The organism is Rhodococcus sp. 05-2254-5 (assembly GCF_002258575.1).
GTDB classification, from domain to species: domain Bacteria; phylum Actinomycetota; class Actinomycetes; order Mycobacteriales; family Mycobacteriaceae; genus Rhodococcoides; species Rhodococcoides fascians.
The window spans coordinates 54,204-165,890 of the sequence record NZ_NOZG01000014.1; the positions used below are offsets into that span (position 1 = coordinate 54,204).

Consider the following 111,687-nt stretch of genomic DNA (forward strand, 5'->3'; position numbering starts at 1 on the left):
GCTGTCGGGTATCTCCGACGACAACATCCAGCCCCGCCACTTCCAATTGCTGTCCGTCGATCCTGCGCGACTGGCCCGTGCGCTGCTGACCACGTCGGTGATCGGCATGGTGGTTCCGCTGACGATCGTCGCGACGGCATCCATTCCGATCTACGCTCTGTCGCGGTCGATTGCCGCAGTGCCTCTGGCGCTGGTGGCCTGGCCCGCGACGGTGGTGTTCTTCGTGACGCTGTCACGGGTGGTGACACTGGCCATGTCGCAACTACTCAAGAGTCGCCGCAGCCGCGAGTTCGCGTTGCTGGCGTTCGGCGCTGTCTTCGGAGGCCTGTACTTCCTGCAGTTCCCCATCACGCAGAATCTCGATCGTGTGCTGTCGGGTGAGGTGACGTGGCCGCTCACACTGGCCCATTCGATTCCCTTCGGCTGGGGTATCACCGGCGTCGATGCTGTGCTGGAGGGCAATTGGCTGTTGGCGATCGGAGCGGTGGTGGGATTGCTGCTGCTGGACGTCACACTGGTGTGGGCCTGGCAGCGACTGGTTCTACGCCACTTCGAGGGGCGAGTCTCGACGTCGTCGGGATCGACCCGTAAGCAGACCGCAGAGAAGGGCCGCGACGGTGCAACAGGGTGGCGGGCAACGCGCGTCGGCGCGGTAGTGACGCGAGAGCTGTCTCTGTGGCGCGGTGACATGCGTCGTCGGAGTCAGCTGCTGTCGGTGCTGATTTTCGCGGTGCTGGCCGGCATCGGCCCGCTGGTGACCGACTCGATTCCGTTCAGCGCAGCCTGGGGTGCGTGGATCGCGATCTTCATGGCGATGGGTGCGGGATCGAATTCGTACGGTCTCGACGGTGGTTCGATGTGGCACCTGGTGATGATTCCGCAGGCTCTCCCCGACGACATCCGTGGTCGGCAGATCGCCTGGTTGCTGGTCGCGACCCCCTTCGCGATCGTGCCGGTCGTGGTGGTTCGAGTGTTCGGTGATCTCGGGCTCGACCGATGGGAGATCCCTGTTGCCGTGACGATCTCGATGCTCGGAGTCAGCGCCGGTCTGACCGCCGCGAACTCCGTACGCGGTGCCTACCCGGTGCCCGAAGCTACGAAGTCGTTCTCGATGAACACCCGAGGGTCGTTCACCGGAAAAGCATTCGTATTCCTCATCCTCGGGATAGTGGTCCTGGCCGTGTCGGTCGTGCCCGCACTGGTTCTCGCACTGCTCCTTCCGGGAGCGTGGACGTATCTGTCGATCCCGGTGGCCGTAGCGATCGGCTGGCTAGGGATGTGGTGGGGCGCGCGAATGGCAGTCGGCACGCTGGTTCGTGACTCCGACAGAATCCTGAACTCGGTGATCTCACGGTAGTGCGCGGATCGCCCGACACGGGTTGCCTGCAGCGAACGTATGCGGCGGTACGTCGCGGGTGACGACACTTCCGGCTCCGATCACCGAGTTCTCTCCGATCGTGACTCCGGGACAGACGATGACGCCTCCGCCCAGCCAGACATTGTCTCCGATGGTGATGGGAAGGGCGCTCTCCCAACGAGATCGACGAGCGTCATGGTCTTCCATGGGATGCAGCGCAGTCAGTAGTTGCGCACGTGGACCGATCGAGACGTCGTTCCCGATGGTGATGGGCGCGCAGTCCAAAAGAATGGCGTCGTAGTTCAGAAAGCTGTTGGACCCGATGGAAATGTATGTGCCGTAGTCGCATTGGAAGCGCGGCATGATCCACGAGTCTGATCCGATGGAACCGAGTAGCTCGCCGAGCAGTTCACGTCTTTCTGCGTCCTGGTCTGCCTCGGTTGCGTTGAATCTGTCGAGCAGCTTTCCACACGACACACGCGAGGCCACCAGGTCGGGATCACTGTCTCGATAGAGTTCGCCGCGCAACATCCGGTCCCGATTCTCGCTCATGGACCCGACACTATCGAGCGGTCGGCTTCTCGAACAGCGCCACGCTGAACCACGAACTGCCACCGTCGAAGTCGCGACGGCCGACGTGCTGGAAACCCTGCCGAACGTAGTAGTTGCGTAGATCGGTGTTGGTCTCGGCGCAGTCCAGCCGTAGCAGCCCTCGCCCTTCCTGTCGGGTCCGCTGCGACGCCCACTCGAGCAACGACGTCCCCAGTCCCGTACCGGCTTCGCTTCTGTCGATCACCAATCCGTGCACATAGCCTGCGTCTTCGTCCGGCTCCGGCCAGATGGCAGGATCGGCCCAGATCAGTCGTAGGGCTCCGACAATCGGGCCACCGGGGTGGCGTCGGGCGATGTGGAACTGCCCTGCCTCGATCTGGGCCGCAACAGTCGACAGCGGTACCTCGCGCGGTGCCCACTGAGCGATTCGCCGGGCGGCCAACCAGTCCTCGGCGGCGTGCCGGAGGTCGAGTATCGTTGCTGCGTCGGCGGCAGACGCGAGTTCTACGGTGAGCACCCTGCCATCGTACGGAGGTGACGAGTCCTATGGTGAACGTGCTTGTGGTCGAAAGTGATTCGGACCGTAAGGCCTTCCCGTCGATCGGCGGAGTCCACTTCCGGAGCTGCACGATCCCCGAACTCGTCGATGCGGTGTCGTGGGCGGAGGTTCTACTGTTTCGCACGTTCGAGGCAGTCGACCTGCAGGATGTGTGGCCGCACGCCGACAAGCTTCGCTGGATTCATGTGTCGAGCGCCGGGGTCGATCGGGTGCTGGATCCGGTGCTGCGGGACAGTCCGTGGGTGCTGACCAACTCCGGCGGCATTCTCGATCGTGCGATCGCCGAATACGTCGCTGCAGGCGTTCTGGCGTCGATGAAGAAGCTGCCCGAAGCGCTTCGGCGACAACGTGAACGGGTCTGGGAACATCGCCTCACCAGTGGAATCCACAATCGGAGGGTGCTGGTCGTCGGTCCGGGTTCGATCGGCCGCGCCATCGGTCGCGTTCTCGGGGCACTCGGCATGCGTGTCGACGCGGCCGGCACATCCGAGCGGCCGGGAGATGCGGAGTTCGAGAGAATTCTTTCGGTGTACGAGTTACCGTCCTACGCAGGTGAATACGACGTGGTGGTGCTGTCCGCGCCGCTGACCGAGAAGACCCGCGGGCTCGTGAATGCAGAGGTCCTCGGGGCGATGCGTCACGACGCGGGGCTGGTCAACATCGCCCGTGGGCCCGTTGTCGACGAACAGGCCTTGTGCGAGGCGTTGAATTCCGGGGCGATCGGATGGGCTGTGTTGGATGTCTTCGAGGTCGAGCCACTCCCGGCGTCGAGTCCGCTGTGGGAGCTCGACAACGTGATTCTGACGGCGCATCTGGCCGGTGACGCCGACGACTTCGCCGATCGGCTGTGGACGCTGTTCGAGGACAATCTCGATAGGTACCGGCGGAACGAGTCCCTGGTCAATGTGGTGGACAAGCAGGCGGGCTACGTCCGCCGGTAGAAGCCGACGTCAATCTATGTGTAACACGCCGTCGCGTGTATTAGTGTCGGTGGAATGCGTGAGATAAACCACTCGGCGGTCGCGTCGACACCCCGCGATGCGGCTTTCGCCTACCTCGACGACTATCGAAACGTCCCGCGGTGGATGTTCGGGATCACGCGGTTCGAGCCGAGGAGTGAGACCACCTCCGGTCTCGGGGCGACATACGACGCAACCATGCAGATCGGCCCCAAATCGTTGAATTCGATCGTCCGCGTCACCGAATGGGTCGAGAACGAGCGACTCACGCTCGAATCGGTCGAAGGCCTGTCCAACTCCTCGACCTGGTCTTTCACGGACCTGGATGAGGGCCGGACCCGCCTCGATGTCATCTTCCGTTACAGCCTGCCCGGGGGCATCGCCGGTAAAGTTCTCGGGGCCGTCGTGGAGCCCGTCGTCGGGCAGGCGATTCGGCACACCGAGTCCACTCTCCGATCGCAGCTGGAAGCGGCCGAACATCGGTAGTCCCGGATAATCGGTACTCTGGCTAACGTGACGGACGAGCCGAAGCGACCCCGCGGATTGACCTTCGGCAGAGTCGCCGAGGAGTACGACCGGGCTCGCCCTGGATACCCGGCGGCGCTGTACACGGATGTTCTTGCCGGCGGTGCGACCCGCGTGTTGGAAGCGGGAGCCGGCACCGGAAAAGCCACCGTCGCGTTGGCCGAACGCGGCGCTTCGGTGGTTGCGGTCGAGCCGGATTCGGGTATGGCCGAGGTGATCCGACGCCGCACCGAGAACATGGACGTCGATGTTCAGGTCTCCCGGTTCGAGGACTTCGTCGGTGCGCCGTCATTGTTCGACGTCGTTGTGGCCGCTCAGGCGTGGCACTGGGTGGACCCCGATCGAGGAGCCGCGGTGGCGGCTCGTGCATTGGTCCCCGGGGGATCACTTCGGTTGTGGTGGAACATGCCCGGTCAGCTCGACGGACCGGTGTGGGAGTCGGTACGGGCTGCGTACATCGCCACCGAGCCGGAAGCCGCACCGCTGTTGGCGCACTCCCTCGGCGTGCAATCCGAGACCGCGGTACCCCGCGCGGCCGGCTTCGGCCCCTGGTCCACGTCGACGTACGAGTGGGTTCAGCGTTACTCCGCGGACGAATTCTGCGCCATGGCCGCGACGTACTCGAGTCACCTGATTCTCACCGACACACGTCGGCAGGAAGTGCTCCGAGCGGTTCATGCGGCTATCGACAGCCACGGCCACCTCGATTATCAGTACGTCACACAGATGATGACGGCGACTCGAGGCTAGGCCACCGTCGTGGTGCAGACGACGAATTGCCGTGCTTCGTAGGCGAATCCGCCTTCGGGGCAGTCGTTGGGGTCCGCGGTACCGGTCTTGATCTCGGTGACCTTCTCGACGCTCGTCGCGCTGGGGTCTGCGCAATCGACGCGGGCGGGCTCGTCCATTCCGGTACTCGGCACGCTCATGCAGCCGTCGATCACCCAGTCGACGTCGAGGCACAGTGCGCCCTGCTCGACACCGTTCAGAGTCTCGTAGTACGTCTGATTGACGTCGGTGGGGCACTGCTCGTTCTCTGCGGCTTTGGCGATGACCTTGTAGTTGGACTCCATGCTGCCGCATTCGGCGTTGTCGATTTCGGCGGCCGTCATCGTGCCACCGAGCTTGACGCACTGGCCGATCTCGACGTCGATGTCGGTGGAGCCACCGGCGTCGATGCCTTCCTGGCCGGACACGTTGTCGGTGGTGGTGGTGGGGGCTGCGGAGCTGCTGGAGGCAGTGGTGTCTGCGGCAACGGCAGTGCCGGCGTCGGACGACGAACAGCCCGCGGCGAGCATCAGCGTGAGGGCTGCACCCGCGGCGAGAAGGCCTCGAGATAGTGCGTGCATCGTGGCATGACCTTTTGGACTCGTCCAGGCGAAGGAGCATTCCTTCGTCGGCAGCCCCGCGGGCCACCGATGAAAGATTCTCGACCATCCGGGCGGTTTTGCAAAGTCACGAACGGAACACGATGCGCGCCACCCACTTGGTGTTGTGCACACCGGGAAGCGCGGGAACGATGATGCGTGCCGGGTAGCCGTGATCGAGCGAGAGATCGACGCCGTTGACTTTCAATGCCAACAGTGAATCGGGATGGAGCGCTTGATTACCCTGCAGCACAGCACGACCGAATGGGCCACCCTGTTCTATCGAGATGACTTCCGCGGACCTGGGTGCGGGTACACCTGCCAATGCTGCGAGTTCGGCCAACGGAACGCCCGTCCAACTCTGCGTGGTCGACCATCCTTCGACACAGGCGATGGGAAGTTCGGCGGTGTGCTGAGTCATCGACAGCAGCCTGCCGCGGGAGAGAACCACCGGTTCCATGTGCTCCGAAGTACTTTCGACGGACAGTGTCCAGTCTGCGCCCGTCTGTTCTTCGGTGACCCCGGCCGCCTCGGCAGTGCGATTGATCTGAAAGTCGTTGGGCCCGTCGCCGTACGAACGTCCCCGCGGAAGGAGAATTGCTGCCTTGCGCAGGACGCCGCCGACGGTCTGCCCCACCGTCAACACGGCCACGAAACCCATTCCGGCGGCGACCAATCCGATCGCACCGCGTCGGCTCATGGTCTGGTGTGGCCGGCTCGGCGCTTCGTTGCGGGCGCGCAGGACGTCCATCAACGATTCCGATCGAAGGGTCCGCCACATCAGCGGCACCTTGAGGCCGAGGTGCACCAGGAATCCGGCGATGAAAACCCAGGCACCGTAGTAGTGAGCGGCGTAGAAGTCGAAGCCGAACACGTAGTCGTACTGGATGTTCAGCACGCCGGTCACGATCTCGAACAGCAGGCCTCCGACGAGTGCCAGCAGCGACAGTCGTTCGAGTGCATGTGCCGGCGACCGCACCGGCGGCAGTTCGACGAGCTTGGGCATCACCGACCAGAGCTTGGCGATGACGAGCGGGACGATGATCAGGCCCAGCCCGACGTGCAGGCCCTGCGTCAGCTGGTACAGCCAGGCCGGGTTCGTCGGCCAGTCGAAGAACGGTAAGCGCAACCACCCGACGGCACCTGGTTTGGCCTGGCCGAACTGCGGCCCGTACGCGCTGTAGGACAGTAGGCCCGTCAGAATCACGATCGGCAGCGCAACGAGCAGCACCGCGCCGAACACCGACGTCAACCACGTGCTGCGCAGCGGACTGCGAAAGCGCGCGAGCGGGTTGGGTGCGTCGGCCATGTATGGCATTCGCTGCCCGACCCGTCCCGGATGTGTGGCGGCGAGTTCCCCTTCCTGTTCCATGGCTCGGTAGAAGGCCTCGGCATCCTCGGCCGTCGACACCGTGGGGCGGCTGGACGCCCATCGGCGGAACAGCATTTCGTATCGGTCGCCCAACGCCGAGGGCAGTGCCGGATAGCGTGCCGCGATCTCGGCCGCTCGTTTGTTCAGCAACGCCGCTCGGACAGTGTCCACTGTCGCAGAATCGAATTCGGCGGGCAGTGGCCCACCTGCCACGAGAGCGCGTACCAACTCTTCTTGACGGCGCGCCAGGTCGTCGTTCACCTCGCGTACCCGGACGTCCGTACCCCGGTGATGCGATCGAGTCCCGCCGCATCCGCGATCGCATCCAGTTCTGCGAGTAGCTCGGCCTCGGGTGGATAGTGACCGTCGCGTTCGAGCATCAGGGGCGTGCGATGACCGGCCATCGCAAAGGTCCGTAGTAATTCGAGGACTTCGTCGGGCACGGGCGCAGTGTGGGTGTCGTGATAGATGCCGCCACGGACCGTGCCACCGGCGATGTGGCAGTAGGCAATTCGATCCAGCGGCAGGCGTTCGAGTTCGGTCCACGGGTCGCGGCCTCGATTGAGTGCGTTCGCGTACACGTTGGCGATGTCGAGCACCAGGCTCACGCCGGTCCGCTCGACGAGTTCTGCCAGGAACTCACTCTCGGTCAATTGGTCTTCCGGCCAATCGAACAGGGCTGCAATGTTTTCCACCGCCAGCGGAACCGGCACACCATCCTGCGTTCGTGCGATGTTTCGCGCGAGCGCCGTCAGGGCTTCGTGGGTGCGTGGTACCGGAAGCAGATGACCGGCCTCGATGCCGTCGGCGCGGACGAAGGCGATGTGCTCGCTCACCAGCGGGGATCCGAGCATGGATGACACTCGTGCCAGTCGGTCGATACGGTGCTGTTCCACCGGCTCGGCACCGCCCAAGGACAACGAGATTCCGTGCGTGACGACGGGAACTCCCAATGCGACGAGGCGATCGGGTGCCTGCTCACCGATCGATTCGGCGATGACCTCGCAGAACGACAGCCCCGGGAGTTCCGAGACGATGCCGGATATCTCCGAGCGCCAACCGATTCCGAGCCCGACGGGCACTGTGTCGATGTTCAACCTCCACAACCTCCGCCGCCGCATCCCCCACCGCCACCGCCGCAACTGCTACTGCCGCCGTCGCCTCCGCTGCCTCCGCTGCCTCCGCTGTCGCCGCCGAAGCCGAACGACGCGGCCCCACCGGCCTGGGCGGTGCCGTAGCTGAGTGCACCGGCCATCGCCGGATCGAGCATCAGCAGGGCCCCTGCTCCGAAAATGGCTGCCGACATTCCGGCACGAGTCGGCCCGTAGGCGGTGAAGGACGGTCGCGCGCGGGGTGAAAGGTAGTCGTTCTCGGCGCGGAGCCGGCGTAGTTCGGTGTCGCCCGCAGCTGTCCGACGGCGTCGACGAAGCAGAACCGGCACCGCCGCGAACAGGACGAGCACGATCGCGACGAGAAACCAGACGGGCTTGCCGTTCGCGGTGCCGGCGACGATGCGGGCAATTCCGACTGCGATGACGAAGACCACCGGGAATACCCGTGTGACAGCGGAGCCGCGTGCGCCGTGCAGCAGACCCTCGTCGACGAGAGTGCTCCGCAGTTGCGCGCAGGTGCCGGACATGTTCGCCACCAGCCTGGAGCGAACCAGGGGTGCTTTACCGCTACCGAGGCGTTCGAGAACGGTGCGGGTGAACCAGTCCAGCTGTGAGCGCTCGATGGCGCTCAGCTCGCGGCGCTTTCTTCCTTGCGAGTCGATGATCTCGGCACCGCGAAGTATGGCCAACGACGCCATCACTGCCTGGGAGTCGCTGGTGAGCACACCTACTTCGGGTGGTGTGAGCACGCGGCCTGCCGACGTCACCGGGGTCGATCGGTGAGCGGCTATCCAGTTCCCCGCCATCGTCAGGAGTATCGCGAGAACTGCCGCGAGCAGGTACCAGCGGAGAAAGTCTGTGCTGGGGATGCCCCAGGTGTCCGAACCGCTCATGGCCACACCCACTTTCCGTCGGATCCAGCATCTGATGCTCAGTATCGGGCCCGTGGGCGAGAAAGCAACCCCGACGACGTCCCCGCGGGGACGGGTGCGTCGGTTTCTCGTCGTTCTTGTCGGTGCCTCGTCGTACTGTCATCGAACGTACATTCGACGAGTGGGGGCATTCATGGTCGAGACTGCAGACATCGAGACGGAGATATGCGCGCTGGCGGGCCAGATCGCGGCTGCATCTGCGCAGTATCTGATCCTGGTCGGTGAGTTCGATGCTCGACGTGGGTGGGCCGCGTGGGAGACGAGGTCCTGTGCGCACTGGTTGTCCTGGCGCGCGGGAGTCGATCTGCACACTGCCCGTGAGCAGGTACGGGTGGCCAAGGCGATGCGCGAGCTGCCCCTGATCACCTCTGCGTACCTGAGCGGCACGGTGTCGTACTCGAAGGTGCGCGCGATGACCCGTGTCGCAACAGCCGACAACGAAGCGTCACTGTTGCAGAAGGCGCTCGATGCACCCGCCGCGCACATCGAACGTCTCTGCCGTGGTCTGAAGAAGGCGATGAGGCCGACCAGAGGCAACGGCGTCGACCTCGATCCGTGTGTGGGACGGTGGCGCTGGGACGACGAGGACGGCTCGCTCGTGGTGACGGCGCGCTTTCGGCCCGAGGACGGCAAGCGATTTCTGGCTGCGGTGACCAGGGCCGAGTACGAGCGCACTCGCACGGAGGTGGAATCCGAGGGTGACCGGTCGGCCCCGGCACCGCCGAACCCCGTTCCTGCGCTCGTCGCAATGGCGGAGATGGTGTGTGACGCCATCGATTCTCCGGTCGTCTCACCTGCCGCGGACGTGTTGGTCCACCTCGGAGACAGCACCGAAGCAGGGTGTGATCATGCTCATTTCGACGACGGACCTGGTCTGGACGACGAAACTCTCGCCCAGGTGTTGTGTTCGTCGGTGATGAGAGTCGTCGGTCACGGCCGGCTGGGGAAAACTGTGCGGTGGAGTACCACGGCCGAAGCTCCGAGTCGAACCCAGTTGCGTCAGTTGATCATTCGCGATCGATGCTGCTCGGTGCCCGGGTGCAGGCGCACCCGGTTTCTGCATGCTCACCACGTCACCTACCGCTCGCGGGGAGGTGCGACCTCGCTCGACAACTTGGTCCTGCTGTGCGGCGAACACCATCGAGCACTGCACGACGGCTACTTCCTCATCGAATCCCTCGGCAACCAACGATTCACGTTCCGGCACCCATCGGGAGCAGAGATGGTTCATCCGCCGGCGCTGTCCGGAGACGCGGAGGTCCTCCGGCGGCAATATCAGCACATCGAACCCGACGCCATTGTCCCGAACTGGGGCGGGGAAGGCCTCGACCTCAGCTACGCGACCGACGTTCTGATCACCAACTGGCAGCAGGCTGCATGAAAAGGGGCCGTTCAGGGCAAGTTAGTGTGACGAAGAGACTCGGACAAGAAGCGGTGGGATATGAGCGTCGACAGATCGATGGCGGACGAACAGTCCTGGCCGGTGGAACAATGGCCGAGCTGCGAGGATGCAACCAGGCCGGAGAACGACCCGTTCTACGCCGCGCCCGAGGGCTACGAAACGGCTCTACCGGGGACGATTCTCAAGGTGAGGCCGGTCGAGGTCGCGATGTTCGGCCACGTGCGACAGCGAGTCGACGCATGGCAGCTGCTCTACCGAACCGCCGATCTGGGCGGTATACCGCAGGCCAGTGTGACGACGGTGCTGCGACCGCAGAATGGCGAACCGGTGTTGCTCTCGTACCAGTGCGCCATCGACGGCGTCGCGTCCTCGTGTTTTCCGTCCTACGCGCTTCGACGCGGCTCGAAGGCCCTCGGCGCAGTTCCTCAGTTCGAGTTTCTGCTGGTTCTGCATGCCCTGCGCCGCGGATGGACCATCTCGATCCCCGACCACGAGGGACCGGACGGACATTGGGGGTCGCCGCAGGAACCAGGATTCTGCACACTCGACGCGATCCGCGCGGCGCTGTCGTTCGAGTCGTTGGAACTGCACGAGAGCACACCCGTCGCATTGTGGGGATATTCGGGCGGCGGGCTCGCGACGTCGTGGGCCGCAGAAATGGCCCCCGAGTACGCGCCGGAGCTCGAACTCGTCGGTGCCGCCCTCGGCTCCCCCGTCGGCGATCCGGGTTCTGCGTTTACCAGGCTCAACGCGACGCTGCACGCGGCTCTGCCGACGCTTGTTGTCGCGGGACTGCGACGCACCTACCCCGATCTCGATCGCGTGGTGCGTCAGTACGTCAGCGAGGACGGAATGCGCATTCTCGATTCCGTCGAATCGATGACGACCGTTCGCGCCGTCAGACGGCTGGCTCGGCACGATCTCGACAACTACATCGACATTCCGCTCGCCGACCTGCTCGCCCTACCCGAGATCGTGCAGGTGTTCCAGGACATCCAGCCCGGTCGCACCGCTCCGTCGGTGCCGTTGCTGGTCGTGCAGGCCGTGCACGACCAGATCATTGCCGTCGACGACGTCGACGGCCAGGTCGATCGGTATCTCGAAGCCGGCGCACACGTGACCTACCTGCGAGATCGGCTGAGCGAGCACCTGTCGCTGCATCCGCTCAGTGCGCCCCTGACCCTCGATTGGCTGGCCGATCGATTCGCCGGCCTTCCTGTTGCCGAACCGGCGACCAGAACGGTGTGGTCGACGGCGTTCTCGTTCGCGGCTGTACGGGGCTTGATGTCTCTGACCTGGACAACCGTCCGAGCATTGACCGTCGGCGTCAGGGCGTAGCTACTCTCGGTGCGATGCAGCGAACCTGGGTACGGATTCTCACCGGAACGATCGCGACGCTGGGCATCGTCACCGGACTCGTCGCGATGGGGGCGTACTACACCGACACCCGCATCAACGTTCTGATCGCGCTGGCATCGTTCGTTCCCCTGATGCTCGTCGCCGTCGTGGTCGGTGCCGTCGTCGCGTTGATCGGTAGGCAATGGATTCTGGCGGCGGTGTCGGCGGTCGTGTTGGCAGCAGCCGCAGTGGCGTACGCACCTCTGTACGTGGCCGACGCGGCATCTCAGGACGAGGCGAGCGGCGATGCCGTCCGGCTGCGGGTGATGCAGGCCAACCTGATGGTGGGCAGCGCCGATCCGTCGGTCGTCGTCGGATCGGCACGCGACCACGCCGTCGACGTCGTGACGATCCAAGAGCTGACCGATGCGTCGGTGCTCGGGCTGCGTGATGCCGGCATGGAGCAACTCTTTCCGTACAGCTACCTGCGAGCGTTGCCGACGGGTGGTGGAGGTGCCGGAATCTACAGTCGCACACCGCTGTCCGACAACCGCGAACTGGATGGCTTCGGGCCGGTGAACCTGGCCACCTCCGTCGACGTTCCCGGATCGGAGCCAGTGACGCTCCTGGCCGTCCATCCCGGCCCGGCATACGTCACCCCGGCCGATATCTGGACTGCCGAATTGGACACGCTCCGTAGCGATCTCGAGGCGGTGTCTGCGAGCGGTCCCGTCATCGTCAGCGGTGATTTCAACACCACGTATTCGCACAAGAAGTTCAGGAACCTACTCGATGCCGGATATTCCGACGCTGCAGCACAATTGGGGATGGGGCTGATACCGACCTATCCCACGGACAAAGGCACTCCGGCCGTCGTCGGCATCGACCACATTCTCACCAATTCCGGGCACGCCCGATCGCTGGAAAGAATCGACCTCCCGGGATCGGACCACCACGGTCTGATCGGGGAGATCGAGTTCTCCGGAGTCAGCTGACGCGCGCCGACTGCTTGCGAGACTTGCCGCACTGCAACAGAATTCGCACCTTGGCTGGAGTTCCGTCGAGTGAGGTCACGATGTCGTCACGGGTCCGTGCTGCGGCGTCGGAGACCTGCTCGAGGGACGTGACGGCTGGGTCGAGCGTCGCGACGATCTCGACCACGCGCTGTCCCCTGTCCGAGACAGAGCGACCGGAGGCCGAGACGATTCCGTCGTGACCTGCCAGCGACTTGGCTGCACTACGGGCGGCGGTGCCGAGGTCGACGCTGAGCCTGCCGTCGACCTGCTCTCCCTCCACGTTCGTGACGTCGGCCGACGTGGATCCGAAGGCCACGGTCCCGACCGATCGGCGCGGCAGGTGCGCGAGCAACCACCACAGACCCAGCAGGATCAGCACGACAGCGGCGACGCCGAGAGCCCAGGGCCACCAACCGGCGTCGACGGCGGTGTCGACGAACGCGGCGTCCAGCCGCTCGCGGCCGGGAAGCTCGCCGCGTTCCCACGCGATGGCTCCGCCGCCGAGAGCGATCAGAGCCAGCCCGACGACGGCTGTGCCGGTGCGGTCGAGCGATGCGGTTGCACGTTTCACAGCTGCTGTCCTTTCATGAGGCCTGTCCTGTCGTGCGCACTCGGGTACGCACCTTGGGTGCCGACGCGAGTGGGCGGAGGGCGTCGTCCACGGACGTCACGACCGCGGATTTGAGAGCCGAGGTGTCGGTACCGGCCACGGTGGAGACGGCGACGGTGACCTTCTTGTTGCCCGCCTTGGCGGACGCGGTGTCGACGCCGACACTGTCCAGGGCGGCAGATCGCGCGACGGCAGCGACGTCGCCCTTACGAAGCCAGACGCCCTGCTCGGTGAGAGCACGGTGGGTGCGACGACGTGGGCGAATTGCCACGAACACGAGAACGAATCCGATGACGACGGCGGCGATACCTGCGGGCAGCATCCACTGCTGAGCGGTGAGCCCGTCGAGGTTCGATGCGGCCGGGCCGACCCACTCGGAGCCGTCGAGAGCGCCCAGCTTCAGCAGCGCCTCGCGTCCGAGTACGACTCCGGCGGCGATGAGAACGAGAGCGAACAGGACGGCCGGAACAGCTGCGGTGGGGTTGGCCACCGGCTTCTTGCTTGCTTGCTCTGTCACTGCACTCTCCCTTCTTCGCTGGTGGGCTCGGCCGGTATGCATTCGACCGTCACGTCGACTCGGTCGACGGTGTAGATACCGAGTTCGGACAGGTCTCTGGCCACGGCGGCGCGAACGTTCGCAGCCACTTCGGCCAACGGCGAGGGCCAGGTGACTCCGACGGAGACCTTCGCTCGCACGCGCTCGCCGGTGATCGTCACATCGGCCTTCGGCAGATCACGCCCACCGAGGAGGTGCAGTCCGGGCTGGCGGTCGGTGACGGAGTCGGTGCCGCGGGCCGCAAGAACGGCCAGGCGTTCGACTGCCTTGTGCTTGATCTCCAGGGAACCGCGATCGCCGGGGTCCGCGAGTGACCCCGGGGTTGCTGCCGGTGTCCCGGGGGTCGTGGGGGCTGCTGCTGTGTCAGTCACGACCGCGACCACGCATGATCGAGTTCAGATCCAGTTCACCGTCGATGTAGCGGCCGACGAAGAAACCGAGTCCGCCGAGGACGATGGCGATGAGGAAGCCGGTGAAGCCGCCGGCTGCTGCGGCGATGGCCAGCAGAAGTCCCACGAACAAACCGATGGTTGCAGTGGTCATGGTCTTGATCTCCAGTCAGAGTGTTCGGATGTCGAGGGTTCAGATGTCGAAGTAGTTGCGTCGAGTGACGCGTTTGCGGAGCCGGGCGATGCGTTTCGGCAGTGTGCGCAGTGGCGTCGGTACCGAGGACGAGCGGAACGCTGTCGGTGCGCTGGCAGTGTTGATCGGAGTCGACGGAAGTACGGCGAACCGGCGGTCGACTTCCGCGAGCTCTGCCATGTACCGGGCGGGATCACCACCGATGTCGGGGTGGTGTTCTCGGGCCACAGCGCGCCGGGCCGCCTTGTACGCGGCGGCCCGGTCGCGCGCTGAATGCTCGTTCACCTGGTCAGACTCGCACAATTCAGACCCGGACGACATCCTCGACTGTGACGTGCACGGGCCCGTCGACCATTGCCGCGACGGTGCTACGCACTGCCTCGGCGGTCTCCCGTACGGCGTAGCCGAACTGGAGAGTGACGTGTACCTCGGTGCCGTCGTCTGCGATCCGGATGCCGGCGACGCGGCGTCCGGGTAGATAGGTCGCAGCCTCGCCGAACATGCCGCCGTGCAGCCCGACGACACCGTCGATCGCCTGTACGGCGTCGGCGATGTCCTCGGACTTGTCACGGTCCGTCGGGTTCGGGTCGGTCACTGCACTCGGGTGGAGGCGGTCTCGGTGGTCTCCTCTTCGTCCGAGCCGTCGTCCAGGTAGATGTCGTGAACGACGATGTTGACCTCGGTGACCTCGAGGCCCGTCATGCGCTCGACGGCGTTGATGACGTTGCGACGAATGCCTGCTGCGAGGTCTGCGATCGAGACGCCGTAATCGGCGACGATGTCGATGTCGACCGCTGCCTGACGCTCGCCGACCTCGACCGAGACGCCCTGCGACTGGTTGACGCGGGCACCCGGGATACGCTCGCGCAGGGCACCGATCGCACGGCTCGCTCCGCCGCCGACGGCATGTACGCCCTGGACCTCACGGGTGGCGATGCCGGCGATCTTCGAGACGACGGTATCGGCAATGGTGGTGCGGCCCTGCGAGCTGACGAGCACGGAATCCGACTTCGTGGTGATGTCGGTCTTGCCTTCGCCTGCTGCGGATACGGTTGCCTTGGTGTCCGTCGTGGAGCTCATGACTGCCTCTCTTCGCTGAGTAGTGGTGCACAGTGTGTGTCAGGAGTTGGTCGTAGCTCGATCACCGAAACGCACGTACAAATAAAGTGACCTACGTCATAGATTACGTCTGGGGGCCCGATGGAGTGGAGAGATGCGTCGGACCGCGTACTCGTCGGCGCAGCCGCGCTCGGCGAGACGGATGCGTTCGAGGAGATCGTGGGCCGATACGGACCGGAGATGTTTCGGTACGCCCGAAACATGCTGTCCGATCAGGGTGCAGCAGAGGAGGTGGTGCAGGACGCGTTCGTCGCAGCGTGGAAGGGGCTCGACAACTTCCGGGGCGATTCGGCTCTGCGCACCTGGCTGTTCTCGTTGGTCTCGCACAAAGTGATAGATCATCGCCGGCGTCGCAGCGTTCCTCCTGCGGAAGACTGGGTATTCGAGCGCAAGAGCACGGGCGCGGGCAGTGATCCCGAGGCGGACGTCGAAGCAGACAGCTTCATGGCCGAATTGGGTGTGGCACTGGCGGAGTTGCCCTATCGGCAGCGGGCCTGCTGGTTGCTTCGGGAGGTCGAGGGCCTGACCCATCCGGAGATCGGCGCGATCATGACGTTGTCCGCAGGAGCAGTACGAGGTCAATTGACCAGAGCACGAGCAACATTGAGCGAAAGGTTGGCGACATGGCGAACCCGGTAGAACCGAATGCGGTTCTCGCGCGTGCTGCCACCGAGCTTCGGGAGGCACCGCAGGAACCGAACTGGGTGGACATCAGCTCGTCCATCCTCGCGAAAGTGCGCAATACGACGCGCCGCACCTGGCCGATCGACAGCGTCTTCCCGGCGGGTTCAGCGGCTGATCCACGGGACTCACTGCGGATCAGCGATCACATCGTCAAGACGACGTTGCGCCGTGCTCTCGCGGGCGTACACGGTGCACAGCCCACCGAGATCGACCTCGATCTCGACGATCACGCCTGCACAGGCCTGTTCGTCGCGGTGATCGGCGTGTACGGCGACGATCTGCAGGCGGCAGGCGAAGAACTGGCATCGATCGCCATCGACGTGGTCGCGGACCTGCTCGGCGTCACCCTCGGCAGGGATGCGGTCGAAATCCGCGTCGACGACATCGAGGAGCGCTAGCGGGGCCAGCGTAAAAACTCCGTCATGACCGCAGGTCGTGGGCGTAGGAAAGCGTAAGGAACGCGTTTTCGTTCGCTGGTGGGATTCAAGATCGAGCAATGACCGAATTGCTCTGTCTCACGGTGGCCGCGTTCGTCGCGGTCTACCTGTTCGTCGCTCTTCTCGATCCGGAGAGGTTCTGACGGCGCCATGAATCCTGCTCTGCTTGCCGGTCTTCAGATCGGCATCGTGATAGTCGTGTTGGCGGCGGCGTACGTGCCGCTCGGTGACTACATGGCCCGGGTGTTCGGTTCGACCCACGACACTCGCGTCGAGAGTCTGCTCTATCGGGTGGCCCGGGTGAACTCGTCGTCGGAACAGACCTGGGTCGGCTATTCCACCAGCCTGCTCGGGTTCTCGTTCGCCGGGGTCGTATTCCTGTTCGTACTGCAGCGGATTCAGGGTGTGCTCCCGCTGAACGGTGGCCTGTCGGGGGTGAGTCCTGCGATGGCGTTCAACACTGCGGCGTCGTTCGTCACCAACACCAACTGGCAGTCGTACGTTCCCGAGACCACGCTGTCGAATCTGACGCAGCCGCTGGGGCTGGCGGTGCAGAACTTCGTCTCTGCTGCAGTCGGTCTCGCGGTGGCGATCGCCGTCGTGCGCGGCTTCGTTCGGGTGTCGACGGGCGGTGAGCTCGGCAATTTCTGGGTCGACCTCACGCGCGGGACGCTCAGTATTCTGCTGCCGCTCTCCGTGCTCGTCGCGGTGATCATGCTGACTCAGGGCACTGTGATGTCGTTCTCGTCCGGCTTCACCTCCACCGGTCTCGATGGGCAGACGGTCACCAATGCGCTTGCGCCCGTTGCCTCGCAGGAGGCGATCAAGGAGATCGGCACCAACGGTGGTGGCATTCTGGCGGCCAACTCGGCGCACCCGTTCGAGAACCCGACACCACTGACCAACATCGTGCAGATCATCTCGTTGCTGCTGATTCCGGTGGCCCTCACTCGTACGTTCGGCACGATGATCGGCAACCGCAAGCAGGGCCTGACTCTGTTGGCGGTGATGGCGACGCTGTGGGCGACGCTGTTGGCGGTGACGTTGTTCGCCGAATCCGGTACCCGTGGAGTGGCAGCAACGGCTGCGGGCGCGATGATGGAAGGCAAGGAAGTTCGCTTCGGCATCCCGGCGTCTGCGCTGTTCGCGGTGTCGACGACCGGAACATCCACCGGCGCAGTCAATTCGGCCCACGACAGTATGTCTGCGCTGGGCGGCGGAGCGGTGTTGCTGAACATGTTGTTCGGCGAGATCGCGCCGGGTGGCGTCGGCACCGGTCTGTACGGCTTGCTGGTGCTCGCGGTCATCGCCGTCTTCGTCGGTGGTCTGCTCGTCGGCCGAACTCCGGAATTCCTCGGCAAGAAGCTGGGTCGACGGGCCATCACGATGGCCGCGCTCTCGGTTCTCGTGATGCCGATCCTCGTGCTCGTCGGCACGTCGATCACGGTGATACTCGAATCCACGACGAGCTATCAGGGCAACCCGGGCATCCACGGATTCACCGAGGTGCTCTACGCCTATGCATCGGCATCGAACAACAACGGCAGCGCGTTCGGCGGCCTGACGGTGACGAGCGACTGGTTCCAGATCTCCCTCGGTATCGCGATGCTGCTCGGCCGTTTTCTGCCGATCGTCTTCGTATTGGCACTGGCCGGTTCGCTGGCGACGACCAAACGCAGCGCGCCCAACGCCGGCACCCTGCCCACCGATGGACCGTTGTTCGGCACGCTGCTGATCGGTACCTCCATCCTGGTCGCGGCCCTCACCTTCTTCCCCGCACTTGCTCTCGGACCCATAGCAGAGGCCATGCAATGAACCTGTCACTGAACACCGCTCTACCCGGCGCGTTCCGCAAACTCGATCCGCGCCACCTGGCCCGCAACCCGGTCATGTTCGTCGTCTTCCTCGGCTCGATCGTCACGACGATCCTGTCGATCGCTCAGCCGTCGGTATTCGCCTGGTTCGTCACCGGCTGGCTGTGGTTCACGGTGCTGTTCGCGAACCTCGCCGAATCCGTCGCCGAAGGCCGCGGCAAGGCGCAGGCAGCCAGCCTGCGAAAGGTGAAGCAAGACACCACTGCTCGACGACGCACGGCGTCGGGTGCCGAGTTCGTGATCACCGAGGTGGCCGGTGCCGAATTGAAGGTCGGCGACGAGGTCGTCGTCTCGGCCGGTGAGGTCATTCCCGGCGACGGCGATGTCATCGAGGGCATTGCAACCGTCGACGAATCGGCGATCACCGGTGAGTCGGCTCCCGTGGTCCGTGAATCCGGAGGTGACCGGTCGGCCGTCACCGGCGGCACGATCGTGCTCTCCGATGAGATCGTCGTCAAAATCACTGCAGCGCAGGGCGAGACGTTCGTGGATCGGATGATCGCCCTCGTCGAGGGCGCGGCGCGGCAGAAGACGCCGAACGAGATCGCCCTGAACATCCTGCTCGCGTCGCTGACCATCGTGTTTCTCTTCGCTGTCGTCGCCATCGGTCCGATGTCGAATTACGCGGGACAGCAACAGGATCCAATCCAGCTGATTGCCCTGCTCGTCTGCCTGATCCCCACGACCATCGGGGCACTGCTCTCGGCCATCGGTATCGCCGGCATGGACCGGTTGGTGCAGCGCAACGTACTGGCAATGTCCGGCCGGGCAGTGGAGGCGGCAGGCGACATCGACACCTTGCTGATGGACAAGACCGGGACCATCACTTTCGGTAACCGCCGCGCCACCGGCCTGCATCCGGCGACGGGCATCGACGCCGCCGAATTGGCTCGCGCAGCTCGGCTGTCGTCGCTGGCCGACGGCACCCCCGAGGGACGCAGTATCGTCGAACTGGTCGAGCGAGACTTCGAATCCGTCACGGCAGAAGGTGAATCCGAGCGCGGCGAGTTCGTGGCGTTCACGGCGCAAACTCGGATGAGCGGGTTGGATCTACCGGGCATGGAGATCCGCAAGGGTGCAGCGGATTCGGTCTACAGTTGGATTCGCGACGGCGGCGGGACGGCCGATCTGGACGGCACCGTGCACGACATCGCGCAGAACGGCGGCACTCCGCTGGTGGTCGCGGTACGTGAAACCGGTTCTGCTGCTCGCGCTCTCGGTGTCGTCGAACTCTCGGACGTCGTCAAACCCGGCATTGCCGAACGGTTCGCTCAGCTGCGGGCCATGGGCATCCGAACCGTGATGGTCACCGGTGACAATCCGCTGACCGCCAAAGCCATTGCTGCCGAGGCAGGTGTCGACGACTACCTGGCCGAGGCCACTCCCGAGGACAAGCTCACGCTCATCCGGCAGGAGCAGGAAGGCGGCAGGCTCGTTGCGATGACCGGCGACGGCACCAACGACGCCCCGGCTCTCGCGCAGGCCGACGTCGGTGTCGCGATGAACACCGGCACCTCGGCGGCCAAGGAAGCCGGCAACATGGTGGATCTCGATTCCGATCCGACCAAACTCATCGAGATCGTCGAGATCGGTAAGCAGTTGCTCATCACTCGCGGTGCTCTGACGACATTCTCGTTGGCCAACGATTTGGCGAAGTACTTCGCGATTCTGCCGGCGATGTTCTCCACCGTCTATCCCCAGCTGGGCGGGCTCAACATCATGCACCTGGCGACCCCGGAATCGGCGATCCTGTCCGCGGTGATCTTCAATGCGCTCGTCATCGTGGCGCTGATTCCGTTGGCACTCAAAGGTGTTCGATACACCCCGGCGTCCGCAGCTGCGTTGCTGCGGCGGAACCTACTGGTCTACGGCGTCGGCGGCGTCATCAGTCCGTTCGTCGGTATCTGGCTCATCGACCTGCTCGTTCGACTCATTCCAGGGATTGGCTGACCATGCGTTTCGTACAGGGATTTCTCCGTCAGGTCGTTGCAGGCTTCGCAGTGCTGCTGGCGCTCACCGTGATCCTCGGCATCGCGTATCCGGCTGTGGTCTGGGGCATCAGCCGCATCGGCACCGACTCCGCCGAGGGGTCGCCGCTGCGTGACGCACAGGGCTGCGTCGTCGGCAGCTCGCTGATCGGCGTCGATCCGCAGGTGGCTCCGGGAGAGCCGGATCCGTTCTTCCACACCCGCGTCACGGGCTCGGTATCGGACGACGACGCGTTCGCGCCCGGTGATCCTGCTGCGGCACTACCGACCAATCAGGGCCCGTCGAGCGAGGTACTCGCGTCGTTCGTCGAACAGCGTCGAGCCGCCATCGCCGCCCGGGAGAACGTCGACCCGTCCGCGATTCCGGCCGACGCCGTCACCGGCTCCGGATCCGGTATCGATCCCGACATCAGTCCCGCCTACGCGGCCCTCCAGGTCGCCCGGGTGGCCCAGGTCAACGGAGCGCCGGTGAACGAGGTGGAGGCTCTGGTCGACCAGTACACCCGCGGCCCGCAGTACGGTGTACTCGGTGCCGAAGCGGTGAATGTCCCGGAGTTGAACCTGGCACTGCGGGACGCATACCGGCCGGGTGAGGAGACAGGCTGTGGCGGACAGGGGTGAGCTGCGGATCTATCTCGGTGCCGCGCCCGGCGTCGGCAAGACCTTCGCCATGCTCGGCGAAGCTCGTCGGCTGCAGGATCGCGGACGTGACGTGGTCGCGGCCGTCGTGGAAACGCACGGTCGGGCGCGAACCATCGAGGCACTCGAGGGCATCGAAGTTCTGCCGATGGCCACCGTCCGTTACCGAGGAGCCTCGGCGCAGGAACTCGATCTCGACGCGGTCCTGACGCGCCGCCCCGAGGTGGTGCTCGTCGACGAGCTGGCGCACACCAACACTCCGGGCAGCGTCCACGACAAGCGGTGGCAGGACGTCGAAGTGCTGCTCGACGCGGGCATCGATGTCATCTCCACCCTCAACGTGCAGCACCTCGAATCTCTGAACGACGTGGTGCAGCAGATCACCGGTGTTCCGCAGCGAGAGACGGTTCCCGACAGCGTGGTTCGGGCCGCCGACGAAGTCGAGCTGGTCGACATCACACCCGAGGCGCTGCGGAGCAGGCTGCGGCACGGCAACGTCTACGCTGCCGACAAAGTAGACGCCGCGCTGAGCAACTACTTCCGCGGCGGCAACCTGACGGCTCTGCGTGAGCTCGCATTGCTCTGGATCGCCGACCAGGTCGACGCCGCATTGGTGAAGTACCGCAAGGACAATCGCATCACCGACACCTGGGAGGCGCGCGAGCGGGTGGTGGTCGCGGTGACGGGCGGCCCGGAGTCGGAAACCCTGCTGCGGCGGGCGAGTCGGATCGCCTCGAAGTCCAGTGCCGAACTGATGGTGCTGCACATCGTTCGCGGAGACGGCCTCATGGGCGTGTCCGCACCGCAGATGGGTTCCGTGCGCAAGCTCGCCGCCGGCCTCGGTGCGAGTGTGCACAGCGTCGTCGGGGACGACGTGCCGACCACCCTGCTCGATTTCGCGCGCGGAGTGAACGCCACGCAGTTGGTGATCGGTACCTCGAGAAGGTCACGTGCCGCCCGCATTCTCGACGAGGGTATCGGCGCGGCCGTGGTGCAGAACTCGGGAAAGATCGACGTACACATGGTCACTCACGCCGAGCAGGCCCGTCGGCGGAGTCTGCAGGTCGATTCGGGGCGTCGACGGGTGATCGCCTGGCTGGCCGCGGTTCTGGTGCCCTGCCTGGCCGCTGCAGTGTTGAGCACGGTCGGTCCGGACTTCGACTCGAGCGGCGAGAGTGCCCTGTTCTTCATGGTGGTGCTGTGTGTGGCGCTGCTGGGAGGTGTTGCACCGGCGGCACTCTCGGCGCTGATCGCAGGATTCCTGCTGAACTACTTCTTCACCACACCCAGATACAGCCTGACGATCGCCGAGCCGGACAACTTCGTCGTGACCGTCGTACTACTGCTGGTCGCTGTTGCGGTCGCGGCCCTGGTGGATGCCGCCGCTCGGCGGACGCGTCAGGCACGGCGCGCGACGCAGGAAGCCGAACTGTTGACCCTGTTCGCGGGGTCCGTCCTGCGCGGGGCCGATCTGGGCGCGCTGCTCGAGCGCGCACGGGAGACATATCGCCAGTCCGGCGTCGCACTGTGGGACAACCAGTCCCGGTCCATCGTGGGCAGCTCGGGCGAACACCCGCCGACCGATCGCAACGGGGCCGACACCGAGATCGACGCGGGCGATTTCACGCTGCTGCTCGTCGGCGAACGCACCCGCGCCCACGATCGCCGCGTCCTCGCAGCCGTGGCCAACCAAGCCGCGGGCATGGTGCGCCAAGCCCGTTTGGCCGAGGAAGCCAGCCGCGCCAACGCACTGGCCGAGGCCGACGCGTTGCGTCGAGCATTGCTCTCGGCCGTCAGCCACGATCTTCGGACGCCGCTGTCGGCGGTCAAGGCAGCCTCGTCGTCGCTGCGCAGCACCGACGTTCAGTTCTCGCCCGAGGACACCGACGAACTGCTCGCCACCATCGACGAGTCGGCCGACCAGTTGACGGCATTGGTGACCAATCTGCTCGACTCCTCGCGGCTGCAAGCCGGTGTGGTGCAACCCAGTCTGCGTCCCGTCTTCGTCGACGACGTACTGGCAGGCGCGCTGGTAGGGGCCGACGAGCGCGTGCGGGTCGAGGTGGGCGACGTCGAAGTGCTCGCCGATCCGGGTCTGCTCGAACGAGTGCTCGCGAACCTGGTGGCGAACAGTGCCCGCTACGCCCCCACCGGCGAGATCACCGTGTGCGCCGCAGTGCACGGGGACATGGCCGCCATCTCCGTCGTCGACCACGGCCCCGGCATCACCGTCGGGGCCGAAGCGACCATGTTCGACGCGTTCCAACGCCTCGGTGACCGTGACAACTCGGTGGGCGTCGGACTCGGCCTGTCGGTGGTGCGAGGATTCGTACGGGCCATGGGCGGTACCGTCACGGCGTCGGACACCGTCGGCGGAGGGCTGACGATGACGGTCGAGTTGAAGGCGGCGAGCAGGTGAAGGTACGGGCGCTCGTCGTCGACGACGAACCACAGATCGTGCGGGCGCTGCGGATCAATCTGAACGTCCGCGGATTCGAGGTCGTCAGCGCGGCTACGGGTGGGGAAGCACTGCGGGTGGCCGCGAACTTCCACCCGGACATCGTGATCCTGGACCTCGGTCTGCCCGACATCGACGGTATCGACGTCATAGCAGGTCTGCGCGGATGGACCGATGTGCCGATTCTGGTGCTCTCGGCGCGCACCGACTCGGCCGACACCGTCGAGGCACTCGATGCCGGGGCGGACGACTTCGTGACCAAGCCGTTCGGCATGGACGAGCTGCTGGCGCGACTGCGCGCGGCCCTGCGCCGCGGTCCGCAATCGGTGGCGGATCCCATCGTCGAGACCGCGGACTTCACGGTCGACCTCGCCGCCAAAACCGTTGTTCGACAGGGTGAGAACGTGCACCTGACGCGCACCGAATGGGGCGTCCTCGAACTGCTCGTCCGCAACGAGGGGAAACTGGTGTCGCAGAAGGAGATTTTGCGTACCGTGTGGGGACCCGGGCACGAACGCGAAACACATTATCTGCGAATCTATCTCGGCCAACTACGCCAGAAGTTGGAACGAGACCCAGCGGCACCGGTGCATCTGATCACCGAAACCGGCATGGGCTATCGATTCGTGAGCTGAGCGCTACCCGCGCCCGCACCTATCCACCCAGTACCTCACCTTCGCGGCGTGGGTCCGCTCCGCCGATCCAGCCACCGTCGGTGCGTTGCAGCGCGCTCAGCCCGCTCGACTGGTCGGCAACCGAGACCTGGTGGCCCTTCTCGCGCAGCGTCACCACGACCGGATCGTTCTCTCCGGTCACGTTGGGATGTTCGCCGCCGTAGTTGGTGGACGGGGTGTTGGCCGCTCCGAAGTCGACCATCGACACCGCCTGCTGCGGGCCCATTCCCCAATCGAGAAGTCCTACCAGTGTTTTGACGACGAACTGGATGATCACCGACCCGCCGGGTGAGCCCGCGACGAGAACGAGATCTCCGCGTGTGCCGTCGTCGCTGCGATCGAACACCAGGGTCGGGGCCATCGAACTGCGCGGGCGCTTGCCTGGCTCGACACGGTTGGCCATGGGAGTTCCGTCCTCGGCCACCGGCGCGGCGGAGAAGTCGGTGAGCTGATTGTTGAGCAGGAAGCCGTCGACCATGTGGAACGAGCCGAAGGCCGACTCGACAGTTGTCGTCATCGAGGCCGCGTTGCCCTCGCCGTCGACGATCGAGATGTGGCTGGTGCCGTGCTCGGGATCGGTGGACGAGGCGAATTGCACGGGCCCGAAGTCGCCCGGTTTCGCGGTACCCATCGACTTGCCCTCGTCGATCAGTCCTGCTCTGCTGCTGAGGTACTCGGGGTCGAGCAGGGCGTCGGGCGAGCCGCCGGGTAGGGGTACGAAATCCGGATCGGCGACGTACTTGTCGCGATCGGCGTACGCCAGACGCTCGGCCTCGGAGATCAGATGCACGGCCTCGGCGGTCGGCTTGCCGCCGTTGGCGTCCATGTCCGTCGGGGCATACTGCGCCAGATCGAAGTTCGACAGAATGCCCATCGTCGACGCCACCGCGATGCCGCCGGAGGACGGCCCCGGCATTCCGCAGATGTCGTGATCGCGGTACGGCGTGCACACTGCGGTGCGGGTCTTCGGCTCGTAGCCGGCGAGGTCGTCCACCGTGATCTGCCCCGGGGTACGGCCGGCGGTGGTATCTGCTGTCGCGTCGACGATCGCCTGGGCAATGTCGCCGGTGTAGAAGGCATCGGCACCGTCGGTTGCGATGGTGGACAACGTCTTCGACATCGCCGGATTGTTCAGCACCGTGCCGGCAGGCTTACCGGTTCCGTCGGGCTGCAAGAAATAGTCCTTGGACGCCGGGTCGAGCGCGAGCTTCGGTGCCGAGTCCGCGATGGACGAGGCCATGCGCGGGCTGATCTCGATTCCGTTGTCGGCGAGCTCGATCGCGGGTCGGAACAGATCCCCCCACGGCTTGTCACCGTGATCCTCGTGCGCCTGCTCGAGCATGCGCACAACGCCCGGCACGCCGATCGATCGGCCACTGGACCGCGCATCGGGTTGCGGCACAGTGCGGTTGACGTCGTCGATGTACCGCAGGTAGTCGCCGGTGGCACTCATCGGCGCGGTCTCGCGGCCGTCGTAGCTCTGCACCTCGCCCGACGCGGCGTCGTAGTACATCAGAAAAGCGCCGCCGCCGATTCCCGACGACTGGGGTTCGACGAGCCCGAGCACGGTCTGCGCCACGATGAGGGCGTCGGCCGCGGTGCCGCCGTCGCGTAGGACCTCGCACGCGGCTGCAGTGGAGACCGGGTTGGCGGTGGAGACCGAGTACGACGGCGTCTCCACCGGAGTCATGTTCGACCGATATCCGGTCGCCACTTCCGGATTGGTGGAGATGTCACCCGAGCCGGTGCTCGGGGTCTTTCCTACCGGGGTGCCGCCACTGGCGCCGAGTACGCAACTGTCCGCAGCGGCGGTGTCGGTACCGGCGTCGTCACTACTGCTGCACGCGACGAGCGGCACCAGTAGGAGAGCACAGGCGAGGGCGGTGTAGCGAACAGGGCGCATTCCGGTTGCAGACACCGCTCGACGCTAACACCGTGGTCACCGTTGCTGCGCGGATTCGAGAAGCCAATGCGCGATGGGGGCGGGCCTGCCGTACAGATAGCCCTGCGCGTAACGGCAGTCGAGTTGCTCGATGATCGCGGCCTGTTCCTCGGTCTCGACCCCCTCGGCGACGGTCGCCACGGGAAGCGCGGACGCCATGGCCGTGATGGCGCGAATCAGCTGGACGTCGGAATCGGAGACGCCGATCTCGTGGACGAAGGACTTGTCGATCTTGAGCAGCGCAATCGGCATCTTGCGCAACCGGTTCAGCGAGGAGTAGCCGATACCGAAATCGTCGAGCACGATGAGTACGCCCATGGCGGCGAGCCGATCGAGCACGGTCTTCGCTGCGCCGATGTCGTCGATCAGAACACTTTCGGTGATCTCGAGCGCCAGGTCCGCACCGGTGACGCCGAAGGTATCGAGCACCCGTTGGACGATGCCCGGCAACGAGTCGTCGCGCAACTGCATCGGCGAGACGTTGACCGACATGGTGACGTCCTGCCCGTTCGCGCGCAGTGTCACTAGATCGGAGATCGCGGTGCGCAGTACCCACTCACCGATCTCCTCGATGAGATTGGTCGATTCGGCGATCGGGATGAACTCGTTCGGCGTCCGTACTCGGCCCTGCCAGTTCCAGCGCACGAGCGCCTCGTAGACAACGGTCTTGCGGGACTTCGTCGCGACGATCGGTTGGTAGTAGACCTCGAGCTCCCCGCGCCGGATCGCGCCGCGAAGTGCGGTGGCGGTCTCGATCGCCGATGTTGCTCGCGCACGCAAGGACTCGTCGAAGAACGCGTAGCGAGACGCCCCGAGAGATTTCGCGTGATACATCGCGGTGTCGGCCTCGCGGATGGCGTCGTGCAGTCGTTCGGCGTCGGCGATGCCCACCGAGGCCGAGACGTAGGCGGTGGCAGCACTGAGCGGGAACGGCTCGCTCAGTCGCTCGATGATGCGGCGCGCCAACAGTTCCGAACCGGAACGGTCGCGGCGGGTGAGCACCACGAACTCGTCGCCGGCATACCGAACGACGGTGTCGGCGGCAGCGACGGCCGCGCGGATGCGACGTGCCGCGGCGACGATCAACTCGTCTCCGACGCGGTGGCCGTACGAATCGTTGACCATCTTGAAGTTGTCGAGGTCGACGAACAGAGTGCAGGTGCGTCCGGGTCGCTGGGCGCGTTCGTGTCGGGCGTACTCCGCGTCGAGCGTCGTGCGGTTCGGCAGTCCGGTGAGCAGGTCGTGTGCCGCGAGGTAGCGGGCATGCTCTTCGCCGGTCTGCACTCGGGCCAGGGCGCGTTCGCCGCGCAGGAAGGCACCGACCAGGATCGAGGCGAGCAACAGCGAGCGGACGATCAGGTCGCCGGTGGAGACCGCCGAACCGAGCAGCGGCACGGTCGCGCAGACCACCAACATCAACACCACGAAGACCACCCGACGGCTGCTGTGGGCGGGTGCGGGGGTCTGCCGGTGCGACACCGTGCGCATCGACGGGTCGAGCGCTGCCATTGCCAGCGACAGGTACGCGAACAGATAGATGCCGTCGAGCAACCCCGAGGACGGAGCGTCGTCGGTCGTCGCCGCGAAGGCGTAGGACACGTCGCCGACGAACGTCGCCACCAGGGCGAGCAGCGCCCAGAACAGCGCGGCGGAGCGGGGTTTCGAGGAGAAGAGCAGATACGTCGTCAACGTGATCAACGCTGCGTCGATCGCCGGATAGATCCCGTTCATCACCGTCGACACGGACGAACGCGGCAGGTCGAGGGCCGGAGAGATCAGCAGCAACCACGACAGGAACAACGTGCCGAGGAAGATCAGGCCTGCATCGACGAGGGGGGTGATGTCGTCGATCGACCGGCGGTCTCGGATCCACCGAGACAGGGAGTATCCCACCAGGGCGTACCCGGTGAGAGTGAAGAGATCCGGGAGCAGCGAGAACGATCGATCCAGTGCGTCCGGATCGCTGCGAAACGAGACTCCGAACATGAAGAGCACCGAGGCTCCGAACAGAGCCCACCAGCATCGGGCGTCGCTCGGACGGTAGCGACGAATTGCCGCACTGATCGCCACGACCGATCCCACGGCGACAACGGCCAGCACGCCGGCACGCACGTCGGCACTGCCCTGGACGAACACCGCCACCGCGACGACGGCCACCGCAGCCAGGAACGCGGTCCGCACCGATGGCACGGCGAATGGCGCAGCGGCCTTCGCATTCATCGAAGGACCCCACTTCCCCTCGCCGTGCGGCGCTCGCACCTTCTCCGCTGACGCCTTCATCGGTGAATATACGTCTTTGCCTGCACAAACGGTGACCAGGGTCACTAATTGCCTTCGAACAGACCTCGGCTCCACCCACCCGTCGAAAACTGACGTCAACCGAAGGTTGACGGCAGGCGGTCGTCAACCTAAGGTTGACGCATGACCGAATCAACGAAGATCACCAATCCAGTCCGACTCGACGACCTGATCGCCGCCATCGAGAAGGTGCACACCGACGCCCTCGATCAGCTCTCCGACGCGGTGATCGCCGCCGATGCGCTCGGCGACATCGCCGACCATCTGATCGGACACTTCGTGGATCGAGCACGTCGTTCAGGTGCGTCCTGGACTGCCATCGGCGCCTCGATGGGTGTCAGCAAGCAGGCGGTGCAGAAACGTTTCGTGGCCAAGGGCGGCGACGACCCTGCCGAGCTCGACGCCAGCCAGGGCTTCTCTCGCTTCACTCCGCGCGCACGAAATGTGGTGGTGGGGGCGCAGAACGAAGCCCGGGCGACGAGCAACGACCACATCACCACGGGCCACTTGATCCTCGGCCTGCTCGGCGAGCCCGAGGGCTTCGCCGCGAAGCTGCTGGGTGCGCAGGGGCTCACCGACGAGCAGATCCGCGCCGCGGTGACGGCGACGCTGCCCGCACCGGCCGATCCCCTGCCGGCGCTGATTCCATTCGACGCCGGTGCCCAGAAGGCACTGGAATTGACCTTCCGTGAGGCGCTTCGGTTGGGACACAACTACATCGGCACCGAGCACATCCTGTTGGCGTTGCTCGAGAACGAGGATGCCACCCTGACCGAGCTCGGGGTCCGCAAAGACGCCATCGAGAGCGGACTGGCAACCGCGCTGGGAAGCTGATGAACCGCCGTCAGGAGGCCATTGCTTCGGCCTGCTCGACGGCGAACCGAACGTCCTCCTCGATGAGATCACCGTTGATCGCGGCACCGGCCTTCACGCCTGCCGCAGATGCCGCGACGACGGTGTCCATGGGTGCCGCTACGTTGCCGGCCACCCACACTCCTGGCACGGACGTCGCCCCGACCGGGTCGGCCTCGATGTAGGTGCCCAGGACGTGCCCGTTCATCACCATCTCGGTTGTCTCGAGTCCCAATGACTCGAGAACGTCCGCGCGGGAAGTGAAGTTGGGGCCGACGACCACGGCGTCGAGCGCGACGGCGACGCCGTTCGCCAACGTGACGCCGACGATGGCGTCGTTCTCGACGTCGACTCGCGTGATCTCTTCTTCGACCACGACGATCCCGCGGGCGCGCATCCGCGTCAGATCCTCGGGGCTCAGTTCCGTTGCAGTGTGGGTGAAGACGGTGACGTTCTCGGACAGCTGACGCCACATCTGGGCCTGGTGTCCGGACATGACGCTGCCGATGATGCCGATCGCCCGGTCTCGGACCTCCCACCCGTGGCAGTACGGGCAGTGCAGTACATCGCGGCCCCAGCGCTCGGCGAGCCCCGGAATGCTGGGAAGAATGTCGGTGAGACCGGTGGTGACCAGAACGCGACGGCCTCGAACGACGGTGCCGTCGGCGAGGGACACGTCGAACCCGGAGTCGGTCCGCACCGCCGACGTCGCGGTGCCGTCGACGATGCGGACGCCGTAGTGCTCGGCCTCGATACGGCCGAGGCGAACGAGCTCGAGCGGAGATTCGCCGTCGCGCGTGAGGTAGTTGTGCGAATGGGCGGCCGGAGCGTTGCGCGGATCGCCGGCGTCGATGATCGTCACGGATCGGCGCGAGCGTCCGAGAGCTACCGCGGCGCTGAGCCCGGCGACTCCGCCGCCGACGATGATCGCATCGACGCGGACATTCTCGGTGGGCGCTGGGGCGTTATCTGAAGTCATGTCTGCAGTGTGCAGACGGGACTACCGCCTTGGCAAGATAAATTGCCAAAACAGCAACTCGTGAAAGACGAAAGTACTTCCAGGCGGTGCTCGCACTCGAAACGAGGTAGCTACCCCGTTTTTCGGCGCCTTGACAACGTCACCGGTCGCCATCGCCAGCCGTAAGCGCGGATCCACCGCTTGAACAGGCTGTTCGGTTGCGGTGTACTGGTCGGCAGGAACAAGTTGGGGGCGCTATGGGGAATTTCCACATCGGGGATACGGTCGTCGCTATCCGAAATCTGGGCCGCGTGCGGTGGCGAAGCGGCATTCCCAAGGGAACCGTGGGGATCGTCGTAGGCATCGACTGGCTCGGCGACGCTCGAGTGGACTTCACCGCCGACGCATCGATGCGAGCGCGCGGAGAAGCGCTGGAACACATCGTGGCCGACGGTGACGTCCGAACGGTGCGCGCCGCGCCTCGCCGCTTGTTCGGCTAGTTGCCGTCGGTTCGCTCGTCGTCGGTGGCCGGTCCGGTTTCGATGGCCCCGCCCTCGCTGGACCAGTCGTTGGTGTCTGCGCCCGCAGCCGGGTCGGACTGCACGTCTTCTTCGGCGTCGGGGGTCGAGTTCTCGTCGTGCTTCGGATCAGTCATGTGAGGTGTGTACCCGTGCGGTGCCGGACGAACCGTCGGCACCGCACGGATAGCATACTGCCGGTCCTACAGTCCGAAGGGCAGCGTTCCCGGTGCCAGTTCGAAGCCGCTGCTACCAGCGGAAATGGAGCCGAAGCCGGCGAGGATCGCGTTGATGAAGTTGGTGATCATGAGATGTTCCTTTGCTTCGATGTGTAGACGTACTCGTGGGACAACCCGGTCGAGGTTACCGGCCGCGGTAGCGTCGAACCTGTGAGGAACCCTGGGATCTACGTCGGGATTGCTGTTGCCGTGAGCCTGCTTGCGGCGTGTTCTTCGCCCAGTGCACCGGACGCCGACGTCCCGGACACCCCGGCTTCGGCGCCACTGAACTATGTGGCGCTGGGTGATTCCGCGGCGTCGGGGCCACGCATCCCGGAGCAGGTGGGTGTGCCGGGCTGCGAGCAGTCCGACTCGAACTACCCACACGTCGTCGCGGCTCAGCTCGAGGTCGCGTCCTTCGTCGACGTCACGTGCGGCGGGGCAGTGACCGAGAACCTGGTCTCGACGCCCCAAAGCACCTCCAGCGGGGATCAGCCCGTCCAACTCGACGCGGTGACGCCCGAGACCGATCTGGTGACTGTGACGATCGGTGGCAACGACATCGGCCTCGTCTCGACCGCGGTGGGCTGCCTGACGTTCGCGAATTCCTCGACCGGCAACGTCTGCAAGGACCGACTCACCGCCGGCGGAGTCGACACCGTCGCCGCCACCATCGAGGCCGAGGCTCCGGGCTGGGGAGCGATGCTCGACGCGGTAGCCGAGCGTGCGCCCGACGCGCGGATCCTCGTCGTCGGGTACGGAACGTATCTCCCCGACGGTGGCTGCTTCCCCACTCAGCCGGTTCTCTCCGAGGACGCCGACTACATCCAGAGCAGCATCACCGCCATGAACCAGGCGCTGAAGACACAGGCCGAGGAGCACGGGGCGGAGTTCGTCGACACCGAGGCACTGAGCGTCGGCCACGATGTCTGCGCGGCAGTCGATCAACGGTACTTCGAGGGCGTCATCCCGGAGAACCCCGCAGCGCCACTGCACCCGACGGCAGCCGGCATGGCCGCCATCGGTGACGAGGTCGCCGCGATCGTGCGAAGCGAATAGGTGTCCACGAGAAGGTAACTGGCTCTACCCGGGCGGTCGACTATCGGGAAGTGTCAACCGTATGGTCTCGTGGTCTGCAGTATTCGGCGTGTTCGCCGTCGCCCTCGTGTTGGTTCTGACACCTGGTCCCAACATGATCTACCTTGTCTCGCGCAGCATCTCGCAGGGGCGGCGGGCGGGAATGGTGTCCCTCGCAGGTGTGGCTGTCGGCTTCCTGGTCTACCTGACGGCGACCAATCTCGGCTTGGCTGCAGTGTTCACGGCCGTGCCTGCGCTGTACGTCGCGGTCAAGCTCGCCGGTGCCGCCTACCTCGGTTGGCTTGCGGTGCAGGCCCTACGCGGAACGGTCTCCGCCTTCGAGCCGACTGCGCTGCAGCAGGATTCGAACCGCAGGCTGTTCATGATGGGGCTGGTGACCAACCTGCTGAACCCGAAGATCGCCATCATGTACATCTCGGTCATTCCGCAGTTCGTCGATCCTGCTGCCGGACCCGTTTTGCTGCAGGGTTTCGCACTCGGCGGCGTGCAGATAGCTGTAGCGGTTGTGATCAACCTGGCCATCGTGGTGCTGGCGGGATCGATCGCCCGATTTCTCGCCGTCCGGCCGACGTGGCTGAAGGTGCAGCGTTACCTGATGGGCACAGTGCTCGGGTTACTGGCGGTCCGTGTCGCTACCGACGGCGGGCGACCGCTCCCGGCGTGATCGACGCGTGGCACGCAGATCCGGATCCAACCGTCGTCGTATGCCTTCGGATGCAGCCGGCCCCGGAAGGAACTGTGCGTGGCTCTCGCGCAGAGTCCTTCCTGTCTCGCGGTCGACGAGGACCGGATCGATCGGTCGGCCATCTCCGTCCACCAGCACCACCCGCCGATCCTGTTGCGGCACATGCTTGTTTCCCCATGCATACAGAGCGACGATGACCGTGCTGAGTTCACGGGCCCGCGCCGTCGGTACGTACTCGTGGCGCGGGGGGTGCTCGCTGTATTGCACCTTGGTCAGCATCCCGCCGTCGACCAGGCCTTTGAGTCTGCGCGCCAACATGTTCGGAGCAATACCGAGATTGGACTCCAGCTCGTCGAAGCGAGAGAAGCCGTCGAGCACATCCCGCAGGATCAGCAGCGTCCACCATTCGCCGACCTGCTCGAGCGCCCCGGCGATGGGGCACTCCATGTCCGCGAAACTACGGCGTTGCATTGCTACTTTCCAGGGATGACGAGCAAGGAACTCGTCCCGGTTGCGACGACCCTGCCGGTGTTGTCGACCACCGAACCCTCGGTGAAGATCACTCGCGAGCCGCTCTTGACCACGGTCCCCGTGGCCGTCAAAGGTCCGCTGTGAGAGTGCACCGGGCGTTGGTAGCTGACGTTGATGTCGATGGAGGTGTACCCGGTGCCTGCCGGGAGCGTGGTGTGGGCCGCGCAACCGAGGACTGTGTCGAGAAGCGTGCACACCAGACCGCCGTGCACCATGCCGATCGGGTTGTAGTGCGCCTCGGACGGTTCGCACTCGAACACCACTTTGCCGGTCTCGACCAAGACCGGGGAGAACTGCATGAGGGCGGCGATGGGCGGAGGTGGCAGCTCGCCACTGACCAGCGCACGCATGGCGTCGAGACCGCTCATGGTGGACGCAGTCTTCAGCACCTCGGCGGGGTCGACCCACGAGAAGGTCTGCGATCGTCGTTGCTCATCAGTGATCATGTGTCTCGCCTGTCCTCGAGTAACTATCACCATGATAGTCAGCTGCTCAGGATAGTAACCCCTGATCGCGGTAGGCGCGCCAACCGCCGTACTCGGTGATGTCGGTGCCCTTCTCGGCCGCGTCGTGGGCGCAGCAGAACCCGGTGACCCAACGTCCGTCCGACAACTCGACGGGACCGAGGCCCATCGGCGCGGGCAACCCGGCGAGGAAGGTGCCGAGCGCGGCGGCGGACATCCGGTACAGCTCTCCGGCTATGGGTGCGCCGTCCCCTTCCCGCCGCACCAGACCGGGCTTGGGCGGTGTGGTGTGCAGATCCACGAGTCGATAGTCCGCAGACGTGGTCACCTCGCCGCTGAACCGTGCGCCCCGATCGGTCAGTTGGCTGTGCACCGGAAAACCGTGCAGGTGCGCTCCTACGACCAACACCTCGATACCGTCGTCGATCAGCGAGGGTGACGGCACTTCGCTCAGCCGAGCAGCGAGGTCGATCGCGATCTGATCCTCGAACGCAGGGACGACGAACATCACTCCGAACGGATTGCCGTCCGACGTCGGGGCACCGGGGACCGCGACCGCCGCCATGTCGAGCAGGTTGCAGAAGTTGGTGAACGTGCCGAGGCGTCGGTTGATGCCGACCGGATCTGCCTGCACTGTAGCGATACTCGGATGTTCGGTGGTGGTGGGCAGCAGTAGACCGTCGACCTCGCGTAGCAGTTCGCGGGCAGCCGTCTTGGCCTGGGTGAGTGTGCCCAGATCGTCCACGTAGCGGTGCGCGGACGGGCCGGCTGCAGAGCGGACGATGGCAGCGACCGTGGGATCGGCACCGTCCGGCGCGGTGTCGAGATATTCTCCGACGGCCGAATAGCGTTGCGCCACAATGGCTCCGTCGTACAGTAGCGTCGCCGCATCGAGCAGCCCCGAGATATCGACCTCGATGTGACTGAAGCCCTTCTCGGCCAGGCCGGCGACCGTCTCCTCGAATGCCCGACGGTATTCCGGGCTCAGCGATACCAGATCCGCGGCACGTGGAACGGCGACCCGGGGCTCCGGCGACGCGGCCAGTCGAATGTCGGCGGGCCAGGCCCGGCTGCGCGGATCGGTGGTGGTCGGACCGGTCATCACTTTCATCGCCGCCGTGGCACTGTCGAGATCGTGGGCGAGCGCGGTGACGCAGTCGTAGTCGGCGCAGGCGGGAACGACGCCGGTGTTCGGCACAATCCCGAGTGTCGCCTTGATTCCGACGAGTCCGTGGAACGCGGCGGGGACTCGCCCGGATCCGGCTGTGTCGGTGCCGATTCCGATGTCCGCGATCCCCAGTGCCACCGCCACTGCCGAGCCGGAACTGGATCCGCCCGAGACCAGCGTGGGGTCCCAGGCACAGCGCACTGCTCCGTAGGGGCTTCGGGTGCCGACCAGTCCGGTGGCGAATTGGTCCAGGTTGGTCTTGCCGAGTATCAGTGCGCCCTGGCTCGTCAATCGTTCGATGGCGACGGCGGAGACTGCTGGTGTGTAGGCGAATTCGGGGCACGCCGCAGTAGTGGGCAGACCGGCGACGTCGATGTTGTCCTTGACGGCAACCAGCACGCCGGCGAGCGGCAGATCTGCACCTGCCTCCAGTGCGCGTTCGAGCGCCACCGCCTCGGCCAGTACGTCGTCCTCGTCGCGCAGGGTGATCCACACTTCGGGTCGGTCGACCTCCGCGATTCGCTTGTAGGCCTGCAGAACTCGTTCCCGTACCTCAGGCAGCATCGATCTTGCCTCTCTTGTCGAATTCTCCGGCGGCCGACCACGCGTCCCGCTCGGCCCCGAAGGCCACGGCCTGGGTCGCGCGGAACTCGGCGATGGATTCGGCGTTGGTCTCGAGGAAACTCTCGTGCTCGGCGAGCGAGAACTCACCGTCGGTGATCTCGACTCCACCGCCGCGACCTGCTGCCAGATCGGCGCGCAGGTCCATCAGCTCCTCGGGTTCGACCGAGTACCAGGAGATTCGGTCGAAGAACCGCAACAGCCACGGGGTTCCTTCCTCGAACGGCCCGCCGCTGTACGTGGCACTGTGGTTCCACACCTGCGTGGTTCGGCCGACGAACTGGTATCCGCCGGGACCCTCCATGCCGTAGATGCACAGGTATGCCCCGCCGATGCCGACGGCATTCTCCGGCGTCCACGTGCGTGCCGGGTTGTACTTCGTCGTCACCAGGCGGTGACGCGGATCCAGCGGAGTCGCCACCGGGGCACCGAGGTACACGTCACCGAGCCCGAGCACCATGTAGTCCGCCGCGAAAACGGTATCGAAAACGTCTGCGACGGAGTCGAGTCCGTTCATCCGCCTGATGAATTCGATGTTCCAGGGACACCACGGGGCGTCGGCACGCACGCCGTGCATGTACCGCTGAATTGCTTCGCGGGTCGACGGGTCGTCCCACGAGAGCGGGAGCCGAACCTGACGGCTGGGGACCACGAGTTCCGAGGCGGCAGGCAGATCATCCTCGACCTCGGCGAGCAGCCCCATCAACGAATCGATCGAGAGCACATCGGGATTCACCTTGACCTGCAGTGAGCGGATGCCGGGGGTCAGATCCAACAGGCCTCGGGGCGCGATGGCTTCGACACGCTGATGCAGCGCGTGCACCCGTGCTCGCAGGGTGAGGTCGAGTTTCATGTCGCCGTATTCGACCAGCACGTTGTCGTCACCAGATCGCCGGTAGGTGACGCAGGTATCGGCGTCACGCCGAGCGATGACGCCGTCGTCCCCGTCACCGCCGGCGGAGAAGACCGCGGGCAGTGATGCGCGCCGGGCGAGGCCGAGCGATCCCAGCGGCGCGGTGGCTGCAGCCCGGACCGGCACGAATCGGATGGTGTCACCGGGCCGAAGCTGGCCGAGCTTCCAGCGTTCGGCCGCGACAACGGTGACAGGACAGACGAATCCGCCGAGACTCGGGCCGTCGGGGCCGAGCAGGATCGGGGTGTCACCGGTGAAGTCCAATGCGCCGACGCTGTAGGCGTTGTCGTGGATGTTCGACGGGTGCAGTCCGGCTTCACCGCCGTCGGCGCGCGCCCACTGCGGCTTGGGGCCGATCAGCCGAACTCCGGTGCGATCGGAGTTGAAGTGCACCTCGTAGCGGGTGGCGTAGAGGGTGTCGATGTCGTCGCGGGTGAAGAACTCCGGTGCGCCGTGCGGGCCCTCGGTGACTGCGATGTCCCAGCTCGACGTCAGCACCGGCAGGTGTTCCATCGGGATCGGCCCGAGGACGGAGGAGTCATCGGAGCGGCCGGCCAGTCCGATGATGTCACCCTCGCCCAGGATGCCGCCGCGATGCCCGCCGAACTTGCCGAGCGTGAATGTGGCTGCGCTGCCGAGGTAGTCGTCGACGTCGAGGCCACCCTGGATCAGGACGTACACCCGCAGCCCGTGGCCGGTGGTGGTGCCGACATCGAGGGTGGCACCGGCGGGAACCAGGACCGGTTTCCACTGCGCGGCCGATCGGCCGTCGATGCGTACCGGAACCGCTGCACCGGTCACACAGACGTAGGTATCGGCGTCGAACGTCAATGCCGGCCCGGCCATGGTCGATTCGAGACCCGGTAGACCCTCGGGGTTACCGAGCGCGGTGTTGCCGAGCCGGAACGACAGATCGTCCATCGGTCCCGACGGCGGCACGCCCACCTTCCAGTAGCCGACGCGTCCTGGCCAGTCCTGCACCGTGGTGATCATGCCGGGCCGCTGGACGGTCATCTTGGTCGCGGTCATGATCGCGTCACGATCATCTGCACCGCGGTGGGGTCGAATTCGTTGCAGGGGTTGTTGATCTGCGGGCAGTTCGAGACCAACACCAGCGTGTCGATCTCGGCACGCAACGAGAGCGTCTTTCCGGGAGCCGACAGACCGTCGACGATGCCGAGGGTGCCGTCCGCGTCGACGGGGACGTTCATGAAGAAGTTGATGTTGGGGGCCAGGTCTCGCTTGCCGAGACCCCACTTGGAACCCTCGATGAGGAAGTTCTCGACGCACGCGTGCTGGTGCTGGGTGTGATGGCCGTAGCGCAGAGTGTTCGATTCCTTGGAGCACGCGCCGCCGACGGTGTCGTGGTTGCCGACCTCATCGTCGATGATCGTCATCAGAGGTGTCGAATCATCGCTGCGCAGGACGGTTCCGGTGGTGAGGAACAGGTTCCGTTGCGCGGTGACCGTCGCGGCGGCGGAGTACCGGAGCGAATGATCGTGTGCGCCGTACAGCAGGGTGTCGACGGCCTGGTTACCGTAGAGATCGACGATCGTCAGGACGTCACCGGCCTCGACGACTGCGGACCAGGGCCCGAACGCGGGGGCGATCTCGTCTCTGATGATCACTGCACTGGTGGTCACTGCGCTGCCTTCCATGCGTTCTCGGTGTTCTGCACTGCGCGTTGGTATTCCGGCTCGGTGTTGTCGAGTGTGAGCAGCTCTTCCGGTGCGCGCCAGGCCAGTACGTCGAGTGTCGTCGTGTCGTACTCGGGACTGGGGTTCAATGGGTGAGCGGTGTTGGCGAGCAACACGATCACCGGCAGGTGGATCAGCAGATCCACCGAGCGGCCCGGTCCGGCAGAGCCGGTGCTGACGAGGCTCCCGTCCGCGTCGACGGTGATGCCGTGGAAGAACGACAGCGACGGTCCAACGTCGCGCGGCTCGAGTCCGTGCTTGGCCGCGGCAAGGGTGAACAGCTCGCGTCCGGCCGGAGCGGACGAATGCGGTCCGCTCACTCCGTATTTGGCGATGTTCGTCGCCGTGGACGTGGTACCGCACAGCGCGTCGTGGTGACCGGAGGTGTCGGCGACGATGGTCGCCAGCACGCGGCCCTGATCCGAGAGCAGGGGGTGGCCCGCGCTCAGGTACGCCTGCCACGGAACCTTGACGGTGTCCGCGGTGTTGAGGCGCTCCCATGGTGCGTCGACGCGATAGAGCAGCAGGTTGGCGCAGGCGGCACCGTCGACGTCGACGAGGCGCAAGCGGGTTCCGCGAGCCAGAACCTTCGTGGTGTAGCTGCCGCCGGGCACCGATTCTGCCCACGTGAGCTCCGAGACGCCCTCCGGTGCTGTGGGTGCCGGCGCGACGGTCGCCTGGGATCGTGCGTGTTCCTTGGCGGAATACGTTGTTGCCGTGCTCATGGTTCAGGCTCCGATCGTGACGGGCTTGGGGTGGGCTTTGCCGTGGGGCAGGCAGGCGATACCTACGACGATCACGGCGAGGACGGTCAGGGGTGCGGCCCAGCGCAGCAGCGGGAATTCGCCGGTGGGGTCGAAGATCTCGGCTCGCGGCCACGACAGGTTGATCACCATGAGTCCGCCGTAGAGAACTGCGGCGATGTTGACGGGCAAGCCGAGACGGCCGAGTGTGAAGAGCTTCTCGCCGTCGCTGTCTTTCTGCACTCCGCCGTGCGGCCAGCCCTTGAGTCGCTGGATCAGGAGCGGGACGGTCACCATCATGTACGCGAGGTAGATCAGCACGATGCAGACGCTCGACAGCGTGGTGAAGATCGCGGAGTTGCCGACGTTGACCGCCAGGATCGCGATGCAGGCGAGACCGATGAGCACCGAGGGTGCAATGGGGGTTCCGGTGCGCGAGTTCACCTTCGCCAGAGCTGCCGAGGCGGGCAGTCGTCCGTCGCGGGCCATCGAGAACATCAGTCGCGAGGCCGCGGTCTGGATGGCGAGGGTGCAGATGAACACGGCAATGGCGACGTCGACGAGCAGGACCTTGCCCCATGGGGACGTCAGGATCGAGTCGATGACGTACGGAAGGCCCTGCGTCGCAAGCTCACCGTCGGTGAGGCTCGGTGCGGCCATCAGTGCGCCGACGATCATCAGACCGCCGCCGAGAGCCGAAGCGGACAGGGCGAGGCGGATGGTGCGCGGTGCGACGCGTCGGGGATTGCGGGTCTCCTCGGCGAGTTCGCCTGCCGAGCCGAAGCCGACCATGACGTAGGCGGCCATCAGACCTGACACGATCCAGGCACCGATGTAGCCGGGATCTGCTCCGGCACTGCCGGTATCGAACACCACCTGCGGGCCGCGCTCGGCGTGAGTGAAGAAGACGAGCACGAGGGCGATGACGCCGATGATCTCGCACGTGACGCCGATGCTGTTGATGCGCGACATCCAGTTCACACCGATGCAGTTGATGGTTGTGGTGAGTACCAGCAGAATCGATCCCAGCACAACGGCATTCGCGGCTCCGCTCGACGAAGTGAGTGCCGTGTCCTCGCCGATCAGTTGGAATCCGCCCCAGATGCTGGGCAGCACCACCTGCAACGCGATCGCGGCGGCGGAGGCGGTGACGATCTGCGCGATGATCATGAACCACCCGGCGAACCAGCCGACCAGTTCACCGCCCATGCGCCGGGACCAGTGGTAGATGGCCCCCGAGATGGGGTAGCGCGCGGCGAGTTCGGCGAAGTTCAAGGCGACCATGAACTGGCCGAGGAACACCAGCGGCCAGGTGAGGAAGAAGGCCGGGCCGCCGAAGCTGAACCCGAGGCCGAAGAGTTGGAAGATGGTGGTGAGGATCGAGACGAACGAGAAGCCGGCCGCGAACGACGCGTACTTACCGAGGCTACGGTGCAGCTGCTGGTCGTAACCGAGGGCAGCGAGATCCGAATGGTCCGTCGTACGAACCGGTTCCGAACCCGCGCCGGGGGCCGGCAATGTTGTCGAGCTCATGTTCACTCCTACGGGCGAGGTGGGTGGTGAGTGACCGCCCGCTGCATCGCCGAGGCGGGTTTCTGTCAGTTGATAGTTTTCGGCACCGCCGTTCCCGGGCGGTGTCCGTCGTGAAACAAGCTCGTTTCGTCTATTTCGATCAGATGACAGAAATCTCACCGTCACGTGGACCTGACAAGATGCAGTCATGACCGGCGCAGGCAGACCACGGCTGAGCACAAAGAAGCGGGCAGGGGACACCGCTCGCGAGGAAATACTCGACGCCTCGGCTGAGCTGTTCACCACTCGCGGATTCACCAACACCTCGACCCGCGTCATCGCCGACGCTGTCGGACTGCGTCAGGCCTCGCTCTATCACCACTTCGCCACCAAGGACGACATCCTCGACGCACTTCTCAGCGGCACCGTCGACGCGCCGTTGGCCGTTGCGCAGCGAATCCGCGATTCCGGAGCCGAGGCCCCGACCCAGATGTACGCCCTCGCCTACTTCGACGCCGGGCAGCTGGCCGCGTCCACCTGGAATCTGGGCGCTCTCTACCTGCTGCCCGAGTTGCGCAGTGAGCGTTTCGAGGCCTTTCGAGACCACCGCTACACATTGATGAGCCTGTATGCCGCCATCGCGTCGGACACGCTGGTTGAACTCGGTTCCGAGCGTCGGCCGGGCACCGAGGACCTGCCGTTTCGCCTGGTGGAGACCGTGGTGAACGCGCGTGCTGACCGCGAGAACGGACGGCGCGACCCGACGGTGGATGCGGCGGGGATTGCCGAGGCCGCCCTGCGGGTGCTCGGCTGGACCGCGGATGTCAGCGCGTTGCACGAGAGTGCGGAAGCCCTGCTCGAGGCGGTCGTCGGAATAGTCGAGGATTCTCGCTCCTTGCATTCGACATGACATCGATAGCAATAGTCGGAGCAGGTGCAGGTCTCGGAGCAGCAGTGGCGCGTAAGTTCGGCGCGGAGGGCTTCTCGGTCGGCCTGATATCCCGCAACCGGTCCCGTGTCGACGCACTCGCTGATCAGCTCGCTGCCGACGGTGTATCCGCCAAGGGATTCGTCGCCGATGTGCGCGATCCGGCCTCCATCGCCGCAGCGCTCGAGCAGGTCACAGAAACCCTCGGCCCCATCGAGGTGCTGCAGTACAGCCCGCTTCCGCAGAAGGACTTCATGCGGCCCGTGCTCGAGACCACCCCGGCCGACATGGTCGGTCCGGTCGAGTTCTCCATCTACGGACCCATCGCCGCCGTTCATCAGGTGCTGCCGGGAATGCGCTTCCTCGGCGAGAACAAAGGCACCATCCTGTTCGTCAACGGCGGTTCCGCAGTCAAGCCCGGTCGTACGGTCACCGGCACGTCCATCGCGTTCGCCGGCCAGGCCGCGTACGTGCAGCTGCTCAACGAGGAGTTGGCCGACGAAGGAATTCAGGTGTCGCAGTTGATCATCGGCGGTGCCATCGACGGCAAGGATCCGAAGAAGAGCCCCGAGGCTCTCGCCGAGCAGCTGTGGAGCCTGCACACCGAGCGCGACAGGTTCCGGGTTCAGGTCGCCACGGACTGACTAGGCTTGCCGGCATGACATTGTTGCCCGACTGGGCTCAGAGCCTGGACCTTGCACCCCACCCGGAGGGTGGATGGTTCAAGGAGACCTGGCGCAGCGAGGTCACGATTCCACAGGCAGCTCTGCCCGACGGTTATCCCGGTCCCCGCGCGGCAGGGACGGCAATTCTGTTCCTACTCATGCCCGGTCAGCAGTCGGCCTGGCACACCGTCCGCGGCACCGAGATGTGGCTCTATCACCGGGGCAGTCCGGTGCAACTCGACCTGGGCAGTGATGGAACCCAGCCGGGTGAGGTGACCTCGCTGCTGGTTGCACCCGAATCTCCGCAGCAGATCGTGCCACCGTCGGTGTGGCAGCGGGCGCGTCCGATGGGCGACGAGCCGAGCTTGGTCAGCTGCACCGTCACCCCGGGATTCGATTTCGAGGACTTCCGGCTCGAGGACTCCCATGGGTAGGAAGCGTGAGTCCGCTGGAGGGCTGAAGCCCGGCCTGTTCGAAATCGACTCGGGCACCTGCGAACTGGTCCGCGACACCTTCTCGGACGACGGGTGGGTCGTCAACGTCAACGATGTTCCCAGTTCGCACATCGACATGAACGACCCCACCGTGCTCGAATTCGAGTACATGCGGTGGATTTCGGGACTGGTACGTGCACAGTGGGATTCGAGCTTCGCGCTGCGGGCGCTGCATCTCGGGGGTGGAGCCTGCACGCTGGCCCGCTCCTTCACCGCCGAATTTCCCGGTGCGCGTCAGGTGGTCGTGGAGCTCGACGGCAAGCTCTCGGAATTGGTCCGCGAGTGGTTCGACCTGCCTCGGGCACCGCTGCTCCGCATCCGCGTCGGCGAGGCACGGGCCGTCACCGAGACGCTGAGCGAGAACAGTCGAGATCTGATCGTGCGAGATGTGTTCTCCGGAGCCACAACTCCGACCCCGCTGCTCACCGCCGAGTTCACCGAGCATGTTCGACGCGTTCTCTCGCCCGGCGGCATGTATGTCGTCAACTGCGGTGATCGACGCGATCTGTCGCTCGCGAAGCAGGAGGCGTCGACCATCGGAAGTATATTTCCGCACACGGCGATCGTCGCCGATCCGGCGATGCTCAAGGGCAGGCGCTACGGCAACATCATCATTGCCGGCAGTGACGTCCCGATCGGGGACTCCCCGGCTCTGGCGCGGGAGCTTCTCGGCGGAGCAGTCCCGGCGCATGTGTGGTTGACCGAGCAGGTGCGGTCTTTCGCGCGTGATGCAAAGATGTTGCGGGATTGAAGTACTGGGTTCCAAGACCCGCTCACAGCACGTCCTGCGCGAGTGTCATCAGGCGACGGTGCGCATCGGCTCCGGCGCGGCCTATTTCGTCCTGCGGTGCGCTGATCAGGACGTCGTTCTCGACGATCGTTCGACCGCCCACCATCAAGCGAGCAAGCGGTGGCGTCTGCCCGTAGGCGAACGCGACCACAGGGTCGTCCACGGCCGAGTAGAAACCATCGGTGCGCCAGATGGCGATGTCGGCCAGCTTGCCGACCTCGAGCGAACCGATCTCGCTCTGCCGTCCCAGTACCTTTGCACCGCCCAGGGTTCCGATCTCGAGTGCCTGACGCGCGGTCAGTGCTGTCGGACCGTACTTGGCTCGCTGCATGTACATCGCCTGGCGGACCTCGCCGGCAAGCGGCACCATCTCGGCCGAAGCGGAACCGTCCACACCGAGGCCGACGGGTGCGCCGGCCGCGAGCAGGTCCGAGATTCGCGCGATGCCTGCGCCCAGACGTGCATTGGAACTCGGGCAGTGCGCAATGCCGGTGCCGGTGGCCGCCATCTTCGCGATGTCGGAGTCGTGCAGGTGTACCGCATGGGCGAACCACACGTCGTCACCGAGCCAGCCGACCTGCTCCATGTATTCGACCGGGGTGCAGTTCATCTGAGCGAGGCAATGCTCCTCCTCGTCCAGAGTCTCGGCCAGATGGGTGTGCAGCCGAACACCTTTTGCGCGGGCGAGTTGTACGGACTCGACGAGCAGTTGCTTGCTGATCGAGAACGGGGAGCACGGCGCGACGGCGATGCGGAGCATAGAGCCGAAGGCGGCGTCGTGATAGGTGTCGATGGCCTCGGCGGTAGCGGTGAGGATGTCGTCGAGCGTTTCGACCACCTCGTCGGGCGGCAGACCGCCGTCGGAGACACCCCGGTCCATCGAGCCGCGGCACGGCTGAAATCGGACGCCGATGCGCTGAGCCGCGTCGATCTCGGCGGCGAACAGGTCGCCCCGGCCCTTGGGGAAGATGTAGTGATGATCGGTGCTCGTCGTGCATCCCGATTTCGCCAGCCAGCCGAGGCCGGCAGCAGCTGCGCCACCGACGACCTCGGCATCCATCTTCGACCATGGCTTGTACAGCGCCACAAGCCATTCGAAGAGCGTGTTGTCCTTGGCGAGACCTTGAGAGGCCCACTGATAGAGGTGGTGATGGGTATTCACCAGTCCAGGCGTGACGAGGCAGCCGGACGCGTCGATGTTCTCTGCCCCGGCGAGGACCGGTGCCGAGCCGGATCCCACGGCGGTGATCTTCGTTCCTTCGATCACGAGATAGCCGGAGGGAATCTCGTCGCCGACAATGGGGGCGATATACGCATTGGAGATCACGGTGGTCATGTGTCGTCGGCCTTTCGAGTTGCTGCGACATCGTAAGCCCGCCGGAGCGTCGGCGCAGCGGAGCGGGTCTAGGGTGACGGTATGGCTCTCATTGCACTGTTGGATCTGACGTTCAAGCCCGAATCCCTTGCCGAAGCACGGGCGCTGCTGCGGACCGTTCTCGCGGACACCCGCGCGTTCGAGGGGTGCCTCGGCGTGGAGGTGTGGGTCGACGAAGAGAACGAAGCGCACGTCGTCGCGCACGAGACGTGGGAATCGGCGGAGGCCGACGCGAAGTACCGCGAGTTCCGCGCCGGACCGGGCAAGATCGTCGAATTGCCGCCGCTGCTCGCCGCAGCACCGTCGTTGACTAAATTCACCGTCGATTCCTCGGTGTAGCGGATTCGTCGATCCGGCCACCGGCCACGGTGGCCGGTTGTGGTCGACCGGTGAGGAACCCCTGCACCATGTCGGCACCGAGATCGACCGCCACCCGCAATTCCGCGTCGGTCTCGACACCCTCCATGATCACGCCGGCACCGATCTGTCGGGCGAAGTCGATGATCGCCGTGGCCGCGGCGCGACGGAACGAGTCCCGGTCGATTCCGTGCACGAGTGCGTAATCGATTTTGAGGGTGTCGGGCCTGAGCTCGACGATGTGGCGCATACCGGCGAATCCGGCTCCGACGTCGTCGATGGAGATTTGAACCCCCGTGTCGCGCAGCTTCTCGATGGCGCGGGTCACCGCACGGTAGTCGTCGACACGTTCGTGCTCGGTGATCTCGAGGTGGAAGGTTCGGGTTGCCAGATGCGGACGCAACCGGTCGAGTAGGTCGGTCGTGCGGATGGTGTCGGCCGACGCATTGACCGACACGAACGGCCCCGGTGGCAGCAGATGAACATCCGCTAGTGCCCGTTCCAGTGCGGCGCGTTCGAGCCGTGGACCGACGCCGGCCTCGGCTGCGTCGCGGTACCACGACAGGGGCGATCCGTGGCCGAACGGGAACCGCGACAGTGCCTCGTAGCCGACGGTCGAACCGGTGACCGTGTCGCAGATGGGCTGAAAGAAGATGTCGGGACCGCCGGATTCGATGAGCGCATCGATTCTCTGCCTGGCCTGTTCGCGGGCGTCCGCTGCGGACAGTCCCGTCTCCGGAAACTTTCCCGAGGTCCGTGCTTTGAAGCGATACATCTCGATGTCGGCGAGAGCGATCAACCGTCGGACCAGTACGTGTAGGCCGGTGTCGGCGGGTGGCGTCTCCACGGCCGAGCCCACACTGGTGGTGAACGGCGGGCCGTCGAACGATTCCTCCAGCGATGCGCGAATCCTGTTGTCCGATTCGGCGATCGACTCTCTGGTGCCGACGCTGACGACCACGAACTCGTCGCCGCCGAGTCGTGCGACCGCGGACTTGTCCCCCACCGCACAGGACAGGCGACGGGCGACCTCGACGAGCACTGCGTCACCGGAGGGATGGCCGAACTTGTCGTTGATGTGCTTGAACCGATCGATGTCGAGGACGGTCACCCCGACCGCTTGCTGTGCGCGATCCTCTGCTGGGGACAGGCGCAACGAGTCGACGGTATCGAGCAGCCCACGTCGGTTCCACAGGCCGGTCAACGGATCTCGCAATGCCCTCGCCGCGCTCGTTCGCAGCTGACCGATGTACGACTTGATCATGAAGGGGGCGGCGTAGAGGGATCCGATGGTGACCATTCGAGAAGCGGTGGACCATGGATCGGCACCCTCCGAGACAGCCAGAGCGGCGAGGCCAGCGAGGGTCAGTGCGCCGATTGCCAAGTGAATCAACATGACACGGTGCGAGCTCGCGACGACGATGAACGCTGCGACGATCGAGAACATCGCGCAGCCCGGCATCGCGTCGAAGTGGGTTTTGAAGGCGAACAGAACGGTCACGATGCCGACGTCCGCGTAGAGGATGTAGACGATCGCCATCCTCGGGGATGCCCACGGCCGGAGGTACCAGGCAATCGCAACCGGCACCGTGGTGGCGGACGCCAGGAGCACGGCGATCGACACGGGGTCGGAGAACTGACCGGCGGGGACCATCAGGGCCCCGGCGAGGCCGAATGTGAGCGTCATTCCGCTGATGAACAGCCGCACCCAGCGTTCCTCCGCGGTGGGTGCGAAGTCTCCCGGTGCGGAAATGGTGACACCCTCCGTAGAACCAGCCACTAACCTGCGTGAACGCTAGCACCCACACCTGGTCCCGTAGTGGGGATACAGCCGTTCAGACCATGTCGTGCTTGGTGAGCCAGCGCAACGTCGGCCAGCCGAGAAACACCGGTAACCAGCAGGTCAGTACGCGATAGAGCAGCACGGACGGGACTGCGATGGAGGCGGGGAGGCCGAACGCGGCAAGCCCGCCGATGAGGGCTGCTTCCACGGCCCCCACACCGCCCGGCGTCGGGGCGGCCGAGGCCAATGTGCCACCGATCATCGTCACCACTGTCACCGTCACGAACGTCGTTCCGCCGCCGAACGCCTCGACACTCGCCCACAGGGCGAGCGCAGCACCCAAAGTGGTTGCGGCGCAACCCAAGATGATGATCGAGAACCGTTTCGGGTCGCGGGCGAGTTCGCCGAGCTCGGTGAGCACTTCGGCAACCTGGGGCCGGACGGCCACTTTCAGCCACAGTCGCAGCTTGGGCACGAACATGAAGGTCCCGACGACTCCGAATGCGACGCCGGCGATGAGGTACAGCACGGTGTTGCCCGGCACCATGTTGGACAGCCCCGACGACGTTCCGGCGACGACGCTGAAGAAGATCAACAGGCTGACATGGGTGATCACCTGAACCGACTGTTGCAGAGCCACAGCGGCTGTCGCGCGGACGGTACCCAATCCACCCTTTTGCAGAAAGCGAACGCTCAGGGCCAGGCCACCGACGCCCGCAGGTGTCGTGGTCGCGGCAAAAGTGTTCGCTACCTGCATGATCGTCAGATTCCGGAAGCTGACCTTGCCGAATGCGCAGGCCCACAATGCGGCACCCGCACCGATGTAGGTCAGTGCGGAGACGGCCAGACCGAGCAGCGCCCACCACCAGTCGACCGAGCCCAATTCGACGACGAACGCGGGAACCGCACTGATGAACGGGTATGCGACGTAGACCAATCCGATCAGCAACACGAGCGAGATGATCTGGTTGCGGCTGAATCGAGTGACCTGCTCGGCCTCGATCCTCGCGGCACCGGTCTGATCGAGCACTTCGAGCCGGACGGACTTCATCGTCTTTCCTGCATCGGCAACCGACTGACGCACCCGAAGAGGGATGGCGGACTTGGTCAATCGACCGGACGCCGCGATCACGACGTCGATTCCCAGTACCTCGACGGCGGTGGCCACGGCGCGATGGGAGCCGAAAAGGTCTGCGGTGGTGAGTAACAGCTGTGCGACATCGGATTGCATCTGGGCGTCCGACGCGCCGAGTTCTGCGTGCCCGAACCCGCAGAACAGTGCCGCGCCGTCATGGAGCCGCAGTTCACCCCGATGCAGGTCACCGTGCGAGATCTGGTTCTCGTGCAACGTGTTCAGAGCCGACCAGAGAGCTCTGAGCGCGGCATCGTCGAGCTCGGCCTCGATGGGGTCGCCGATGGGCTGGCTGTGCGCGTACAACGTCCAGCCGCGGTCGAGTGCTGCTACCGCCAACGGGTCGCTGCCTGCGGCGTTCATACTCTTGATGGCCAGGCCCATCAATGCGCGATGCTCGACGGCGCGGCGCATGGACGCGTGCAACGGTGCTGTCTCGCTGCCGCGCCGGGTGATCCATCGCCAGAATTGGCGCAGCGCACCGCCACTGCGTTGGTTCTGTCCGTAGAGTTCGACCACCACATCGGCGTCCGGGGTGTGTGCGTTCAACACCAACGGGCCCGGGCCCGCGGGGCGCACGACGGTGAAGCTGCGGACGTCGACGCCCCGGATGCGGAACAGGCGCACGGCCGCGTCGAGTGGAACCTCCAGTGCCGGAGTGCCGACCAGCAGCACGATGATCGCACCGACGAGCCAGCCGACGGCCAGCCCGAGCAGCGAACGGGCCGGGACCACAGTGGACACCACCAGGTGTATCGGTACGAAGGCGAGCAGCAGTGCCCACCATGCTCGACGCCACCGCGCGGGCAGGCCCGGGCCCGACACCGTGAGCGCCGCGGCGAGCATGGCGATCCAGCGTGAATCGTCGAGGAATTGCGACAGGAACGTGTCGAGTCGCTCGGGCACGTCCAGGTCCCACGTCGGAGTCGAGATGCCGGTACCGGTGATGGACAGAGCCAGCGCGGCGATCAGAGCTGCTGCCGCGTACCCGGCCAACAGTTTCCATTTGCGCCCGGCGATCAGCCCGATCAACACTCCGAACGGGAGGGCGAGGATCGCGACGCCGTAGACGATGTAGACAGCGTTGGACTGATCGGGGCTGAGCACGCCGACGATGTTGGACACCGATTGTTCGAGTGCGTCCCACTGATTTCGGGTGATGAGCGAGCCGGCGATGACCAAGCTCAAGAACACCGAGGCGGCAACGACCCGAATGATGTCACTGGTTCTTCTCACCAGCGGCTGCAGCAGGTTTCCCGCTACGGGAACGTCCCGCCCATCCACGCGCATGGGCTCAACTTACCGTGCGGTACGCCGACGGAGTTCGTTGCGCACGGCGGGCCATTCGGATTCGATGATCGAGAACACGACGGTGTCGCGCAGTGAACCGTCGGCCATGCGTTGGTGATTGCGCAGAATGCCGTCCTGCTTGGCTCCGAGTTTCGCGATGGCCGTCCGCGATTGGAGGTTCATCCAGTGGGTGCGGAATTCCACCGCGATACAACCGAGTTCCTCGAAAGCGTGCGTCAGCAACAGCAGTTTGCTCGACGCGTTGGTACCGGTTCCGTGGGCGGAGCGCGCATTCCAGGTGTACCCGATCTCGACGCGACGGTTGTTCGCATCGACATTGCAGAAGGTCGTCGCGCCGAGAATCTGCCCGGTATCGTTGCGCCGCAATGTGAATGGAAGCATGGTTCCCGCGTCGAGCAGTCCCAGCCGGCGATCGATCTCTGCGGCCATGTCTTCCGGTTTCGGAACGCTCGTGTACCAGAGGTTCCAGAGCTCGCCGTCGCGGGCGGCATCGCACAGCCCCTCGAGGTGATCGCGGCTCAGCGGCTCCAGGGTCACGAGATCGTCAGTGAGGGTCACCGGTTGCAGAAAGGACATTGGCCGACGATACGTCCCGGCGTGGTGTTCGCAACAGCGAGAAGATCACCGCCGCGGTCACGACGAGAGCTACGACGACGATCGACACGACCTCGGTGTAGGCGTGCGCGTAGGCGTCGGCAAACCCGGGGCGTCCGGCTGCCGCGGCATCGGCGTCGGCTCGGTCGGGTAGCTCGCCGCGGACCAGGACGGTCAACAACCAGGCATATCCGGCCACCATCAGGGCCTCGCTGCCGATGCGAAACAGGTTCAGCACGCCCGCCGCGGTACCGCTGCTGTGCGGCGGCACCGCAGCCAGTGCCTCGCCGTCCACCAAGCCGATCGGGAGTCCGAATCCGAGCCCCAACGCGATCATCGGGACCACGACGGCACCGAGCGGGACACCTGGTTGCAGCGCCAACATGCCCAGATTGCCGAGGACGAGGCAGCCGAGGCTGACCAGCACGACGCGAGTGGGGGTGACGGCGTCGAACATGCGGCTCAGGCGGGCAACGGTCAGCGGAGCGAGCAGAACGGGGACGGTCATGGCCAGCATGAACACTCCGGCAAGCCCCGGCGTCAGCGACGCGACAGCGCTCAGCGCAGCGGGCAGATACGTGAGCAGCGTGACGAATCCGATGGCCCCGGCCACCGGAACGAGGCACAGGGCCAGGAATCTCCGGTTGCGCAGTAGCGAGAAATCGAGCAGGCGGTGCGCCGTCGATTCGGTTCGCAGAGTCGGCAGAGCGACAGTTCCGATGGCCGCCGCAGCCAGGACGACCGCCTGGGCGGCGAACACGCCCCGCCACTCGAACGCCGCGACGAGCAGCCCGGAGATGGTGGGCCCGAGTGCCAGACCGAGACCGTTCACGGTGCCGAACAGTGCGAACGCGGTTGCTCTGGCCGTGCCGTGGAAGTGAAGCGAGAGAATGGAAGTGGAGCCCACCAGAACCGCTGCGGCTCCGATGCCCGCGAACACCCGCGCGACATCGAGTAGGTACAACGACGGCGCGACGGCACTGACCGCACTCGCGACGGCCGTCAGCACCACCCCGATGCGGAACGACGTGCGGTGACCGATTCGATCCGACACCGCGCCCCAGACCACGGTGAACAGCGCGAACGCGATGTTGAAGCCGTTGACGACCCACTGCAGAGGCGTCGGGTCGGTGCCGAGGTCGCCGGCGATGACCGGAAGGGCGAGTGCAGTACCCGAGATGGACATGGGTACGACGAATTGAGCCGCGAGTACGACCGGTAGCACTGCCTTCATGTGTCCCCCTGAAACGTAGGTACGATGGTTGTCGTACTAGACCAGGTTTCAAGGTACGGCGCAAGTCGTACCTTTTAGGAGGAGCGCATGGCGGACAAGGACGGGCATCCCGAGCCCGAGGAAATGCAACTGGGTGCGGTGATGTCCGCGTTGGCCGATCCGTTGCGTCGCCAGGTGGTCACCGAACTCGTCGGCGACGACGACGGAGCCGAGCGGACGTGTATGTCGTTCGAGCTCGGTGTCACCAAATCGACTCTGACGCACCATTTTCGAGTGCTACGCGAGGCAGGCCTGGTGTTTCAGGTCGATCGCGGAAACAGTCGCAAAGTGACGCTGCGTCGCCACGAGCTCGAAGAGCGATTCCCCGGTCTGCTCGATCTGATCGCCAACGAAAACCGGTAGCCCCGCGCCCTCTTCGCGTCCTACGGTGAGCGGCATGCACTTCGCGATGATCGGCACGACGGCACCGAGTCACATCTACCCCTCGCTCGCCGTCGTCGCCGAATTGGTCCGACGCGGGCATCGCGTCACCTATGCCGTCGGCGAGTCGTTGCGGCACTCGGTGGAACCGGCTGGAGTCGAGGTGGTGGCGTTCCCCTCGATACTTCCCGACGGCGAGGGCTCTTGGCCGGACGACCCGGCGTCGGCGATGCAGGTGTTCCTCGACGAAGCGATTGCGTCCTTTCCCGTGCTCACCGCGTTCTACGACGACGATCAGCCGAATGTGATCCTCTACGACATCGGCGGCCTGACCGCCCCGATCCTCGGCGTCCGGTACGGGGTGACGGCCGTGCAGCTCTCCCCTACGTATGTCGCCTGGGACGGCTACGTCGAGGATCTCGGTGACGGGATGACCTCTATCCGCGAGTCGACAACCGGCGTTGCGTATCGCGAAACCTATGCGACCTGGTTGCGAGAGAACGACATCGACGCCGACCCGTGGGACTGGATCACGTACCCGGAGCACTGCCTGTCGTTGATCCCGAAAGCGATGCAGCCGAACGCCGATCGAGTCCCCAGCTCGGTGCAGTTCGTCGGCCCGTGTCTCGATCCGGTGCGACTGCACGACCGATCGTGGTCCGCGCCCGAGGGGCCCGTTCTCTACGTATCGTTCGGCACCGGGTACAACGAACGCCCCGACTTCTACCGGCTGTGCATCGAGACGTTCGCGAACACGGACTGGCACGTGGTGATCTCCATCGGCCGACGCGTCGACCCCGCCGTACTTGGGGAACTGCCCGCGAATGTCGAAGTCCACGAACACGTTCCGCAGCTCGCGGTGCTCGACGCCGCCACCGTGTTCGTCACCCACGCCGGAATGGGTGGGTGCACCGAAGCCCTGTGGTTCGGCGTACCGACAGTTGCCCTACCGCAGGCAGTCGACCAATTCGGCAACGCGGCGATGCTCGCCGAACTCGGCGCAGGAGTGCACATCGACTTCGACGGGATGACGGCGACAGGACTACGCGACGCCGTCGAACAAGCCCGGGGACTCGCGCCGCGCGCACGTGAGATCAGCGCAGAGGTGCGAGCGCACGGCGGCGTCGACCAGGCCGCGAATGCGATCGAGGCATTCGGTGTCGATGCCGGCGGCGCGGCTACGTAGCCAGCGTCGCCAACTCCTCGAACGTCTCGGCGTACGTGTCTCGGACCTGATCCCAGGAAGCCGTCATGTCCACACTCTCCGGACCGGCGATCGGCAGCGCATAGCCGTACTGCGAGCGCGGCACCGGGCTACCGGGCAGAACGAGTACCTGCGTGAACGCTGCAGAGTCAGGATTGAACGTCAGAGTGTGCGAGGCGACGTTGCGGCCCCAATCCTCCGACGGCCACGACAGGAAGATCACGTGTCGAGGGTTCTCGGCGGGGTCGGTGTACGAGACATAGCTGCCGTAATGATCTTCTCCCGGAGACATGATCTTGTACGCGCCGTTGTCGGTGTAGATCAACAACGCCTCGGCGAACGGCTTCTGATCGAACAGTGCGGTGTACCTCAGCGCCTGAACGAACACGGGTCGGCCCAACGGAATCGAGATTGCATCCTGCTGTGTAGTCACGAGAATCAAAGGTACCGACGTCGAGAATCCGGTGCAGCCAGCCGCGCTGAGCGCGGTCAGCTGCACCCGATTCGATGGAGGAACCATTCTGGAACCGTCGACGTCGAATCAGGCATGCTCGAATCCTGGCTGGCGCAGCACGACGGAGTGATCACCCGTGCTCAGGCCGGTGCCTGCGGACTCAGTGGGGATGCGGTGGACCGCCTGGTGCGCGGAGGCAAGTGGAAGGCGATTCACCGCGGGGTGTTCTTCGTTGCAGATCGACCCTTCACTGCGGAAGCGCGAATTCGATGCGCAGTGTGGGGCGCGGGCGACCGAGCCGTTCTCAGCGGAGAGGCCGCAGCGTTCTGGCATCGTGTTGTGTCCGAGATGCCGGGCACCATCGAGGTCACCGTCCCCAGAACCGGTCGAAGTCGGGCCGCCGGGTGCCGGCTTCGCCGACGGGACGTGCACAGCACCGATGTCGTGGTGCGCCGCGGAGTGCGGGTCACCTCGCTCGAACTGTCCGTTCTCGAAGCGTCGGTCGGCAAGGCGCACATCATGGATCGAGCACTGCAGCGGCACACGAATCTGGAAAGCCTGCGACGGGCGCACGCCCGTAATGCAGGGCGGACCGGGGCTCCGAAGGCGGAGCGGCTGTTGGCCGCCGCCGAAGGTGGGGCCCGATCGGAAGGTGAGCGCCTGCTGGTGCGCGAGATACGCCTCCGCAAGATCACCGGGTGGGCGGTCAACTATCGATGGGACGGCTACGAACTGGACATCGCCTTCATCGTCGAGATGGTGGCGATCGAGATCGACGGTTGGGCCTTCCACTCCGATCGCGACGCTTTCCAGCGTGATCGAACCAGGCAGAACGCGATCTCGCGCGACTGGACGGTACTTCGCTACACCTGGGCGGACCTGACCGAACGGATGGACCGGGTGATCGCCGAAATACTCGCCGCTCTCGCGCGAATCCGGTGCAGCCAGCCGCGCTGAGCGCGGTCAGCTGCACCCGATTCAGTCCTCGAGAACGCTGACGCTCACGCCGTAGGGCAGGAAACGAACCCGTCGACGCGGGTCGGTGTTGTCCTTGTGTGCCCGCAACGCATCGAGTTCGGTGGCGTAGAGCTGATCGATCTGCGCCGAGCCGGCATCGTCGACGCTGTAGATCGCCCAGACGCCATCACCCTTCTGGCCTGTGGTTTCCGGCTCCGGCGGGGCTTTGGGTGCTCCCGTGTTGGCGAACAGCGAACCGACGACCTCGCGCAGGCCCTCGGTTGCTTCACGCGCGAACTTGTCGAAGTCGTCGGATCCGAATCCGAAGGGTCCCTGGTTGGCCATGGCGCTACCTCCTGAGTGAAACTCCAGTATGCGCGTTTTCTCCGAATGGGCGAGAAGCTACTGCTGCAGTCGGGCCCCGATGGTGTTGTGCAGAGCCCGCAGTGAGTTCTGGCCGAGCGAGACCGTCTGAGATTCGATGTGTCGCAACAGGTGGGTGTCGTTCAAAACCTTCTCGCTCGACTGGATCAGCACGGTGCCGGCGCCGGTAAAATCGAACTGACGCTCTTCGCCGCTGTTGGCCCCGAGGAATCCGCGCGCGGCGCCGAGGAAGTTCTGCATCCAGGCGGCATCGAAGTGATGCGACGGCGACGGGCAATCCGCCCAACCGACAAGAGCTTCCGGGTCGATGCGTAGTGGCGGCTCGGCGAACATGACCGTGCCGTTGGACGAGGCCAAGAACTTGCCGGTACCGAGCAGGGTCAGGAAGCCGGGCACGATGGACTGCTTGAGGTCCAGAGTCGGCTCGAAAGCCAGCAGATTCGCGGCTCGGATCGTCAGGTTGCCGTCGTCGAGGTCGTAGCTGTTGATGTTGAAGCCGCGATCCCCGAGGATCAGCTTGCCCTGCCCCTGCGCCAGCACCCAGTCGTTCGAGTACAGCGGCGACGAGAACCGCGCCGCCACGATGGCGGGCATGGACGTCTGCCCGAGTGGTTCGAATCGGACGTTGCCGTAGTACGCGATCATCGCGCCTTTGGAGGTGAACCACGGCTGGCCGGCGAGTTCGACGCAGAACGCGTAGTCGTTACCGGGCACGTTGTCGTTGACCGGCAGGGTGTGCGGGGTGTGAATGTCCAAACTCATTGCCGCTCCCTAGAACTTCTGCTCGGACGCCTGGACCCACACGGTGCCCATGCCCGTCATCTTCAGCTGGATCGCCTCTCCGCTGCCCTTACCCACGGCGTCACGCCACCCGACATTGGCGGAGATGTCGACGTTGATGTTGCCGATGTGGCATACGTACGCCTGCGGATCGACCACGACCATGGGGTTGTTGGGCCCGACCTGCAGCGGTGTCGCGCCGCCGTGCGACAGGACCGCGACGCTGCCCTGCCCAGTGAGTTGCGTCGTGAACAGACCCTGCCCGGTCATTGCCCCGCGCACTGCTCCGCGGACGCCGCCCTGGGAGGTGAGGGCAACGATGGAACTCTGCAGGTATCCGTCGTGCACCAGCAGGCGATCGGCTTCGACGGTGAGCATGGACGAGCCGTCGAGATGAATCACTTCGACGTACAGCCCGGCGTGGCCGTAGAAGACCTCGCCTTGCCCCTCGGCGGCCATCATCGCCACGTGCTCGCCTGCCATCATGCGGCCGGCCATGCCCGCGACACCGCTCATGCCGGGCATGGCACCCGCGCCGCCGCCCATGGAATGCGGGACGAACCGGACGTCGCCGGTGTAATAGAGCATCGATCCGCGCCGAGCCAGCACACTCTGATTCGGTGCCAGAACGGATTTCACGACTTTGCTGTTGACGAGTTCGAGCGGCACGTCAGCGCTCCTCGGGTTGGATGTAGACGACGCCCTGGCCGTCGAAGCGGAGTGAGAACGCCTCGCCGCTGCCGCCGCCGATGGCGGAGCGCCACGTGACGTCGGTGACGAAGCTCTGGTTGAGCTGTCCGCGATGGGCGACGAAGGCGTCGGGGTCGACGACGAGCGGATACTGCGGATCGACGGCGAGTGCGATGATCGGCCCACCCTTCGACAGCAGCGCCACCGTCCCGGAGCCGCTCACGACGGTGGTGAACAGTCCCTGCCCCGACGTCGCACCACGAAGGCCGGAGAACTTCACGTCCGTCTTCAATTGACCTGTGAGAGCAAGCAATTGAGACGATTCGACGTGCAGGTTGTCGCCTTGCACCTCGACGAGAGTGATGTCCTGGGCGTCGACCGCGAAGTACACGGTGCCTTTGCCGGACACGTCCATAAGGGACAACGACTCGCCGGTCACTTTCTGTTTGAGCGCGGCGCGAAAACCGCCGCCACCGCCCATGCCTGCGCTCTTGAAGGCGACATCGCCTTCGTAGGCAACCATCGAACCCGAGATCGCGCGCAGAGAGTCACCGGTCAGGTCTGCGACCAAGACACGGTGCCCGTTCATCCTCAGCTGAGCCACGGGGGAACTATGCCACCGCTCGCACCCCCGCGGCTACTGCTGGAGAAAATCTAGACGAGCGGCTTCAGAGCCTTGCCCGCCAATTCGACGGCACCGGGCTGGTGTCCGTTGGTGATCAGGTTGATGATGACGCCGTCGATGCCTTGATCGAGGACGCGCTTCTGCACCTGCTCGGCGACATCGTCGGGCGTTCCGCAGAAGTGGCGGTCGGTGGCCTTCGCTGCGTCCTCCTCGGAGAGATTCGTCAGATCGAGGCCCTGCTTCAGCACGAACTCCCGCTGCAACTCCTTGGCCTTGTCACCGTCCTCGTCGATGATGACGAAGGCGAGGAAGCTCGTCTCGAGATCCTTCGGATCGCGGTCGACTTCCTCGCAACGGGCCTGAACGGCTGCCATCTTGCGGGGCAGTTCGTTTGCGTCGCAGATGATGTTGAGGTGATCGGCGAACTGTGCGGCCAGGCCGAAGGTCTTCTTCTCGCCGCCACCACCCAACATGATCGGCAGATCATCGCGGATGCGGGGCTCGTTCATCGCGTTCTCGACCTGGTACCACAGGCCGTCGAACGTGGGACGCTGGCCGCGGAGCATGGGTTCGATGATCTGCAGGGCCTCGTCGAGGCGCTCGAATCGGTCGGTGAACGTACCGAATTCGAGTCCGAAGCTCTGATGCTCGAGTTCGTACCAGCCGGCACCGATACCGAGAATGGCCCGGCCGCCGCTGACGACGTCGAGCGTGGTGACGGTCTTGGCCAGGATCGCCGGGTTGCGATACGTGTTGCCGGTGACCAAGGCGGAGAGCTGGATGGTGTCGGTGGCCGTCGCGAGCGCCGACAGGGCGGAGTAGGCCTCGAGCATCGGCTCGTCGGGCTTTCCGATTCCGGGGAGTTGGTAGAAGTGATCCATCACGAATGCAGTGTCGAACCCGGCCGCTTCGGCCTCGCGCGCCTGCGCGATGACCTGGGGAAAGAGTTCCGCGACCGAACCGTCGTAGCTGAAGTTGGGCATCTGGTAACCGAGGCGAATAGTCACGGGAGCCACGCTACTCGGATATCGGCCCGCAGCACGTGGGAGAGCGCGATAATTCGTCCATGACCACCATCGATCTGGCCCGAGCACCGTTCTCCGGATTCGCCGTCGACGACCTGCCGGCAGCTCGCACGTTCTACGCGGACACCCTCGGTCTCGAGGTGACCGAGAACGAGATGGGGATGCTCGAACTTCACCTGGGAGCGGCGACCGTACTGATCTATCCCCGGCCCGGTCACGTGCCGGCGCAGTACACCATCCTCAACTTCCCGGTGGTCGACATCGAGGCCGCAGTCGATGCATTGATCGCCAAAGGGGTGGTGTTCCAACAGTATCCGGACATGGGCACCGACGAGAAGGGGATCTTCCGGCACGGCGGACCGCTCATCGCCTGGTTCACCGATCCGGCGGGCAACGTGTTGTCGGTGCTGCAGGACTGAACTCGACCGCTCAGGCAGCCGGAGTCCCTTCCGCCAAAGCCGTTGTCGCGGAACGTCGTACGCCCTGAGGATCGACCCACTCGACCACGGCGACATCACCGGGGTGCCGTCCGATGAGGGCCTGGGCCAGATCCGACGACGAACCGACACCGGCACCGTCGAAGGCGACGATCACATCGTCGCCGGACAGTCCGATTGCCGAGGCCGGAGAATCGGTAGCCACCGTCACCACCTCGGCACCCATCGCCGGCTTGTTGTCGAACACGGACACATCTCGCACCGACACCCCGAAGTACGGGGTCCGGCCCACATGAACCGTCCCGCCGGACTGCCCCGCGACGACCTGATCGAGCACGGCAGCAGCCTCCGAGATCGGAACCGCATACGCCTCGGGTGCCTGCGGAGGCCTGCTCTCGGAGCCGGTGCGCGCCTCGTCCGAGAGCCCCGCTGTATTGACGCCCACCACACGACCCCAGGCATCGAACAGTGGGCCACCCGAATCACCCGCTCGCACATCGGCATCGACTCGAATCATCCGATCCAGAGTGTTCCGCGAACTGTCCACCGAACTACGGGTACGCACCTGCTGGTCCAGAGCCGTCACCGCACCCGGGGCAGGCACCAGAACACCTGCGCCAGCAGCATTCCCGACGGCAGTGACCGCATCCCCTACCTCGGGAGGTGAGTCCGGAGCGAACTCGACCACCGGCAGGTCGGCCGCGGAAATCAACTGCATGACCGCCAGGTCACGAGATTTGTCGTAACCGAGCACGGTGGCGTCGTAGATCAGTCCGTTGCCCATGTGCACCGCGCTGATCTCGGTCGCGTTTTCGACGACGTGAAAGTTGGTGAGCACCAGGCCGTCCGGGGCGACGACGAAGCCGGTACCTGCGACGCCGGAGTAGCCGGCCGTGGCCGAGATCGTGACGACGGTGGGGTTCACTCGCGCCGAGAGGTCCTCGAGAGTGAGCGGGGGCGGCTCGACGACGGGGATGGACGTGACCTCGGGGGCCTGCAGCTGGACGTCGGTGCCTACAATTCCGGGACTCAGCACTCCGGGACTCAGCACTCCGGGACTCAGCGGCGTGGCGAGGAACCAGACACCGGCGGCGACCAGCGTCAGTACCCACGCTCGCCCACCCGACTGCATGAAAATCGATTATGGTCCGATGCCGAGCACCGTGCCAGTCAGTCTGCGATCACCGCTCGGGGAACGTCGGCGCGCAACGTGAAGTCGGTGACGAATTCGCCGTCTTCGGGGCCGTATCGATTCTTGATGTCGTAGCTCTCGACGTCGAACGCGTCGAGTGACGGCGAATGGGTGGTGACGGCCATCGAGCCACCGTCGACGTCGAACTGGAGCAGGCGTTGGAAGCCGGTGCTGCGTTCGCCGTCGACCTCGAAGTACTGGTAGTCGGCCAGCAGTTGCACGACGGTGCGGTCGGTCTCTCCCACGTGCTCGTCGACGACCGCGACCTGGCCGTCGACGTGCCCGGACAGGACGAGGAAGACGGTCTCGTGTGGAACGACCAGTCGATTCCAGATCTGTTGGCCGGAGCTCGACCCGATGTCGCCGAACCCCATCAGTTTCTTCTCGCCGAGTTCGTCGAGGTAGTAGTGCGTGCCGATGACGACATTGCGGTCGGGGTTCTCGTCGAGAACTCGTTCGGCCCACTGCATGACCTTCTCCGGCGGGTTGTAGCCGATGTACAGCATCAAGAACCTGGCACCCGCGATGTCGACCAGGTCGTAGTGCGCCGAATTGTCCTCGTCGGTGAACGAACCGCCCCAATAGGGTTGATCCCGATAACGCTGAGGGCCGAAGTACTCGTTGTAGAGCGCGTGGTTCTTCTCGTGCTCTCCAGGGACCAATTTGCCTGCGACGTTCCAGATGTTGTCGTGGTTACCGGGCAGAACGCCGTGGGCGATGCCGGCATCCTCGAGGATCTGCATCGATTCGCTGGCGGCCTCGAACTCCTTGCGCGCTTGAGTATCCGGCCGCCCCGGGCTGATCCAGCTCTGAATCAGGTCGCCGGTGTGCATGCTGTAGTCGATCTTCAGCTCGTCGGCGTTGTCGGCGGTCCACTGCGTCATCTCCGAATACACACCGGGATCGTCGCGGGCTATGTACTGCGTGTCGGTGATGTGTTGAAGAGCGAAATCGTAGGTATCGGCGTCGGCGAAAGCCCTGTCGGGGGTGGCGTTGGTCTCGGCGAAAGAACGATCCGCACGCGGGTTGTCGATGACCAGTACTTCGACAGTGCCTCTCTCGGTGGAGATCTCGGCACTCAATTCCACCTGACCGCCGGGCGCGACCGGGTCGGCCGTCGCAATGGCCGGACCCCACGTGTTGCCCGACTCGTCCCACACATGCAACGCCAGATCGTTGGTGTTCACCGATCTGCCGGACCACGTCAGCGTCGCCGTGTCCGTACCCGGCGCGAACGTCGCGGTGTATCGGAGGTAGGGGTATTCGTCCCACCCCGAGGTACGCATCTCCGTCGTCGACGACTCGACCCCGACCTCGTGAGTCGGCGGATTCGGTGCGTCTGCGACACCCGCGACCATGGACGTGGTGATCGCCGCGGGCACCGTCGTCAACCCGATCCCCGGTACTGCAGCCGCCTGGCGAGGCGTCGGGTGGTCGCGGCGCTCGGCAGCCGCATCGGCACCGGTGAGCGCGAGCAGCACACAGGTCAGCGCCAGGGAGCCGAATGCCGATGGGCGCTTCATGCCATCGAGGCTACCGATACCAGCGCCAGAGCCGCGGAGTTGCAAAGACGAGGGTCACTGCTAGGGCGGTGACCACAGCCTGGCCGATACGGCCTGCCGTCACACCCTCGGACGGGCCGTGCAGCGGGTAGTTCACGACGGCATTGGCCACGGCATCGACCACCAATGTTGTGGAACCGATCAGCAGCCCGATCCGTCTGCGCTGTGCGATGAGAACCGCCGCAAGCGGATCGAGGACGACGAGCACAACGAAGAACCACACGATCACCGCGGGTGTGCCCGGGTAGGGGTTCTCCCCGCCGCCGGCCAGCTGCACCAAGTGAACCGCTGTGCCGTAGGCGAAGACTGCGGCGAAGAGGTACGTCAAAATCCGGACGTGTCGAGGGTCTGATCGCACGAGTCCGACGCTACTGCCCGTCTACAGTCGGCTCATGTCCGCGCAGCATCGCCCTCGGGTTCTGATCGGTATCTCCGGCTGGACGTACGCGCCGTGGCGAGGGGATTTCTATCCGAGCGGTCTCGCGCATCGCAAGGAGCTCGGGTACGCGTCCGAGCACCTGACGTCGATCGAGATCAACGGCACGTTCTACGCGATGCAGAAGCCGTCGAGCTTCACCAAGTGGCACGACGAGACTCCCGACGACTTCGTGTTCTCCATCAAGGCTGGGCGGTACGTCACGCACATCAAGCGGCTTGTCGGCGTCGAGTCGGCATTGGCGAACTTCTTCGCCACCGGGGTCCTCACCCTCGGTGACAAGCTGGGGCCATTCTTGTGGCAGCTCCCACCCAATCTTGAGTTCGACGCGCAGAAGATGACGGACTTCTGCGCCCTGTTGCCCAGAACTGTTTCTGCTGCAGTAACTCTGGCGGAGTCGCGGGACGACAAATTGGCCGAGGACCGAGTGCTGTTGCCGGCTGAGTCGTCTCGGCCACTGCGGCACTGTATCGAGGCCAGACATGCAAGCTTCGCCTCCGACGAGGCAGTGGAACTGTTGCGCGAGAACGATATTGCGATCGTGGTTGCCGACACCGCCGGAAAGTACCCGTACATCGACACCCCCACAGCGGATTTCATGTATGCCCGACTGCACGGAGACGAAGAGTTGTACGCCAGCGGCTACACCGACGACGCTCTCGATCGATGGGCCACCAAGATCTCCGAGTGGACGTCGGCGGGCCGGGACGTCTTCGTGTACTTCGACAACGACATCAAGGGCTACGCACCCTTCGACGCCATGAAACTCATCGAGCGCGTCGGTCAGTAATTTATTCCGCTTTCTAGCCCGAGGGGAAGAGTTGCCTATAGAGAGCTATTGTGCGTCTCTGCTGTCAGCAGAGCTCCAACCATCCTGATCGGACCGAGTCACTTCACGTCGCCCTGCACACTGAACCCATGAAACTTCTGGTGCTCGGCGGCAGCGATTTCGTGGGGCGAACAGCCGTCGAGCATGCCCTTGCGCTCGAATGGGATGTCACTGTGCTCAACCGCGGGACTTCCCCGCCGAACGAGCGAGTCACTGCTCTGCGCGGAGATCGACTCGACGCCGACGGACTCCAGGCGCTACGTGAGCAACACTGGGACACGGTGTTCGATACGTGGTCCTCGGATCCGACTGCCATCGAACGGTCCGCTGCACAATTGTCGGATCGAGTGCAGAGCTACGTCTACGTTTCGAGCAGATCCGTCTACGACGCACCGACCGTCGGCGCAAACGAAACATCGCCGCTCGTAACGGGATTCGGCACCGACTATGCCCGACAGAAGGCTGCTGGTGAACGAGCGGTCGTCGAAGCGTTGGGCGATCGAGCACTGCTGGTTCGGGCCGGACTGATCCTCGGACCCTACGAGAACATCGGCCGTCTGCCCTGGTGGTTGAACAGGATCGAGCAGGAGAGGAGCCTGCGGAGTGACCCGAACAGGCGTGCAAGTGGCGTGGTGGCACCCGGCCCCGCCGACCTCCCGCTTCAATACATCGACGCGCGCGATCTCGTTGGGTGGAGTCTCGATGCGGCGGCCCGTGGGCTCGGGGGTCCGTACGACGTGGTGAGTCGGCCCGGGCACACGACGATGGGCGAGGTGCTGCAGGCATGTATCACGGCAACCCGGTCCGACGCTCGGCTGTGTTGGGTGGAACCGGAAGTGCTCAGCGCTGCCGGCGTACAGCCATGGACCGAGCTACCGATTTGGATACCGCCTGGTGCAGATCATGATTCTTTGCACGCGTCCGACGTATCGAAGGCAATGGCGGCAGGGCTTCGAGCACGGCCGATCGAGGAGACCGTCACGGACACGTGGATGTGGCTGCAGTCCGTCGGCGGTGTGGCACCCACGAGAGGTGACCGGCCGACCGTCGGACTCTCGGCCGATCGTGAGGCGGCAATACTGGCGAATGCGAGACGGGCGGAGGGTTGGTGACGTGAGCAGACGCGAGCGCACTTGCCAGATGCGCGCAGCATAGCGACGTGATCGGTGTCTACTTTGTGCGCGTCTGGCAGACGCGCGCGCGTTTGCGGAAATGGGGGCCGCTACCCCAGTATTCCGCACTCTTGCATCAAAGCTAGATAACGATAGACAGCGCTACGGAGCGCAGAGTCGACGCACGGCGGCTTCGATTTTCGACGCCCGACGCTGAATTTCGGCGTCGTCGGCAGGCTCGCAGTGCGGGCTCGGCGCGGTCATCCACGCCGAGGTGATGCCGAACATCATGGTGATCAGATCCTCGACGGTGAAGGCGTCGGAGATCAGTCCGTCTCGCTGGGCGTCGGCCATGGCCCTGTGTCGCTCGGCGATGACAGAGTGGATGTCGTCGGTGCCCGAGGTCGCCATACCGCCCTGAAGCTGAGTCCACAGCAGGAGGCGGTGCTCCTCGGGATGCGCAGCGAGGTGCAGGTATTCGCGCGCTGCGTATCCGCCGAGGTCGTCGACGGCGAAGGGCACTTCGTCGATGAACCGCGCGAACCCATCCTCGACGACGGCCCGGAACAGCGCTTCTTTGTCCCCGAAGTACGCGTACAGACGTTCCTTGCTGGCCTTGGCCGCGGCCGCGATCCGATCGACGCGGGCCCCGGCCAGCCCGTGTACCGAGAACTCGTCTCGGGCGGCGACGACGATGCGGGCGCGGGTCGCACTGGCGTCAGGTTTCATGGCGGTCACCATACCCCCAACCAACTAGTTCGTTTGACTATTGGTTCTGGGTCGCCTACCTTTTCGCTCGGGACATTTTTCGTGCCCAGAATCAACGAGTACGAGTGGGGTACAAGCATGTCGCAGCACTCCGAGCGCGAAGCGCCGGATCTGAATCCGAACTACGAACGCCGATGGCTGGTGCTGTGCATCGTCGCTATCACGCAGCTCACGATCGTGCTCGACGGCACGATCGTCAACATTGCGCTGCCGCAGGCTCAGCTGGACCTGGGCATAAGCGACAGCAGCCGCGCCTGGGTCATCACCGCCTACGCGTTGTCGTTCGGCGCACTGCTGCTGCTCGGCGGACGCATCGCCGACTACTGGGGACGCAAGCGCTCGTTCATCGTCGGCATGGCAGGCTTCGCCGTTGCCTCCGCTATCGGCGGACTCGCTCAGGAAGGCTGGCAGCTGTTCATCGCGCGCGCCGGCCAGGGTGTGTTCGCTGCGCTGCTCGCCCCGGCAGCACTGGCCATCCTGACGGTGACGTTCACCGACACCAAGGAACGCGCCAAAGCGTTCGGCGTCTTCGGCGCCATTGCCGGTGGCGGCGCAGCGGTCGGCCTGCTCCTCGGCGGAGTGCTCACCGAATACGCGAACTGGCGCTGGTGCCTGCTGGTCAACATCCCGGTCGCAGTGTTCGCCATCGCTGCAGCGGTGCCTCTGGTGAAGGAGAGCAAGGCTCACGGAGACACCCGCTACGACCTGCCCGGCGCGATCCTCGTCGCTCTCGGTCTGGCATCGCTGGTCTACGGCTTCACCGAGGCCGAAGACGGCTGGGCGACGGTACCCACCATCTCGTTCATCGCGCTCGGCCTCGCTCTGCTGGCCGCGTTCGTCGTCGTCGAGTCCAAGTCCGCCAACCCGCTACTCCCCTTGAGTGTGTTGCTCGACCGTGACCGCGGTGCCGCGTACATCGGCTCGGCCGTCATCGGCGCTGCCCTGCTCGGTGGCACGTTGTACCTCACGTTCTACTTCCAGATCGTGCTGGAGATGAGCCCGGTCATCGCCGGCGTCGCGTCGCTGCCGATGACCGGCGGCATCCTGATCACGGCCGCGCTCGCTTCTGCGCTCGTGCCGAAGATCGGACCCAAGCCGCTGATGGCCGTCGGTCCGGTCGTGTCCGCAGTCGGCCTGCTGCTGCTGACCCAGATCGGCGTCGACACCTCGTACTTCACGCACGTCCTGCCGGGCGTCGTACTTCTCGGTCTCGGCCTCGGTCTGCTGATGGTTCCGATGCAGAACGTCGCTCTGATCGGCGTTCCCGATCACGACGCAGGTGCCGCATCGGCGCTGATCAACGCCACCCTGCAGGTCGGCGGCGCACTCGGTGCTGCGGTGTTCACCACCGTCTACACCTCGTCCAAGACCTCATACCTGGCCGAGAATCCGGCACCGACTCCGCCCGCCGGAGTTCCCGCGGAAGCTCTCGCCGGACAGGAAGTGCCCAGCGACGAGATGTTGGCCGCGCTGCCGGAGCCGATCCGCAACTTCGTGCTCGCGACTATCGACCATGCGTTCTCGGCCGAGGTCTCCGGCTACGCCTGGGCATTCGGTACCGCCGCGATCCTCGTCGCGCTGGTGAGCCCGGTCGTGTTGCTGCTCGTCCGCGCGAAGAAAGACGACCTGCCCGTCGGCGACACCCCGGTACATATCGGATAACGCAGGCACGAACCGACAACCCCGCTGCTCAGCCGTCGAGCAGCGGGGTTGACGTTTTTCGAAGGCATCGTCAGTCCGGGTCGATTGCTTCGGCCTGCGCGGTGAGCAACATGTGCAGCAGCTCGGGAGGCAATGCCATCGGAGGCATCGCGCCGAGAGTGATGGAGTTGTCGGAATCGCCGTTCAGTTCCTCCACCTCGTCGTGCAGGCTTTCCATCTTCTCGTCCAGCGTGTTGGCCGTCTCGGCGGCCTCGGTCAGTTCCGCCAACAGGGTGGGCGGAATCTGGCCGCGGTACTTGTAGAAGATCTTGTGCTCGAGGCTCGCCCAGAAATCCATGGCAATCGTGCGGATCTGGAGTTCGACCAAGACCGGTTGGACGCGATCGGACATGAACACCGGAATTTCGACGATGAGGTGCAAACTCTTGTAGCCGTTGGCTTTCGGGTTCGCGATGTAATCCTTGACCTCGACGACTCGAACGTCGGTCTGACTACTGAGCATGTCCGCGATGCGGTAGGTGTCGGAGATGAAGCTGCACGTGATGCGGACACCTGCGACGTCGAAGATGTTCTCGCGAATGGCGTCGAGCGTCAGTGCGCACTTCTTGCGCTGAGCCTTGTCGACGATGCTCTCGGGCGTCTTGAGTCGCGACGAGACATGCTCGATGGGGCTGTAGCGGTGGATGTGAGTGAATTCCTGCTTCAGGATGTTGATCTTGGTGATCAGTTCGTCGATTCCGAACTTGTAACTCATCATGAAGCGGGTGAAATCGTGCCTCAGCTGCACCAGGTCGACGACGGCGTCACTGTTGCTCATGCCCCCGATTGTCCACGATCGCCGGACGTGACCGCGCCGCGCGAGAATCGAAGCTGGCGTCGCTGCACGTGGCACCGAGTTCTGGGGTGAACCGCACGAGATTGCACCTCTGGCACTGATGGGTACGGTGATGCCCCCGCTCACACGAGCAAGCACGCGAACCCACCAGTACCGAACCGGCGACAAGCGGATGGCCGTTGGTGCAGTGAGTAGGTGCTCGTTCTGCCCACCGATCGCCGACGCGGTAGAGCGACCCGGCAACCGGGTCGGTGTCGCGCTCTTCGGATGCCATCGCGCGCAACCGCCTTCGACACTGCCTACCGCCCGATATGGACCGCCCGAAGTGGCTCCGCTGGCCGCATCGCCAACTCCGGGGGCCCGCTCAGACTAACAGAAATCGAACGTATGTTCTAATGCGGATGTCAAAACCACGTCTTGCGGCCACCGACTGCGCGCCCCATCGAACCGAGCAACGTCAGAACCGCGCCGACGACCACCAGAATGATGCCGATAGTCGTCAAAATTGAAATGCCGGCGAAATAGCCGATGAGGGCGAGGATGATTCCGAGAACGATCATGACTACTCCTGGTGCCAAAGTGAGCCCACTATCGACGAATTGTCGATGGGACCGAACCTACTCGGGCGCGTGGACGATTGCTTACAATTGTCGCTATTTTCCGGCATCCACTTTCGCCGCGAGGAAAGCCTCCGGATCGATCAGATCCGCCTGCCCCACGATCGATCCCAGATCCGCGATGCGCTCGATCCCGGTGAGCACCATCTCCTCCTCGACGGTGCCCTCGGCGTAGCCGTAGTAGCAGGTCGACGTGGTGTGGTTGTGGTCCTTGTCGATGCGGTTGGCGCGGCCCTCGATCTGCCTGATGTCGATGGGTGTCCACCGAGGATCGTGAATCAGCGTCACGCGCGGTGCGAGTGTGGAGACCGTCCCCTCCGGGAGCAGTAACTCGTTGGTGTGCAGGTTGATCGCGCTCGTGGTGGTCGAGACGATGACCGACGCGTCGCCGGTCTGAAAACGGCGGATCGACGCCTCCTGTTCGGGACTGCTCATGCTCCCGTCGACCACGGCGACCTCGAGCCCCTCGTCTCGAAGTGTCTGGGCCAGAGCAGCGACCGACTCGCGGTAGAACATCGAGACGAACACCTGATTGCCTGCCTTGACCCACGTCCGGACTTGATCCGCAGACGCGGGAATGCGCAGGTACGAGCACTTCTGGCGAAATCGCAGCGTCGCCGCACGGGTACTCGGGTTCTTCTGCAGCACTCGCTTTCCGCCGACGGCCTTCCAGATCGGCAGGCCGACTTCCTTGCGGTAGTCCACCCACGCCGAGTTGTACAGCCGCTTCTGCGCGGCCGTGAGTTCCTGGCCGAGGGGCTCCCGCGGAGTCGGCGGCGACGGTCGTGAAATCGACCACGGCACAGCACCTCCCGAGAGCCAGCCGTGCACCGAAGCGATGTCGCGGGCTCGCGTCGTCGCGTCCTCGGGCTCCCACCGCCACGTGGTCAACCCCGTCGTCGCCTTCCCTGCCTTGACGGCGAAGCCGGACTCGATGAGGAACTCCGCCCACTTCATCGTCACGGCATAGCCGAGATACTCGTCGTCACCGAGGATCTCGACGCCGCGGCTGCGTTCCACGGCACGGGCCATGTACGCGAAATGCAGCGGCTGATAGCCGGGAGTGGCAGACATCCACACGACGGATCGGGCCGCCTCCTGATATCGCCACAGAATTTGCGACTGCTGCGACTCGATGTTCATCAACGCATGCGACTCGTCGGCGATCACCACGTCGATGTCGAACCGCAGCTCTCCCAGCGAGATGGTCCGCTTGTTCTGCGTCCGTTTACGTTTGCCCAGATCGGTCTCGGGGGGAACCGACAGCAGTTTCTTGGTGGACTGATAGGTGATCAGCAACCAACGCTTGCGGTCGGACGGTTCGATGTCGGCCTCGCTGTCTGCAATGGTGCGACGCCACCCCGGCAGCGCACCCTTGGGTGCCACCACCAGAACCGTGCCGATCTCGGCGGCCGACATCTGCCGCACGGCCTCGCACACGGCCAACGTCTTACCCAGACCTGTCGAATCCATCTGCGCGAAGTACGGGAAGCCGGCGTCGAGCGCGGCCAGATGGCGTCGGACCGATTCGAGTTGGGTGTCGCGAGGCTGCATCGCCCGTTCGCGCACCTCTTCGTCGCGCCAACTGTCGTTCGCGTCGTCCTCGAGCCACCGCTGCAGGCTGTACGGCATCGATTCGTACGGCTGCAGGTACTCGGGCAGTTCGGTTCCGTAATACGCGAACACGCGCGGTCCGGGGTACCAGCGCGCCCCCGCTGCGCCCGCCGCGGACCGATCCTCGAACGGCACGTCCAACACCCAGACGCGCTCGCCGGGATCGGGCACCCGAAGATCGGGGGCGGCGGACTTGCGGGGCGACGTCTTGCGCGGGGCTGCTCTCTTGCGAGGTGCGGCCTTCTTCGGGGCAGCTTTCTTCGCCGCAGGCTCACCGTTCTTCGCAGCCGCGAACTTTCGCGCAGCGCTGCTCTGCCCGGCCTTGACGGTGCGGGCAGTGGTGGATCGGGCAGTGCGTTTACGAGGTGGCATCGGATCCAGTCTGTCGTACGGTGTGCACGAACACCGTAAAGGAGCCCTGTGACATACCCGAACGACCCGCGCGCCGTAGTTCTCGTCCACGACCGGGACTCGTCCCTGGCGCGTCGCGATATCGGCACCCTCGCCGCCGAATTGCGCACCAGGGGTTTCCTGTTGGACGTGCACTCCTTCGACCACAGTCCCGATGTCGCACCACCGACGCTGTCCGACGCGCAGGTGGTCGTGGTCATGGGCTCACCCGACGCCGCGTACGACGACACGCTGACCTGGCTCGCGCCGGAGATCGCGTACGTGCAGCAGGCGATCGATGCGCAGGTCCCGGTTCTGGGTGTGTGCTTCGGCGGCCAGTTGCTTGCTCGCGTGCTCGGCGGATCCGTCCGCAAGTCCGAGTACCCCGAGTACGGATTCGTCGACGTCGAGACGTCCGATCCCGAGCTCGTCGCCTCGGGCCCGTGGATGGAATTCCACGGCGACACGTTCGTCGCGCCGCCGGAGGCCACGGTCATCGCCCGCAACGCGGCTGCGCAGCAGGCCTTCGTCTGCGGCCCGCACCTCGGGTTGCAGTTCCACCCCGAGATCGACCTCGACACCTACGATGCATGGGCGGCCGCGTGGGACCGCGACGGCGTCGAACACGCGGTGGACGTGCACCAGATCAGGCAGGACATTGCCGACTCCGAAGCTGCAGCTCGTGAGCGGTGCTCGGCGCTGCTGGACGCATTTCTCGCCCGATCCTCGGCGGTGCCCCGGTAGGGTCGAACGATGACCGAGGCCAGGCCCAGCAACTTCAGCGATCACCAGCTCGGCATCTACGCCGCCGGAATGTTCGCCCAGCAGACACCGTCGATCACCACCAACCTGGCGAGGCTGGAGGACCAGGCTGCCGAGAAGCTCTCGCCCGAGGCGCTCGGCTACATCGTCGCCAGCGCGGGCAGTGGCTCGACGGCGCGGGCGAACCGGGCCGCCTTCGACAGGTGGGCCATCACGCCGCGGATGCTGCGCAGCTCGGCCTCGCGTGATCATGCGTGCACCGTGCTCGGCACCGACATGCCTGCACCGCTGCTGATCGCGCCGGTGGGCATTCAGACTCTCGCCCATCCCGACGGTGAACTCGCGACGGTTCGCGCGGCTGCGGAACTCGGTGTGCCGTACATACATTCGACGCAGGCCTCGCATTCGTTCGAGCAGATCGCCGAGGCGGGCGGAGATGCGCCGCGCTGGTATCAGTTGTACTGGCCGACGGACGAATCGGTACTGCTGAGCTTCCTGCAGCGTGCGAAGGACACCGGATTCACCACGTTGGTGCTGACGCTCGACACGACGTTGCTGGGCTGGCGGCCCGCCGATCTCGACCGCGGGTACCTCCCGTTCTTGGCGAACCTCGGCATCGAGAACTATCTGAGCGATCCGGCGTTCCAAGCCGGACTCGCTCAGCCCGTCGAGGAGAATCCCGTTGCAGCCGCGATGCATTGGGCGCTCATGTTCCCCAACCCGGGGCTGTCGTGGAAGAACCTGGCGTTCCTGCGCGAGCATTGGGACGGCCCGATCGTGCTCAAGGGCATCTGCACCGTCGGCGACGCCCGAGAAGCGGCCGCCCACGGAGTCGACGGCATCGTCGTCTCCAACCACGGCGGTCGTCAGATCGACGGTGCCAGGCCGTCTCTCGACGCATTGCCGTCCATCGTGGATGCGGTCGGTGACGAACTGACGATCCTGTTCGACTCCGGTGTGCGCACCGGTGCCGACATGGCCAAGGCGCTTGCGCTCGGTGCCGATGCGGTTCTTCTCGGCCGCCCGTTCCTGTACGGTCTCGCCCTCGGCGGGCAGGAGGGTGTTGCACACGTACTACGTTGCCTACTGGCCGAATTCGACTTGGTGACCAGCCTGTCCGGTCATACCGGCGCGGGCGAGCTCGGTCGCGACTCGATCGAGGCGTCCTGATGGAGTGGACGAAGCACGCGATCTGGTGGCACCTGTACCCGCTCGGCTTCACCGGTGCGCCGGTGCACGGATGGGACGGTGAATCCCAATCGGATCTGCACCGGCTGAACAGAATCGAGAAGTGGCTCGACTACGCCCTCGAACTCGGCGCGTCGGGCATCGCCCTCGGTCCGATCTTCGAGTCGGAGAAGCACGGCTACGACACTGTCGACTACTACCACGTCGACGGTCGGCTCGGCACCGACGAGGATATCGATTCGCTGATCGCTGCGGCGCATTCCCGCGGTCTGAAGGTGATGTTCGACGGCGTCTTCAACCATGTGGCGCAGAGCTTTCCGAAGTTCCGTGAGGCTCTGGCCGAGGGCCCGGACTCCGAGGCCGCGGGGTGGTTTCACCTCGACTGGTCCGGGGACGAGCCGACGCACCGCAACTTCGAGGGCCACGACGAATTGGTCGCACTCAACCACGACAGCCCGCACGTGCAGCAGTACGTCGTGGACGTACTGTCGCATTGGCTGGACCGCGGCGTCGACGCCTGGCGACTCGACGCGGCCTACGCGGTACCGCCGCGTTTCTGGGCCGCGGTGCTGCCGAAGGTTCGCGAGAAGCATTCGGACGCACACTTTCTGGGCGAAGTCATCCACGGTGACTACGACCGGATCGTCTCGGCCTCCACGTTGGACTCGGTGACGCAGTACGAACTGTGGAAGGCGATCTGGAGTGGGCTGAGCGAGAAGAATTTCTTCGAGCTCTCGCATGCCCTCGAGCGCCACAACGGTTGGCTCGACGCCTTCGTGCCCGCCACGTTCGTGGGAAACCATGACGTCAATCGCATCGCCAGCGTCATCGAGGACGAGCGACATCTGCTGCACGCGTTGGTGGTTCTGTTCACCGTGGGCGGTATGCCGATGATCTACTACGGCGACGAGCAGGCGTTCCGCGGTATCAAGGAAGATCGCGTCGGCGGTGACGACGAGGTCCGTCCCGAATACCCCGACACCCCCGAGGATCTCGCCCCGTACGGCTGGCCCGTCTACCGAGTGCATCAGGAGCTGATCGCAGTTCGGCGTCGCAATCCGTGGTTGTACTCCGCGCGCACCGAGACGCTCGAGCTCACCAACACCGCGCTGCTCTACCGCGTGTACGCGGACGGCAATTCGATGACGGTGGCGCTCAATCTCGGCGACGACACGATCGACTACCCGGCCCAGGGCAGTGAAGTACTGGCCGGAGAAGCGAGCCTGAACGACGGACGGGTAAGCGTTCCAGCGCACGGCTGGGCTGTCATCGGCTGATCGCTGCATACGGTTGTATTCGGCTGTCTACGTCGAGCGTAAGAAAGCGGTAGAGAGACCTACAGGTACAGTCGACCGCGACACGGGGTGCCCGTCAGGGCTGAGATCACACCCGTCGAACCTGATCTGGTTAGGACCAGCGAAGGGAATGTCGTGATGTTTCGGTATTTCCTGTCCCTCGCGACGGTCCCGACCTCGAACGAGAGGCGGAGCGCATGAGACTCGACGAGCAGACAGTGTTGGTCACCGGGGGTGGACGCGGGCTGGGAGCAGCGATTGCCGCGGCGTTCGCCGGTGAGGGCGCACGTGTGGTGATCGACTACCGCACCAGCGAAGAGGCAGCGGAGGCGTTGGCGGACAGGCTCGGCGACCGTGCATTCGCGGTTCAGGGCGACGTGACCGACGAGAGCGCGGTGGCCTCGGTGTTCGACTCGGCCCGTGCGCATTTCGGCACCCCGATCACCACCGTCGTCAACAACGCACTGGCCGATTTCTCGTTCGACGGGGATGCTCGACCGAAGGCCGACACCATCACCTGGGAGCGGTTCGACGCTCAGCTGCGAGGCAGCGTTCGCGCGGCACTGCTCACCACGCAGGCGGCCTTGCCGGGAATGCGTGAGGCGGGCTTCGGCCGAATCATCAACGTGGGCACCAACTTGTTCCAGAATCCGGTGGTGCCGTACCACGACTACACCGCCTCCAAGGCCGCCCTGCTCTCACTGACGCGCACGTTGTCGGTGGACCTGGGCGCGGACAACATCACCGTCAACATGGTGTCGGGCGGACTGCTTCGCACCACCGATGCCAGTGCCGCGACCCCGGCCGAGGTGTTCGACTTCATCGCGGCCTCGACCCCGCTGCAACGCGTCACCACGCCCGAGGAGTTCGCCGATGCTCTGCTGTTCTTCGCCTCCCCGTGGGCGCGGTCGGTGACCGGTCAGAACCTCGTTGTCGACGGCGGTTTGGTCAAGAACTGACATGCACCTCAACGCTTTTCTGTACGGCTGCGGACATCACAGTGCAGCGTGGCGGCATCCCGATTCGCGAGTGGAGGACCTGGGCGACATCGCGTACTACGAGGAACTTGCGCAGCTGGCCGAACGGGGAAAGTTCGACGCGGTGTTCTTTGCCGACGGGCATTCCGTTCGCGACCCGGCCGGCGCAGGAACCTGGTTTCTCGAACCGATCACGGCGCTGTCGGCCATGGCCAGAGCGACCACCCACATCGGTCTGGTCACGACTGTGTCGTCGACGTTCTACACACCGTTCCATGCCGCGCGCATGCTGGCGTCGTTGGACCACATCAGCGGCGGCCGAGCCGGCTGGAACGTCGTCACCTCCATGTTCGACGCCGAAGCACGCAATCACGGAATGGACGCCATACCGGCTCGGGAGGAGCGCTACGCACGGGCAGCAGAGTTCGTCGATACTGCACTGGCACTCTGGGATTCGTGGGAGCCCGATGCCCTGACGCTCGATCGCACCGGGGTGTACGCCGACCCGGCCAAGGTGCACTCGATCGACCACGACGGCAAACACTTTCGAGTCGACGGCCCGCTGACGGTGCCGCGGTCGCCGCAGGGCAGGCCGGTCCTGTTCCAGGCCGGTGCGTCGGGACCGGGCCGCGACCTGGCGGCGAAGTACGCCGAGGCGATCTACGCCGTCGCCTACGATCTCGTTGCCGCGCAGGGCTATTACGAGGACGTGAAGGAGAGAATCGATCGAGCAGGTCGTGACAGTGCGGCAGTGGGCATCATGCCGGGTTTGGTGACGTACATCGGATCGACGATGGAGGAGGCTCGCCAGAAGAAGGCCGAACTGGACGTCTTGCTGCCGACGGAACAATCCTTGGCGATGCTCTCGACGTTCACCGGGCAGGATTGTGCTGCTTGGGAACTCGATGAACCGGTACCGACTCTGCCACCTGCGGCCGAGTTCACGGGACCGCAGGGTCGGTACGAGACCATCCTGCGCATCATCGAGAAGGACCGGCCCACCGTGCGTCAGTTGCTGGGCACCCTCGCGGCCGGTGGCGGGCACGCCACGATGATCGGCACACCGGATTCCATCGCCGACGAGATGGAATCGTGGATCGGCCGCGGTGCCGACGGCTTCAACCTGATGTGCCCGCGCTACCCGGACTCACTCGCCGACTTCGTCGAGCACGTGGTCCCGATTCTGCAGCAGCGTGGCCTGTTTCGGTCCGAATACACGTCTTCGACGCTGCGAGGCCATCTGTCCGGATGACCCGGTACGGGTTCAATCCAACGTGTCGATGAACTCTCGCGTCAATCGTGCAATGTCGTCGGCGTGCGAGATCGGCGACCAATGCCCCGCCGGAATGTCGTTGCGGGTGAGGTTCTTCACCCACTTGCCGGTGTCGTCGTAGTGGTACGGCCGCACCGCGACGTCCTCGGTGTTGACGATGAGATGCACCGGGATGTCGATGTATCGATCCCGCGGATTGGTCAGCAGCGGAATGATGTTGGCGCGGTACAGCTTGGTGCCGTTGGTTGCGTCCGACCACAGTGTGGGGTTCTGGGTGACGAGCTTCGGATCGACGCCCGAGAACTCCTGGAGGAATGCCGGCCAGCCCTTGGCGAACTGTCGCTTGATGCGCAGTGTCGAGAGGCCGGGGATGTGGAAGGTGACGGTGTACCAGGACGCTCGGGTCTGCGCGAGAACCTGCTTGATTCCGGCAAGAGTGGGACGACGCAGGCGCGACTGCGACCACTTACCGAGGTGATCGAGGTTCGGCCCCGAAATCGATGTGTACGAGCGGATTCGATCCTTGGCCTGGGGCTGGGCTGCGGCCTCCCAGACCTCGACGGCACCCCAGTCGTGCGCGAGTACGTGAACGGGAGCGTCGGGACTGACCGCATCTGCCACGGCATAGAAGTCTGCCGCCAACCGGGCCAACTTGTACGCCGACTGCTCGGCAGGTACCGAGCTCTCGCCGGCTCCACGCGAGTCGTAGCTGATCACCCGAAAACGGTCTTCGAGTTGCGGCACGATGTGGCTCCACAGTTCGTGAGTATCGGGCCACCCGTGAACGAGGACGATGGGCTCGCCCTCGGGGTTACCGCTCTCGAACACCGCCAACCGAATGCCTTCGTTGACGACCGTCGTACGAACTGCGTTGCTGCTCACTGTCTTTCCGTTCTATAGATCGAGTACGAGACGGGCGCTTCGAGCACGCGAGACGCAGATGAGCATGTGGTCGCGCTGCTCTTCCGGGGTCAATCGCGATTCGAGGTGTTCGGGCTCCCCGGAGAGCACACGCACCTTGCAGGTGCCGCAGAAGCCCTGTTGGCACGAGTACGCGATATTGGGCTTGCGTTCCTTGACAGCGGTGAGCACCGAGGCGTCGGCTGCGACGTCGAGTACGGCCCCGCTGCTGATCAGCTGCACCTCGAACGGTGTGCCATCGAGGATCGGCGGCGGACCGAAGCGCTCAAAATGCAATGCGGTGGCAGGGCACTGGCGGAAGTCGCGGCGGACGGCGTCGAGCATCGGGGTAGGTCCGCAGCAGTAAACGGCACCGCCGGCCGGGGCGCGCTCGAGCAATTCACCCTCGGTGGGGTACCCGTGCACGTCGTCGGTACGGATCAACACGCGGTCCGATTCCCAGCTCTCGATCTCGTCGAGAAAAGGCATCGTGTCCCGGGAGCGACCGCAGTACACGAACTGCCAATCCATCCCGAGGATCCGTGCGGCACGGACCATCGCGATGATGGGGGTGATGCCGATGCCGCCGGCGACGAACAGCGCGCTGCCCTCGGCGACGAAGGGAAAGCCGTTCCGTGGGCCGCGTACGGTGACCTCGGTTCCGGGCTCGAGTGCATGCATCTCGATGGATCCACCTGCGCCGGTGGGGATTCGGCGCACAGCGATCCGGTAGCAACTACGGTCGGACGGATCGCCGCACAGCGAGTACTGCCGACGGCGACCCGACGGCAGATGTAGATCGAGGTGGCAGCCGGGATGCCAGGTCGGCAGCTGCTCCCCCGTCGGCGAGGCGAGGGTCAGGGCGGCGACGTTCTCGTCCTCGGCGATGATCTCGCGGTCGACGACCACCAACCGCAGCGCGGAATCGGGATTGTGGCCGGCTACCGCGTCGTCGTACTCCTTGCCGGCAGTCGCATGCATGTAGCCGTTGAGGAACGTTCCGAGCATCTGCATCGAGCGATCGGCGCGAGGGCGTCCGCGCAGATCCGGTGGCGCGTCCTTGGGCAACAGCCGCGGAACGCGACCCGTCGAGAGCCTCACCGCGCCGCAGCCTGCGCGGCCGGGGACGACGCCAGGTAGCGCACGGCCTGAGCCGTCGAGCCTTCCTGGCTCGGGTGATACGACTTCTTCAGGTAGCGAGACATACTGCGGCCGACGTGCGTCAGCGCCGGCAGCGTGCCGCGGCGAACAGACCTGCGCCACAGGGCCGATCGGGGCTTGCGGACCGACTTCGGCGCGCTCTGCAGCTCGGGGTCGTTCTTCATCAGGAAGATGATGCCGCGCATCCAGATGTACCCCATCAACGGAACGACCACGACGAACGTGCGCAGGCGACGTACCTCGCGCTTGTCGAAGTAACGAAGGGTGTCGTACGCAACCGAGCGGTGTTCCACTTCTTCGGCACCGTGCCACCGCAGCAGATCGAGCATCGTCGGATGGATGCCGGCTCGGTCCAGACCGTCGGCATTGAGTACCCAATCACCGAGGAACGCCGTCACGTGCTCGATGGCCGCGATAAGGGCCAGCCGCTCGACGAGGTTGTTCTTCGATCGCAGACTCGTCACCGAATCCGATCCGAGTACCTTGCCGAAGGCCCATTCCATCTGATCGGTGAACGGAGTGGGGTCGAGCCCGTTGTTCTGCAGATGCACGAGGACGCCGGTATGAGCCTCGGCGTGCACGGCTTCCTGCCCGATGAAGCCGATGACGTCGTCGCGCAGCTTCTCGTCGTCGATGTAGGGCAGGGCCTCTTTGAACGTGTCGACGAACCAGTGCTCGCCGGCCGGGAGTAGTAGATGCAGCACGTTGAGGACGTGCGTGGTGTACGGATCGCCGGGCACCCAGTGCATCGGCAGATCGCTCCAGTCGAACTTGACGTTCCTGGCCTGCAGCATCACTTCGCCCGGGTCCGATGCGACGGCGTTGCGCTCGTTCATCGAGTCGACCTCCTCCACGTCCGCGATGTGGCCGCTGCCACAGTGCGCGACTTAGTATAAACACCGGTTACAGGTAAAAGGAACCATGTCGGTGGACAGTGAGAGACTTCTGCGATGACTGACCCCTCCCCAGCGGCTGTTCCCCCGAGCAGCGTGCCCGTGGCCTGGCCCACCGAGTGGCCCGTCGATGTGCGTCGAATCGCGGACGCCACAGTCGATGCCCTTGCTGCTGTCGTGGCGCAGGATCCGATCGCGTTCGACGAGGCCGTCGAACTGTTGGACCGCTCGGACGCGGCCAAGGCCGGGAACGTGCATGCGGAGATGGTACGGAGTTTGCTCGAAGAGGTATACAGCGATGGCTTGACCGGGGAGAACGTCCAGGAAGTACTCGGCCGGACCGTCCGCGGAGCCGACTGGCTCCCGAGCTTGGACATCGCCGGATTCGTCGAGGTGCTCACCGGCGCGCTGGGTGTGACGGACGTCGACGAACAATCACGTTCGAGGCCGCGGCCTGCGCACGCCCTGCTGGTGGTGGCGGATCTGCTCGCGGTTCGGCGAGGCCGCGCCGAGACGTATGTGCGCCGCGCACTCGCCGAGATTCACCGCGCGCAGACAGTGGAGATGCCCTAGCGAGATCTTCGCCTCTCTTGCGCCGATGCTAGAGAGTCGTAGAAGGCACTACCGACGCCGACGACGAACTCGAAGTTATGGACACTTTTCGACGGATTCTCGTCCCCAACTTCGAGTTCGCGGCGTCGGACGTGGCTATCGATGCAGCAGATTGGCCCCGGCGATGATGGCCCGGATCGACGACAGGGTTGCGTCGAGCTCGATGGACATCGACCATTTGCGGCGACCGTCGTGCTCGGCCAGGATGAAGGTGGCGGTCTCGTCGCCGATGCGCTGTTGGTGGAACGAGAGGATCTCGATGCGGAATCCGGCGTCGTGGAGCATCGATGTCAACGCCTCGATCGGTCCGTATGTTGTTGCGGCACAAGCGAAGATGGTGTCACAGATGCCGAAGGTGGCGTCGAACGACGTCTTGCCTCCGGTGGCCCCAGTGCCGGACCAGGAGCCCAGCCGGAGAGGGCCGGTGGTGGGCGAGAAGCGGTCGACGAAGGCCGTCCACGACATGTGTTGCCCGGAGATCTCGTCGCGCATCGTGCGCGGCAGGGCGCAGCCGAAGCGGGCATGGAACGGATCTGTGGCGAAAGTCGAAGCAAGTGAATTCATGAGGGTGGTCCTGGCGAATGTGAAGGGAGGACCGAGAGAGCACGACGACCCGCAGCGAGGGGTCGGTCCGAATCAGACCCCGCTACGGCGGCGTACTACGAGAATGCGCTTCACGGAGCCGACAGTAGCCCCGGCCTCGGGCGTCCCGCAAGTATCGAACGAATACGGATCTCTAGGACACGAGCTAGATGTCCGCATATATTGCACGATTCGTTGTAACTTTGGCCCCATGGACCCCGTGCGTAACCCTTACGCTCCCGGCGCCGGCCAGCGCCCACCCGAGCTCGCCGGTCGAAAGAAGCAGCTCGACGCCTTCGACGTCGTCCTCGAACGCATCACCCGCGGCAGACCGGAACGCAGCGTCGTACTCACCGGGCTGCGCGGCGTCGGCAAGACGGTGCTGCTGAACCACCTCCGATCCGCGGCCATCGCGCGCGGCTGGGGCACCGGCAAGATCGAGGCTCGCCCCGACCAGGAACTGCGCCGGCCCCTGTCGTCGGCGCTGCACATGGCGGTACGCGGCATTGCGGCCTCGCATCGAGACCCCGAACGCGTCGACGAGTTTCTCGGCGTCCTCAAGGCCTTCGCGCTGCGCGCCACCGCGGACAAGGGGATGCGCGAGCGGTGGCAACCGGGCATCGACGTCCCGGCGAAGACCGGCCGCGCCGACTCCGGTGACATCGAGATCGACCTCGTCGAACTGCTGCTCGACGCCTCCGCGCTGGCCGGGGACGTAGGTGTGGGTATCGCCATCTTCATCGACGAGATGCAGGACCTCGGTCCCGCAGACATCTCCGCACTGTGCGCGGCCTGCCACGAACTCAGTCAGGACACCGCGCCGCTGATCATCGTCGGGGCCGGACTACCGCACCTACCGGCTGTGTTGTCGGCATCCAAGAGTTACTCCGAGCGCCTGTTCAGCTACCACCGAATCGGCAGGCTCGAGCGAGCCGCAGCAGATCTCGCGTTGATCGCGCCGGCCGACCGCGAGGACGTCGAATTCACCCCCGAGGCACTCGACGCGCTCTACGCAGCCGCCGATGGCTACCCCTACTTCGTGCAGGCCTACGGCAAAGCGACCTGGGATCTCGCCGCCGACAGCCCGATTTCCGCCGAGGACGTGCGTGTTGCCGCTCCGACGGCTGAGGAGGAACTGGCCGTCGGATTCTTCGGTTCGCGCTACGAACGCGCGACGCCCGCCGAACGCGAATACATGCGCGCGATGGCCGAACTGTCGGTGGACGACGGTTCGGTACCGACCTCGGCCGTGGCCACCGAGCTCAAACGCAAACCGGCATCACTGTCGCCTGCCCGGGACGGCTTGATCAAGAAGGGCCTGATCTACTCGGCCGAGCGCGGCACGATCGCGTTCACGGTGCCGCATTTCGGGCGCTACCTGAGAGCGCAAACCGACGAGCCCGCTGCGGTCTGAGGCGTCGACGCTACGACTGCGCCCGTGCCCCGCTCAGCTTGTCGAGGCGACGGACCGCGGTGCGATCGGTGCGGTCGACGTTGACGAGGCTCGGGTCGCCGTCGTAGAAGTCCATCAGGCGCTGATCCATCACCTTGCGCCACAAGGGCGGGACCATCGCGCAGAAGATCATCACCGCGTATCCGGCCGGGAGTTGCGGAGACTCGTCGACGGTTCGTAGTGCTTGGTAGCGGCGTACCGGATTCGCGTGATGGTCGCTGTGGCGTTGCAGGTGGTACAGAAACAGGTTGCTCCACAGGTGATCGCTGTTCCAGCTGTCCCGGTGGGAGGGCTTGGCGTAGCGACCGTCCGGACGCCTGGTGCGCATCAGGCCATAGTGCTCGAGGTAGTTGGCTGCCTCGTACAGGACGATGGCGATGGCGGCCTGAATCAGTAGGTACGGCAACACGATCCAACCGAACACTGAGATCAGTGCCCCGAACAGAACGATGCTCATCGCGGCCGCGTTGAAGAGGTTGTTGCGCAGCGTCCACGGTGACGAGCCCGACCGCGCGAGTCGACGGGTTTCGAGATCCCAGGCCGAATGCAGACCGTGGATCATCGTGCGTGGCAGAAACTTCCAGAACGATTCACCGAATTTCGCCGACGCCGGATCCTCGGGGGTGGCGACGCGCAGATGGTGGCCGTGGTTGTGCTCGACGTAGAAGTGGCCGTACAGCGTCTGCGCCAGAGTGACTTTGGAGAGCCACCGCTCGACGTTCTCGCGCTTGTGCCCCAGTTCGTGCGCGGCATTGATGCCGACGCCGCCGACGACGCCCACAGTGACGGCCAGACCGATCCTCTCCGGTGTGCCGAGTGGGCCGTGGGCCCACAGGTAACACGCGGCCACCAGGCCGGCGTACTGCAGCGGGAGGAAGAGGTAGACGCACCACCGGTAGTACTTGTCCTTGTCGAGTGCTGCGAGAGCCTCGTCGGGTGGATTGCTGCGATCGACGCCCGCGAACTTGTCGACCAACGGCAGCGCGATGCCCATGATCATCAGCCCGAGTGCCCAGAATGCGCCGGGTCCGAGGAGTGACACCAAGCCCCACGCCAGGAACGGGCTCAGCGGAATCGTCAGGCCGAGCGGCCAGAGATAACGCTTGGGATCGCGCCACGTCGGCGAGGCCCCTGCGGCGTCCTTGTCGGGCATGCGTGAACTCACTCCTGATCTTCGAGGCTGCCCACGCGGTACGAGGGGATGCGGTGGTGGTCTGTCACAAGTACATCGCCACGCCTCTGAGGATAGTTACCTAGACGAATCTGTGGGGTTCGAGCGATGGGCCGTCGAAGGCGTCGCGGTCCTTGTACGGTGACCGAATGCAGCATGTCGAGTCGTCGTTCGCCGGGGTACACGGAACTCGTATCGTCTACGACGTCTGGACCCCGGACGCCGCCGCCGATAGTTCCCCTACCGGCGTTCTGGTGCTGGCCCATGGCCTGGCCGAGCACGCAGGACGGTACCGACACGTGATCGAGCGGCTCGGCTCGCTCGGCCTCGTCGTCTACGCACCCGACCACCGCGGGCACGGGCGATCCGGCGGCAAGCGAGTCTCCTTGGCGAAATGGTCGGACTTCACCGACGACCTGCACACACTGTTCTCGATCGCGGCTGAGGAGCACCCCGGCAGCCGCACCTTCCTCCTCGGACACAGCATGGGCGGTGCCATCGCACTGTCCTACGCCCTCGACCATCAGGGTGATCTGGACGCACTGATGCTGTCCGGGCCTGCGGTCAACCCGTCCGTGGGCCAGCCGAAAGCGTTGGTCGCGGTGGGTGCAGTACTCGGCAGGTTCCTGCCGTCGCTGCCGGTGCTGAAACTCGACCCCGACGACGTCTCCCGCGACAAGGCCGTCGTCGACGCCTATGTCGCCGATCCGCTGGGCTATCACGGCAGCGTCACGGCCGGGCTCGCGGCAGCACTGTTGCAGGAGAGTCGTACGTATCCCGCCAGATTGCCGTCGCTGACCATTCCGGTGTTGCTGCAGCACGGAACCGCGGACCGGTTGGCCGACGTCTCGGGCAGCGAGCTGATCGCCGAGCTGGCGGGATCCGAGGACCTGACCTTGAAAACCTACGACGGGCTGTTCCACGAAGTCTTCAACGAGCCGGAGCAGGAACGCGTGCTCGACGACCTGATCACGTGGTTACGGCCGCGGGTCGGCGGCGGGGCTGTAAGTTCCTGACGGGTCCAGCGGAAGAACGGGGTTACGACCATGGCCAGACGAGCGCTCGTATTGGGCGGCGGCGGTGTAGCGGGCATTGCGTGGCAGACAGGCGTCCTTCTGGGACTGGCCGAGGCCGGGGCCGATGTCAGCGACGCCGAGATGTTGCTCGGAACGTCGGCCGGTTCTTCGGTGGCCGCTCAGATCTCGAGCGGCACCCCGGTGTCGGAGTTCTTCGAGCGTCAGGCGGACGAGTCGATGCAGGACAACGAGCCACACGCCGAGGCCACCATCGACGAGCTCGTCACCATGTTGGCCCGAGCAGCCCAGAACTCGGACGGCAGTGCGCTGGACACCCGCAGGCGCATCGGTGCCGAAGCTCTGGCGACAGCGACGATCAGCGAACGGGAACGACGAGCCATCATCGCCCGTCGACTGACGAAGCACTCGTGGCCCGACCGTGATCTGCGGATCGTCACCGTGGACGCCCTGACGGGGCGCCATCGAGTACTGGACCGGGGATCGGGCGTCGAGCTCATCGATGCCGTGGCCGCGAGTTGCGCGATCCCGGGCATGTGGCCGCCGGTGACGATCGGCGATCACCGCTACGTCGACGGCGGTATCCGTGCGAGCGAGAACGCCGATCTGGCGGTGGGTTTCGAGAAGGTGCTGGTGCTCAAGGTCGGTGCACTCGACCTGGAAGGCGACCCCTTCGAGGTCGAACGGGGAAAATTGGTCAAGGGCGGCTCGAAGGTGGAAGTGATCGTTCCCGACGCGGCTTCGTCGGCTGCGATCGGACCCGACCCCACCGACATCGCCGTGCGCGCAGCGGCGGCAACAGCGGGCCGGGCGCAGGGCGCCGCCATCGCCGAGCGTATCGCCGATTTCTGGGTGGGCTGAGACCCGCGAACGGGACTCAGCCGAACAGGGCCGCGCCGTTGCTCCAGCACACGGCGCGAACCCACTCGTCGCCGAGTCCGAGACGGGTCACCGCCTGCAGCGCGTCCAGGTAGGGGTACGGGATGTTCGGAAAGTCGCTCCCGAACAGAATGCGATCCTGCAGGTCCAACAGCCGCGGCATCTCGTGCCGGGGAAACGGCGCAGCGGCTTCGGAGAAATCCGTGAAGGCCATGGTGGTGTCCAGACGTACGTTCTCGTATCGATCGGCCAGATCGAGAAAGTCGACGTACTCGGGCATGCCCATGTGCGCGACGATCAGCGGTAGCGTCGGAAACCGCTGCAGCAGAGCGGCGATCGGCTCGGGGCCGGTATACGAGCCGGGTGCCGGTCCGGAGCCGCAGTGGATGACCACCGGAATCTGCGCATCCGAAATGGTGCCCCAGACGCCGTCGAGCAGCGGGTCGTTGGGCGAGTAGTTCCCGACCTGGATGTGCGACTTGAAGATTCGGGTTCCGTTCGTCACCGCCTGCTCGACGTACTGCGTGGCTCCGTCCTCGGGATAGAACGTCGCAGTCTGCAGGCAATCGGGGGTGCGGGCCGCGAAGTCGGCACCCCAGGAGTTCAGCCAGGCCGCCATCGCAGGTTTGTGCGGGTAGATCATCGACGTGAATCGCCGCACGCCGAACCCTCGAATCACCTGCAGTCGTCGGTCTTCGGCGAAGCGGTACGAGATGGGCCAGACGCTGCCCGTCAGCGGGCCGGCGCTGTCGAAGTAGCTCCACACCTTGTCCATCACGTTCTTCGGCATGAAATGCGTGTGGACGTCGAACAGGCCGGGCAACGCCAGCTCGGTCCAGAACGCGACGATGCGTTCGGTCTCCTCCGCGAGTTCGGCGTCGGAGCGAGGGTGCTCAGCGTGCGACATGCGCGTCGAACCACTCGAGGGTCTTGGTCCACGCGTCGCCTGCGGCTGCGGCATCGAACACGGCAGGGCGGTCGTCGCAGTGGAAGCCGTGCTTGCTGTGGGGGTATCGGGTGATCTCGGTGCCGACCGGTGCCGTGGCGGTGATCTCCCGCAGTGTCTCGACGTCCTGGAACGGAATGCCCTCGTCCAGATCTCCGAAGAAGCCGTGCCACGGTGTCTGGAGGGCGTCGCCCACCGAGGCCATCGCGGGATAACCGAAGCGGCCCTTCGTGATTCCGCCACCGTAGAACGTGGCGGCCGCACCGAGTTGCCGTCGAACCGCGGTGTGGAAGGCCACGGTCCCGCCCATGCAGAAGCCGACGATCGCGATGGACGAGGGCTCGAACCCCAGTTCGGCCAGCGCACTCGCCGCCGCGTCCACGTCGGAGTCCACCTCGTCCGCCTCGAGTTTCCCGATGGCCGCCATGGCGGAATCCATGTCCGAATAGTCGAGCACGCTCACACCTTCCTGCCGGTGGAACAGATGCGGAGCCACGGCTACCCAGCCTGCGGCCGCGACCCGATTGCAGACGTCGACGATGTGGTCGGTGACCCCGAAGGCTTCTTGGATGACGATGACGCCGCCGCGGGCGGTGCCGTCGGGCGAGACGACGGTGAGGGGAGTGGTGTTCACCCCTCGATTGGAGCACATCACCAGGAGTGGATGCCGGTAGCGGCGGTGAGTACGGCAGTTTTGTACCGTGGCAGGCAGGGAACGATCCCGACCGAGAGGACACTTCATGCGCGCGGTACAGATCTCCAGTCTCGATGGACCCGATTCGGTGACCGTTGCCGATATCGACGAACCCACCGCGCGTGACGGGTCGGTGTTCATCGAGGTCAGGGCCGCGGGCGTCGCGTTTCCCGACGCGTTGCTCACCCGTGGGCTGTACCAGTACAAGCCCGAGTTGCCGTTCGTTCCGGGCAGCGAGATCGCCGGCATCGTGCGGTCGGCTCCGGCCGATTCCGGCTTCTCGGCCGGAGACCGCGTGGCAGCGTTGACGGGGCTCAGCGACGGTATGGCAGAAGTCGCCGTCGTCTCGCCCGACACGGTGTTCGCGTTGCCCGAGTCCGTGTCGCTCACTGCGGGCGCGGGCTTGCTGTTCAACGATCTGACGGTGCATTTCGCGTTGCGCGAGCGCGGCCGCTTGGCGCAGGGCGAGACGGTGTTGGTGCACGGCGCGGCGGGCGGGATCGGAACCTCCGCTCTGCGAATGGCTCCGGTGCTCGGGGCAGCACGGGTGATCGCAGTGGTGAGCTCGGAAGCAAAGGCAGACATCGCGCGAGCCGCCGGAGCCACCGACGTCGTACTGGTCGACGGCTGGAAGGACGCGGTCAAGGAGCTGACCGGCGGCCGTGGCGTCGACGTGGTCGTCGATCCGGTAGGCGGTGACCGGTTCACCGACAGCATCCGTTCGCTCGCGCCGTCGGGCCGAATCCTGGTGCTGGGCTTCACCGGTGGCGAGATCCCGACCGTCAAGGTCAACCGGTTGCTGCTGAACAACGTCGATGTCGTCGGCGTCGGGTGGGGCGCGTGGTGGATGACGCGCCCCGGCTACCTGGCTACTCAGTGGGCCGAGATCGAGCCGCTGCTCGCGGACGGTTCGCTCGTGGCTCCCGAGCCGTCCGTCTTCCCCGTCTCCGACGCGGCAGCAGCGATCGCCTCGCTCGAAAACCGAACGGCAGCAGGGAAAGTGGTTCTCGACTTCAGTCTGTGATCGGGTGCGCGGGCTGCCGGATCACTCCGGCAGCTCGATGCCCCGTGCCTCGGACAGCGCTGCGATCTCGGCGGGAAAGACGTTCTTGAACACGAACGGGTCGGTGCCCAACGCCCAGTTCGGTGCGAGTTCGATGGCATACCTCTCGAAGTAGCCGAGCTGCTTGGCCACCAGGATCAGTTCCTCGGGACTGGACGTCTTGTACTGCTTGCCCATGCCGACCAACGCCCGGATGAAGTCCGCCAGGCTGAAGTGGGCGAGGGTGGTCGAGAGCATCGGCGCGAACACCGACTGCAGAATCGCGCCGACTTCGGCGTCCGAACCCATTTGCGGGGCAACGATTCCCAGACGTTTGACGGTACCGGCGAGGCGGGTGAAGTCGCCGTCGATGACCGTGGCGTGGAAGAGGTCGAGCAACAACGCGCGCCACTGCTCGTCCACCTCGCCCATGACGCCGAAGTCCAGAAAGGCCACTCTGCCGTCGTCGAGCACCCAGACGTTTCCCGCGTGCACGTCGCCGTGGAACAGGCCGTGCAGTACCAGGGCCTCCATCCAGACCTTGGCGGCACGGCGGACGATCAGCTCCGATTGCTCACCCGGCCGGTATCGGTCCAGCGGCGAGCCGTGCATGCGCTCCATGCAGATCACGCGTCCACCGCAGTAGTCGAGAAACACCTCGGGTGCGGTGACGTGCATGTTGTCGCCGAATGCCCCGATTGCACTGCGAAAGCTGTGCTGGCGCTTGGCTTCCACTGCGCTGTCGAGTTCTGCGAACGTCGCGGCGTGCAGGTCGACGATGATGGCCGACGCGTTGGCCGTGGCGAAGAACGGAATGAACTTCTCGAGACCGCGCGCGATGAGATATGCGATTCGCAGGTCGATCTTCATGCGGTGGTAGATGCCTCGCCGCTGTACCTTCATGACCACTTCGCGGCCATCATCGCGGCGCACGCACAGGTGTACCTGGGCGACCGACGCCGACGAGAGCGGTACGTCGTCGAACGAGGAGAACAACTCGTCGACGCTCCGGCCCAGGTCTGCCTCGATCACCGCGCGGGCCTGTGACCCGGGAAACGGCGGCACCTCGTCCAGGCATCGCAGACAGGTGTCGGCGAGGACCTTGGGAAACAGTCCGGGCGACGAACCCATCAGTTGCCCCACCTTGACGAAGGTGGGGCCGAGCACGAAGAACGCGTCGACGACGGCCTTGGAGGCGTGAACCGGCCAGCCGCGCCGCGGCGCACGAACCCAGCGGCCGATGGCGATGAACTGAAAGTACGTCAGCACCGATCCGATCACGATGAGTCGCAACAACTCTCGTATCCCGAAGGTCTTCAGCTCGGGTGCCGGCTTCGGCGTCGTGTCGTCAGGTGTCATGCGTGCACTCCCGCCGATACGCGTGCGGCCGAGGCTTCGAGTCGGGCCAGCACCCGGTCGAATCGTGTGGCATCGTCGAAAGCCCGTGCCAGCACCAACGCCCCCTGGATTCCGGCGACGATCTCTTCGGCCAGCTCGGCCGCCGAGTCGCCGTGTCCGAGCCGCTGCAACACCGGAGTGAGTGCCTCGATCCACTGGGTGAAATGCGCGGCGACACGGCTGGAGAAGGTGGCACGCTCGAGCCCGAGCGTGAACGCGCCGAACAGGCACACCAGGCGATTGGACCGAAAATAGCGGGCGGTCTGCTGAAACATGTCGTGGGTCGTCGACGCCGCGTCGTCTCCGTGCCGCAGCGGCTCGAAGACGTTGTGGTGGAACCACAGCTCGACGTCGTCGAGGACTGCCTCGGCCATTTCCTGCTTTCCCCGCGGAAAGTAGTGGTAGAGACTGCCTTTGCCGAGTCCGGTGCATCTGCTGATGACCGCGAGGGACGACCCGTCGAACCCGTGGTCGCGGAACACTCCTGCGAGTATCGGCACCACGTCGTGGCGATCGCTCATGAGCCGGTACTGTACCAATCGGTACAAGCCCGGTGCATCGGGGTCGCCGGGAGTGGAGCCTGCGGAATGACCCATCGGGTAGAGCGCGGTGAATACTGCAGTCGTGAAGAGAACTACCGTCCTGGCCGCTGGAGCCTTTCTTGCCGGCGGGGTGACCTACCTCGCTGCCGAAGCGATTTCGGCGCTGGGCTGGACCGACCGACCGTACAGCTACGCGCGCAACAACATCAGTGACCTCGGGATTCCGGACATCTCACCGTGGCACCCGGTGATGAACACCGGCTTTGTGGTGGACGGGGCTCTCTTCGCTCTTGCCGGCCTCGGATTGTCGGTGTTGTTCGAGGGGCGAGCGCGCTGGATCGTGCTGGGCACGTCGGTCGTGCACGGCGTCGGCAGCATCGTCGTCGGGCTGGCGCATGCTTCGGTCGACGGAGCATCGACTCCGCATGCAGCGGGCGCGGGTATGGCGATCATCGGTGGAAACCTGGTGCTCCTGGCTGCAGGCCGGTACGGCGGACGCGTCGGCGCACCTCGCTGGTACACGACGGCCAGTGCCGCGGCCGGTGTTGCGGGGCTGGCCGGTTTCGCATTGTTTCTCGCCCATACCGGCATCCTCGGCGGCGGAGCGTTCGAGCGTATTTCCGTCTACACCATCATCGGATGGGAGATCGTCACCGGCGCAGCACTTCTCGCGCGGGCCCGGCTATCGAAAGTTCGGTGACTCCTTGGCGAGGAAAGCCCGTACGCCCTCTCGGCCGTCGGCCGACTCGAAGGCTTCCTCGAACACCGGCAGTGCGCGTCGTGCCGGTTCGTGTGGTGACTGCCCGAACGTGAGCGCGAGAGCTCGTTTGTTCGCGTGCACGGCCGAGCGGGACTTGGCGGCCAGCAGGTGTGCCAGGTCCAGTGCCATCGACAACGACCCACCGCGTGGAGCCACCTTGTTGATCAGACCCCATTCCAGAGCTGTCTCGGCAGAGATGGGCTCGCCGAGCAACACCAGTTCGGCTGCGCGCGACTGACCCACCCGCCGCAACGCACGCATGGTCCCGCCACTGCTGGGGACGAGCCCCAGATCGATCTCGGGCAAGCCGAGGCGGGCACCCGCGTCGGCGACGACGAGATCGCAGCACAGCGCCATCTCGAGCCCACCGCCCAGGGCGAACCCGTCGATCGCAGCGACCGTCGGGAGCGGTAGGTCGGCCAGTAATTCGAGGGTCGCGTTCTCGACATTGCTCTTGCGTTCGAGGACGTCTCCTGCCGCCTGCATCGCGGGCATTTCGGAGATGTCCGAACCGGCACTGAACACCCGGTCGCCGGTGAGCACGACGGCCCGGACGGAGGAGTTCTCGGCCAGCTCGCGAAGCATCGCCCGCAGACGTCGCGTCGCAGGCTGGGTCAAGGCGTTCACCGGAGGGTTGCTCAGCGTGATCTGTGCGACCGCCTGGTGTGGAAAAGACAGGACGGGTGACGACTCGGTGGGCATGAAAGAACCGTAGAGCTTTGACCTGGCGATTGGGAGTCTGCCACGACGGCATGTACCGTGGGTATCACCCGACGCGGGGTGGAGCAGCTCGGTAGCTCGCTGGGCTCATAACCCAGAGGTCGCAGGTTCAAATCCTGTCCCCGCTACTACGAAGATCAGGTCCGGCACCGATGGTGCCGGGCCTGATTTCTTTTCTGGGTTCGCCGGACTGGCTCCGGTCAGGGCTGAAGTCTGAATTGCACGACGGCCGTGACGTTTTCGATCGCGTCGTCGAGTGCCTTCAAGCGCGACGGGGCGTCCGGTGCCGACAGGATGTCGAGTCGGTCGGACTGGCCCATCGGGATCAACGAGGCCAGTGACCAGATCTTCTCGGCGGCCGAAATCGGGAGGCTCAGAAAATCCGGAACGCCCGGCGTCACGATGTCCCCGGAGGATTCGAGCCGACCGATCAGCTCGTACAGATCCTCGACCTTGGCCCAGGTGGCGGCGAACTGCGTGTCGGCGATGACGGCATCGACGTCTGCGTCGGGCCATGCGCGGACGTCGGCCATTGGGTAGGGGTCGTCCGGGAGCCACGCGTCGATGCGGATCCGTTCGCCTCCGACGCATTCGAGCAGATACCTGCCGTCTCCGATGGCCTCGTGACCGATGATGTGGGCGATCGTCGCCACATCGTGTCGGACGTCGCCGCCGCCTGCCTCGTGCCCCCGGGCAATGAGAACGACGCCGAAACGAGGATCGTCCATCTTGAGACAGTCCTGTACCAGTGCCTGGTATCGAGGCTCGAAGATGTGCAACGGGAGACGTTCGCCCGGTAGCAACACGCTGCCGAGCGGGAACATCGGGATGACGCTCACGGGCGCTGGAGCGGCATGGCTGCCGGGGTGATCTCCGTCGGCGCGCTGTGGTCCGCGTCGCTCGAGTCGGTGTGGTTGGCGGCCAAGAACTCGTCCAGCAGCCGGAAGAAGAAGTCCGGCTCGTCGAGCTGCGGGAAGTGGCCGGCGTCGGGAAAGATCTCGACGCGACTGTTGGGTACCTCGCGTCGGATGTTGTCCGCATGCTTGGCGGGAATCATGCGGTCCTTGCCGCCCCAGATCAGCAGCGAGGGAATGGACTCGAACTTCTCGAAATGCTGCTTGGCGCTGACGGTTTGGCCGCGAGGACCCACGACGGCCCGCGTCGACGCCAGAAATGCCTCCCGCGTCGATCGGTCTGCGACCGATCGGAACGAGCGCCACGTCTCGGCCATGCTGGGGCCGGGCTCTACCGGAACCCCCCACTTGCCCAGTCGAGCCAGCACACCTTCGGTGTTCCTGCGGAACCAATCCGAGGCCAACATCGGAAGCACCAGTTCGCTGCCGGGTAGCGTCGCGGCTTTGAGTAGCAAGCTGACCTCCGGGCCGAGCCCGCCGCTGCTGACCAGCACGAGGCGATCGACCCGTTCGGGAAAGAGGTACGTCATCTGCATGACGATGCCGCCGCCGAGCGAGTGGCCGACCAGTGGTGCCGACTCGATGTTCAGGTACTCCATCAGGTCGCGGATGGTGGCCGCGTGCGAACTGAGCGAATAGTCGCCGGACGGTTTGTCGGAGTCACCGTGCCCGAACAGGTCGGGTGCGATGACCCGATACCGGTCCGACAGTCGCTCGATCTGCGGGCCCCAGGACTTGTGCGATCCGAGCAGCCCGTGGACGAGAATCACGGGCGGCCCGTCGCCGATATCGACGTACCGCAAGACGTCCTTGTGTAGTTCCACCGACTGCAGTTCGTACGATGCGCTCATGGTCGACCTCCCTGTCTCGGTTCGGGCCGGTGGCTCGGCTAATTAGCCGTCCGGCACAAACGTACAAGCTGTGCCGCCACCGCGACAGGCCGTCGCGGGTGATATTCCCAGTCAGCGCGCGTTGTCGACGGTGTCGTCGATGATGTCGGCCAGTTCCTTCGCCATCGGTCCGCGCAACATGTTCGCGTGGTGGCCGGTGATATCGACGAATGTCAGCTCGCCGTGAGCGACTGCTCGCCACGACCGGAGGTCCTTGACGTTCTCGGTGGTGCGAACCACAGTCATCGACCCCGACCACGGAGTCGGCACATGCTTGTTCAACGCCACGTACCCGATGCTGGCGAACACCAACCATTCCATGGTCGTCGGATACCGCAACAGCCCAGCGAATTGCATACGCAGCCACAGCGCAGCCGTACCGGCACGGCCCAGATGGAAGCCGGCGTCTTCTCTGGTCGGTGCGGGCGGCGCTGCCGGGACAGACGTACCCCCGGGAAGCCGGTCCAGGAGATGACGGAACAGCCGGGTGTCGAGAAGTAGCAGATGCGGGGTACCGACGCCGGAATCTCTGATCTTCTCTGCCATCGCGATGGCGATCCAGCCGCCGAGCGAGTGGCCGACAAGATGGAACGGGCCGTCGGGGGCCACCGTCCGGATCGCGTCGACATACCGTGCCGCAGTGGCTCTGATGGTCCGGTCCGGTCGCCCGCGTGTGCCTCGGCCGTGTGCCTGCAGGGCATAGACGGGACGGTCTGCGTCGAGGTGCTTGACCAGATCGAGAAACGCCATCGCGCCCACGCCGGCACCACCGATCAGGAAGATCGGAGCTCCGGTACCCCCGGTGCGCAGCGGGACCAGAACGTCGTGGACACCGGACGAGCTCCGACGTGCGGCGGCGGTGTCGCGAAGCCGAGCGTCGACGGTGGTCGCCAGCGTTCGCACGGTGGTCGACGCGAACACGTCCTGCGGATCGAGGTCGATCTTCAGGTTCTCGCGCAAGTGGGCGAGCATCGCCGTCATGGTCAGCGAGTTGCCACCGAGTTCGAGGAAATCCTCGTCCCGCCCGATGGCGTCCAGTCCGAGTGCAGTGCGAGCGGCCTCCGCGACGATGTATTCGGTGGGGCCGACCGCGGTGCGTTCGACGCGTCGGTCGGACGGCTCGGGCAGTGCTCTGCGGTCGATCTTGCCGCGTTCGTTGCGGGGCATGGCGTCGAGCGCGACGAGGTGGGTGGGCACCATCCATTCCGGCAGGGTTCGGCGCAGGGCGGCCCTGATGTCGGCCTGGCTCGCCCGGACGGTGCGGTCGGAGCAGATGTACGCGACGAGGTCGGTATCGGTGCCGGATCTCCTGCCGATCACCACGGCATCGTCGATGTTCGGCAGCGCGCGCAGTGCTGCCTCCACCTCGGCCGGTTCGACGAGGTAGCCGCGTACCTTGACTGCGTCGTCGATGCGCCCGGCGAGCTGCAATGTTCCGTCCTGATCGAACCGGCCCAGGTCGCCGGTGCGGTAGCGGAACAGGCCGTCGCCGAGGGCGGCGAATTTCTCCGAGTCCACGCCGACATCCTCGAGATAGCCGTCGGCCAGGCACGCCGACGTGACGCGCACCTCGCCGATGACGTCGGGTTCGCACGGGGAGCCGTCGGCAGCAACGACCTCGACGAGCTTTCCTGCGACGGGAGTGCCCGCGGGCAGAAAGCCGGACGGTAGCGCACGGTCGAGGGGGTACTCGCTGAACGCGACGGCCCCGGCCTCGGTGGTCGCGTACCAATTGACGAGTGTGGCGCGGTTGTCGGAAGCCAGGCGGAAGCGGCGCGCGTCGTCGGCGTGCAGAGATTCTCCGTACGTGGTGACGACGCGCAGCGTGGGTACGGTGACCTGGCCCGCGACGGCGCGCAGCAGCGACGACGAGCAGTGCAACGTGGTCAGCGAGTGCTCCGATACCCACTCTGCGATGCTGCCGACCGTGCCGGATCGAGGGTCACGGCAATGAACGGTGGCACCGCTGAGCAGCCCGGCGAACAGAGTGTTCAGGCCCGCGCCGAAACTGACGGGAAGGGCATCGCCGACGCGATCGTGGGTGCCCAACCCCAGCGCGGTCGACACCTCGTACGCCTTGGTCAGGCACATGCGATGACTGAGTACGACGCCTTTGGGCGTACCGGTGGATCCGGACGTGTAGTTGATCACCGCGGTGTGGCCGCCCGAGACCGTCGGCAGCGGTACGCAGGAATCGACCGCTGCGTCGACGGTCGCCGAATCGAGGGTCGAGGCCTTGGCCTGTTCGACGATGCGGTCGCGGCGCTCGTGGGGGAGTTGCGGATCCAGCGGAACCAATGGATGGCCTGCGGCGATGACGGCCAGCATCAGCACGATCGAGTCGACCGACGCGTCCGCCTCGACGGCGACGGGGCGATGATCGGACGGGCGCAGGGCAGCGATCTTGCGTGCCTGCGAGTACACGCGATGCAGCAGCTCGTCGAAGGTCAGTGACGTCCCCGCCGCGTGCAACGCTGCCGCGTCCGGCATCGCGTGGGCTACCTCGCGGTAGCGCGCCATCAGCGTGTCGCGGCCGTCGGGACGACACAGCGGGGCGAGCGCGGATCGTGCCGGTACAGGTCCCGTCGACACAGCTCGGCTCGACACAGCTCGGCTCGACACGGATACCGGCGGCACAGATCGGGTCGGCGCGTACGCGTCCTGAATCGTCATGATTCTCCTTGCACGAGCCCGCCCCGCGAGGTAAGGGTTCGTTTGCGGTACACAAACCTACTTGAAGACTGTTTTACCACCCCTAAAGTAGACGCGGGCCGTCTTTCCGCGCAAGCCGAAAACCGGACATTTCGTAACGAACGGGTGTCGTTACGAAATGCCCGGTGTCGGGGCGACCCTGATCAGAGGTCGGCTATCGCCTCCAGCGGTTTGGTGCGCGCGGCCCGAACGGCAGGCCACAGAGCAGCCAGCACTCCGACCACCGCGGACCCGAGAAGCATCGCGACGACCTGCCCCCAGGGCACCGTCATGGCACCCAGGCCCTCGTCGCGCAGGGTCTGGACGAAGCCCCACCCGAAGGCGATGCCGAGGGCGACGCCGACGATGGCACCGAACAGGGCGATGAGCAGCGACTCGAGGTAGATGATGCGCCGCACCTGCGGTCGCTGCATTCCTATCGCCCTGAGCATGCCGATCTCGCGTCGACGTTCGACGACCGACAGCGCGAGGGTGTTGACGATGCCCAGCACCGCGATGACCACGGCCAGGGCGAGCAGTCCGTACAGCACCGCGAGCAGTGTGTCGATCTGCTGGCCTTGGCTGCCCTTGAACTCTTCGACGTCCTGTACCTGCACCACCACGGACGGTTTGGTCGCAGCCTCGAGGTCGGTGCGCAGCGTACCGAGGTCGGTTCCGGGCGCGGCTTTGACGAGGACCAGCAGATCCGACCGCGTGATGGACGGCGTCACCTTCTCGTAGATGTCGCCCGAGACGATCCAACTGCCGATCAGTGGGTTGTCGGTGAACACACCGGTGACGGTGACGGGAACCGAAGCTCCGTCGACGGAGTCGAACACGACCTGGGTGCCGATGTCCCAGCCCTTGGTGGACGCTTCGGTCTCGGACACCGAGAAGCCGTTGCTCTCGAGGTCTGCGGTGCCCCGAACCATGGACAGGTCGAGCAGCCCTTCCGGGGAGCCGTCGATGGCAGCGCCGAATTCTTCTTCTCCGGCGATCGTGACGAACACCGGATGCAGCACAGCGGTTCGTTCCACCCCGTCGACCTGTTGTGCGGCCGCCGTGGCTCCGGCCGGGACACCGATCGACTGTGGACCGGACAGGATGTAGTCGGCTTCGACGCCGGTGTCGACGAGTGAATCGACACTCGCCTTCGCCGTCGACCCGAGTACCCCAATGACGGTGACGAGCATGAGGCCGAGCATCAACGCGAATGCGGTGGCTGCCGTGCGGCGCGGATTGCGCACCGAGTTGGTTCTGGCCAAGCGACCGATCGCACCGAACGGCCGGGTGAGGACGACCCCGAGCGCTCCCACGACGGGCCGTGACAACGACGGTGCGGCCAGGGCCGTGGCCACGATCGCCGCCACCGCGCCGACGCCGACGGTTGCTGCGGCAGCGCCGCCGGTCGACTGAGCGCCGACGACTATCGCTGCCGCTCCGGCAATACCCAGTCCGACGCCGATGAACGTCCGGGTTCGCAGGGTGTCGCCGGCGGACGCGAACTCCTCGCGCATTGCGGCCACCGGTGGAATCTTGGCTGCTCGCCGCGCCGGTGCGTAGGCGCTGAGGACGGTGACGATGATGCCCACCGCGAAGGCGACGACGACGGTGCGTGGTTCGAGGGCGAGTGGGCCCGACGGCAACCCGAGGTCGAAGGCATTGAGCAGAGCGCGCAATCCGTACGCCAGTCCGACGCCGCCGGCGAACCCCAGCACACTTCCGATGACGCCGACGACGACCGCTTCGAGTACGACCGAGCGACTGACCTGCCCACGGCTGGCTCCGATGGCGCGAAGCAGCGCCAGTTCGCGTACCCGCTGAGCGACGATCATCGAGAACGTGTTGTAGATGATGAACGTGCCGACGAGCAGTGCAATAGCGCCGAACGCGAGGAGGAAGTACGTGATGAACGACAGTGCCGACTCGACCTCGGCCTTGGTTTCGGCCTGGACGTCGGCAGCGGTCTGCACTTTCAGATCCGGGAACGCGGCGGCGATCTCGTCCCTGAGGTCGCTCTGCGTCTTGCCCTGTGCGGCGAGATCGTTGCCCGCGACGTCGATGTACTGCACGTGCGCACCGTCGGTGAACAACTCGTTCGCCTGGCTCTGCACAAACTGAATCCCGATGAAACCACCGGATTCTGTTGCAGTGGAATAGATTCCGGAGATCGTGATGTCGGTGATCCCCTTGGACGGCACGAGTACCTGGGTCGCGTCGCCCACCGTCAGGCCCGCTCGATCGGCGCCACCTGCGTTGATCGCGACCTGGCCGGGCGCGGTGGGGGCCGAGCCGGAGACGAATGTCGCCGGATCGCCGAGCCGCTGCTCGTCCGGCAGGTAGGACTCGCCGATCGTCGGTGCTCCGCCGGATTGCACTGCGGCACCGTCTTTACCCAGCAGAACGAGTTGTCCTCCTACATACGGAGAGACAGCACGCACGCCGGGAAGCGCCGAGATGGCGGCGATGTCCTCGTTGGGTACTCCGCTCGATCGCGCATCCTCGGGGGCGACTCGAACGTCGGCTCCCTGTGCGGTGTCGGCGAACAGTGACGAGAACGTGCGCTGCAGCGTGTCGGTGAAGACGAACGAGCCTGCGACGAACGCGGTTCCGAGTACGACGGACAGAACTGTCAGTGCCAGCCGAACCTTGTGGGCGGCAAGGTTTCGCAGCGACACCTTACGCATGGGGTTGCCCGACGCGGCCCGCGTCGGGGCCTTGTCGGGATTCGATTTCTTGGCGACCGAGTGCGACATCAGTGGACCGTTTCCAGCTTCTTCATGCGCTCGAGGACGGCGTCGGCGGTGGGCGATGCCAGTTGATCGATGACAGCTCCGTCGGCCAGGAACACGACGCGGTCGGCGTAACTGGCCGCTCGTGGGTCGTGGGTGACGATGACGACGGTCTGATCGAATTCGTCTGCGGCCGTGCGCAGAATCGACAGCACCTCACCGGACGAGCGGGAGTCCAGGTTGCCCGTCGGCTCGTCGCCGAACACGATGTCGGGTCGACCGGCCAGTGCACGAGCGCACGCCACGCGCTGTTGCTGCCCACCCGAGAGTTCGCTCGGGCGATGGCCCAGGCGGTCGCGCAGGCCCAGTCGGTCGACGACGGTATCGAGCCAGCCCTGATCCGGGGTGCGTCCGGCGATGTCGAGCGGCAGAGTGATGTTCTCTAGTGCGGTCAGGGTGGGCACCAGATTGAAGGCCTGGAACACGAAACCGATTCGGTCCCTTCGTAACCCGGTCATCTCCTTGTCGGACAGCGCCGTCAGCTCGGTGTCGCCGATCGTGACCGTGCCCGAGGACGCGGTGTCCAACCCGGCCAGGCAGTGCATCAGTGTGGATTTGCCCGAGCCGGACGGGCCCATGATGGCGGTGAATTCTCCGCGGGCGAACTCGACGTTCACCCCGGACAGTGCGTGCACCTGGGTGTCGCCAGAACCGTAGACCTTCGATACGTCGACCGCACGTGCGGCAATGTCGCTCATGGGTGCCAGTGTTTCAGTGTTCGGGCCCGGTCGCTATCAGGGGAGACCCTGAACTCGACCCCTATGATGGGCGTCATGCGCATCGGAGCACATGTCCGCGACAGCAGCGACCCTCTGGGCACGGCCGAGACGCTCGGCGTCGACTTGGTCCAGATGTTTCTGACGGATCCGCAGAAGTGGAACAAGCTCACCCCGCACCCCCAAGGTGAGGCTCTGTTGACCGGAGACGTCGATGTGGTGGTGCACTCGTCCTATGTTCTGAACGTGGCGAGCCTGAACAATCGCATCCGAATCCCGTCCCGCAAGGCGGTCGTCGAACAGGCCGCAGCAGCTGCCGAGATCGGTGCGATCGGTTTGGTGGTGCACGGTGGTCACGTCCGGGAGGGCGAGGACACCGCCAAGGGAATCGACAACTGGCGCAAGCTGTTCGAGCGTCAGGCCGAGCAGGGTGGTTTCGGCGTACCGATCTTCGTCGAGAACACTGCCGGCGGCGACTCGGCGATGGCGAGGCGCTTCGACGACATCGCGCGGTTGTGGGACGCCATCGGGGAGTTCGGTGCCGGTTTCTGTCTCGACACCTGTCATGCGTGGGCCGGCGGCGAAGACCTGATCGACGTGGTCGATCGCATCAAGGCCATCACCGGACGAATCGACCTGGTGCATCTGAACAATTCACGCGACGAGTTCGACTCTGCCCGCGACCGGCACGCGAACCTGGGCACCGGAACCATCGACGCGGACATTCTGACGGCCGTCGCGCTCGCCGCCGATGCACCGGTGATCCTCGAAACCCCGGCCGAGGGAATCGACGACGACGTGAGGCTGCTGAAAAGCCTGTAGCGAATCCGGCGGTTACGAGGGCGCTGCCGTCAGCTCGGTGGTCGCTGCGGCCCACAGCCGGACCAGTTCGTCCATTCCCTCGATACCGACGGACCACGCGACTCGGGCCGACACCAGCCCTGATTCCGTCTCGACGATCGCGATGTCGATGGCGTACTCGTCATGACTGGGATCGGATTCGCGTGCATCGTGTCGGAACAGAATCTGCGCTCCCGGGCGGCAGGCCAGCGCCGGGTAGTTGCGGGTCAGCGGGTAGTCGCGGCCACCGTGAGGTGCCGAGTCCAGCCGTCTGCAGACGTCGTCGACGAGGTACGAGGCGCGGGCGGATTCGGTGAGGGCGTCGACCGGAACGGCGGGGAGCCGGACGGGATGGACGAATCCGGTGTCGTCGACGTCGACATCGACCAGGACGCCCGACGACGAGCCGCGGCGGTTGTCTCGTTGCCACGTGGACACCGCAGATCCGAGCGCGGCGAGCAGCCGAGCGTCGAGCCGGTGCGTGTTCGTGGGAACGGACAGCGTGACCATGGTGCGCTCACGGAGTGGAGACGGCGTGACCTGCAGCGGACGTTCGGCCGGGGTCAGGACAGCGACCCAATAGGGAACCTGTTCGGCGACCTCGGTGCAGAAGGTACGTCCGAGCTGAGCTGGGCTGATCGTCTCGCGATGGGCGAGTTTCAGCGGTGCGAACACGGTCACGCCGAGGAACCCCACTTCCGGTGAAGATTGTCCTAGCCTTACCTAATTCCCTCAGGCTAGCTCGAGTCCGGCCGGTGTGCCAGGACGCCCCCGTCCGATCCCGATTCCACCGCCCGGCGCAGTGCGGGAACGCCTGGTGAGGTCGGTAGCGTTCCCGTCTCCAGGTCCTCGAGCAGGTCCTCGGACCAGCCGAGCAGACCCGTCACGTCGATCCGGTGTGGGGGCTCGACCTCGTAACCGATCAGGCGGTCGTGTCCTTGGCGAAGCAACGAAGCGGCACCTACGCGGTTTCCTCGCATCAGGTGCGTCAATCCGACGGCCAGTTGTGCAAGGCCCTGCCACAGCTCGCGTTCGTCCGGGACGCAGCTCTTCCACGTGCCCTCGAGTACCTCGTGGGCGTGAAACGGCATACGTTCGTCCAAGAATCGTTGCGCTTCGGTGAGCGCGGCGTCCGGTGGAAGACGGAGATCGTCGGGAACCCGGGGTGTTCCGGTGCCGCCGCGGGCCAGCGGGCGGCCGAGGCCGTCGCGCGGCCGGGCGTTGAGGGGCTTGCCCTGCGGGTCGCGCTCGCGTTCGGCCATGGCGGTCACCCTAGTGGGGTGACCGCCATGGCCCACGCGATGACGCGAGTGAGGTCACCGACGTGCGGACAGGACGGTCACCGACCCGAGTGCGATGAGCGCTGCCGCCGAGGTGGCGACCATCGTCGTCGAGACGGCGATCGCGTCGTTGCCCAGTGCACCGACGATCGGTGCGACGATCGCCCCGAGTCCGAACTGTGCGGCACCGAGTAGTGCAGCTGCGCCGCCTGCCGCTTCACCGTGGCGGGACAGCGCCAGCGCGGGCGCGTTGGGCATGACGAACCCGACGGCCCCGAGTACGAACCACAGCGGGACGACGAACCCAGCCATGCCGCCGACCTCGGTGACCGCCAGGACGACCATGATCGCGCCGGCGACGACGCCGAAGGACAGCGCCGACAGGACGATCTGCACCGGTGCGAAGCGTCCCAACAGCAGGACGTTGAGCTGGGATGCGCCGATCAGAGAGATCGCACCGGCCGCGAAGACGATGGCGAATTGTTGCTCGTCGAGGCCGAACTCCTCCTGCAGGACGAACGACGAACCGGCGACGTACGCGAAGAGTGCCGACATGGCCAGGGCAGCGACCATGACGAGGACGACGAACTGCGTGTCCCGCAGCAGCGATCGGTAGGTCCGTAGAACGGGCATGACGCCACTGGCCCGACGACGCTCGGGCGGCAGGGACTCGCGCAGCGACACGATTGCCAGCGTCATCAACGCCACGCCCATGATCGCCAACGCGGCGAACACGAGCCGCCAGGAACCGACGAGAAGTACCGCACCGCCGAGCGACGGTGCCAGAACCGGAGCGACGCCCATGACGAGCATCAGGCGAGACAGAACGGTCGCGGCGGCGCGTCCGCTGAACAGATCTCGGACGATGGCCATGGCGACCACGGCAGCAGCTGCGGCACCGAGACCCTGAATCACACGCAGGCCGCCGAGTACGGCGATGTTGGGAGCAACGATGCAGGCGAGCGACGCCAGAATGTGCACTCCGGTGCCCACGATGAGGGGCAGTCGTCGGCCGACGATGTCCGACAGCGGCCCGATGACCAGCTGGCCTAGCGCGAGGCCGACCAACGTACCCGCGAGCGTGAGCTGCACTGCAGACGACGGGGTGTTCAGATCCTCGGCGATGGCAGGAAGCGCCGGCAGGTACATGTCGATGGTCAGTGGACCGAGGGCGATGAGCGCGCCGAGTACGAGGATCACCCGGAGGCGCTCGCGTGACGTCGGCTCGGTTGTGGGAGCCGACGTGCTGCTCTCGCGCGTGTCGGTCACCTGCGCGCTGGTTACGGATGTGTTCGATGCTGGGGCCACCCGAAGGTCAGCAGCGTAGGAGCTGATTCTGTTCCCGTTGCTGACTACAACTTTCGTGTTCTATGCCACCGCGTCGGACAGTCCGGTGAGTGTATCCACCTCGTGGCTGGTCAGACGCAGTGTCGGCGCGTCGAGCAGAGCCGGTACCTGAGCGAGTGAGCTCGCGCTCGCGATCGGTGCGGTGATGCCCGGTCGAGCGAGCAACCAGGCGAGAGCCACACTCGACAGCTCGGCCGAGCGGGAGTCGGCGATCTCTTGCAGGCCCTGCACCACAGCCAGGCCTGCATCGGAGAAGTAGCCCGTCGTCAGTCGCTCGCGCTGGGTACCGGCCAGATCCTCCCGGGTGCGGTACTTACCCGTCAGGAAGCCGGCGGCGAGGGAGAAGTACGGAAACACCCCGAGGCCGTTGTCGACGGCGAGGGCTTGCAGTTCACCCTCGTAGTCGCGACGGGCAACGAGGTTGTAGTGCGGTTGCAGTGCGATCGGTGCCGCAAAACCGTTGTCTTTCGCCAGGCCCAGCCACTCGCGGACCCGCGCGGGGGAGTAGTTCGAGATGGCGACGTGCCGAACTTTGCCTGCCCGGACCAAGTCGTCGAACGCGGCCAGGGACTCGACCAACGGCGTCTTGTCGTCGTCGTAGTGCGCGTAGTAGACGTCGATGTGATCGGTCTGCAGCCTGGCCAGGGAGGCGTCGGCTGCGGCCCGAATGTTGCCCGGTGCCAGACCGCGGAACTCGGGATGCTGGCTCACCTTGGTCGCGAGAACGACGTCGTCGCGGTTGCCGCGGGCCGTCATCCATTTGCCGATGATCGTTTCGGATTCGCCGCCGGAGTTGCCGTCGGCGAAGGCAGAGTACGAGTCGGCCGTGTCGACGAAATTGCCACCTCCTGCGGTGAACGCGTCCAGGATGTCGAAGGACGTGTCCTCGTCGCTGGTCCAGCCGAAGGTGTTCCCGCCGAGGGCAAGCGGAAAGATGTCCAGATCGGACGTACCGATAGCAACCACGAACTACTCCTTAGGTCGGCGAACAACTCGACTGTACGAGCAGGCCGGGATCAGTGCCAGGTGTGGTCCACCAGCGCGGTCCGTGGCCCGAATTTCGGCTTGGTCGCCTTGCCGCTGAGATACAGGAGCCGAATCGCGCGATGTCGATGTGGTGCCAAGGGCTGCAGATACTCGACCATCTCCGCGTCGTCGATCGGTTTACCCAACAGCGACCAGCCCACCACCGCGGCCAGGTGGTAATCGCCCACCGACAACGCGTCGGGATCCCCCAGGGCGCGCTGAGCGGTCTCGGCCGCGGTCCAGATGCCGACGCCCGGGATCGCGCGCAGCCTGCGTTGCGCATCCTCGGGCGTCATGTTCGACGCCTCCTCCAGACGTCCGGCTGCGCGCGCGGCACGGACGATGGTCTTCGACCGGGCCGGGTCGACGTTGGCGCGGTGGTAGTCCCACGACGGGATGCGTCGCCACACGTCGGCGGTGGGAAACACGAACATGTTCTTCGGGGTCGGGCCCGGTGCGGGGTCGCCGAACTTGCTCACCAGGTACCGCCACGAGCCGAACGCCGAAATGCCGTGTACGCGTTGCTCGATGATCGCTGGTATCAGGGCCTCGAGCACCAGACCGGTCCGGCCGAGGCGTAGGTGCGGAAGTTGTCTGTGTGCCTCGCGCAGAATCGGATGGTCGGGAGCGAAGCTCGAGGGGTCGTCGTCCCGGCCGAGGAGAGCCGGGGCAGCGTCGAGCAGTTCGTCGGCACCGGGTCCCCAGGCGCGCACCATGACGCTGCTCGGTGAGGCCTGCACCAATCGGTACGTGACCGGGCCGGAAATCATGCGCGACGTCCGCCACACGGCGCCGTCCGGCGTGGACTCGTAGGTGGGGTCGCCGCGGCCCCGACGCAGCGGTGACAGGGACATTCGGATGTCGACGCGCTGCTCGAAGTCGACGAGGCGGGTGACGCCGTGATCGGTAGGGCCGGAGGAGGCGTTCTCGGTCATCGCTCGGGTCACCTCCGTCGCAGTCGTGGTCGGCCGGTTCAGTGTGTCCCTGCCAGGGCCATATTCAACACCCTTGCGCAGACACGGGTGAAAATATATTGGACGAATGCCCACATCACCGGATCGCGACGCAGTGCTGCGTGAGGGCCGCTCGTGTTTGTCCGCTTCGCCGGAGAACCGGCGGATCCTGGTGATCTCGGGTGCACGGGGCATCGGCAAGTCCACGGTTGCCAACACCATCGCGGGCGAGGCGACAGCGCTGGGTTTCCGGGTGGTGGATCTGCCGTGCCTCGCGGGGCTGCTCGATGAGGGGCTGCTGGGTGATCTGGTGGCGGACGACGCGACGCCGACGCTGCTGGTGATCGACGACCTGCATCTGTTGCCCGCGGGCTCGCGCGACCGACTCGCTCGTGCGGTGAAGGCGGCGGTACGTACCCCGCATGTCCGGTGTATCGCCACGACCGTCGACACCGTCCCGCCGCCGTTGTGGCGGGAGTTCGCCTTCCATCGTGTGCGACCCCTGCCCGACGACGCGGTGCGCGATCTGTTGAACGGCACGGAAACGGCAGTGGCGCAACGACAATCGATAATCGAGTTGTCGCAAGGGAACCCCCTCGTCGCGACCGAACTCGCTCGCGCTGCGCCGATCTGGCACCGGGATCCATCCGTCGGCGGTGCGATGCTCGACCGCGCCCACCTCACCGATACTCTCGCCGACATCGGCGCGTTCGAGGTCGCCGGGCTCGACGAGGAGTCCAGGCGTCACATTCTCGGCGATGCGTTGCGACACATCGTCTCTCGCGAGCACGGTGGCGACTCCGTGGCCGCCCACCCACATGGCGACACTGTCGCACAACTGTGGATTCTTGCCTCCTCGACCGCCGAGGAGCGCATCTCCGTTCACCTCGAATCGGCTGTCGACACACGGCTGACGCCCGACGAGCGTCTGGTGCATCGGGCACTCGCAGCCCGAGCGCCCGATGCGCACCTCGTCGCTGCGCTCGACGAGCGGGCGCACGACCTGGCGTCGCTGCAGCGCTACCGCCGGGCGGTGGCGTTGCTCTGCCGTGCAGCAGCGCTCGAATCCGATCGTGGACGCGCCCAGGCCCTCGAGGTGCGGGCGGCGTCCATGGCGGCATTCGCCGGCTTCGTCGACCTCGCGGTATCGATCCTGGACCGTATGCGGCCGGGACATCCCGATGCGGCCCCGTCCGAGACCGCTCCGGCCCGGGCCTTTGCCGACGTGGCCCGGGGAGGCGACCCCCGTGCTGCGTTCGGCGTCGTCGTGCAGGCTCTCGATCGATTGCCGGATGCGGTCGCCCCGGACGTCGTCGACCAGTTGATCGGTTCGGCTCTGGCGTACAGCGCACTGACCGGTGACGGCGAACTCGTTGCGCAGGCCCTGCAATGGGCGGTCAAATACGAACAGCATCTCGATCCGGTCAACGTGCTCGTCGCGCGGTCTCTCGGCGTCTCGGGTTCGAGAGTGCACGTGCGGGCACTCGACAGCCCGGCGCTGCTGGACGCGGTACGAGCCTCGCTGCGCACCGGAGACCCGTGGAAACCGGTACTGCTGCAGCTGGCGTTGCCCACCTTGCTGTGGGATCCGAACGACAGTTGTCGGCTGCCGGACGCGCTGGACCCTGTCGCTGCTGGGTTTCCGGCCGCCGAGTCTCTGACCCGGCTGCGGCACCTCGCCGCACTCGCCGCTCGAGGGCAGTTTTCTGCGTTCGCCGAGGCCGTCTCCTCGGGACTGCCGGATGGCCTTTTCGACGAGCAGGAGTGCCTGCTGAAATCCTCGGTGGCAGCTGTCGCTGGTGGCGAGAAGAGCTGTACCGCAGCCGAATCGGTGGCACTGGGCCGCTTCGACGTGGCCTACGAGCGGATGCGTCGCCGCGATCTCTCGGCGGAGCGCTGTTCGATCACTCCGTACGGACCACTCGAAATACTGGATTACGTCGAATCCTGTGTACGGCTGCGGCGGTCGGACGAGGCGCGCACGTATCTCGACCGACTGCGCCGAACCCGGCCCGATTTCTGGGGAGCCCGCCACAGTGCGCTGCTGACTGCAGCCGAAGCGATGCTGGCAGAGGCCGGAGCCGGTGCGCTCTTCGAGGCGAGTCTGCATGAACTACGCACCGCTGGATGGTGTTTCGATGCGCCGCGGGTTGCGCTGGTCTACGGCGAGTGGCTGCGCCGCCACCACCGGGTGATCGAAAGCCGCGGCCGGTTGAGGTACGCCGCAGATCTGTTCGCAGAACTGGGCGCACGCACGTGGCTGCGCCGAGCCGAGGACGAACTACGGGCTGCAGGAGCCGGCCCGCACCCGCGTGAGGGTGATGCGGGCTCGGGGTTGACCGGGCAGGAACTGCGCATCGCGTCTCTTGCTGCTGCCGGTCTGACCAACAAGGAGATCGGCGAACAGCTGTATCTCTCGGCTCGTACTGTCGGCGGTCATCTGTACCGAGTGTTTCCCAAACTGCAGATCACCACGCGGTCCGCGCTGCGGGACGCACTCCTTCGTTACGAGGGCGGCGGACGGTGAGTGAGCACGTACTCGCCGGCTCTGGTTCGATCTCCTTGTCGACGGCACAGGACGGACGGCCCTTGCAGAACAGGAGATCAGCGTGACCCGATCGGACGAAAAGTCGTCGCCCCGGACGTCGGTGTCGAAAGCAACGGCATTCGTCGGAGTTGCGTTCGCGTTCGTGGTGGCGATGATGGGCACCACCATGCCGACGCCGCTCTATGCGCTCTACGAGGTCGAGTTCCACTTCTCCGTCTTCGTCGTCACCCTCGTGTTCGCGGCGTATGCCGTCGGTGTGCTCGCAGCTCTGTTGGCGTTCGGCCGTTGGTCCGACTCGTTGGGACGACGCCCGATGCTGTTGGCGGCCATAGCATTCGGATTGATCAGCGCCGTGGTGTTCGTCACCGCAGGCTCGCTGACGGCCCTGGTGATCGGCCGCGTGTTGTCGGGAATCTCGGCCGGCATCTTCGTCGGTACCGCGACGGTGACGTTGATCGAGTTGGTACCCGAACGATGGCGTGACCGTGCATCCGCGATCGCTACCGCAGCGAACATCGGGGGCCTCGGCCTCGGACCGTTGGTGGCCGGAGTGCTTGCGGAGTACCTACCGCAACCGTTGCGTCTGACGTTCGTCGTCGACATGGTTCTGCTGGCTGCGGCAGCAGTGGCGGTGTTCCTCGCACCCGAGACGGTGCGGGTGGACGGCGGAGCACGCCCGCACATGCAGCGGCTGTCCGTTCCACCGGAGGTGCGCGGCACCTTCGTGCGCGCCTCGATCGGAGGATTCGCGGGGTTCGCCGTACTCGGCCTGTTCACTGCCGTCTCGCCGGGGTTCATCGGCAGTGTGTTGGGAGTCGACAATCACGCCGTCACCGGGGTAGTGGTGTTCACGGTCTTCGCTGCGTCGGCGACAGCCCAGATTGCTTTGCGCGCAGCCGATCCCGCGTCGGCGCAGCGGTGGGGATGCGCGCTGCTGCTGCTCGGTCTGGTGTTCCTGGCCGCGTCGCTGCTGCTGACCTCGTTGGCCGTTCTGGTGGTAGCGGCGCTGCTCTGCGGCGTCGGTCAGGGCGTGACATTCGCCAACGGCATGTCCACGATCGGTGCCGAGCTACCTCCGCACCGTCGGGCAGAGGTCACCTCGACCTTCTTCGTCGTGTTGTACATCGCGATCTCGGTACCGGTGATCGGGGCCGGAGCCGTGGCGACCGGATGGAGCCTGGTGACGGCGGGGGTGGTGTTCGCCGTCGTGATTGCGGTGCTCGCGGCGGTGGCGTTCGTGCTGTTGACCATCGATCTGCGCAAGTCTCGGGCTGTCGTGTCCTGAAACGGTCGACAGTGGGCCGGATTCGTACTCGATTCGGGACGGCGGGTAGGAGATGATGGTTGTCGACAGGAGGTCCTGACGATGGCCGAACGCTCGTTGCTTGCGGACTTCCTTCGGGTGCGCCGGGAATCTCTGCAACCCGAGCAGGTGGGTCTGGTGCGCGACGGCAACCGCCGAGTGCGCGGACTGCGACGAGAAGAGATCGCCCGGCTCGCCGATATCAGCGCAGACTACTACCTGAGGCTCGAGCAGGGGCGCAATCATCAACCCTCCGAGCAGGTTCTGGCTGCGCTGAGTCGGGCTCTGCGTTTGGACGAGGACGAGCGGGCGTACTTCCACCGGGTGGCGCGCGCGCAGTCCGGCCCGGCCGTGGTCGAGGCGCTTCCGCCGCGGGTGACCGAGGCGTCGGCCCGGGTGTTGGAGCAGTGGGTCCACACGCCGGCGTACATCACCGACCGCCATCACGATCTGCTTGCGCTCAACGCTCCGGCCGCGCTGATGACGCCGGGTCTGAAAGTGGGTACCAACCTGATGCTCGATGTGTTCGCGCACGAGCACAGTGCCGCCTCGCCGGAGGACTGGGCCGTCACGGCGCAGCGAATGGTGTCGGCGCTGCGATTCCACGCGGCACCGGGTCACCCGCGACTGACGGAGTTGGTGGGCAGATTGTCGGTGGAGAGCCGCGCTTTTCGCAGGATGTGGGCCAAACACGACGTACGGCCGTTGTCGTCGAGCATCTCCGTCGTCCCGGTGGAGCCGTTCGGTCTGGTCGAATTCCGTTCGCAGACTTTGGAGATCGTCGGCGAGGGTGGGCAGTTCATCACCACCTACTTCGCCGATCCCGGTAGTCGGTCGGCATCGGCGATCCGGCATCTGGTTGCCGGAGTCCCCAGCCGCGACACTCAGTTCGTTGTTCCTCGGTCCGATTCGGACGATCGGACCGCGTCGGCCAGTTGACGTAGAGCTGCCCTCGACTGTGCTGTTCGGGGCCGCAGCACCATCAGTACGTGGTCCTCGGCGGCAGGCATCAACAGGTAGTCGAGCATCAACGGACCGACGACGGCATGTTCGATCGTCATGGTTCCGGTCTTTCTCGCGCTGGTCTCACCGGCCCACTTCTGCGCGAATGCCGAACTACGGGTGGACAGTTCGCCGACGATGCGGCGAAAGGAGTCGTCTGGCTCGTGCCGATCCAACGACTCACGAAGCATGGCGACCACCTGATCCGCCGACGATTCCCACCCGGCAGGCGGGTCGGCGGCGGGATCGTCTCGATCGCCGCAGAGCGAACCGGCGTCGACGAATGTGAACACGGCCAGATTGACCCCCTCGGCGAAGCTCGGCGACACCGCACGAGCGAGCATCGTGGACGATTCGACGGTCAGATGCCGATCCAGCAGTACCGCAGGCGAATACGCCCAGGACTCGAGCGCCTCCACGTTGTGCATGATTCGACCATAGATCCAGGCGGTTGCCGGTCCGGTAACCCTGCCAGGGCCACCTTCGACCGGCGGTGTTCGATCCTCCCGAGGTGAACGAAAGCGTTGGGGCCGACTATCACTGGGCTGGATCGGTCGTGCGGAACTTTCTCTGGTAATCCGACGGTGTCACCCCGAACTTGGTGACGAACGCACGCCGAAAAGCAGCGGGCGTGCCGAATCCTGCGTCGGCAGCGGCCCGGGCCACGGAATAGCCGGACTCGAGTGCGGCTACCGCGATATCGAGACGCATCGCGGTCACGTAATCGAGAGGCGTCGTGCCCAGTTCCTCGCGCACGATGCGATTGAGATGTCGCACACTGACATTGGCGTGTGCCGCGAGAGCGCTCAGGTTCGCGGGTCGTGTCGGGTCGGCATGGATGTAGTCGGTGATAGCGCGAGAGACCTGGGTCCGCGGCGGCGGACCTTTCAGCGACACCGAATACTGCGACTGGCCGCCGGAGCGCTGCATGTACACCAGCAGTAGTTGCGCGACCGTTCTGGCTATCGGGGCACCGTGATCACTTTCGACCAACGCCAACGCCAGATCGATTCCGGCAGCGACCCCGGCCGAGGTGTAGATGTCGCCGTCGCGAACGAAGATCGAATCCGGTTGGACACGCGTGTCGGGAAAGCGTTCCGCCAGAGCCGACGTGAACTTCCAATGAGTGGTCGCACTCCGGCCGTCGAGCAGACCGGTTCCCGCCAGCGCGAACGCCCCACTGCAGATCGACGCCACCCGCCGCGCTCGGGGCGCGAGCAGCGCCACCGCGTCGAGCAACGCCGGGTCCTCGAAGACGGCCGGAGCCGATTCGCTACCGGGAACGATGAGGGTGTCGAAGTCGCCGCTGTCGGCGACGGCGGCGTTCACCGACACCGTCATTCCCATCGAGGTCACCACGTCACCGCCGTCGATCGAGAGGAAGACGATGTCGTAGCCGTCGACTCGCTGGTTCGCTTCGAGGAAGACCTCGGCCGGGCCGACGAAGTCGAGCATCTTGACCTGGTCGAAGAGCAGAATGCCGATGCGCCGACGCTGGGTCGGACCACGCCGAGACGGGTCGTCGTTCACCCGAGTGGTCGAACGCGTCACGATGCTCGGATTCCGGCCTTCATGCCCACGGCACCCGCTTCACCGCGGGTCTTGACCTCGAGTTTCTTCAGGATGCTTGCGACGTGGAATTTCACCGTGCTCTCGCCGATGCTGAGGCTCGCGGCAATGTCCTTGTTGCGCTTGCCGTATGCGAGGTAGCCGAGAACTTCTCTCTCGCGACGGTTGAGGCCGGCGAGAAGTTGTTCGTCGGCTCGTGCGGGAGGCGGGTCGAGAGGAATCGCGATGCTCACGCGTGATCCCCACCCAGCGGTGGATTCGAATGAGATCGATCCCCGGAGGGTGTGCACGCGTCCGGAGAGCTGTTGGGTCAGAGTCTCGGTGTCGCAGGCGTGCAGGCCGTCGTTGCGGACTTCGAGCAGCAGGTTGGTTCCGTCGCAATCCCACGCGATGCGAACCCGTCGAACATCCGGCTGAGCCACGTAGGCGAGTACGACGGTCCGAACCACGGCTCGCGCCGCGCGTGCGATCTCGCCGGGGACCGGTCTTCCGTCGACTGGGGGAGCGACATATTCGACGTCGATCGAGGACTGGTCCAATACTGTGGCGAGCTCCCCCTGCAGCCTGGCGAAGGCGGTGGTCACTGCTTCCTGCCCCAGCTCACGGTTGGCTTCTTCGATGGAGCGAAGCTCGATCAGTGCCGCCGACGCGGTATCGCTGGCGGTTGCGCGTGCTCGCGCGTCATCGAGGTCCTTCGAGCGCAGCGTGGACAGCACGGACGTGAGGGTATCGACGTGGGCGTCGACCATCTCGGAGATCACCCGAGCACGCTCGCTCGAGGCCGCCAGGGATTCGGCGAGATACGCAGGACTCGCCTGGACCACCTGATGGCGGATGGAGGTGGCTACGATTCCGAACGCAACGCCGACGTAGGAATCCGGATCGAACTGCGGCGCAGTCGATTTGGGCACCAGAACCAGCAGGGTGTCGGTGGTGTCGTCGAGTTGCGTCGCGAGACGTCGCTGTGCACCGGCCAGGCGCCCCGGGCCGTCCAGAGCCCGGCGCCCACTCTGCTGCACCGACTGCTTGAGGTCGTCGAGCTCCTTGATCGTCACGCGGCTCGTCATCGACTCGTCGCCACTGACTTTTCTCGGACGGCCGGTGCATTCCCTGGTGAAAATGATCATCGCCGAGTGCGGATACCGCTGCGACGACCACCACGAAAAACGAGCAGCTATCTCGACCAGCGGACCGGTCAGGACCTCCCGAAGCGCGGCGAGCGAGTCGGTCGGTTCGGACCTGGCGGGGGTCGACGGGGCAGGGCTGCTCACGTGCGCATCCTAGTACTCGGAGCGGCGTCGTGTGATGTCCGTTCGGCCAGTGATTGCTAGCCGTTGTGCGTGGTTCTTTTCTCGCGGTATGGCGACAACCTGGACATCGGATTCATCGACGAAGGGAACACCGTTGAGGACGACCACCGAAACCCTCGCGTCGACTCTCGGCTGCCCGGAAACGAAGCGCATGATCGACTTCGCGACCCGGTGGATGCCCTACGGCGGCGGGCCGGCCGAGGACATTCTGGTCGGGTTCGGAATCAGCCCGACCGAATACTTCACCAGGCTCGCCGCAGTGCTTCGCGAACCCGACACAGAATCGACCCTCGACCGCGACACGATGTCAGCGTTGCTCGAGGTGTGCCGCCGCAGGCTCTGGCTCGGCGAGTGAATCGTCCTCCGTACATCACCTGACCTCAGGAGTGCTTGTGTCACAAACCGTTCATGCCGTCGTCGCCAAGGCGAAGGGTGAGCCCGTCTCGATCGAGACGATCACCATTCCCGATCCCGGCCCGAACGATGTCGTGGTCACCATCGCCGCGTGCGGGGTGTGTCATACCGATCTGCATTACCGCGAGGGCGGCATCAACGACGAGTTCCCGTTCCTGCTCGGCCACGAAGCCGCAGGCACCGTCGAAGCGATCGGCGACGCTGTCACTCATGTCGAGGTCGGCGACTTCGTGGTGTTGAACTGGCGGGCGGTGTGCGGGGAATGCCGAGCCTGCAAGAAAGGCACCCCCTGGTACTGCTTCGACACCCACAATGCGTCGCAGAAGATGACTCTCGCCGACGGCACCGAACTCTCCCCGGCGTTGGGGATCGGGGCGTTCGCCGACAAGACCCTCGTCCACGAAGGACAGTGCACCAAGGTCGACCCGGACTCCGATCCGGCGGTGGTGGGGTTGCTCGGGTGTGGGGTGATGGCCGGGCTGGGTGCGGCGATGAACACCGGGAACGTTTCCCGCGGTGATTCGGTGGCGGTGATCGGGTGCGGCGGTGTCGGTGATGCTGCGATCGCCGGGGCCCGCCTGGCGGGGGCGTCGACGATCATCGCCGTCGACCGCGACAAGAAAAAACTCGACTGGGCTCTCGAACTCGGTGCCACGCACACTGTCGATGCCTCGCAGGTCGATGCCGTCGAGGCCATCCAGGAGCTCACCGGTGGGTTCGGGGCGGATGTGGTCATCGATGCCGTCGGTCGCCCGGAAACCTGGAAGCAGGCGTTCTACGCCCGCGATCTCGCCGGGACCGTCGTCCTCGTCGGGGTGCCGACG

At 65.3% G+C, this 111,687-nt stretch carries 113 protein-coding genes, 1 tRNA gene and 1 riboswitch (1 of these 115 cut by a window edge); of the genes, 49 read left to right on the plus strand and 65 right to left on the minus strand.

From position 1 onward, the window contains the following. A protein-coding gene (locus CH278_RS10405) for an ABC transporter permease (protein WP_094621847.1) crosses the window boundary here: on the plus strand, nucleotides 1–1,357 show its 3' portion. Its footprint begins 227 nt before the window's first position; 1,357 of the gene's 1,584 nt are visible here — the last part of the coding sequence; the start codon falls outside the window, past its left edge; the stop codon is at nucleotides 1,355–1,357. Here CH278_RS10405 and CH278_RS10410 read toward each other — a convergent pair. Further along, nucleotides 1,349–1,909, minus strand: a complete 561-nt coding sequence (locus CH278_RS10410) for a sugar O-acetyltransferase (protein ID WP_094621848.1) — start codon at nucleotides 1,907–1,909, stop codon at nucleotides 1,349–1,351. The two genes, CH278_RS10405 and CH278_RS10410, sit on opposite strands and share 9 nt — an antisense overlap. Nucleotides 1,910–1,919: 10 nt before the next feature. Continuing rightward, nucleotides 1,920–2,426: a GNAT family N-acetyltransferase gene (locus CH278_RS10415; RefSeq protein ID WP_094621849.1), complete on the minus strand. Its 507-nt coding sequence runs from the start codon at nucleotides 2,424–2,426 to the stop codon at nucleotides 1,920–1,922. Nucleotides 2,427–2,455: 29 nt separating this feature from the next. Between CH278_RS10415 and CH278_RS10420 the strand changes: the two genes are divergently transcribed. Genes CH278_RS10420 through CH278_RS10430 form a run of 3 tightly spaced genes read left to right on the plus strand, consistent with a single transcriptional unit; the run spans nucleotide 2,456 to nucleotide 4,702 of the window. Continuing rightward, the gene (locus tag CH278_RS10420; RefSeq protein WP_094621850.1) at nucleotides 2,456–3,409 is read left to right on the plus strand and encodes a D-2-hydroxyacid dehydrogenase; all 954 of its coding nucleotides are present in this window, start codon (nucleotides 2,456–2,458) and stop codon (nucleotides 3,407–3,409) included. Between the two features lie 54 nt (nucleotides 3,410–3,463). Next, nucleotides 3,464–3,913, plus strand: coding sequence for an SRPBCC family protein (locus CH278_RS10425; RefSeq protein ID WP_032370002.1), 450 nt, complete (start codon nucleotides 3,464–3,466; stop codon nucleotides 3,911–3,913). A 27-nt stretch (nucleotides 3,914–3,940) separates the two neighbouring features. Then, nucleotides 3,941–4,702: a class I SAM-dependent methyltransferase gene (locus CH278_RS10430; protein WP_179274425.1), complete on the plus strand. Its 762-nt coding sequence runs from the start codon at nucleotides 3,941–3,943 to the stop codon at nucleotides 4,700–4,702. Here the strand turns inward: CH278_RS10430 and lppU are convergent. The 4 genes from lppU to CH278_RS10450 all read right to left on the minus strand — a co-directional run bounded on the left by lppU (nucleotide 4,699) and on the right by CH278_RS10450 (nucleotide 8,696). Then, nucleotides 4,699–5,301, minus strand: a complete 603-nt coding sequence (gene lppU / locus CH278_RS10435) for an LppU family putative lipoprotein (protein WP_032370001.1) — start codon at nucleotides 5,299–5,301, stop codon at nucleotides 4,699–4,701. The genes CH278_RS10430 and lppU overlap by 4 nt on opposite strands. A 106-nt stretch (nucleotides 5,302–5,407) precedes the next feature. Next, nucleotides 5,408–6,637, minus strand: a complete 1,230-nt coding sequence (locus CH278_RS10440) for a molybdopterin-dependent oxidoreductase (protein ID WP_094621904.1) — start codon at nucleotides 6,635–6,637, stop codon at nucleotides 5,408–5,410. 311 nt (nucleotides 6,638–6,948) lie between these two features. Continuing rightward, nucleotides 6,949–7,812, minus strand: a complete 864-nt coding sequence (locus tag CH278_RS10445; RefSeq protein ID WP_052056561.1) for a DUF692 domain-containing protein — start codon at nucleotides 7,810–7,812, stop codon at nucleotides 6,949–6,951. Beyond that, on the minus strand, nucleotides 7,785–8,696 hold the full coding sequence (locus CH278_RS10450) for a TIGR04222 domain-containing membrane protein (protein ID WP_032392740.1): 912 nt from the start codon (nucleotides 8,694–8,696) through the stop codon (nucleotides 7,785–7,787). The genes CH278_RS10445 and CH278_RS10450 overlap by 28 nt, the downstream gene beginning before the upstream one ends. Here CH278_RS10450 and CH278_RS10455 point away from each other — a divergent pair. From CH278_RS10455 to CH278_RS10465, 3 genes are read left to right on the plus strand one after another with little or no spacing between them, the layout of a single operon-like run. Further along, nucleotides 8,695–10,116, plus strand: a complete 1,422-nt coding sequence (locus CH278_RS10455) for an HNH endonuclease signature motif containing protein (protein WP_179274424.1) — start codon at nucleotides 8,695–8,697, stop codon at nucleotides 10,114–10,116. The two genes, CH278_RS10450 and CH278_RS10455, sit on opposite strands and share 2 nt — an antisense overlap. Before the next feature lie 60 nt (nucleotides 10,117–10,176). Continuing rightward, on the plus strand, nucleotides 10,177–11,475 hold the full coding sequence (locus CH278_RS10460) for a lipase family protein (protein WP_027495123.1): 1,299 nt from the start codon (nucleotides 10,177–10,179) through the stop codon (nucleotides 11,473–11,475). Between the two features lie 14 nt (nucleotides 11,476–11,489). Further along, nucleotides 11,490–12,470: an endonuclease/exonuclease/phosphatase family protein gene (locus tag CH278_RS10465; protein ID WP_052053619.1), complete on the plus strand. Its 981-nt coding sequence runs from the start codon at nucleotides 11,490–11,492 to the stop codon at nucleotides 12,468–12,470. Here the strand turns inward: CH278_RS10465 and CH278_RS10470 are convergent. The 7 genes from CH278_RS10470 to CH278_RS10500 are packed head-to-tail and all read right to left on the minus strand — an operon-like array spanning nucleotide 12,463 to nucleotide 15,319. Next, nucleotides 12,463–13,062, minus strand: a complete 600-nt coding sequence (locus CH278_RS10470) for a hypothetical protein (RefSeq protein WP_052053618.1) — start codon at nucleotides 13,060–13,062, stop codon at nucleotides 12,463–12,465. The two genes, CH278_RS10465 and CH278_RS10470, sit on opposite strands and share 8 nt — an antisense overlap. Before the next feature lie 13 nt (nucleotides 13,063–13,075). Then, on the minus strand, nucleotides 13,076–13,618 hold the full coding sequence (locus CH278_RS10475) for a DUF6286 domain-containing protein (RefSeq protein ID WP_052053617.1): 543 nt from the start codon (nucleotides 13,616–13,618) through the stop codon (nucleotides 13,076–13,078). Next, complete coding sequence (locus tag CH278_RS10480; RefSeq protein WP_179274423.1) at nucleotides 13,615–14,028, minus strand: Asp23/Gls24 family envelope stress response protein; 414 nt, start codon at nucleotides 14,026–14,028, stop codon at nucleotides 13,615–13,617. Before CH278_RS10480 ends, CH278_RS10475 begins: the two co-directional genes overlap by 4 nt. After that, entirely contained in the window at nucleotides 14,021–14,200 is a 180-nt protein-coding gene (locus CH278_RS10485; RefSeq protein WP_027495126.1) for a hypothetical protein, read from the minus strand. The genes CH278_RS10480 and CH278_RS10485 overlap by 8 nt, the downstream gene beginning before the upstream one ends. Before the next feature lie 39 nt (nucleotides 14,201–14,239). Then, entirely contained in the window at nucleotides 14,240–14,524 is a 285-nt protein-coding gene (locus tag CH278_RS10490; RefSeq protein ID WP_162182897.1) for a hypothetical protein, read from the minus strand. Nucleotides 14,525–14,543: 19 nt separating this feature from the next. After that, the gene (locus CH278_RS10495) at nucleotides 14,544–14,834 is read right to left on the minus strand and encodes an Asp23/Gls24 family envelope stress response protein (protein WP_027495127.1); all 291 of its coding nucleotides are present in this window, start codon (nucleotides 14,832–14,834) and stop codon (nucleotides 14,544–14,546) included. Then, on the minus strand, nucleotides 14,831–15,319 hold the full coding sequence (locus CH278_RS10500; RefSeq protein ID WP_027495128.1) for an Asp23/Gls24 family envelope stress response protein: 489 nt from the start codon (nucleotides 15,317–15,319) through the stop codon (nucleotides 14,831–14,833). The genes CH278_RS10495 and CH278_RS10500 overlap by 4 nt, the downstream gene beginning before the upstream one ends. A 120-nt stretch (nucleotides 15,320–15,439) precedes the next feature. Between CH278_RS10500 and CH278_RS10505 the strand changes: the two genes are divergently transcribed. The 8 genes from CH278_RS10505 to CH278_RS10540 all read left to right on the plus strand — a co-directional run bounded on the left by CH278_RS10505 (nucleotide 15,440) and on the right by CH278_RS10540 (nucleotide 24,073). Beyond that, a complete protein-coding gene (locus tag CH278_RS10505; RefSeq protein ID WP_048318882.1) occupies nucleotides 15,440–15,997 on the plus strand; it encodes an RNA polymerase sigma factor in 558 nt (185 codons plus the stop codon). Continuing rightward, on the plus strand, nucleotides 15,982–16,440 hold the full coding sequence (locus tag CH278_RS10510; RefSeq protein WP_027495130.1) for a hypothetical protein: 459 nt from the start codon (nucleotides 15,982–15,984) through the stop codon (nucleotides 16,438–16,440). Before CH278_RS10505 ends, CH278_RS10510 begins: the two co-directional genes overlap by 16 nt. A gap of 98 nt (nucleotides 16,441–16,538) precedes the next feature. Further along, nucleotides 16,539–16,622, plus strand: a complete 84-nt coding sequence (locus CH278_RS10515; RefSeq protein ID WP_072691966.1) for a potassium-transporting ATPase subunit F — start codon at nucleotides 16,539–16,541, stop codon at nucleotides 16,620–16,622. A 7-nt stretch (nucleotides 16,623–16,629) separates the two neighbouring features. Further along, nucleotides 16,630–18,294 (plus strand): potassium-transporting ATPase subunit KdpA, encoded by a 1,665-nt coding sequence (kdpA, locus tag CH278_RS10520; protein WP_094621854.1) that lies wholly within the window; start codon nucleotides 16,630–16,632, stop codon nucleotides 18,292–18,294. Then, a complete protein-coding gene (kdpB, locus tag CH278_RS10525) occupies nucleotides 18,291–20,303 on the plus strand; it encodes a potassium-transporting ATPase subunit KdpB (RefSeq protein ID WP_032367714.1) in 2,013 nt (670 codons plus the stop codon). Before kdpA ends, kdpB begins: the two co-directional genes overlap by 4 nt. A gap of 2 nt (nucleotides 20,304–20,305) precedes the next feature. Next, nucleotides 20,306–20,962, plus strand: coding sequence for a potassium-transporting ATPase subunit C (locus tag CH278_RS10530; RefSeq protein ID WP_032373474.1), 657 nt, complete (start codon nucleotides 20,306–20,308; stop codon nucleotides 20,960–20,962). Further along, complete coding sequence (locus CH278_RS10535; RefSeq protein ID WP_094621855.1) at nucleotides 20,946–23,399, plus strand: sensor histidine kinase; 2,454 nt, start codon at nucleotides 20,946–20,948, stop codon at nucleotides 23,397–23,399. The genes CH278_RS10530 and CH278_RS10535 overlap by 17 nt, the downstream gene beginning before the upstream one ends. After that, nucleotides 23,396–24,073, plus strand: a complete 678-nt coding sequence (locus CH278_RS10540; protein ID WP_032367717.1) for a response regulator — start codon at nucleotides 23,396–23,398, stop codon at nucleotides 24,071–24,073. The genes CH278_RS10535 and CH278_RS10540 overlap by 4 nt, the downstream gene beginning before the upstream one ends. 19 nt (nucleotides 24,074–24,092) lie before the next feature. Here CH278_RS10540 and CH278_RS10545 read toward each other — a convergent pair whose 3' ends face one another. Both CH278_RS10545 and CH278_RS10550 read right to left on the minus strand, forming a co-directional pair. Continuing rightward, nucleotides 24,093–26,015 carry a gamma-glutamyltransferase family protein gene (locus CH278_RS10545; RefSeq protein WP_094621856.1) on the minus strand — a complete coding sequence of 641 codons (1,923 nt, stop codon included), beginning with the start codon at nucleotides 26,013–26,015 and terminating at the stop codon, nucleotides 24,093–24,095. A 36-nt stretch (nucleotides 26,016–26,051) separates the two neighbouring features. Further along, nucleotides 26,052–28,334, minus strand: coding sequence for a putative bifunctional diguanylate cyclase/phosphodiesterase (locus CH278_RS10550; RefSeq protein WP_256991846.1), 2,283 nt, complete (start codon nucleotides 28,332–28,334; stop codon nucleotides 26,052–26,054). A gap of 141 nt (nucleotides 28,335–28,475) precedes the next feature. Here CH278_RS10550 and CH278_RS10555 point away from each other — a divergent pair, with 141 nt between their 5' ends. Continuing rightward, nucleotides 28,476–29,186 (plus strand): Clp protease N-terminal domain-containing protein, encoded by a 711-nt coding sequence (locus tag CH278_RS10555; protein ID WP_027495137.1) that lies wholly within the window; start codon nucleotides 28,476–28,478, stop codon nucleotides 29,184–29,186. Nucleotides 29,187–29,196: 10 nt separating this feature from the next. Here CH278_RS10555 and CH278_RS10560 read toward each other — a convergent pair whose 3' ends face one another. After that, nucleotides 29,197–30,183: an NAD(P)/FAD-dependent oxidoreductase gene (locus CH278_RS10560; RefSeq protein ID WP_052053614.1), complete on the minus strand. Its 987-nt coding sequence runs from the start codon at nucleotides 30,181–30,183 to the stop codon at nucleotides 29,197–29,199. Nucleotides 30,184–30,419: 236 nt separating this feature from the next. Here CH278_RS10560 and CH278_RS10565 point away from each other — a divergent pair, with 236 nt between their 5' ends. Further along, complete coding sequence (locus CH278_RS10565; RefSeq protein ID WP_032369989.1) at nucleotides 30,420–30,662, plus strand: hypothetical protein; 243 nt, start codon at nucleotides 30,420–30,422, stop codon at nucleotides 30,660–30,662. On the opposite strand, the gene CH278_RS27445 is transcribed toward CH278_RS10565, so the two are convergent. Next, nucleotides 30,659–30,817 carry a hypothetical protein gene (locus tag CH278_RS27445; RefSeq protein ID WP_167735595.1) on the minus strand — a complete coding sequence of 53 codons (159 nt, stop codon included), beginning with the start codon at nucleotides 30,815–30,817 and terminating at the stop codon, nucleotides 30,659–30,661. The two genes, CH278_RS10565 and CH278_RS27445, sit on opposite strands and share 4 nt — an antisense overlap. A gap of 252 nt (nucleotides 30,818–31,069) precedes the next feature. Between CH278_RS27445 and CH278_RS10570 the strand changes: the two genes are divergently transcribed. Next, nucleotides 31,070–31,957 (plus strand): SGNH/GDSL hydrolase family protein, encoded by an 888-nt coding sequence (locus CH278_RS10570; protein WP_200937348.1) that lies wholly within the window; start codon nucleotides 31,070–31,072, stop codon nucleotides 31,955–31,957. Nucleotides 31,958–32,018: 61 nt separating this feature from the next. After that, entirely contained in the window at nucleotides 32,019–32,660 is a 642-nt protein-coding gene (locus CH278_RS10575) for a LysE family translocator (RefSeq protein ID WP_032367722.1), read from the plus strand. Here the strand turns inward: CH278_RS10575 and CH278_RS10580 are convergent. Genes CH278_RS10580 through CH278_RS10610 form a run of 7 tightly spaced genes read right to left on the minus strand, consistent with a single transcriptional unit; the run spans nucleotide 32,610 to nucleotide 40,351 of the window. Continuing rightward, the gene (locus CH278_RS10580) at nucleotides 32,610–33,152 is read right to left on the minus strand and encodes a winged helix-turn-helix transcriptional regulator (protein ID WP_080736265.1); all 543 of its coding nucleotides are present in this window, start codon (nucleotides 33,150–33,152) and stop codon (nucleotides 32,610–32,612) included. The two genes, CH278_RS10575 and CH278_RS10580, sit on opposite strands and share 51 nt — an antisense overlap. Before the next feature lie 2 nt (nucleotides 33,153–33,154). Continuing rightward, nucleotides 33,155–33,658, minus strand: coding sequence for a PaaI family thioesterase (locus CH278_RS10585; protein WP_027495142.1), 504 nt, complete (start codon nucleotides 33,656–33,658; stop codon nucleotides 33,155–33,157). A 46-nt stretch (nucleotides 33,659–33,704) separates the two neighbouring features. Continuing rightward, on the minus strand, nucleotides 33,705–35,408 hold the full coding sequence (atzF, locus tag CH278_RS10590) for an allophanate hydrolase (protein ID WP_094621857.1): 1,704 nt from the start codon (nucleotides 35,406–35,408) through the stop codon (nucleotides 33,705–33,707). After that, entirely contained in the window at nucleotides 35,398–37,407 is a 2,010-nt protein-coding gene (locus tag CH278_RS10595; RefSeq protein WP_094621858.1) for a 5-oxoprolinase/urea amidolyase family protein, read from the minus strand. Before CH278_RS10595 ends, atzF begins: the two co-directional genes overlap by 11 nt. Continuing rightward, nucleotides 37,404–38,036 (minus strand): urea amidolyase associated protein UAAP2, encoded by a 633-nt coding sequence (locus CH278_RS10600; protein WP_094621859.1) that lies wholly within the window; start codon nucleotides 38,034–38,036, stop codon nucleotides 37,404–37,406. Before CH278_RS10600 ends, CH278_RS10595 begins: the two co-directional genes overlap by 4 nt. Then, nucleotides 38,018–38,800 carry an urea amidolyase associated protein UAAP1 gene (locus CH278_RS10605; protein WP_094621860.1) on the minus strand — a complete coding sequence of 261 codons (783 nt, stop codon included), beginning with the start codon at nucleotides 38,798–38,800 and terminating at the stop codon, nucleotides 38,018–38,020. The genes CH278_RS10600 and CH278_RS10605 overlap by 19 nt, the downstream gene beginning before the upstream one ends. A gap of 3 nt (nucleotides 38,801–38,803) precedes the next feature. Next, entirely contained in the window at nucleotides 38,804–40,351 is a 1,548-nt protein-coding gene (locus CH278_RS10610) for an amino acid permease (RefSeq protein WP_094621861.1), read from the minus strand. Nucleotides 40,352–40,538: 187 nt separating this feature from the next. On the opposite strand from CH278_RS10610, the gene CH278_RS10615 reads away from it, so the two are divergent. The 4 genes from CH278_RS10615 to CH278_RS10630 are packed head-to-tail and all read left to right on the plus strand — an operon-like array spanning nucleotide 40,539 to nucleotide 43,168. Then, nucleotides 40,539–41,240: a TetR/AcrR family transcriptional regulator gene (locus CH278_RS10615; RefSeq protein WP_032369984.1), complete on the plus strand. Its 702-nt coding sequence runs from the start codon at nucleotides 40,539–40,541 to the stop codon at nucleotides 41,238–41,240. After that, nucleotides 41,237–41,902, plus strand: a complete 666-nt coding sequence (locus CH278_RS10620; RefSeq protein WP_094621862.1) for an SDR family NAD(P)-dependent oxidoreductase — start codon at nucleotides 41,237–41,239, stop codon at nucleotides 41,900–41,902. Before CH278_RS10615 ends, CH278_RS10620 begins: the two co-directional genes overlap by 4 nt. 14 nt (nucleotides 41,903–41,916) lie before the next feature. Continuing rightward, nucleotides 41,917–42,357 (plus strand): cupin domain-containing protein, encoded by a 441-nt coding sequence (locus tag CH278_RS10625; protein WP_032369982.1) that lies wholly within the window; start codon nucleotides 41,917–41,919, stop codon nucleotides 42,355–42,357. Next, nucleotides 42,350–43,168, plus strand: a complete 819-nt coding sequence (locus CH278_RS10630; protein ID WP_094621863.1) for a spermidine synthase — start codon at nucleotides 42,350–42,352, stop codon at nucleotides 43,166–43,168. Before CH278_RS10625 ends, CH278_RS10630 begins: the two co-directional genes overlap by 8 nt. Nucleotides 43,169–43,190: 22 nt before the next feature. Here the strand turns inward: CH278_RS10630 and CH278_RS10635 are convergent, their stop codons facing one another. Then, nucleotides 43,191–44,543 carry an 8-oxoguanine deaminase gene (locus CH278_RS10635; RefSeq protein WP_176457184.1) on the minus strand — a complete coding sequence of 451 codons (1,353 nt, stop codon included), beginning with the start codon at nucleotides 44,541–44,543 and terminating at the stop codon, nucleotides 43,191–43,193. Nucleotides 44,544–44,624: 81 nt separating this feature from the next. On the opposite strand from CH278_RS10635, the gene CH278_RS10640 reads away from it, so the two are divergent. After that, the gene (locus CH278_RS10640; RefSeq protein ID WP_032367731.1) at nucleotides 44,625–44,921 is read left to right on the plus strand and encodes a putative quinol monooxygenase; all 297 of its coding nucleotides are present in this window, start codon (nucleotides 44,625–44,627) and stop codon (nucleotides 44,919–44,921) included. Here CH278_RS10640 and CH278_RS10645 read toward each other — a convergent pair. From CH278_RS10645 to CH278_RS10660, 4 genes are read right to left on the minus strand one after another with little or no spacing between them, the layout of a single operon-like run. Next, nucleotides 44,899–46,719 carry a bifunctional diguanylate cyclase/phosphodiesterase gene (locus CH278_RS10645; protein ID WP_256991845.1) on the minus strand — a complete coding sequence of 607 codons (1,821 nt, stop codon included), beginning with the start codon at nucleotides 46,717–46,719 and terminating at the stop codon, nucleotides 44,899–44,901. The genes CH278_RS10640 and CH278_RS10645 overlap by 23 nt on opposite strands. A gap of 55 nt (nucleotides 46,720–46,774) precedes the next feature. Then, nucleotides 46,775–49,144 carry a lysylphosphatidylglycerol synthase transmembrane domain-containing protein gene (locus tag CH278_RS10650; protein WP_032400986.1) on the minus strand — a complete coding sequence of 790 codons (2,370 nt, stop codon included), beginning with the start codon at nucleotides 49,142–49,144 and terminating at the stop codon, nucleotides 46,775–46,777. A gap of 9 nt (nucleotides 49,145–49,153) precedes the next feature. Next, nucleotides 49,154–49,741 (minus strand): GNAT family N-acetyltransferase, encoded by a 588-nt coding sequence (locus CH278_RS10655; RefSeq protein WP_032367733.1) that lies wholly within the window; start codon nucleotides 49,739–49,741, stop codon nucleotides 49,154–49,156. Next, entirely contained in the window at nucleotides 49,710–50,993 is a 1,284-nt protein-coding gene (locus CH278_RS10660; protein ID WP_032367734.1) for an MFS transporter, read from the minus strand. The genes CH278_RS10655 and CH278_RS10660 overlap by 32 nt, the downstream gene beginning before the upstream one ends. An 87-nt stretch (nucleotides 50,994–51,080) precedes the next feature. Between CH278_RS10660 and CH278_RS10665 the strand changes: the two genes are divergently transcribed. Together CH278_RS10665 and CH278_RS10670 are read left to right on the plus strand one after the other, a co-directional pair. Beyond that, the gene (locus CH278_RS10665) at nucleotides 51,081–51,395 is read left to right on the plus strand and encodes an ArsR/SmtB family transcription factor (protein ID WP_027495157.1); all 315 of its coding nucleotides are present in this window, start codon (nucleotides 51,081–51,083) and stop codon (nucleotides 51,393–51,395) included. Between the two features lie 34 nt (nucleotides 51,396–51,429). Then, entirely contained in the window at nucleotides 51,430–52,599 is a 1,170-nt protein-coding gene (locus CH278_RS10670; RefSeq protein ID WP_094621907.1) for a macrolide family glycosyltransferase, read from the plus strand. On the opposite strand, the gene CH278_RS10675 is transcribed toward CH278_RS10670, so the two are convergent. Then, a complete protein-coding gene (locus tag CH278_RS10675; RefSeq protein WP_027495159.1) occupies nucleotides 52,592–53,050 on the minus strand; it encodes a hypothetical protein in 459 nt (152 codons plus the stop codon). The two genes, CH278_RS10670 and CH278_RS10675, sit on opposite strands and share 8 nt — an antisense overlap. Nucleotides 53,051–53,164: 114 nt before the next feature. On the opposite strand from CH278_RS10675, the gene CH278_RS10680 reads away from it, so the two are divergent. Continuing rightward, the gene (locus CH278_RS10680) at nucleotides 53,165–54,028 is read left to right on the plus strand and encodes a type IV toxin-antitoxin system AbiEi family antitoxin domain-containing protein (RefSeq protein ID WP_094621864.1); all 864 of its coding nucleotides are present in this window, start codon (nucleotides 53,165–53,167) and stop codon (nucleotides 54,026–54,028) included. Between the two features lie 21 nt (nucleotides 54,029–54,049). Here the strand turns inward: CH278_RS10680 and CH278_RS10685 are convergent, their stop codons facing one another. The 5 genes from CH278_RS10685 to CH278_RS10705 all read right to left on the minus strand — a co-directional run bounded on the left by CH278_RS10685 (nucleotide 54,050) and on the right by CH278_RS10705 (nucleotide 57,514). Further along, on the minus strand, nucleotides 54,050–54,373 hold the full coding sequence (locus tag CH278_RS10685; protein WP_032369979.1) for a hypothetical protein: 324 nt from the start codon (nucleotides 54,371–54,373) through the stop codon (nucleotides 54,050–54,052). A gap of 57 nt (nucleotides 54,374–54,430) precedes the next feature. Next, complete coding sequence (locus tag CH278_RS10690; protein ID WP_094621865.1) at nucleotides 54,431–55,174, minus strand: AIM24 family protein; 744 nt, start codon at nucleotides 55,172–55,174, stop codon at nucleotides 54,431–54,433. 9 nt (nucleotides 55,175–55,183) lie between these two features. After that, the gene (locus CH278_RS10695; protein ID WP_027495162.1) at nucleotides 55,184–55,861 is read right to left on the minus strand and encodes an AIM24 family protein; all 678 of its coding nucleotides are present in this window, start codon (nucleotides 55,859–55,861) and stop codon (nucleotides 55,184–55,186) included. A 1-nt stretch (nucleotide 55,862) separates the two neighbouring features. Next, nucleotides 55,863–56,471: an AIM24 family protein gene (locus CH278_RS10700; protein WP_032400991.1), complete on the minus strand. Its 609-nt coding sequence runs from the start codon at nucleotides 56,469–56,471 to the stop codon at nucleotides 55,863–55,865. Nucleotides 56,472–56,536: 65 nt separating this feature from the next. After that, complete coding sequence (locus CH278_RS10705) at nucleotides 56,537–57,514, minus strand: LLM class F420-dependent oxidoreductase (RefSeq protein WP_032368006.1); 978 nt, start codon at nucleotides 57,512–57,514, stop codon at nucleotides 56,537–56,539. A gap of 59 nt (nucleotides 57,515–57,573) precedes the next feature. Here CH278_RS10705 and CH278_RS10710 point away from each other — a divergent pair, with 59 nt between their 5' ends. Then, nucleotides 57,574–57,951 carry a VOC family protein gene (locus CH278_RS10710; RefSeq protein WP_094621866.1) on the plus strand — a complete coding sequence of 126 codons (378 nt, stop codon included), beginning with the start codon at nucleotides 57,574–57,576 and terminating at the stop codon, nucleotides 57,949–57,951. Between the two features lie 10 nt (nucleotides 57,952–57,961). Here CH278_RS10710 and CH278_RS10715 read toward each other — a convergent pair whose 3' ends face one another. The 3 genes from CH278_RS10715 to CH278_RS10725 are packed head-to-tail and all read right to left on the minus strand — an operon-like array spanning nucleotide 57,962 to nucleotide 61,081. Continuing rightward, nucleotides 57,962–59,101 (minus strand): S1C family serine protease, encoded by a 1,140-nt coding sequence (locus CH278_RS10715; protein WP_094621867.1) that lies wholly within the window; start codon nucleotides 59,099–59,101, stop codon nucleotides 57,962–57,964. Nucleotides 59,102–59,139: 38 nt separating this feature from the next. Continuing rightward, nucleotides 59,140–60,684: a metallophosphoesterase gene (locus CH278_RS10720; RefSeq protein ID WP_094621868.1), complete on the minus strand. Its 1,545-nt coding sequence runs from the start codon at nucleotides 60,682–60,684 to the stop codon at nucleotides 59,140–59,142. Nucleotides 60,685–60,694: 10 nt separating this feature from the next. Continuing rightward, nucleotides 60,695–61,081 carry a hypothetical protein gene (locus CH278_RS10725; RefSeq protein WP_143536237.1) on the minus strand — a complete coding sequence of 129 codons (387 nt, stop codon included), beginning with the start codon at nucleotides 61,079–61,081 and terminating at the stop codon, nucleotides 60,695–60,697. Nucleotides 61,082–61,115: 34 nt separating this feature from the next. Here CH278_RS10725 and CH278_RS10730 point away from each other — a divergent pair, with 34 nt between their 5' ends. Together CH278_RS10730 and CH278_RS10735 are read left to right on the plus strand one after the other, a co-directional pair. Then, entirely contained in the window at nucleotides 61,116–61,949 is an 834-nt protein-coding gene (locus tag CH278_RS10730; RefSeq protein ID WP_094621870.1) for a DUF72 domain-containing protein, read from the plus strand. A gap of 128 nt (nucleotides 61,950–62,077) precedes the next feature. After that, nucleotides 62,078–63,100 carry an NAD-dependent epimerase/dehydratase family protein gene (locus tag CH278_RS10735; RefSeq protein WP_094621871.1) on the plus strand — a complete coding sequence of 341 codons (1,023 nt, stop codon included), beginning with the start codon at nucleotides 62,078–62,080 and terminating at the stop codon, nucleotides 63,098–63,100. Nucleotides 63,101–63,262: 162 nt separating this feature from the next. Here CH278_RS10735 and CH278_RS10740 read toward each other — a convergent pair whose 3' ends face one another. Beyond that, nucleotides 63,263–63,829 (minus strand): TetR family transcriptional regulator, encoded by a 567-nt coding sequence (locus tag CH278_RS10740; RefSeq protein WP_032368008.1) that lies wholly within the window; start codon nucleotides 63,827–63,829, stop codon nucleotides 63,263–63,265. Between the two features lie 117 nt (nucleotides 63,830–63,946). Here CH278_RS10740 and CH278_RS10745 point away from each other — a divergent pair, with 117 nt between their 5' ends. After that, nucleotides 63,947–65,530 carry an MFS transporter gene (locus CH278_RS10745; protein WP_032367742.1) on the plus strand — a complete coding sequence of 528 codons (1,584 nt, stop codon included), beginning with the start codon at nucleotides 63,947–63,949 and terminating at the stop codon, nucleotides 65,528–65,530. Nucleotides 65,531–65,600: 70 nt separating this feature from the next. Here the strand turns inward: CH278_RS10745 and CH278_RS10750 are convergent, their stop codons facing one another. The 3 genes from CH278_RS10750 to CH278_RS10765 all read right to left on the minus strand — a co-directional run bounded on the left by CH278_RS10750 (nucleotide 65,601) and on the right by CH278_RS10765 (nucleotide 68,968). Further along, entirely contained in the window at nucleotides 65,601–66,347 is a 747-nt protein-coding gene (locus CH278_RS10750) for a GTP pyrophosphokinase (RefSeq protein WP_032373497.1), read from the minus strand. A 422-nt stretch (nucleotides 66,348–66,769) separates the two neighbouring features. After that, entirely contained in the window at nucleotides 66,770–66,925 is a 156-nt protein-coding gene (locus CH278_RS27450) for a DUF6131 family protein (protein WP_094611554.1), read from the minus strand. 93 nt (nucleotides 66,926–67,018) lie between these two features. Continuing rightward, nucleotides 67,019–68,968, minus strand: a complete 1,950-nt coding sequence (locus tag CH278_RS10765; protein WP_255032303.1) for a helicase-related protein — start codon at nucleotides 68,966–68,968, stop codon at nucleotides 67,019–67,021. 48 nt (nucleotides 68,969–69,016) lie between these two features. Here CH278_RS10765 and CH278_RS10770 point away from each other — a divergent pair, with 48 nt between their 5' ends. From CH278_RS10770 to CH278_RS10790, 5 genes are all read left to right on the plus strand, one after another. Continuing rightward, nucleotides 69,017–69,730 (plus strand): type 1 glutamine amidotransferase, encoded by a 714-nt coding sequence (locus CH278_RS10770; RefSeq protein ID WP_094621873.1) that lies wholly within the window; start codon nucleotides 69,017–69,019, stop codon nucleotides 69,728–69,730. Nucleotides 69,731–69,739: 9 nt separating this feature from the next. Further along, the gene (locus CH278_RS10775; RefSeq protein ID WP_094621874.1) at nucleotides 69,740–70,918 is read left to right on the plus strand and encodes an alpha-hydroxy-acid oxidizing protein; all 1,179 of its coding nucleotides are present in this window, start codon (nucleotides 69,740–69,742) and stop codon (nucleotides 70,916–70,918) included. After that, complete coding sequence (locus CH278_RS10780) at nucleotides 70,918–72,213, plus strand: alpha-amylase family glycosyl hydrolase (RefSeq protein ID WP_094621875.1); 1,296 nt, start codon at nucleotides 70,918–70,920, stop codon at nucleotides 72,211–72,213. The genes CH278_RS10775 and CH278_RS10780 overlap by 1 nt, the downstream gene beginning before the upstream one ends. A 73-nt stretch (nucleotides 72,214–72,286) precedes the next feature. Next, nucleotides 72,287–72,379: riboswitch (TPP riboswitch) on the plus strand. 49 nt (nucleotides 72,380–72,428) lie between these two features. Beyond that, nucleotides 72,429–73,190: a 3-oxoacyl-ACP reductase gene (locus CH278_RS10785; protein ID WP_094621876.1), complete on the plus strand. Its 762-nt coding sequence runs from the start codon at nucleotides 72,429–72,431 to the stop codon at nucleotides 73,188–73,190. Nucleotide 73,191: 1 nt separating this feature from the next. Next, complete coding sequence (locus CH278_RS10790; protein WP_094621877.1) at nucleotides 73,192–74,460, plus strand: LLM class flavin-dependent oxidoreductase; 1,269 nt, start codon at nucleotides 73,192–73,194, stop codon at nucleotides 74,458–74,460. A gap of 12 nt (nucleotides 74,461–74,472) precedes the next feature. Here CH278_RS10790 and CH278_RS10795 read toward each other — a convergent pair whose 3' ends face one another. From CH278_RS10795 to CH278_RS10805, 3 genes are all read right to left on the minus strand, one after another. Continuing rightward, a complete protein-coding gene (locus tag CH278_RS10795; protein ID WP_094621878.1) occupies nucleotides 74,473–75,363 on the minus strand; it encodes an alpha/beta fold hydrolase in 891 nt (296 codons plus the stop codon). Nucleotides 75,364–75,375: 12 nt separating this feature from the next. Further along, nucleotides 75,376–76,395: a PDR/VanB family oxidoreductase gene (locus CH278_RS10800; protein WP_256991851.1), complete on the minus strand. Its 1,020-nt coding sequence runs from the start codon at nucleotides 76,393–76,395 to the stop codon at nucleotides 75,376–75,378. An 83-nt stretch (nucleotides 76,396–76,478) separates the two neighbouring features. After that, nucleotides 76,479–77,378, minus strand: a complete 900-nt coding sequence (locus CH278_RS10805; protein WP_063216853.1) for a metal-dependent hydrolase — start codon at nucleotides 77,376–77,378, stop codon at nucleotides 76,479–76,481. A gap of 114 nt (nucleotides 77,379–77,492) precedes the next feature. Here CH278_RS10805 and CH278_RS10810 point away from each other — a divergent pair, with 114 nt between their 5' ends. After that, a complete protein-coding gene (locus CH278_RS10810; RefSeq protein ID WP_094621880.1) occupies nucleotides 77,493–78,008 on the plus strand; it encodes a hypothetical protein in 516 nt (171 codons plus the stop codon). A 135-nt stretch (nucleotides 78,009–78,143) separates the two neighbouring features. On the opposite strand, the gene CH278_RS10815 is transcribed toward CH278_RS10810, so the two are convergent. After that, a complete protein-coding gene (locus CH278_RS10815; RefSeq protein WP_094621881.1) occupies nucleotides 78,144–78,611 on the minus strand; it encodes a 2-isopropylmalate synthase in 468 nt (155 codons plus the stop codon). Nucleotides 78,612–78,840: 229 nt separating this feature from the next. Between CH278_RS10815 and CH278_RS10820 the strand changes: the two genes are divergently transcribed. Then, complete coding sequence (locus CH278_RS10820) at nucleotides 78,841–80,043, plus strand: ATP-binding protein (protein ID WP_032367752.1); 1,203 nt, start codon at nucleotides 78,841–78,843, stop codon at nucleotides 80,041–80,043. A gap of 10 nt (nucleotides 80,044–80,053) precedes the next feature. Here CH278_RS10820 and CH278_RS10825 read toward each other — a convergent pair whose 3' ends face one another. Next, the gene (locus CH278_RS10825) at nucleotides 80,054–81,235 is read right to left on the minus strand and encodes an alkane 1-monooxygenase (RefSeq protein ID WP_094621882.1); all 1,182 of its coding nucleotides are present in this window, start codon (nucleotides 81,233–81,235) and stop codon (nucleotides 80,054–80,056) included. 167 nt (nucleotides 81,236–81,402) lie between these two features. Between CH278_RS10825 and CH278_RS10830 the strand changes: the two genes are divergently transcribed. After that, nucleotides 81,403–82,269, plus strand: a complete 867-nt coding sequence (locus CH278_RS10830) for an alpha/beta hydrolase (RefSeq protein ID WP_094621883.1) — start codon at nucleotides 81,403–81,405, stop codon at nucleotides 82,267–82,269. A 30-nt stretch (nucleotides 82,270–82,299) separates the two neighbouring features. Then, the gene (locus CH278_RS10835) at nucleotides 82,300–83,148 is read left to right on the plus strand and encodes a patatin-like phospholipase family protein (RefSeq protein WP_094621884.1); all 849 of its coding nucleotides are present in this window, start codon (nucleotides 82,300–82,302) and stop codon (nucleotides 83,146–83,148) included. A 16-nt stretch (nucleotides 83,149–83,164) separates the two neighbouring features. Here CH278_RS10835 and CH278_RS10840 read toward each other — a convergent pair whose 3' ends face one another. After that, nucleotides 83,165–84,073 (minus strand): amidohydrolase family protein, encoded by a 909-nt coding sequence (locus CH278_RS10840; RefSeq protein WP_094621885.1) that lies wholly within the window; start codon nucleotides 84,071–84,073, stop codon nucleotides 83,165–83,167. Continuing rightward, nucleotides 84,060–84,746 (minus strand): dienelactone hydrolase family protein, encoded by a 687-nt coding sequence (locus tag CH278_RS10845; protein WP_256991844.1) that lies wholly within the window; start codon nucleotides 84,744–84,746, stop codon nucleotides 84,060–84,062. The genes CH278_RS10840 and CH278_RS10845 overlap by 14 nt, the downstream gene beginning before the upstream one ends. Nucleotides 84,747–84,852: 106 nt before the next feature. On the opposite strand from CH278_RS10845, the gene CH278_RS10850 reads away from it, so the two are divergent. Continuing rightward, on the plus strand, nucleotides 84,853–85,830 hold the full coding sequence (locus CH278_RS10850) for an NADPH:quinone oxidoreductase family protein (RefSeq protein WP_094621887.1): 978 nt from the start codon (nucleotides 84,853–84,855) through the stop codon (nucleotides 85,828–85,830). 21 nt (nucleotides 85,831–85,851) lie between these two features. Here the strand turns inward: CH278_RS10850 and CH278_RS10855 are convergent, their stop codons facing one another. Together CH278_RS10855 and CH278_RS10860 are read right to left on the minus strand one after the other, a co-directional pair. Further along, a complete protein-coding gene (locus tag CH278_RS10855; protein WP_057474491.1) occupies nucleotides 85,852–87,207 on the minus strand; it encodes an ABC1 kinase family protein in 1,356 nt (451 codons plus the stop codon). Beyond that, nucleotides 87,204–87,767: a TetR/AcrR family transcriptional regulator gene (locus tag CH278_RS10860; RefSeq protein WP_179274422.1), complete on the minus strand. Its 564-nt coding sequence runs from the start codon at nucleotides 87,765–87,767 to the stop codon at nucleotides 87,204–87,206. Before CH278_RS10860 ends, CH278_RS10855 begins: the two co-directional genes overlap by 4 nt. Before the next feature lie 103 nt (nucleotides 87,768–87,870). Between CH278_RS10860 and CH278_RS10865 the strand changes: the two genes are divergently transcribed. Beyond that, on the plus strand, nucleotides 87,871–88,488 hold the full coding sequence (locus CH278_RS10865; RefSeq protein WP_179274421.1) for a DUF998 domain-containing protein: 618 nt from the start codon (nucleotides 87,871–87,873) through the stop codon (nucleotides 88,486–88,488). Here CH278_RS10865 and CH278_RS10870 read toward each other — a convergent pair. Next, nucleotides 88,471–89,250 carry an enoyl-CoA hydratase/isomerase family protein gene (locus CH278_RS10870; RefSeq protein WP_094621889.1) on the minus strand — a complete coding sequence of 260 codons (780 nt, stop codon included), beginning with the start codon at nucleotides 89,248–89,250 and terminating at the stop codon, nucleotides 88,471–88,473. The two genes, CH278_RS10865 and CH278_RS10870, sit on opposite strands and share 18 nt — an antisense overlap. Before the next feature lie 72 nt (nucleotides 89,251–89,322). On the opposite strand from CH278_RS10870, the gene CH278_RS10875 reads away from it, so the two are divergent. Next, a tRNA-Met gene (locus CH278_RS10875) sits at nucleotides 89,323–89,396 on the plus strand. 72 nt (nucleotides 89,397–89,468) lie between these two features. Here CH278_RS10875 and CH278_RS10880 read toward each other — a convergent pair. The 5 genes from CH278_RS10880 to CH278_RS10900 all read right to left on the minus strand — a co-directional run bounded on the left by CH278_RS10880 (nucleotide 89,469) and on the right by CH278_RS10900 (nucleotide 97,253). Next, the gene (locus tag CH278_RS10880; RefSeq protein WP_094621890.1) at nucleotides 89,469–90,107 is read right to left on the minus strand and encodes an LON peptidase substrate-binding domain-containing protein; all 639 of its coding nucleotides are present in this window, start codon (nucleotides 90,105–90,107) and stop codon (nucleotides 89,469–89,471) included. After that, on the minus strand, nucleotides 90,104–91,033 hold the full coding sequence (locus tag CH278_RS10885; RefSeq protein ID WP_094621891.1) for an alpha/beta fold hydrolase: 930 nt from the start codon (nucleotides 91,031–91,033) through the stop codon (nucleotides 90,104–90,106). The genes CH278_RS10880 and CH278_RS10885 overlap by 4 nt, the downstream gene beginning before the upstream one ends. Before the next feature lie 111 nt (nucleotides 91,034–91,144). After that, nucleotides 91,145–93,745 (minus strand): alpha/beta fold hydrolase, encoded by a 2,601-nt coding sequence (locus CH278_RS10890; RefSeq protein WP_082832178.1) that lies wholly within the window; start codon nucleotides 93,743–93,745, stop codon nucleotides 91,145–91,147. Nucleotides 93,746–93,927: 182 nt separating this feature from the next. Then, complete coding sequence (locus CH278_RS10895; protein WP_094621909.1) at nucleotides 93,928–96,450, minus strand: ABC transporter permease; 2,523 nt, start codon at nucleotides 96,448–96,450, stop codon at nucleotides 93,928–93,930. Between the two features lie 68 nt (nucleotides 96,451–96,518). After that, entirely contained in the window at nucleotides 96,519–97,253 is a 735-nt protein-coding gene (locus CH278_RS10900; protein WP_032367760.1) for an ABC transporter ATP-binding protein, read from the minus strand. 75 nt (nucleotides 97,254–97,328) lie between these two features. On the opposite strand from CH278_RS10900, the gene CH278_RS10905 reads away from it, so the two are divergent. Then, the gene (locus CH278_RS10905; RefSeq protein WP_027495204.1) at nucleotides 97,329–98,093 is read left to right on the plus strand and encodes a deoxyribonuclease IV; all 765 of its coding nucleotides are present in this window, start codon (nucleotides 97,329–97,331) and stop codon (nucleotides 98,091–98,093) included. A gap of 12 nt (nucleotides 98,094–98,105) precedes the next feature. On the opposite strand, the gene CH278_RS10910 is transcribed toward CH278_RS10905, so the two are convergent. From CH278_RS10910 to CH278_RS10930, 5 genes are all read right to left on the minus strand, one after another. Then, a complete protein-coding gene (locus CH278_RS10910) occupies nucleotides 98,106–98,792 on the minus strand; it encodes a hypothetical protein (RefSeq protein ID WP_143536238.1) in 687 nt (228 codons plus the stop codon). Between the two features lie 56 nt (nucleotides 98,793–98,848). Next, nucleotides 98,849–99,373, minus strand: a complete 525-nt coding sequence (locus CH278_RS10915; protein WP_094621910.1) for a DUF309 domain-containing protein — start codon at nucleotides 99,371–99,373, stop codon at nucleotides 98,849–98,851. A gap of 54 nt (nucleotides 99,374–99,427) precedes the next feature. Continuing rightward, the gene (locus CH278_RS10920; protein WP_027495206.1) at nucleotides 99,428–100,660 is read right to left on the minus strand and encodes a multidrug effflux MFS transporter; all 1,233 of its coding nucleotides are present in this window, start codon (nucleotides 100,658–100,660) and stop codon (nucleotides 99,428–99,430) included. 99 nt (nucleotides 100,661–100,759) lie between these two features. After that, nucleotides 100,760–101,704, minus strand: coding sequence for an aldo/keto reductase (locus CH278_RS10925; protein ID WP_032367763.1), 945 nt, complete (start codon nucleotides 101,702–101,704; stop codon nucleotides 100,760–100,762). A gap of 50 nt (nucleotides 101,705–101,754) precedes the next feature. Next, nucleotides 101,755–102,699 carry a DNA-3-methyladenine glycosylase family protein gene (locus CH278_RS10930; RefSeq protein ID WP_256991843.1) on the minus strand — a complete coding sequence of 315 codons (945 nt, stop codon included), beginning with the start codon at nucleotides 102,697–102,699 and terminating at the stop codon, nucleotides 101,755–101,757. Nucleotides 102,700–102,805: 106 nt separating this feature from the next. On the opposite strand from CH278_RS10930, the gene CH278_RS10935 reads away from it, so the two are divergent. The 3 genes from CH278_RS10935 to CH278_RS10945 all read left to right on the plus strand — a co-directional run bounded on the left by CH278_RS10935 (nucleotide 102,806) and on the right by CH278_RS10945 (nucleotide 107,507). After that, nucleotides 102,806–105,244, plus strand: a complete 2,439-nt coding sequence (locus CH278_RS10935; protein ID WP_094621893.1) for a LuxR C-terminal-related transcriptional regulator — start codon at nucleotides 102,806–102,808, stop codon at nucleotides 105,242–105,244. An 82-nt stretch (nucleotides 105,245–105,326) separates the two neighbouring features. Beyond that, nucleotides 105,327–106,550, plus strand: a complete 1,224-nt coding sequence (locus CH278_RS10940; protein ID WP_143536239.1) for an MFS transporter — start codon at nucleotides 105,327–105,329, stop codon at nucleotides 106,548–106,550. Nucleotides 106,551–106,631: 81 nt separating this feature from the next. After that, nucleotides 106,632–107,507, plus strand: a complete 876-nt coding sequence (locus CH278_RS10945; RefSeq protein ID WP_094621895.1) for a helix-turn-helix transcriptional regulator — start codon at nucleotides 106,632–106,634, stop codon at nucleotides 107,505–107,507. Here the strand turns inward: CH278_RS10945 and CH278_RS10950 are convergent. From CH278_RS10950 to CH278_RS10960, 3 genes are all read right to left on the minus strand, one after another. Then, nucleotides 107,453–107,998 (minus strand): MmyB family transcriptional regulator, encoded by a 546-nt coding sequence (locus CH278_RS10950; RefSeq protein WP_094621896.1) that lies wholly within the window; start codon nucleotides 107,996–107,998, stop codon nucleotides 107,453–107,455. The genes CH278_RS10945 and CH278_RS10950 overlap by 55 nt on opposite strands. A 109-nt stretch (nucleotides 107,999–108,107) precedes the next feature. Further along, entirely contained in the window at nucleotides 108,108–109,121 is a 1,014-nt protein-coding gene (locus tag CH278_RS10955) for a GlxA family transcriptional regulator (RefSeq protein WP_228139323.1), read from the minus strand. After that, complete coding sequence (locus CH278_RS10960) at nucleotides 109,118–110,410, minus strand: LuxR C-terminal-related transcriptional regulator (protein WP_256991842.1); 1,293 nt, start codon at nucleotides 110,408–110,410, stop codon at nucleotides 109,118–109,120. The genes CH278_RS10955 and CH278_RS10960 overlap by 4 nt, the downstream gene beginning before the upstream one ends. 133 nt (nucleotides 110,411–110,543) lie before the next feature. Here CH278_RS10960 and CH278_RS10970 point away from each other — a divergent pair, with 133 nt between their 5' ends. Beyond that, a complete protein-coding gene (locus CH278_RS10970; protein ID WP_230074136.1) occupies nucleotides 110,544–110,804 on the plus strand; it encodes a DUF3263 domain-containing protein in 261 nt (86 codons plus the stop codon). 37 nt (nucleotides 110,805–110,841) lie between these two features. After that, a partial coding sequence (locus CH278_RS10975) for an S-(hydroxymethyl)mycothiol dehydrogenase (RefSeq protein ID WP_094621898.1) occupies nucleotides 110,842–111,687 on the plus strand: 846 nt, incomplete at its 3' end.

Bases quoted from the DNA above. Each gene is read 5' to 3' on its own strand.
- CH278_RS10460 (WP_027495123.1), top strand. From the start codon at position 10,177: ATGAGCGTCGACAGATCGATGGCGGACGAACAGTCCTGGCCGGTGGAA.
- CH278_RS10580 (WP_080736265.1), bottom strand. From the start codon at position 33,152: ATGCAACGCCGTAGTTTCGCGGACATGGAGTGCCCCATCGCCGGGGCG.
- CH278_RS10835 (WP_094621884.1), top strand. From the start codon at position 82,300: ATGGCCAGACGAGCGCTCGTATTGGGCGGCGGCGGTGTAGCGGGCATT.
- atzF (WP_094621857.1), bottom strand. From the start codon at position 35,408: ATGCTGCCTGAGGTACGGGAACGAGTTCTGCAGGCCTACAAGCGAATC.
- CH278_RS10450 (WP_032392740.1), bottom strand. From the start codon at position 8,696: ATGAGCGGTTCGGACACCTGGGGCATCCCCAGCACAGACTTTCTCCGC.
- CH278_RS10640 (WP_032367731.1), top strand. From the start codon at position 44,625: ATGGCTCTCATTGCACTGTTGGATCTGACGTTCAAGCCCGAATCCCTT.
- CH278_RS10850 (WP_094621887.1), top strand. From the start codon at position 84,853: ATGCGCGCGGTACAGATCTCCAGTCTCGATGGACCCGATTCGGTGACC.
- CH278_RS10775 (WP_094621874.1), top strand. From the start codon at position 69,740: ATGACCGAGGCCAGGCCCAGCAACTTCAGCGATCACCAGCTCGGCATC.
- CH278_RS10530 (WP_032373474.1), top strand. From the start codon at position 20,306: ATGCGTTTCGTACAGGGATTTCTCCGTCAGGTCGTTGCAGGCTTCGCA.
- CH278_RS10565 (WP_032369989.1), top strand. From the start codon at position 30,420: ATGGGGAATTTCCACATCGGGGATACGGTCGTCGCTATCCGAAATCTG.
- kdpB (WP_032367714.1), top strand. From the start codon at position 18,291: ATGAACCTGTCACTGAACACCGCTCTACCCGGCGCGTTCCGCAAACTC.
- CH278_RS10740 (WP_032368008.1), bottom strand. From the start codon at position 63,829: ATGAAACCTGACGCCAGTGCGACCCGCGCCCGCATCGTCGTCGCCGCC.
- CH278_RS10455 (WP_179274424.1), top strand. From the start codon at position 8,695: ATGGCCACACCCACTTTCCGTCGGATCCAGCATCTGATGCTCAGTATC.
- CH278_RS10790 (WP_094621877.1), top strand. From the start codon at position 73,192: ATGCACCTCAACGCTTTTCTGTACGGCTGCGGACATCACAGTGCAGCG.
- CH278_RS10855 (WP_057474491.1), bottom strand. From the start codon at position 87,207: ATGACACCTGACGACACGACGCCGAAGCCGGCACCCGAGCTGAAGACC.
- CH278_RS10465 (WP_052053619.1), top strand. From the start codon at position 11,490: ATGCAGCGAACCTGGGTACGGATTCTCACCGGAACGATCGCGACGCTG.
- CH278_RS10945 (WP_094621895.1), top strand. From the start codon at position 106,632: ATGGCCGAACGCTCGTTGCTTGCGGACTTCCTTCGGGTGCGCCGGGAA.
- CH278_RS10605 (WP_094621860.1), bottom strand. From the start codon at position 38,800: ATGAGCACGGCAACAACGTATTCCGCCAAGGAACACGCACGATCCCAG.
- CH278_RS10935 (WP_094621893.1), top strand. From the start codon at position 102,806: ATGCCCACATCACCGGATCGCGACGCAGTGCTGCGTGAGGGCCGCTCG.
- CH278_RS10890 (WP_082832178.1), bottom strand. From the start codon at position 93,745: ATGACGATTCAGGACGCGTACGCGCCGACCCGATCTGTGCCGCCGGTA.
- CH278_RS10840 (WP_094621885.1), bottom strand. From the start codon at position 84,073: ATGTCGCACGCTGAGCACCCTCGCTCCGACGCCGAACTCGCGGAGGAG.
- CH278_RS10425 (WP_032370002.1), top strand. From the start codon at position 3,464: ATGCGTGAGATAAACCACTCGGCGGTCGCGTCGACACCCCGCGATGCG.
- CH278_RS10620 (WP_094621862.1), top strand. From the start codon at position 41,237: ATGACATCGATAGCAATAGTCGGAGCAGGTGCAGGTCTCGGAGCAGCA.
- CH278_RS10615 (WP_032369984.1), top strand. From the start codon at position 40,539: ATGACCGGCGCAGGCAGACCACGGCTGAGCACAAAGAAGCGGGCAGGG.
- CH278_RS10690 (WP_094621865.1), bottom strand. From the start codon at position 55,174: ATGAGTTTGGACATTCACACCCCGCACACCCTGCCGGTCAACGACAAC.
- CH278_RS10860 (WP_179274422.1), bottom strand. From the start codon at position 87,767: ATGAGCGATCGCCACGACGTGGTGCCGATACTCGCAGGAGTGTTCCGC.
- CH278_RS10810 (WP_094621880.1), top strand. From the start codon at position 77,493: ATGACTGACCCCTCCCCAGCGGCTGTTCCCCCGAGCAGCGTGCCCGTG.
- CH278_RS10685 (WP_032369979.1), bottom strand. From the start codon at position 54,373: ATGGCCAACCAGGGACCCTTCGGATTCGGATCCGACGACTTCGACAAG.
- CH278_RS10410 (WP_094621848.1), bottom strand. From the start codon at position 1,909: ATGAGCGAGAATCGGGACCGGATGTTGCGCGGCGAACTCTATCGAGAC.
- CH278_RS10635 (WP_176457184.1), bottom strand. From the start codon at position 44,543: ATGACCACCGTGATCTCCAATGCGTATATCGCCCCCATTGTCGGCGAC.
- CH278_RS10750 (WP_032373497.1), bottom strand. From the start codon at position 66,347: ATGAGCAACAGTGACGCCGTCGTCGACCTGGTGCAGCTGAGGCACGAT.
- CH278_RS10930 (WP_256991843.1), bottom strand. From the start codon at position 102,699: ATGACCGAGAACGCCTCCTCCGGCCCTACCGATCACGGCGTCACCCGC.
- CH278_RS10550 (WP_256991846.1), bottom strand. From the start codon at position 28,334: ATGAAGGCGTCAGCGGAGAAGGTGCGAGCGCCGCACGGCGAGGGGAAG.
- CH278_RS10420 (WP_094621850.1), top strand. From the start codon at position 2,456: ATGGTGAACGTGCTTGTGGTCGAAAGTGATTCGGACCGTAAGGCCTTC.
- CH278_RS10445 (WP_052056561.1), bottom strand. From the start codon at position 7,812: ATGCGGCGGCGGAGGTTGTGGAGGTTGAACATCGACACAGTGCCCGTC.
- CH278_RS10885 (WP_094621891.1), bottom strand. From the start codon at position 91,033: ATGAGCGCATCGTACGAACTGCAGTCGGTGGAACTACACAAGGACGTC.
- CH278_RS10720 (WP_094621868.1), bottom strand. From the start codon at position 60,684: ATGAAGCGCCCATCGGCATTCGGCTCCCTGGCGCTGACCTGTGTGCTG.
- CH278_RS10715 (WP_094621867.1), bottom strand. From the start codon at position 59,101: ATGCAGTCGGGTGGGCGAGCGTGGGTACTGACGCTGGTCGCCGCCGGT.
- CH278_RS10670 (WP_094621907.1), top strand. From the start codon at position 51,430: ATGCACTTCGCGATGATCGGCACGACGGCACCGAGTCACATCTACCCC.
- CH278_RS10895 (WP_094621909.1), bottom strand. From the start codon at position 96,450: ATGCGTAAGGTGTCGCTGCGAAACCTTGCCGCCCACAAGGTTCGGCTG.
- CH278_RS10825 (WP_094621882.1), bottom strand. From the start codon at position 81,235: ATGCCCGACAAGGACGCCGCAGGGGCCTCGCCGACGTGGCGCGATCCC.
- CH278_RS10765 (WP_255032303.1), bottom strand. From the start codon at position 68,968: ATGCCACCTCGTAAACGCACTGCCCGATCCACCACTGCCCGCACCGTC.
- CH278_RS27445 (WP_167735595.1), bottom strand. From the start codon at position 30,817: ATGACTGATCCGAAGCACGACGAGAACTCGACCCCCGACGCCGAAGAA.
- CH278_RS10815 (WP_094621881.1), bottom strand. From the start codon at position 78,611: ATGAATTCACTTGCTTCGACTTTCGCCACAGATCCGTTCCATGCCCGC.
- CH278_RS10905 (WP_027495204.1), top strand. From the start codon at position 97,329: ATGCGCATCGGAGCACATGTCCGCGACAGCAGCGACCCTCTGGGCACG.
- CH278_RS10505 (WP_048318882.1), top strand. From the start codon at position 15,440: ATGGAGTGGAGAGATGCGTCGGACCGCGTACTCGTCGGCGCAGCCGCG.
- CH278_RS10595 (WP_094621858.1), bottom strand. From the start codon at position 37,407: ATGACCGCGACCAAGATGACCGTCCAGCGGCCCGGCATGATCACCACG.
- CH278_RS10560 (WP_052053614.1), bottom strand. From the start codon at position 30,183: ATGACTTCAGATAACGCCCCAGCGCCCACCGAGAATGTCCGCGTCGAT.
- CH278_RS10680 (WP_094621864.1), top strand. From the start codon at position 53,165: ATGCTCGAATCCTGGCTGGCGCAGCACGACGGAGTGATCACCCGTGCT.
- CH278_RS10610 (WP_094621861.1), bottom strand. From the start codon at position 40,351: ATGAGCTCGACAACATTGCCGGCCCCCGGCGCGGGTTCGGAACCGGTT.
- CH278_RS10950 (WP_094621896.1), bottom strand. From the start codon at position 107,998: ATGCACAACGTGGAGGCGCTCGAGTCCTGGGCGTATTCGCCTGCGGTA.
- CH278_RS10485 (WP_027495126.1), bottom strand. From the start codon at position 14,200: ATGACCACTGCAACCATCGGTTTGTTCGTGGGACTTCTGCTGGCCATC.
- CH278_RS10830 (WP_094621883.1), top strand. From the start codon at position 81,403: ATGCAGCATGTCGAGTCGTCGTTCGCCGGGGTACACGGAACTCGTATC.
- CH278_RS10785 (WP_094621876.1), top strand. From the start codon at position 72,429: ATGAGACTCGACGAGCAGACAGTGTTGGTCACCGGGGGTGGACGCGGG.
- CH278_RS10665 (WP_027495157.1), top strand. From the start codon at position 51,081: ATGGCGGACAAGGACGGGCATCCCGAGCCCGAGGAAATGCAACTGGGT.
- CH278_RS10805 (WP_063216853.1), bottom strand. From the start codon at position 77,378: ATGAACGAGCGCAACGCCGTCGCATCGGACCCGGGCGAAGTGATGCTG.
- CH278_RS10745 (WP_032367742.1), top strand. From the start codon at position 63,947: ATGTCGCAGCACTCCGAGCGCGAAGCGCCGGATCTGAATCCGAACTAC.
- CH278_RS10575 (WP_032367722.1), top strand. From the start codon at position 32,019: ATGGTCTCGTGGTCTGCAGTATTCGGCGTGTTCGCCGTCGCCCTCGTG.
- CH278_RS10630 (WP_094621863.1), top strand. From the start codon at position 42,350: ATGGGTAGGAAGCGTGAGTCCGCTGGAGGGCTGAAGCCCGGCCTGTTC.
- CH278_RS10660 (WP_032367734.1), bottom strand. From the start codon at position 50,993: ATGAAGGCAGTGCTACCGGTCGTACTCGCGGCTCAATTCGTCGTACCC.
- CH278_RS10700 (WP_032400991.1), bottom strand. From the start codon at position 56,471: ATGAACGGGCACCGTGTCTTGGTCGCAGACCTGACCGGTGACTCTCTG.
- CH278_RS27450 (WP_094611554.1), bottom strand. From the start codon at position 66,925: ATGATCGTTCTCGGAATCATCCTCGCCCTCATCGGCTATTTCGCCGGC.
- CH278_RS10510 (WP_027495130.1), top strand. From the start codon at position 15,982: ATGGCGAACCCGGTAGAACCGAATGCGGTTCTCGCGCGTGCTGCCACC.
- CH278_RS10800 (WP_256991851.1), bottom strand. From the start codon at position 76,395: ATGCAGATGCTCGGAACGTTCCTCAACGGCTACATGCATGCGACTGCC.
- CH278_RS10440 (WP_094621904.1), bottom strand. From the start codon at position 6,637: ATGCCATACATGGCCGACGCACCCAACCCGCTCGCGCGCTTTCGCAGT.
- CH278_RS10655 (WP_032367733.1), bottom strand. From the start codon at position 49,741: ATGTCCTTTCTGCAACCGGTGACCCTCACTGACGATCTCGTGACCCTG.
- CH278_RS10870 (WP_094621889.1), bottom strand. From the start codon at position 89,250: ATGCCCACCGAGTCGTCACCCGTCCTGTCTTTTCCACACCAGGCGGTC.
- CH278_RS10780 (WP_094621875.1), top strand. From the start codon at position 70,918: ATGGAGTGGACGAAGCACGCGATCTGGTGGCACCTGTACCCGCTCGGC.
- CH278_RS10545 (WP_094621856.1), bottom strand. From the start codon at position 26,015: ATGCGCCCTGTTCGCTACACCGCCCTCGCCTGTGCTCTCCTACTGGTG.
- lppU (WP_032370001.1), bottom strand. From the start codon at position 5,301: ATGCACGCACTATCTCGAGGCCTTCTCGCCGCGGGTGCAGCCCTCACG.
- CH278_RS10650 (WP_032400986.1), bottom strand. From the start codon at position 49,144: ATGCGCGTGGATGGGCGGGACGTTCCCGTAGCGGGAAACCTGCTGCAG.
- CH278_RS10600 (WP_094621859.1), bottom strand. From the start codon at position 38,036: ATGGAAGGCAGCGCAGTGACCACCAGTGCAGTGATCATCAGAGACGAG.
- CH278_RS10585 (WP_027495142.1), bottom strand. From the start codon at position 33,658: ATGATCACTGATGAGCAACGACGATCGCAGACCTTCTCGTGGGTCGAC.
- CH278_RS10625 (WP_032369982.1), top strand. From the start codon at position 41,917: ATGACATTGTTGCCCGACTGGGCTCAGAGCCTGGACCTTGCACCCCAC.
- CH278_RS10555 (WP_027495137.1), top strand. From the start codon at position 28,476: ATGACCGAATCAACGAAGATCACCAATCCAGTCCGACTCGACGACCTG.
- CH278_RS10730 (WP_094621870.1), top strand. From the start codon at position 61,116: ATGTCCGCGCAGCATCGCCCTCGGGTTCTGATCGGTATCTCCGGCTGG.
- CH278_RS10500 (WP_027495128.1), bottom strand. From the start codon at position 15,319: ATGAGCTCCACGACGGACACCAAGGCAACCGTATCCGCAGCAGGCGAA.
- CH278_RS10820 (WP_032367752.1), top strand. From the start codon at position 78,841: ATGGACCCCGTGCGTAACCCTTACGCTCCCGGCGCCGGCCAGCGCCCA.
- kdpA (WP_094621854.1), top strand. From the start codon at position 16,630: ATGAATCCTGCTCTGCTTGCCGGTCTTCAGATCGGCATCGTGATAGTC.
- CH278_RS10735 (WP_094621871.1), top strand. From the start codon at position 62,078: ATGAAACTTCTGGTGCTCGGCGGCAGCGATTTCGTGGGGCGAACAGCC.
- CH278_RS10515 (WP_072691966.1), top strand. From the start codon at position 16,539: ATGACCGAATTGCTCTGTCTCACGGTGGCCGCGTTCGTCGCGGTCTAC.
- CH278_RS10915 (WP_094621910.1), bottom strand. From the start codon at position 99,373: ATGGCCGAACGCGAGCGCGACCCGCAGGGCAAGCCCCTCAACGCCCGG.
- CH278_RS10710 (WP_094621866.1), top strand. From the start codon at position 57,574: ATGACCACCATCGATCTGGCCCGAGCACCGTTCTCCGGATTCGCCGTC.
- CH278_RS10900 (WP_032367760.1), bottom strand. From the start codon at position 97,253: ATGAGCGACATTGCCGCACGTGCGGTCGACGTATCGAAGGTCTACGGT.